119 protein-coding genes, 2 pseudogenes and 2 riboswitches (1 of these 123 running past the window's edge) are annotated in these 109,346 nt (G+C 60.5%); of the genes and pseudogenes, 68 read left to right on the top strand and 53 right to left on the bottom strand.

Annotated features, from left to right (window positions below; genetic code table 11):
• The 4 genes from CSQ93_RS22150 to CSQ93_RS22135 all read left to right on the top strand — a co-directional run.
• Nucleotides 1–8 carry the end of an LON peptidase substrate-binding domain-containing protein gene (locus CSQ93_RS22150; RefSeq protein WP_099379894.1) on the top strand. The gene continues 610 nt to the left of window position 1, outside the view, so the window shows 8 of its 618 coding nt (coding positions 611–618); its start codon lies off the left edge, out of view; it ends in the stop codon at nucleotides 6–8.
• Between the two features lie 142 nt (nucleotides 9–150).
• Nucleotides 151–894, top strand: coding sequence for a DNA-binding protein (locus CSQ93_RS22145; RefSeq protein ID WP_046684938.1), 744 nt, complete (start codon nucleotides 151–153; stop codon nucleotides 892–894).
• 230 nt (nucleotides 895–1,124) lie between these two features.
• Nucleotides 1,125–2,117 carry a chemotaxis protein CheB gene (locus CSQ93_RS22140; protein ID WP_099379893.1) on the top strand — a complete coding sequence of 331 codons (993 nt, stop codon included), beginning with the start codon at nucleotides 1,125–1,127 and terminating at the stop codon, nucleotides 2,115–2,117.
• Between the two features lie 52 nt (nucleotides 2,118–2,169).
• The gene (locus CSQ93_RS22135; protein ID WP_099379892.1) at nucleotides 2,170–3,117 is read left to right on the top strand and encodes a cupin-like domain-containing protein; all 948 of its coding nucleotides are present in this window, start codon (nucleotides 2,170–2,172) and stop codon (nucleotides 3,115–3,117) included.
• A 1-nt stretch (nucleotide 3,118) separates the two neighbouring features.
• On the opposite strand, the gene CSQ93_RS22130 is transcribed toward CSQ93_RS22135, so the two are convergent.
• Nucleotides 3,119–4,027: a DMT family transporter gene (locus tag CSQ93_RS22130; protein ID WP_099379891.1), complete on the bottom strand. Its 909-nt coding sequence runs from the start codon at nucleotides 4,025–4,027 to the stop codon at nucleotides 3,119–3,121.
• A gap of 51 nt (nucleotides 4,028–4,078) precedes the next feature.
• Between CSQ93_RS22130 and CSQ93_RS22125 the strand changes: the two genes are divergently transcribed.
• A complete protein-coding gene (locus CSQ93_RS22125; protein ID WP_099379890.1) occupies nucleotides 4,079–4,636 on the top strand; it encodes a helix-turn-helix domain-containing protein in 558 nt (185 codons plus the stop codon).
• Between the two features lie 8 nt (nucleotides 4,637–4,644).
• Here the strand turns inward: CSQ93_RS22125 and CSQ93_RS22120 are convergent, their stop codons facing one another.
• From CSQ93_RS22120 to trpS, 4 genes are all read right to left on the bottom strand, one after another.
• A complete protein-coding gene (locus CSQ93_RS22120; protein ID WP_099379889.1) occupies nucleotides 4,645–5,376 on the bottom strand; it encodes a class I SAM-dependent methyltransferase in 732 nt (243 codons plus the stop codon).
• Nucleotides 5,373–6,626 carry a voltage-gated chloride channel family protein gene (locus tag CSQ93_RS22115; RefSeq protein WP_099379888.1) on the bottom strand — a complete coding sequence of 418 codons (1,254 nt, stop codon included), beginning with the start codon at nucleotides 6,624–6,626 and terminating at the stop codon, nucleotides 5,373–5,375. Before CSQ93_RS22115 ends, CSQ93_RS22120 begins: the two co-directional genes overlap by 4 nt.
• Nucleotides 6,627–6,662: 36 nt before the next feature.
• On the bottom strand, nucleotides 6,663–8,252 hold the full coding sequence (locus tag CSQ93_RS22110; RefSeq protein ID WP_099379887.1) for a pyridoxal-dependent decarboxylase: 1,590 nt from the start codon (nucleotides 8,250–8,252) through the stop codon (nucleotides 6,663–6,665).
• Nucleotides 8,253–8,382: 130 nt separating this feature from the next.
• Nucleotides 8,383–9,459, bottom strand: a complete 1,077-nt coding sequence (trpS, locus tag CSQ93_RS22105; RefSeq protein WP_233516294.1) for a tryptophan--tRNA ligase — start codon at nucleotides 9,457–9,459, stop codon at nucleotides 8,383–8,385.
• Nucleotides 9,460–9,756: 297 nt separating this feature from the next.
• Here trpS and CSQ93_RS22100 point away from each other — a divergent pair, with 297 nt between their 5' ends.
• Entirely contained in the window at nucleotides 9,757–11,736 is a 1,980-nt protein-coding gene (locus CSQ93_RS22100; protein ID WP_099379886.1) for a CocE/NonD family hydrolase, read from the top strand.
• Here CSQ93_RS22100 and CSQ93_RS22095 read toward each other — a convergent pair.
• The 4 genes from CSQ93_RS22095 to CSQ93_RS22080 form a co-directional block, all read right to left on the bottom strand.
• A complete protein-coding gene (locus CSQ93_RS22095; RefSeq protein ID WP_099379885.1) occupies nucleotides 11,733–12,590 on the bottom strand; it encodes a DMT family transporter in 858 nt (285 codons plus the stop codon). The two genes, CSQ93_RS22100 and CSQ93_RS22095, sit on opposite strands and share 4 nt — an antisense overlap.
• Nucleotides 12,591–12,597: 7 nt before the next feature.
• On the bottom strand, nucleotides 12,598–13,419 hold the full coding sequence (locus CSQ93_RS22090) for a substrate-binding periplasmic protein (RefSeq protein ID WP_099379884.1): 822 nt from the start codon (nucleotides 13,417–13,419) through the stop codon (nucleotides 12,598–12,600).
• A 100-nt stretch (nucleotides 13,420–13,519) separates the two neighbouring features.
• Nucleotides 13,520–14,803: a TCR/Tet family MFS transporter gene (locus tag CSQ93_RS22085; RefSeq protein WP_099379919.1), complete on the bottom strand. Its 1,284-nt coding sequence runs from the start codon at nucleotides 14,801–14,803 to the stop codon at nucleotides 13,520–13,522.
• A 320-nt stretch (nucleotides 14,804–15,123) separates the two neighbouring features.
• Complete coding sequence (locus tag CSQ93_RS22080; RefSeq protein ID WP_099379883.1) at nucleotides 15,124–15,771, bottom strand: HD domain-containing protein; 648 nt, start codon at nucleotides 15,769–15,771, stop codon at nucleotides 15,124–15,126.
• Nucleotides 15,772–16,067: 296 nt separating this feature from the next.
• Here CSQ93_RS22080 and CSQ93_RS22075 point away from each other — a divergent pair, with 296 nt between their 5' ends.
• The 3 genes from CSQ93_RS22075 (at nucleotide 16,068) to CSQ93_RS22065 (ending at nucleotide 20,108) form a co-directional block, all read left to right on the top strand.
• Entirely contained in the window at nucleotides 16,068–16,559 is a 492-nt protein-coding gene (locus CSQ93_RS22075; protein ID WP_034752308.1) for a chemotaxis protein CheW, read from the top strand.
• 230 nt (nucleotides 16,560–16,789) lie between these two features.
• Nucleotides 16,790–18,397: a methyl-accepting chemotaxis protein gene (locus CSQ93_RS22070; protein ID WP_099379882.1), complete on the top strand. Its 1,608-nt coding sequence runs from the start codon at nucleotides 16,790–16,792 to the stop codon at nucleotides 18,395–18,397.
• Between the two features lie 73 nt (nucleotides 18,398–18,470).
• The gene (locus CSQ93_RS22065) at nucleotides 18,471–20,108 is read left to right on the top strand and encodes a methyl-accepting chemotaxis protein (RefSeq protein WP_099379881.1); all 1,638 of its coding nucleotides are present in this window, start codon (nucleotides 18,471–18,473) and stop codon (nucleotides 20,106–20,108) included.
• Here the strand turns inward: CSQ93_RS22065 and CSQ93_RS22060 are convergent.
• From CSQ93_RS22060 to CSQ93_RS22040, 5 genes are all read right to left on the bottom strand, one after another.
• Nucleotides 20,105–20,626 (bottom strand): ribonuclease HI family protein, encoded by a 522-nt coding sequence (locus tag CSQ93_RS22060; RefSeq protein WP_099379880.1) that lies wholly within the window; start codon nucleotides 20,624–20,626, stop codon nucleotides 20,105–20,107. The two genes, CSQ93_RS22065 and CSQ93_RS22060, sit on opposite strands and share 4 nt — an antisense overlap.
• A complete protein-coding gene (locus CSQ93_RS22055; RefSeq protein ID WP_099379879.1) occupies nucleotides 20,623–20,976 on the bottom strand; it encodes a hypothetical protein in 354 nt (117 codons plus the stop codon). Before CSQ93_RS22055 ends, CSQ93_RS22060 begins: the two co-directional genes overlap by 4 nt.
• Nucleotides 20,977–21,012: 36 nt before the next feature.
• Nucleotides 21,013–23,697 (bottom strand): magnesium-translocating P-type ATPase, encoded by a 2,685-nt coding sequence (gene mgtA, locus CSQ93_RS22050; protein ID WP_099379878.1) that lies wholly within the window; start codon nucleotides 23,695–23,697, stop codon nucleotides 21,013–21,015.
• Nucleotides 23,698–24,091: 394 nt separating this feature from the next.
• On the bottom strand, nucleotides 24,092–24,703 hold the full coding sequence (locus tag CSQ93_RS22045) for a TetR/AcrR family transcriptional regulator (RefSeq protein ID WP_099379877.1): 612 nt from the start codon (nucleotides 24,701–24,703) through the stop codon (nucleotides 24,092–24,094).
• Nucleotides 24,704–24,725: 22 nt separating this feature from the next.
• Nucleotides 24,726–25,943 (bottom strand): Bcr/CflA family efflux MFS transporter, encoded by a 1,218-nt coding sequence (locus CSQ93_RS22040; protein WP_099379876.1) that lies wholly within the window; start codon nucleotides 25,941–25,943, stop codon nucleotides 24,726–24,728.
• Nucleotides 25,944–26,107: 164 nt separating this feature from the next.
• Here CSQ93_RS22040 and CSQ93_RS29020 point away from each other — a divergent pair, with 164 nt between their 5' ends.
• A complete protein-coding gene (locus CSQ93_RS29020; RefSeq protein ID WP_158301322.1) occupies nucleotides 26,108–26,266 on the top strand; it encodes a hypothetical protein in 159 nt (52 codons plus the stop codon).
• Nucleotides 26,267–26,345: 79 nt separating this feature from the next.
• On the opposite strand, the gene gcvP is transcribed toward CSQ93_RS29020, so the two are convergent.
• From gcvP to gcvT, 3 genes are all read right to left on the bottom strand, one after another.
• The gene (gene gcvP / locus CSQ93_RS22035) at nucleotides 26,346–29,252 is read right to left on the bottom strand and encodes an aminomethyl-transferring glycine dehydrogenase (RefSeq protein ID WP_099379918.1); all 2,907 of its coding nucleotides are present in this window, start codon (nucleotides 29,250–29,252) and stop codon (nucleotides 26,346–26,348) included.
• Nucleotides 29,253–29,370: 118 nt separating this feature from the next.
• Entirely contained in the window at nucleotides 29,371–29,751 is a 381-nt protein-coding gene (gcvH, locus tag CSQ93_RS22030; RefSeq protein WP_035818129.1) for a glycine cleavage system protein GcvH, read from the bottom strand.
• A gap of 70 nt (nucleotides 29,752–29,821) precedes the next feature.
• Nucleotides 29,822–30,943, bottom strand: a complete 1,122-nt coding sequence (gcvT, locus tag CSQ93_RS22025) for a glycine cleavage system aminomethyltransferase GcvT (protein WP_099379875.1) — start codon at nucleotides 30,941–30,943, stop codon at nucleotides 29,822–29,824.
• Nucleotides 30,944–31,017: 74 nt separating this feature from the next.
• A riboswitch (glycine riboswitch) is annotated at nucleotides 31,018–31,123 on the bottom strand.
• A gap of 27 nt (nucleotides 31,124–31,150) precedes the next feature.
• Nucleotides 31,151–31,237: riboswitch (glycine riboswitch) on the bottom strand.
• A gap of 169 nt (nucleotides 31,238–31,406) precedes the next feature.
• Between gcvT and CSQ93_RS22020 the strand changes: the two genes are divergently transcribed.
• From CSQ93_RS22020 to def, 7 genes are all read left to right on the top strand, one after another.
• The gene (locus CSQ93_RS22020; RefSeq protein WP_233516293.1) at nucleotides 31,407–31,979 is read left to right on the top strand and encodes an ATP-dependent Clp protease proteolytic subunit; all 573 of its coding nucleotides are present in this window, start codon (nucleotides 31,407–31,409) and stop codon (nucleotides 31,977–31,979) included.
• 146 nt (nucleotides 31,980–32,125) lie between these two features.
• Nucleotides 32,126–32,761 (top strand): phosphatase PAP2 family protein, encoded by a 636-nt coding sequence (locus CSQ93_RS22015; RefSeq protein WP_233516292.1) that lies wholly within the window; start codon nucleotides 32,126–32,128, stop codon nucleotides 32,759–32,761.
• A 183-nt stretch (nucleotides 32,762–32,944) separates the two neighbouring features.
• Entirely contained in the window at nucleotides 32,945–36,472 is a 3,528-nt protein-coding gene (gene smc / locus CSQ93_RS22010) for a chromosome segregation protein SMC (RefSeq protein WP_099379873.1), read from the top strand.
• Nucleotides 36,469–37,632, top strand: a complete 1,164-nt coding sequence (locus tag CSQ93_RS22005) for a cell division protein ZipA C-terminal FtsZ-binding domain-containing protein (protein ID WP_099379872.1) — start codon at nucleotides 36,469–36,471, stop codon at nucleotides 37,630–37,632. The genes smc and CSQ93_RS22005 overlap by 4 nt, the downstream gene beginning before the upstream one ends.
• 14 nt (nucleotides 37,633–37,646) lie before the next feature.
• Nucleotides 37,647–40,013 carry an NAD-dependent DNA ligase LigA gene (gene ligA, locus CSQ93_RS22000; RefSeq protein ID WP_099379871.1) on the top strand — a complete coding sequence of 789 codons (2,367 nt, stop codon included), beginning with the start codon at nucleotides 37,647–37,649 and terminating at the stop codon, nucleotides 40,011–40,013.
• Between the two features lie 25 nt (nucleotides 40,014–40,038).
• A complete protein-coding gene (gene galU, locus CSQ93_RS21995; protein WP_099379870.1) occupies nucleotides 40,039–40,932 on the top strand; it encodes a UTP--glucose-1-phosphate uridylyltransferase GalU in 894 nt (297 codons plus the stop codon).
• On the top strand, nucleotides 40,929–41,465 hold the full coding sequence (def, locus tag CSQ93_RS21990; RefSeq protein ID WP_034752265.1) for a peptide deformylase: 537 nt from the start codon (nucleotides 40,929–40,931) through the stop codon (nucleotides 41,463–41,465). The genes galU and def overlap by 4 nt, the downstream gene beginning before the upstream one ends.
• 78 nt (nucleotides 41,466–41,543) lie before the next feature.
• On the opposite strand, the gene CSQ93_RS21985 is transcribed toward def, so the two are convergent.
• From CSQ93_RS21985 to map, 4 genes are all read right to left on the bottom strand, one after another.
• Nucleotides 41,544–42,308, bottom strand: coding sequence for a flagellar brake protein (locus CSQ93_RS21985; protein ID WP_099379869.1), 765 nt, complete (start codon nucleotides 42,306–42,308; stop codon nucleotides 41,544–41,546).
• Between the two features lie 152 nt (nucleotides 42,309–42,460).
• Complete coding sequence (locus CSQ93_RS21980; RefSeq protein WP_099379868.1) at nucleotides 42,461–43,210, bottom strand: pseudouridine synthase; 750 nt, start codon at nucleotides 43,208–43,210, stop codon at nucleotides 42,461–42,463.
• A 40-nt stretch (nucleotides 43,211–43,250) separates the two neighbouring features.
• On the bottom strand, nucleotides 43,251–45,818 hold the full coding sequence (locus CSQ93_RS21975; RefSeq protein WP_099379867.1) for a [protein-PII] uridylyltransferase: 2,568 nt from the start codon (nucleotides 45,816–45,818) through the stop codon (nucleotides 43,251–43,253).
• Nucleotides 45,819–45,854: 36 nt separating this feature from the next.
• Entirely contained in the window at nucleotides 45,855–46,667 is an 813-nt protein-coding gene (gene map, locus CSQ93_RS21970) for a type I methionyl aminopeptidase (RefSeq protein ID WP_035826955.1), read from the bottom strand.
• 391 nt (nucleotides 46,668–47,058) lie between these two features.
• Here map and rpsB point away from each other — a divergent pair, with 391 nt between their 5' ends.
• The 17 genes from rpsB (at nucleotide 47,059) to CSQ93_RS21885 (ending at nucleotide 63,942) form a co-directional block, all read left to right on the top strand.
• Entirely contained in the window at nucleotides 47,059–47,811 is a 753-nt protein-coding gene (gene rpsB, locus CSQ93_RS21965) for a 30S ribosomal protein S2 (RefSeq protein WP_010397614.1), read from the top strand.
• 158 nt (nucleotides 47,812–47,969) lie between these two features.
• Nucleotides 47,970–48,881: a translation elongation factor Ts gene (gene tsf, locus CSQ93_RS21960; RefSeq protein WP_099379866.1), complete on the top strand. Its 912-nt coding sequence runs from the start codon at nucleotides 47,970–47,972 to the stop codon at nucleotides 48,879–48,881.
• Nucleotides 48,882–49,028: 147 nt separating this feature from the next.
• Nucleotides 49,029–49,745, top strand: coding sequence for a UMP kinase (gene pyrH, locus CSQ93_RS21955; protein ID WP_035818156.1), 717 nt, complete (start codon nucleotides 49,029–49,031; stop codon nucleotides 49,743–49,745).
• 178 nt (nucleotides 49,746–49,923) lie between these two features.
• Nucleotides 49,924–50,484, top strand: coding sequence for a ribosome recycling factor (frr, locus tag CSQ93_RS21950; RefSeq protein ID WP_034784152.1), 561 nt, complete (start codon nucleotides 49,924–49,926; stop codon nucleotides 50,482–50,484).
• Between the two features lie 98 nt (nucleotides 50,485–50,582).
• Nucleotides 50,583–51,350: a polyprenyl diphosphate synthase gene (gene uppS / locus CSQ93_RS21945; protein WP_099379865.1), complete on the top strand. Its 768-nt coding sequence runs from the start codon at nucleotides 50,583–50,585 to the stop codon at nucleotides 51,348–51,350.
• A complete protein-coding gene (locus CSQ93_RS21940; protein WP_099379864.1) occupies nucleotides 51,350–52,183 on the top strand; it encodes a phosphatidate cytidylyltransferase in 834 nt (277 codons plus the stop codon). Before uppS ends, CSQ93_RS21940 begins: the two co-directional genes overlap by 1 nt.
• 8 nt (nucleotides 52,184–52,191) lie before the next feature.
• The gene (gene ispC, locus CSQ93_RS21935; protein ID WP_099379863.1) at nucleotides 52,192–53,376 is read left to right on the top strand and encodes a 1-deoxy-D-xylulose-5-phosphate reductoisomerase; all 1,185 of its coding nucleotides are present in this window, start codon (nucleotides 52,192–52,194) and stop codon (nucleotides 53,374–53,376) included.
• Nucleotides 53,373–54,734, top strand: a complete 1,362-nt coding sequence (gene rseP, locus CSQ93_RS21930; RefSeq protein ID WP_099379862.1) for an RIP metalloprotease RseP — start codon at nucleotides 53,373–53,375, stop codon at nucleotides 54,732–54,734. Before ispC ends, rseP begins: the two co-directional genes overlap by 4 nt.
• 83 nt (nucleotides 54,735–54,817) lie before the next feature.
• Nucleotides 54,818–57,154, top strand: coding sequence for an outer membrane protein assembly factor BamA (gene bamA, locus CSQ93_RS21925; RefSeq protein ID WP_099379861.1), 2,337 nt, complete (start codon nucleotides 54,818–54,820; stop codon nucleotides 57,152–57,154).
• Nucleotides 57,155–57,205: 51 nt separating this feature from the next.
• Nucleotides 57,206–57,724, top strand: a complete 519-nt coding sequence (locus CSQ93_RS21920; RefSeq protein ID WP_099379860.1) for an OmpH family outer membrane protein — start codon at nucleotides 57,206–57,208, stop codon at nucleotides 57,722–57,724.
• A gap of 21 nt (nucleotides 57,725–57,745) precedes the next feature.
• Nucleotides 57,746–58,801: a UDP-3-O-(3-hydroxymyristoyl)glucosamine N-acyltransferase gene (gene lpxD / locus CSQ93_RS21915; protein ID WP_099379859.1), complete on the top strand. Its 1,056-nt coding sequence runs from the start codon at nucleotides 57,746–57,748 to the stop codon at nucleotides 58,799–58,801.
• Complete coding sequence (gene fabZ / locus CSQ93_RS21910) at nucleotides 58,798–59,292, top strand: 3-hydroxyacyl-ACP dehydratase FabZ (protein ID WP_046684969.1); 495 nt, start codon at nucleotides 58,798–58,800, stop codon at nucleotides 59,290–59,292. Before lpxD ends, fabZ begins: the two co-directional genes overlap by 4 nt.
• 1 nt (nucleotide 59,293) lies before the next feature.
• Nucleotides 59,294–60,085, top strand: a complete 792-nt coding sequence (gene lpxA / locus CSQ93_RS21905) for an acyl-ACP--UDP-N-acetylglucosamine O-acyltransferase (protein WP_092610952.1) — start codon at nucleotides 59,294–59,296, stop codon at nucleotides 60,083–60,085.
• Nucleotides 60,069–61,253, top strand: a complete 1,185-nt coding sequence (gene lpxB, locus CSQ93_RS21900) for a lipid-A-disaccharide synthase (protein ID WP_099379916.1) — start codon at nucleotides 60,069–60,071, stop codon at nucleotides 61,251–61,253. The genes lpxA and lpxB overlap by 17 nt, the downstream gene beginning before the upstream one ends.
• 43 nt (nucleotides 61,254–61,296) lie before the next feature.
• Nucleotides 61,297–61,935, top strand: a complete 639-nt coding sequence (gene rnhB / locus CSQ93_RS21895; RefSeq protein WP_099379858.1) for a ribonuclease HII — start codon at nucleotides 61,297–61,299, stop codon at nucleotides 61,933–61,935.
• Nucleotides 61,932–62,717, top strand: a complete 786-nt coding sequence (locus tag CSQ93_RS21890; protein WP_099379857.1) for a TrmH family RNA methyltransferase — start codon at nucleotides 61,932–61,934, stop codon at nucleotides 62,715–62,717. The genes rnhB and CSQ93_RS21890 overlap by 4 nt, the downstream gene beginning before the upstream one ends.
• 7 nt (nucleotides 62,718–62,724) lie before the next feature.
• Entirely contained in the window at nucleotides 62,725–63,942 is a 1,218-nt protein-coding gene (locus CSQ93_RS21885; RefSeq protein WP_099379856.1) for an aminotransferase class V-fold PLP-dependent enzyme, read from the top strand.
• A 48-nt stretch (nucleotides 63,943–63,990) separates the two neighbouring features.
• Here CSQ93_RS21885 and ppsR read toward each other — a convergent pair whose 3' ends face one another.
• On the bottom strand, nucleotides 63,991–64,839 hold the full coding sequence (gene ppsR, locus CSQ93_RS21880; protein ID WP_035818186.1) for a posphoenolpyruvate synthetase regulatory kinase/phosphorylase PpsR: 849 nt from the start codon (nucleotides 64,837–64,839) through the stop codon (nucleotides 63,991–63,993).
• Between the two features lie 152 nt (nucleotides 64,840–64,991).
• Here ppsR and ppsA point away from each other — a divergent pair, with 152 nt between their 5' ends.
• The 5 genes from ppsA to CSQ93_RS21855 all read left to right on the top strand — a co-directional run bounded on the left by ppsA (nucleotide 64,992) and on the right by CSQ93_RS21855 (nucleotide 70,592).
• The gene (gene ppsA, locus CSQ93_RS21875; RefSeq protein ID WP_071078407.1) at nucleotides 64,992–67,424 is read left to right on the top strand and encodes a phosphoenolpyruvate synthase; all 2,433 of its coding nucleotides are present in this window, start codon (nucleotides 64,992–64,994) and stop codon (nucleotides 67,422–67,424) included.
• Between the two features lie 167 nt (nucleotides 67,425–67,591).
• Nucleotides 67,592–68,089: a Dps family protein gene (locus CSQ93_RS21870; protein WP_034752224.1), complete on the top strand. Its 498-nt coding sequence runs from the start codon at nucleotides 67,592–67,594 to the stop codon at nucleotides 68,087–68,089.
• Nucleotides 68,090–68,266: 177 nt separating this feature from the next.
• Nucleotides 68,267–68,683 carry an NfeD family protein gene (locus CSQ93_RS21865; RefSeq protein WP_035818188.1) on the top strand — a complete coding sequence of 139 codons (417 nt, stop codon included), beginning with the start codon at nucleotides 68,267–68,269 and terminating at the stop codon, nucleotides 68,681–68,683.
• 15 nt (nucleotides 68,684–68,698) lie between these two features.
• Nucleotides 68,699–69,643: an SPFH domain-containing protein gene (locus CSQ93_RS21860; RefSeq protein ID WP_035818190.1), complete on the top strand. Its 945-nt coding sequence runs from the start codon at nucleotides 68,699–68,701 to the stop codon at nucleotides 69,641–69,643.
• 640 nt (nucleotides 69,644–70,283) lie between these two features.
• Nucleotides 70,284–70,592, top strand: coding sequence for an H-NS histone family protein (locus tag CSQ93_RS21855; protein ID WP_010397665.1), 309 nt, complete (start codon nucleotides 70,284–70,286; stop codon nucleotides 70,590–70,592).
• Between the two features lie 300 nt (nucleotides 70,593–70,892).
• On the opposite strand, the gene smpB is transcribed toward CSQ93_RS21855, so the two are convergent.
• Nucleotides 70,893–71,342, bottom strand: coding sequence for an SsrA-binding protein SmpB (gene smpB / locus CSQ93_RS21850; RefSeq protein ID WP_034752217.1), 450 nt, complete (start codon nucleotides 71,340–71,342; stop codon nucleotides 70,893–70,895).
• 93 nt (nucleotides 71,343–71,435) lie between these two features.
• Here smpB and CSQ93_RS21845 point away from each other — a divergent pair, with 93 nt between their 5' ends.
• Together CSQ93_RS21845 and CSQ93_RS21840 are read left to right on the top strand one after the other, a co-directional pair.
• Nucleotides 71,436–71,867, top strand: coding sequence for a type II toxin-antitoxin system RatA family toxin (locus tag CSQ93_RS21845; protein ID WP_035818194.1), 432 nt, complete (start codon nucleotides 71,436–71,438; stop codon nucleotides 71,865–71,867).
• Nucleotides 71,860–72,156, top strand: a complete 297-nt coding sequence (locus CSQ93_RS21840) for an RnfH family protein (RefSeq protein WP_099379855.1) — start codon at nucleotides 71,860–71,862, stop codon at nucleotides 72,154–72,156. Before CSQ93_RS21845 ends, CSQ93_RS21840 begins: the two co-directional genes overlap by 8 nt.
• A 190-nt stretch (nucleotides 72,157–72,346) precedes the next feature.
• On the opposite strand, the gene CSQ93_RS21835 is transcribed toward CSQ93_RS21840, so the two are convergent.
• From CSQ93_RS21835 to CSQ93_RS21810, 6 genes are all read right to left on the bottom strand, one after another.
• A complete protein-coding gene (locus CSQ93_RS21835) occupies nucleotides 72,347–73,456 on the bottom strand; it encodes a tyrosine-type recombinase/integrase (RefSeq protein WP_233516298.1) in 1,110 nt (369 codons plus the stop codon).
• A 5-nt stretch (nucleotides 73,457–73,461) separates the two neighbouring features.
• Nucleotides 73,462–73,797: a hypothetical protein gene (locus CSQ93_RS29250; RefSeq protein ID WP_199534475.1), complete on the bottom strand. Its 336-nt coding sequence runs from the start codon at nucleotides 73,795–73,797 to the stop codon at nucleotides 73,462–73,464.
• Nucleotides 73,794–74,228, bottom strand: a complete 435-nt coding sequence (locus tag CSQ93_RS21825; protein WP_099379853.1) for a hypothetical protein — start codon at nucleotides 74,226–74,228, stop codon at nucleotides 73,794–73,796. The genes CSQ93_RS29250 and CSQ93_RS21825 overlap by 4 nt, the downstream gene beginning before the upstream one ends.
• A complete protein-coding gene (locus tag CSQ93_RS21820) occupies nucleotides 74,225–74,458 on the bottom strand; it encodes a hypothetical protein (RefSeq protein WP_099379852.1) in 234 nt (77 codons plus the stop codon). The genes CSQ93_RS21825 and CSQ93_RS21820 overlap by 4 nt, the downstream gene beginning before the upstream one ends.
• 112 nt (nucleotides 74,459–74,570) lie before the next feature.
• Nucleotides 74,571–75,209, bottom strand: a complete 639-nt coding sequence (locus CSQ93_RS21815; RefSeq protein ID WP_099379851.1) for a hypothetical protein — start codon at nucleotides 75,207–75,209, stop codon at nucleotides 74,571–74,573.
• A complete protein-coding gene (locus CSQ93_RS21810; RefSeq protein ID WP_099379850.1) occupies nucleotides 75,206–75,925 on the bottom strand; it encodes a hypothetical protein in 720 nt (239 codons plus the stop codon). The genes CSQ93_RS21815 and CSQ93_RS21810 overlap by 4 nt, the downstream gene beginning before the upstream one ends.
• A gap of 33 nt (nucleotides 75,926–75,958) precedes the next feature.
• Between CSQ93_RS21810 and CSQ93_RS21805 the strand changes: the two genes are divergently transcribed.
• Nucleotides 75,959–76,606, top strand: a complete 648-nt coding sequence (locus CSQ93_RS21805; RefSeq protein ID WP_158301321.1) for a hypothetical protein — start codon at nucleotides 75,959–75,961, stop codon at nucleotides 76,604–76,606.
• 20 nt (nucleotides 76,607–76,626) lie between these two features.
• Here CSQ93_RS21805 and CSQ93_RS29555 read toward each other — a convergent pair whose 3' ends face one another.
• From CSQ93_RS29555 to CSQ93_RS21720, 19 genes and pseudogenes are all read right to left on the bottom strand, one after another.
• Complete coding sequence (locus CSQ93_RS29555) at nucleotides 76,627–76,821, bottom strand: DNA translocase FtsK (RefSeq protein ID WP_233516297.1); 195 nt, start codon at nucleotides 76,819–76,821, stop codon at nucleotides 76,627–76,629.
• A gap of 366 nt (nucleotides 76,822–77,187) precedes the next feature.
• Nucleotides 77,188–78,108: pseudogene (locus CSQ93_RS29550) on the bottom strand (recombination-associated protein RdgC); the annotation flags it as partial.
• A 9-nt stretch (nucleotides 78,109–78,117) separates the two neighbouring features.
• Nucleotides 78,118–78,531 (bottom strand): recombination protein NinB, encoded by a 414-nt coding sequence (locus tag CSQ93_RS21795; protein ID WP_099379848.1) that lies wholly within the window; start codon nucleotides 78,529–78,531, stop codon nucleotides 78,118–78,120.
• A 28-nt stretch (nucleotides 78,532–78,559) separates the two neighbouring features.
• Nucleotides 78,560–79,198: a hypothetical protein gene (locus CSQ93_RS21790; RefSeq protein ID WP_099379847.1), complete on the bottom strand. Its 639-nt coding sequence runs from the start codon at nucleotides 79,196–79,198 to the stop codon at nucleotides 78,560–78,562.
• Entirely contained in the window at nucleotides 79,195–79,443 is a 249-nt protein-coding gene (locus CSQ93_RS21785) for a hypothetical protein (protein ID WP_099379846.1), read from the bottom strand. The genes CSQ93_RS21790 and CSQ93_RS21785 overlap by 4 nt, the downstream gene beginning before the upstream one ends.
• A complete protein-coding gene (locus CSQ93_RS29245) occupies nucleotides 79,440–80,150 on the bottom strand; it encodes a KTSC domain-containing protein (protein WP_199534474.1) in 711 nt (236 codons plus the stop codon). The genes CSQ93_RS21785 and CSQ93_RS29245 overlap by 4 nt, the downstream gene beginning before the upstream one ends.
• 27 nt (nucleotides 80,151–80,177) lie before the next feature.
• On the bottom strand, nucleotides 80,178–81,449 hold the full coding sequence (locus CSQ93_RS21770) for a hypothetical protein (RefSeq protein ID WP_099379845.1): 1,272 nt from the start codon (nucleotides 81,447–81,449) through the stop codon (nucleotides 80,178–80,180).
• Nucleotides 81,446–82,102, bottom strand: coding sequence for a lambda exonuclease family protein (locus CSQ93_RS21765; protein ID WP_099379844.1), 657 nt, complete (start codon nucleotides 82,100–82,102; stop codon nucleotides 81,446–81,448). Before CSQ93_RS21765 ends, CSQ93_RS21770 begins: the two co-directional genes overlap by 4 nt.
• Nucleotides 82,099–83,112, bottom strand: coding sequence for a hypothetical protein (locus CSQ93_RS21760; RefSeq protein WP_199534473.1), 1,014 nt, complete (start codon nucleotides 83,110–83,112; stop codon nucleotides 82,099–82,101). The genes CSQ93_RS21765 and CSQ93_RS21760 overlap by 4 nt, the downstream gene beginning before the upstream one ends.
• On the bottom strand, nucleotides 83,109–83,249 hold the full coding sequence (locus CSQ93_RS29010; RefSeq protein ID WP_158301319.1) for a hypothetical protein: 141 nt from the start codon (nucleotides 83,247–83,249) through the stop codon (nucleotides 83,109–83,111). The genes CSQ93_RS21760 and CSQ93_RS29010 overlap by 4 nt, the downstream gene beginning before the upstream one ends.
• On the bottom strand, nucleotides 83,225–83,470 hold the full coding sequence (locus CSQ93_RS21755) for a hypothetical protein (protein WP_099379843.1): 246 nt from the start codon (nucleotides 83,468–83,470) through the stop codon (nucleotides 83,225–83,227). Before CSQ93_RS21755 ends, CSQ93_RS29010 begins: the two co-directional genes overlap by 25 nt.
• Complete coding sequence (locus tag CSQ93_RS29005; RefSeq protein ID WP_158301318.1) at nucleotides 83,467–83,607, bottom strand: hypothetical protein; 141 nt, start codon at nucleotides 83,605–83,607, stop codon at nucleotides 83,467–83,469. Before CSQ93_RS29005 ends, CSQ93_RS21755 begins: the two co-directional genes overlap by 4 nt.
• 431 nt (nucleotides 83,608–84,038) lie before the next feature.
• Nucleotides 84,039–84,218, bottom strand: a complete 180-nt coding sequence (locus CSQ93_RS21750) for a hypothetical protein (protein WP_099379842.1) — start codon at nucleotides 84,216–84,218, stop codon at nucleotides 84,039–84,041.
• A gap of 145 nt (nucleotides 84,219–84,363) precedes the next feature.
• On the bottom strand, nucleotides 84,364–84,597 hold the full coding sequence (locus tag CSQ93_RS21745) for a hypothetical protein (protein WP_099379841.1): 234 nt from the start codon (nucleotides 84,595–84,597) through the stop codon (nucleotides 84,364–84,366).
• Nucleotides 84,594–84,818, bottom strand: a complete 225-nt coding sequence (locus CSQ93_RS21740) for a hypothetical protein (protein ID WP_099379840.1) — start codon at nucleotides 84,816–84,818, stop codon at nucleotides 84,594–84,596. Before CSQ93_RS21740 ends, CSQ93_RS21745 begins: the two co-directional genes overlap by 4 nt.
• A 239-nt stretch (nucleotides 84,819–85,057) precedes the next feature.
• Nucleotides 85,058–85,426, bottom strand: a complete 369-nt coding sequence (locus CSQ93_RS29545; RefSeq protein ID WP_099379839.1) for a hypothetical protein — start codon at nucleotides 85,424–85,426, stop codon at nucleotides 85,058–85,060.
• Between the two features lie 83 nt (nucleotides 85,427–85,509).
• A complete protein-coding gene (locus CSQ93_RS21730; protein ID WP_099379838.1) occupies nucleotides 85,510–87,093 on the bottom strand; it encodes an ATP-binding protein in 1,584 nt (527 codons plus the stop codon).
• Nucleotides 87,094–87,306: 213 nt separating this feature from the next.
• Complete coding sequence (locus CSQ93_RS21725) at nucleotides 87,307–87,789, bottom strand: hypothetical protein (protein WP_099379837.1); 483 nt, start codon at nucleotides 87,787–87,789, stop codon at nucleotides 87,307–87,309.
• On the bottom strand, nucleotides 87,790–88,575 hold the full coding sequence (locus tag CSQ93_RS21720) for a S24 family peptidase (protein ID WP_099379836.1): 786 nt from the start codon (nucleotides 88,573–88,575) through the stop codon (nucleotides 87,790–87,792).
• 83 nt (nucleotides 88,576–88,658) lie between these two features.
• Here CSQ93_RS21720 and CSQ93_RS29000 point away from each other — a divergent pair, with 83 nt between their 5' ends.
• From CSQ93_RS29000 to CSQ93_RS21710, 3 genes are read left to right on the top strand one after another with little or no spacing between them, the layout of a single operon-like run.
• A complete protein-coding gene (locus CSQ93_RS29000) occupies nucleotides 88,659–88,982 on the top strand; it encodes a helix-turn-helix domain-containing protein (RefSeq protein ID WP_158301317.1) in 324 nt (107 codons plus the stop codon).
• Nucleotides 88,979–89,113 (top strand): hypothetical protein, encoded by a 135-nt coding sequence (locus CSQ93_RS29685; RefSeq protein WP_267891681.1) that lies wholly within the window; start codon nucleotides 88,979–88,981, stop codon nucleotides 89,111–89,113. The genes CSQ93_RS29000 and CSQ93_RS29685 overlap by 4 nt, the downstream gene beginning before the upstream one ends.
• The gene (locus CSQ93_RS21710) at nucleotides 89,110–89,505 is read left to right on the top strand and encodes a hypothetical protein (protein WP_099379835.1); all 396 of its coding nucleotides are present in this window, start codon (nucleotides 89,110–89,112) and stop codon (nucleotides 89,503–89,505) included. The genes CSQ93_RS29685 and CSQ93_RS21710 overlap by 4 nt, the downstream gene beginning before the upstream one ends.
• On the opposite strand, the gene CSQ93_RS28995 is transcribed toward CSQ93_RS21710, so the two are convergent.
• A complete protein-coding gene (locus CSQ93_RS28995) occupies nucleotides 89,441–89,707 on the bottom strand; it encodes a hypothetical protein (RefSeq protein ID WP_158301316.1) in 267 nt (88 codons plus the stop codon). The two genes, CSQ93_RS21710 and CSQ93_RS28995, sit on opposite strands and share 65 nt — an antisense overlap.
• A 115-nt stretch (nucleotides 89,708–89,822) precedes the next feature.
• Here CSQ93_RS28995 and CSQ93_RS21705 point away from each other — a divergent pair, with 115 nt between their 5' ends.
• The 6 genes and pseudogenes from CSQ93_RS21705 (at nucleotide 89,823) to CSQ93_RS21685 (ending at nucleotide 92,058) form a co-directional block, all read left to right on the top strand.
• A complete protein-coding gene (locus CSQ93_RS21705) occupies nucleotides 89,823–90,113 on the top strand; it encodes a hypothetical protein (RefSeq protein ID WP_099379834.1) in 291 nt (96 codons plus the stop codon).
• Between the two features lie 17 nt (nucleotides 90,114–90,130).
• On the top strand, nucleotides 90,131–90,346 hold the full coding sequence (locus CSQ93_RS21700) for a hypothetical protein (RefSeq protein ID WP_099379833.1): 216 nt from the start codon (nucleotides 90,131–90,133) through the stop codon (nucleotides 90,344–90,346).
• A 76-nt stretch (nucleotides 90,347–90,422) separates the two neighbouring features.
• Nucleotides 90,423–90,662, top strand: a pseudogene (locus CSQ93_RS21695) (helix-turn-helix domain-containing protein); the annotation flags it as partial.
• 20 nt (nucleotides 90,663–90,682) lie between these two features.
• Nucleotides 90,683–90,850, top strand: a complete 168-nt coding sequence (locus CSQ93_RS28990) for a hypothetical protein (protein WP_158301315.1) — start codon at nucleotides 90,683–90,685, stop codon at nucleotides 90,848–90,850.
• A 57-nt stretch (nucleotides 90,851–90,907) separates the two neighbouring features.
• Complete coding sequence (locus tag CSQ93_RS21690) at nucleotides 90,908–91,672, top strand: KilA-N domain-containing protein (RefSeq protein WP_099379914.1); 765 nt, start codon at nucleotides 90,908–90,910, stop codon at nucleotides 91,670–91,672.
• Nucleotides 91,669–92,058: a MarR family transcriptional regulator gene (locus tag CSQ93_RS21685; RefSeq protein WP_099379831.1), complete on the top strand. Its 390-nt coding sequence runs from the start codon at nucleotides 91,669–91,671 to the stop codon at nucleotides 92,056–92,058. Before CSQ93_RS21690 ends, CSQ93_RS21685 begins: the two co-directional genes overlap by 4 nt.
• 83 nt (nucleotides 92,059–92,141) lie before the next feature.
• On the opposite strand, the gene CSQ93_RS21680 is transcribed toward CSQ93_RS21685, so the two are convergent.
• Complete coding sequence (locus CSQ93_RS21680; protein ID WP_158301314.1) at nucleotides 92,142–92,750, bottom strand: hypothetical protein; 609 nt, start codon at nucleotides 92,748–92,750, stop codon at nucleotides 92,142–92,144.
• A 35-nt stretch (nucleotides 92,751–92,785) separates the two neighbouring features.
• Between CSQ93_RS21680 and CSQ93_RS29540 the strand changes: the two genes are divergently transcribed.
• On the top strand, nucleotides 92,786–94,711 hold the full coding sequence (locus CSQ93_RS29540) for a DNA cytosine methyltransferase (protein ID WP_233516291.1): 1,926 nt from the start codon (nucleotides 92,786–92,788) through the stop codon (nucleotides 94,709–94,711).
• 2 nt (nucleotides 94,712–94,713) lie between these two features.
• Here the strand turns inward: CSQ93_RS29540 and CSQ93_RS21670 are convergent, their stop codons facing one another.
• Nucleotides 94,714–95,310 carry a hypothetical protein gene (locus CSQ93_RS21670; protein ID WP_099379829.1) on the bottom strand — a complete coding sequence of 199 codons (597 nt, stop codon included), beginning with the start codon at nucleotides 95,308–95,310 and terminating at the stop codon, nucleotides 94,714–94,716.
• A gap of 35 nt (nucleotides 95,311–95,345) precedes the next feature.
• Between CSQ93_RS21670 and CSQ93_RS21665 the strand changes: the two genes are divergently transcribed.
• On the top strand, nucleotides 95,346–95,771 hold the full coding sequence (locus tag CSQ93_RS21665) for a hypothetical protein (protein WP_099379828.1): 426 nt from the start codon (nucleotides 95,346–95,348) through the stop codon (nucleotides 95,769–95,771).
• A 113-nt stretch (nucleotides 95,772–95,884) separates the two neighbouring features.
• On the opposite strand, the gene CSQ93_RS21660 is transcribed toward CSQ93_RS21665, so the two are convergent.
• Entirely contained in the window at nucleotides 95,885–96,547 is a 663-nt protein-coding gene (locus CSQ93_RS21660) for a hypothetical protein (protein WP_158301313.1), read from the bottom strand.
• A gap of 56 nt (nucleotides 96,548–96,603) precedes the next feature.
• Between CSQ93_RS21660 and CSQ93_RS21655 the strand changes: the two genes are divergently transcribed.
• The 6 genes from CSQ93_RS21655 to CSQ93_RS21630 are packed head-to-tail and all read left to right on the top strand — an operon-like array spanning nucleotide 96,604 to nucleotide 99,943.
• Nucleotides 96,604–97,092 (top strand): nuclease domain-containing protein, encoded by a 489-nt coding sequence (locus tag CSQ93_RS21655; protein WP_199534472.1) that lies wholly within the window; start codon nucleotides 96,604–96,606, stop codon nucleotides 97,090–97,092.
• Nucleotides 97,089–97,499, top strand: a complete 411-nt coding sequence (locus tag CSQ93_RS21650) for a hypothetical protein (RefSeq protein ID WP_099379826.1) — start codon at nucleotides 97,089–97,091, stop codon at nucleotides 97,497–97,499. Before CSQ93_RS21655 ends, CSQ93_RS21650 begins: the two co-directional genes overlap by 4 nt.
• On the top strand, nucleotides 97,492–98,391 hold the full coding sequence (locus tag CSQ93_RS21645) for a hypothetical protein (RefSeq protein WP_099379825.1): 900 nt from the start codon (nucleotides 97,492–97,494) through the stop codon (nucleotides 98,389–98,391). Before CSQ93_RS21650 ends, CSQ93_RS21645 begins: the two co-directional genes overlap by 8 nt.
• Nucleotides 98,388–99,203: a hypothetical protein gene (locus tag CSQ93_RS21640; RefSeq protein WP_099379824.1), complete on the top strand. Its 816-nt coding sequence runs from the start codon at nucleotides 98,388–98,390 to the stop codon at nucleotides 99,201–99,203. Before CSQ93_RS21645 ends, CSQ93_RS21640 begins: the two co-directional genes overlap by 4 nt.
• Nucleotides 99,204–99,239: 36 nt before the next feature.
• Entirely contained in the window at nucleotides 99,240–99,599 is a 360-nt protein-coding gene (locus tag CSQ93_RS21635) for a hypothetical protein (protein ID WP_099379823.1), read from the top strand.
• Nucleotides 99,596–99,943: a DUF1064 domain-containing protein gene (locus CSQ93_RS21630; protein ID WP_233516290.1), complete on the top strand. Its 348-nt coding sequence runs from the start codon at nucleotides 99,596–99,598 to the stop codon at nucleotides 99,941–99,943. Before CSQ93_RS21635 ends, CSQ93_RS21630 begins: the two co-directional genes overlap by 4 nt.
• Nucleotides 99,944–100,016: 73 nt before the next feature.
• Here the strand turns inward: CSQ93_RS21630 and CSQ93_RS28985 are convergent, their stop codons facing one another.
• A complete protein-coding gene (locus CSQ93_RS28985; protein WP_158301312.1) occupies nucleotides 100,017–101,036 on the bottom strand; it encodes a hypothetical protein in 1,020 nt (339 codons plus the stop codon).
• Between the two features lie 383 nt (nucleotides 101,037–101,419).
• Between CSQ93_RS28985 and CSQ93_RS21625 the strand changes: the two genes are divergently transcribed.
• The 9 genes from CSQ93_RS21625 (at nucleotide 101,420) to CSQ93_RS21580 (ending at nucleotide 109,149) form a co-directional block, all read left to right on the top strand.
• Nucleotides 101,420–101,962, top strand: coding sequence for a hypothetical protein (locus tag CSQ93_RS21625; protein WP_099379821.1), 543 nt, complete (start codon nucleotides 101,420–101,422; stop codon nucleotides 101,960–101,962).
• 406 nt (nucleotides 101,963–102,368) lie between these two features.
• The gene (locus tag CSQ93_RS21620) at nucleotides 102,369–102,857 is read left to right on the top strand and encodes a hypothetical protein (protein ID WP_099379820.1); all 489 of its coding nucleotides are present in this window, start codon (nucleotides 102,369–102,371) and stop codon (nucleotides 102,855–102,857) included.
• Between the two features lie 647 nt (nucleotides 102,858–103,504).
• Complete coding sequence (locus CSQ93_RS21610; protein ID WP_099379818.1) at nucleotides 103,505–103,750, top strand: hypothetical protein; 246 nt, start codon at nucleotides 103,505–103,507, stop codon at nucleotides 103,748–103,750.
• A gap of 95 nt (nucleotides 103,751–103,845) precedes the next feature.
• The gene (locus CSQ93_RS21605) at nucleotides 103,846–104,487 is read left to right on the top strand and encodes a putative metallopeptidase (protein ID WP_442778344.1); all 642 of its coding nucleotides are present in this window, start codon (nucleotides 103,846–103,848) and stop codon (nucleotides 104,485–104,487) included.
• A 30-nt stretch (nucleotides 104,488–104,517) separates the two neighbouring features.
• A complete protein-coding gene (locus CSQ93_RS21600) occupies nucleotides 104,518–104,979 on the top strand; it encodes a DUF2280 domain-containing protein (protein ID WP_099379816.1) in 462 nt (153 codons plus the stop codon).
• Complete coding sequence (locus CSQ93_RS21595; RefSeq protein WP_099379815.1) at nucleotides 104,960–106,246, top strand: terminase large subunit domain-containing protein; 1,287 nt, start codon at nucleotides 104,960–104,962, stop codon at nucleotides 106,244–106,246. The genes CSQ93_RS21600 and CSQ93_RS21595 overlap by 20 nt, the downstream gene beginning before the upstream one ends.
• 14 nt (nucleotides 106,247–106,260) lie before the next feature.
• The gene (locus CSQ93_RS21590; protein ID WP_099379814.1) at nucleotides 106,261–107,628 is read left to right on the top strand and encodes a DUF4055 domain-containing protein; all 1,368 of its coding nucleotides are present in this window, start codon (nucleotides 106,261–106,263) and stop codon (nucleotides 107,626–107,628) included.
• Nucleotides 107,629–108,849, top strand: coding sequence for a hypothetical protein (locus CSQ93_RS21585; RefSeq protein ID WP_099379813.1), 1,221 nt, complete (start codon nucleotides 107,629–107,631; stop codon nucleotides 108,847–108,849).
• Between the two features lie 51 nt (nucleotides 108,850–108,900).
• A complete protein-coding gene (locus tag CSQ93_RS21580; RefSeq protein ID WP_099379812.1) occupies nucleotides 108,901–109,149 on the top strand; it encodes a hypothetical protein in 249 nt (82 codons plus the stop codon).
• Nucleotides 109,150–109,346 lie beyond the last annotated feature (197 nt).

Raw genomic sequence — 109,346 nt, 5'->3', positions numbered from 1 at the left:
AAGAGTAAAACGTCCCAGGCCGCATGCTTGCACAACATTTCGTTGTGCAATTGCAATTTCTATTGAGAAATACTTTACGCTTTGCCGCCGCTGGCATAAGATAATGCCCCTGGGCAAGATTGCCCTGGGCAACATTCAAGAGCAGACGACATGGCAAAAGTAAGCGCGGAACAGATCAATGCGGCAATGGAAGCGATGGCGGGCGAAGGCCAGGCCATCACGGTGCGCGCCTTGCGCGAACGGCTGGGCAACGGCGCCTGCCTGGGCACCATCAGCAAGCTCTTGCAGCGCCGCAAAGCCGGTGCGCAGCGCCAGATCGCTGCCGCCGCCGAACTGTCGCCCGTGCTGCAGCAAGCCATCCTCGATTATGTAGGACAGGAGTTAAGCGCCAGCCACAGCGCGCATGAAGCCGAGATGAACGACAATCAACAGGAATTGATGGACCTGGCCAGCGAGAACGAGCGCCAGCAAGAGTTGCTCGACCTGCAGGCCGGCGAGCTGGAAACCTTGCGCGAGGAACTTGAACGCGAGCGGCAAGTGGCGAACCAGGCGCGTACGGACCTGGCCAAGGCGCAGCTGCGCCTGGAAGGCTTGCCGCGCCTGGAAGAGGCGGCCGAGCAGGCACGCATGGACCTGGCCAAGGCGCAATTCAAGCTCGAAGGCATCCCCCGCCTGGAAGAGGCTGCCGAAGCGGCGCGCGCCGAACTGATCCAGGCCCAGCTGAAGCTGGAAAGCCTGACGCGCGTGGAAACGGAACTGGCCGCCGCGCGCCTGGAACTGGAAGCGGAACGCGAAGAGCTGGGCGAAACGCGCGCCGAGCTCGATGAAGAGCGCACCTTGCGCATCAAGGCGCAGCAGTTCATCGTCGATCCAATATTCAAGACGCCTGTCTGAGGACGCCTGACCAAACCTACTGTGCGTCGGTATAGGCGGCCTGCGATGCTCACCGTACTTTAGTACGGTTGCGCTTCTCGGCCACTTCTCCCTTCCGCTCGCTACGGTTTCGTCAGGTGTCGTTACGTCTCTGTTCTGACCTAACGCTGCGTACAGTGTTAGCCGGCGCACTGAATCTTGTTATTAGGCGCGGCAAAATAGTTCAGTGATCCAGGCGCGAAAGGGCCGGCATGGAAACGCTGATCGTCATGGGTGCCTCGGTGGGCGGCGTGAGCGCACTGTCCACCATCTTCTCCGCCTTGCCGGCGAACCTGCCCGCGGCAATCCTGGTCGTCATGCATGTGGGCGCGCGCAATAGCGTGTTGCCCGAGATTCTAGGCAAAACCTCCGCCTTGCCCGTGCGCTTTGCCGAAGAGCGCGAACCCGTGCGCGCGGGGCGCATCCTGCTGGCGCCGCCGGATCGGCACATGCTCGTTGCCAACCTGGCTGGCCAGGCAACGGTCGAGCTGACCCGGGGACCCAAGGAAAACCATACGCGTCCCGCCATCGATCCCCTGTTTCGCAGTGCCGCCGCAGCTTTCGGCCCGAAGGTGGTGGGCGTCATCCTCAGCGGTTACCTCGACGATGGCACGGCAGGCTTGCAGGCCATCAAGGCCTGCGGTGGCAAGGCGCTGGTGCAGGAGCCGCAGGATGCGGTGGCGCCGTCGATGCCGCAAAGCGCAATCGACCACGCCGAGGTGGACTGGCGCCTGCCGTGCGCCGAGATCGGCCCGGCCCTGCTGGCGGTGGCCAGCGACACGCCAGCGCCGGCCAGCGCCGCGCAGCCTTTGCCGCCCGCGCCGTCGTGGATCGCCGTGGAAAACCGTTTTGCCCGGGGAGTGGGAAATATGGAGCAACTGGAAAAAATTGCCACGCCATCGACTTTCACCTGTCCCGAATGCCAGGGCACCCTGTGGGAGCTGCATGCTCAGCAGCCGCAGCGTTTTCGCTGCCATACGGGCCACAGTTTCACGGCGCGGATGCTCGGCGAGTTGCAGCATGACAAGGCGGAAAACGCTATGTGGGCCGCCGTCAGGGCGCTGCAGGAAAAGGAAAAGCTGTACCTGAACCTGGCCGCCAAGGCTCAGGCCTGGCTGCATCCGGGTACGGCCAGCGAATATGCCGCCAAGGCGCGCCAGGCGGGCGAGCAGGCCGATATGCTGAAACGGGCCTTGCTGGCTTAAAATAGCGTACGGTCGCGCCATGCCGCGCGACGCCCGATCGCAAAGAAGGTTTATGTCCGTAGAAAAGAAAGCGCCGCACCCGCCTGCGGCCACCCCCATCTTGCCGCGCGCACTGCCGCCCCGGCCGCCAGCCGAATTCAGTTCTGCCGCAACAGCCCTTGCGCATAAGCAGGCGCGCGAAGCCAAGGATGCGCAGGTGCGCGGCGTCACGTCCATCGATGCCATGCGTGTCGCCATCAAACAGGCGGCGCGCGACTTGCCCACCATCACCGAGGTGCCGCGCCTGGCCATGCTGGACGCCGCCGCCTTCCGTGCGCGGGCCGCGCTGGGCTTGCCCTTCCTGATGCGCGGGCTGGTGCGGCGTTGGCCCCTGTCGGCCCTGGGCCCCGAAGTCTTGCGCGAGCAATTCAGCCACGTGCCCGTGCGGGCGCGGGTGGGTGACTACATCAACACGGCTTTCGCGGCCGACCGCGCCATGCAGGACATGTCGATGGGGCAATACCTGGATATGGTGGCAGAGGGCGAGTATGCGCTGCCGCCTTACCTGGGCAACCTGGAATTGCGCGAACTGAACCGTCTGTGCCACTGGCCCACGTATTTCGACAAGATGGGCCCGCCACGCTTCTGGGTGGGGCCGGCCGGCACGGTGACGCCCTTGCATTGCGATTACGACGACAATATCTTCGCCCAGGTGTGGGGCCGCAAACGCATCTTTTTGTCGCCGCCGCACCATGACGCCTTCCTGTATCCCAGCGAGGCGAACGCCATCCTGTTCGGCTCGCCGTTCGACCCGGAAGCGCCCGATTTCGAGCGTTTTCCCCTGGCGCGCCAGGCCACCATGATCGAATGCCTCGTCGAGCCGGGCGACATGCTGTACGTGCCCGCCGGCTGGTACCACCAGGTGCGGGCGCTGACGTTTTCCCTGTCGTCGAACCGCTGGGCCAGGGCCGTGCCGCTGGCGCTGCATGGGGATATGGCGCTGCGGCGGGGCGAGGAATAACTTAGGGCTGGATGGTCTTGCCGGCAGCGCGCACGCGGCGCTTGGGCCGCCACTCGCTGAGGATGCCAGCAGCGATGATCAATATCGCGCCCACGATGGCCAGGGCCGGCAGGCGCTCGCCGGCGATGCGGCCGATCACGCCGGCCCACACGGGTTCGCCCGCATAGATCAAGGTGGCCTTGGTGGCGGAAATGCGCTTTTGCGCCCAGTTCATCACATATTGGATCAGCGCGCTGGCGCAGCCCAGGGCCAGCACGCTGAAGACGAAGGTCTTGCTGAGGACCGGTGGCGCTTCGCCCAAGACGGGCATCAGCAGCAGGGCGATCAATGAGGCCGTGGCCAGTTGCACGATGGTCACGCGCAGGATGTTCAGCTGCGGCGAGACGCGGCTGATGAGGATGATTTCCAGGGCGATGGCGATGGCGCCCACGGCCGTGATCAGTTCGCCCGTGCCAAAACCCATGCTCAAGCCATCCGTGCCGGTGAGCAGCAGCAAGCCGACGAACGCCAGCACGACGGCCGCCCACACTGCAGGGTGGGGCCGCTGCTTGAAGCCCAGCCATTGCACCAGCGGCACGATGGGCACATAAAAGGCCGTGATGAAGGCGGACTTGCTGCTCGTGATATACATCAAGCCATAGGTTTGCAGGGCGTAGCCGCCGAAGATGCTCACGCCGATGGCCATGCCGGTGAATAACTCCGCTTTCGTCAACTGGCGCAGCTGGCCCCGGCAAATCAGGGCGCCGATGCTGGCGGCCACGGCAAAGCGGGCGGCCACAAAGGCCAGCGGGCCGCTGACCGTCACGGCATGTTGCACGACAAGAAACGTGCCGCCCCAGAGGAAGGTAATGGCGATCAGGGCCAGTTCGGGCATGCCGAGGGCGGGCGGGGGACTTGCGTGTGTTTTCATGGGACGCTATGCTATGAGCAAAATATTTCCCATCATAATAGGAGCAATATATTGCGCAGTCAAGCCGAAGCCGGTGGCGTGCTGGCATACCTGGCCACCAATCTGCGGCGCTTGCGCCTGGCCGCCGGCCTCAGCCAGGAAGAGCTGGCGCGCCAGTCCGGCCTGAGCCGGCGCATGGTCAATGGCGTCGAGGCGGGCAGCACCAACATCAGCCTGGCCAACCTCGACCATGTGGCGGCCGCCTTGAACGTGGCCTTTGTCGACCTAGTCCAGCCACCGCGGCAGCCGCAAGACAGCTTGCGCGTGCTGATGTGGCAAAGCGCATCGCAAGCCAGCCGGGCCGTGCTGCTGGGCGCGGCACCCGCCAGCCGCCAGGTGGAACTGTGGTCGTGGACCCTGGCACCAGGCGAGCGCTACGATGCGCAAGCCGATCCGGCGGGCTTCAGCGAAATGATCTACGTGCTGGAAGGCGAGCTGCAGCTCGTGCTGGTGGCGGAAACCCGGCAGCTGGCCACGGGCGATTTTTTCGTCTTCAGCAGCGCGCAAGCATATGCCTATGTGAATGCGGGCGAGTCCACCCTGCGCTTTACGCGCAATGTGGCCAGCTGACAGCGCGATTACGGCAGGCTACATCCCACCAGCAACAGCATCGGCCGCTCGCGCTCTTCCGCCAGCGCCGGCTGCTGCGCGACCTGTGCGTCGGTGGGACCCCATTCTTCCATGTGTTCCAGCTGGAAACCAGCGCGTAGCAGCGCATTGATGGTCGTGCCGAGCGTGCGGTGCTGCTTGATCACGCCTGGCGCCAGCCAGTCCGACACGCGCGGGCCTTGCTGCTGGTAGCTGTCGACGGGCCAGCGCTTGCGGCCTTGCGCGTCAGTCAGCCAGCCCGGCTGGCGCGGGGCCATGAAGATCGGGTGCTCGATGGAAAACACCAGCTTGCCGCCCGGTTTCAAGCCGTGGCGGATGGTAGCCAGCAAGGTGGTGAAATCCTCGATGTAGTGAAACGCGAGCGAACTGTAGACGAGGTCGTAGCTGGCGGGCGGCAGGGCCAGTTGTTCCAGGTCCAGCCGGGCATAGCTGACGGCCGCGTGCGTCCCCATGGCGTTCGCCTGCGCCAGCATCTTTTCCGACACGTCCACGCCCAGCACCTGCGCCGCACCAGCATCGGCTGCCCAGCGGCAGAACCAGCCATAGCCGCAGCCAAGGTCGAGCACGATTTTTCCTTGTATCTCCGGCAGCATTGCGCGCAGGGCTGGCCATTCGGGGGCGCTGTCGAGCCCGCCGATGGAACGGGGCAGCTGGCTGTAGCCGGTAAAGAAGGCGTCGTTGTCGTAGATATTCTGTGTCATGTGTCGATATCCTTGTGGACGGTGCGCTTGGTATGCCCGCCCCGTTGTGCCCGGTAAATGCCCGCGTGGCCGGAAAACAGATACGCCACGACGCAGGCGATGGCCGCGTACACGCCGATCTCGGCGCCGAACAGTTCCATCGCCATCAGGGTCGAGGCGATCGGCGTGTTGGCTGCGCCCGCAAACACGGCGACAAAGCCGATGGCGGCCAGCAAGGTGACAGGCTGGTGCAATAGCGGGCCCAACGCATTGCCCAGGGTCGCGCCGATGAAGAACAATGGCGTCACTTCGCCGCCCTTGAACCCCGTACCGAGGGAAACAATGGTAAATGCCATCTTGCCGAGGAAGTCATATGCGGGCAACGGTTCTTTCAGCGCATCGACGATGGTGGGAATGCCCAGGCCGATGTAGCGATCCGTACCCAGCAGCCATACGGCAAGCGCGACAACGAGGCCGCCGGCCAGCGGACGCAGCGGGGCGTAGGCGATCCAGCGTTTCATCAGGCCGCTCAAGCCGTGCGTGGCTTGCGCAAACAGTTTCCCCGTCACGCCGAACAGCACGCCAGCGATCACCATCGCGCACAAGGTCCAGGTTGAAAGGGCGGGGATCAGGGGCACGGCGTAATGCGTGTGAGCAATTTGCAAAAGCGGTCCCCACAGCAGAACCACCTGGTCGGCGATGACGGCAGCCAGCAGGCAGGGCAGCATGGCTTCGTAGCGCAAGCGGCCGATGGCCAGCACTTCCAGGCCGAAGAGGGCACCTGCCAGCGGCGTGCCGAAGACGGAAGCAAAGCCGGCGCTGATGCCGGCCATCAGGATGATGCGGCGGTCTTCATTGTTCAAGCGAAACATGCGGGTCAGCTGGTCTGCCAAGGCGCCGCCCATCTGCACGGCCGTGCCTTCGCGTCCGACCGAGGCGCCAAACAAATGCGAAATGACGGTGCCGCCCAGCACCAGCGGTGCCATGCGCAAGGGGATGATTTTTTTCGGGTCGTGGATTTCATCGATCAGCAGGTTGGCCCCGCCTTCGACACTGCTGCCGTAGCGCAAATACAGCCAGCCGACGGCAAAGCCCGCCACGGGCAGCAGCCAGATCAGCCAGGCGTGCGCCATCCGCGTGCGCGTGGCCCACTCAAGGGCGAACAGGAAGCCGGCCGAGGCCGTCCCTGCCAGCACGGCAACGATAAAGGCCAGCAGCAGCCATTTCAACAGATGCCGTAACAGATCGGTGAGGGCGCTAAGACGCTGCATCGTGCATCCAGTCAAGGCTGATGGGTGGGTGCTTCCTTACAAGCCGAATTCCGCCACCAGCGCCTGGCCGATGGCCCGCTGTTCGGCCAAAATGGCGCGCAAGTGGTGGGGGCGCGTCTTGACATTCGTCATGACCACGCGCAGCACGTTGGTCGGGCCCGGGTAGCGCGTCGATTCGAGTACCGTGCGCGACACGAAGCTGTGGCCTTGCGCCTTTTGCCGGTTCTGCAGCTTGGCGTTCAAGGTGTTGAGTTGCTTGTTCAGTTCGGTCGCCGCCTCCACTTCGCCGCCGGCCAGCAAGCTTTCCATGCGCTGGCGCAAGTGCGCGGGCACGTAGCGGTAAGTGAGAATGAAGGTGTCGGAGCGCGTGACGAGTTCGAAATCCTGCTGGTCGGCCAGCAAGTCCTGCAACTGGCCGGACAGGGTGGCCGCCTGCTGCAGCAAGGTCGTGTAGCCGGACACACCGAGCACCTTGAACGAGGTCCACAGTTTCAAGGCATCGAAGCGGCGCGAGCCTTCCAGCGACGTCTGGCCCAGGTCGCCCGAGTTGTCGCGCAAGATGTAGTTGGCGTTGTGTTTGAGCAAGTTCAGGCTGGCGCTATCCTTGAACAGCACCATGCTTTGCGCCATCGGCACCCACAGCAATTTATGCCCGTCGATGACGACGGAGTCGGCCAGGGCAATGCCGTCGTACAGCGCGCGGTACTGTTCCGCGATCAAGAGCGCGCCGCCCCAGGCTGCGTCCACGTGGAACCAGATGTTTTCGCGCGCCGCAATCGCCGCCATGGCTGCCAACGGGTCGATGGCGCCCGTTTCCGTCGTGCCGGCGATGCCGATCATGGCGACGACCTTGATCCTGCGCAATTTCAAATCGGCAATCGTCGCTTCCAGCGCGCCGACGTCGATGCGGTTGTCGCGGTCGACGGCCACCAGGTGCAAGGCGTTTTCACCGAGCCCCAGGGTCGCCAGCGCCTTTTTCACGGAATAATGGCTGCGGGCCGAGCCGATCACGGCCAGCCCCGCATAGCCTGATTCCTGCATGGCGGCAAACAAACCGCGCTTGCGCGTGCCGGGCAGTTGCTGTTCCAGTGCCACGGCCAGGGCCGTCAGGTTGCCCATGGTGCCGCCATTGACGACATTGCCCAGCGCGCCGCTGGTGGCGGCCATGGCCTGCGTGTAGACGGCGTCCGGTTGTTGGTACACCTGGCGGTGCAGCCAGCCGAGGATCTGTTTTTCGATCAGGGTCGACACGTAGGCCGTCTCGATCTTGACCTGGTTTTGGTTCAGGGTGGCCGTAAACGCTTCGGCCAGCACGCTGATCCACGGCAGGGCCTGCGTCATGTGGCCGATGTACTGGGGATGGTTCAGCTGGGCCGTATTGGCCAGCACGGTGGTGTCGAGTTCTTGCAGGAATTGCGCCACGGGCATGCCGTGCGCGGGCAGGCAAGTGTCGGACAGTTGCGTCAGCAGTTCCGCATACGGCGTGTGCGGATAGGCCGTGTCGCGGTCGGCGGCCAGCCAGCCGCCCAGCATGCCCAGCGCCTGCTGCAGGGGCGCGGGCGCCTTCTGCAGCGCATCGATGGAAAAATGCTGCTGCAGCAGCTGTTCGATAGGGGTATCGGTCATGGCGCGTTGTCTTCTCTACGGATTGCTGGTGCCACGGTGACAAACGAATTGCGCCCAGGCGAAAGCGGGATTTTACCCGACTCCGCCTGAGCGCATCAGTTTGCTATATCAGTTTGCTCGCTGCTGGCGATCAGAAGTAGTTCAGGCCCAGCGCCGACTTGACTTCATCGGCCGTGCGGGCCGCTACTTCGCGCGCCTTGAAGGTGCCTTCCTTGAGCATCTGGATGACTTGCCCCTTGTCCTTGGCAAACTCTTCGCGGCGGGCGCGGATCGGCGCCAGCATTTCCTGCAAGACCACGTCCAGGCGCTTCTTGACGATGCTGTCGCCCAGGCCGCCGCGCACGTAATGGGCTTTCATTTCGGCCAGCGCCGCTTTTTCCGGGTCAAACGCATCCAGGTAGGTAAACGCGATATTGCCTTCCAGGTGGCCCGGGTCTTCCACGCGCAGGTGCAGCGGGTCGGTATAGACTTTCTTCACGGCAGCCGTGATTTCGGCCGAGGTCGCGCCCAGGTTGATGGTGTTGCCCAGCGACTTGCTCATCTTCGCCTTGCCGTCGATACCGGGCAGGCGGCCGATATCGGGCACCAGCGCCTTGCATTCCATCAATACTTCACGGTTGTACATGCGGTTGAAGCGGCGCACGATTTCATTCGTTTGCTCGATCATCGGGATCTGGTCTTCGCCCACGGGCACGACGCCGGCCTTGAAGGCCGTGATGTCGGCCGCCTGGCTGGCAGGGTAGGTCAGGAAGCCGGCCGGGATGTCGCGTTCGAAGCCGCGCAGGCGGATTTCTTCCTTGACGGTGGGGTTGCGCTCGAGGCGCGCCACGGTGACGATGTTCAGGTAGTAAAAGGTCAGCTCGGCCAGTTCCGGGATTTGCGACTGGATGAAGACCGTGGTTTTCGTCGGGTCGATGCCGACGGCCAGGTAATCGAGCGCCACTTCGACGACATTGCGGTGCACCTTGTCGATGTCGTCCATATTGTCCGTCAGCGCTTGCGCGTCGGCCAGCATGATGAATTGCTTGTAGCTGTTCTGGTAGCGGACGCGGTCGCGCAGGCTGCCCACGTAGTGGCCCAGGTGCAAGGGGCCGGTCGGACGGTCGCCCGTCAGGATCACGGATTGCGAAGCGATGGCGGCGGCCGACAGCGGTGCTGCCGGTGCGTCATTCTGGTCTGGGGTGTCTGGGGTGTTAGGCAAGCTCATCAAGTTTCCTTTTGAGCCGCCTGCATCGGGGATGATCCAGGCTGAGCCTGTTACGCCACCGATCGAGGCGGCGTGGATCAAATTCACATCACTATGCAGTGGCCGCGCGAAAGTGAGCGGGACCACCAATTCAAGCAGGCGTGTTGTGAAGGGATAAATTTCATGGCGTTATGGTTGCAGTTCGCACGCGTTCTGTCAAGTTGCACCCCGATTTATCTGCCGCGCAGGTGGCGGCGGAACTTCTGTCAAACTTGCTTTGCGGGTACTATTGTCAATATGAATCTTTTGGAGACGTGTATGCCTGTTGTATCCCCCATCCGCCTGAGTGGCCTGGCCCTGCTTGTCAGTACCTTGTTCATCGCTCCAGTGCAGGCGCAAACGCCGCAAACGCCACGACTGCTGCAAACGCCGCAAACGCCGCCGATGACGCCCGATATCGGCGCCAAACTGGTGATGCCGGACCTGAACGACTACGTCAAGCGCGTGGTGATGATCCCCATGCGCGACGGTGTCAAGCTGTACACGGTGATCGTCGTGCCGAAGGGCGCGCAAAAAGCGCCGATCATGCTCACGCGCACGCCCTATAACGCTGCCCGCCGCGCCCAGCGCACGGCCAGCCCCAGCATGCTGGCCACCTTGCCGCAGGGCGACGATACCCTGGTGGAAAACGGCTACATCCGCGTGTTTCAGGATGTGCGCGGCAAGTATGGCTCGGAAGGCGATTACGTGATGACGCGCCCCGTGCGCGGCCCGCTGAACAATACCAAGGTGGACAACGTCACGGATGCGTGGGACACCATCGACTGGCTCGTGAAGAACGTACCGGAAAGCAATGGCAAGGTGGGCATGCTCGGTTCCTCGTACGAAGGCCACACGGTGCTGATGGCCCTGGTCGATCCGCATCCGGCCCTGAAAGTGGCTGTACCCATGAGCGCCATGGTCGATGGCTGGCGCGGCGACGACTGGTTTCATAATGGCGCCTTCCGCATGCCCAGCCTGTCGTATATCGCCGGCCAGACCAGCGTGCGCGGCGGCGGCGAATCGCCGGCCCTGGGCGTCTACGACGATTACGACGCGTACCTGCGCATCGGCTCGGCGCGCGACTTTGCGAAGAAATTTGGCATCGACAAGCTGACCTATACGAAAAAACTGTTCGAGCATCCGGCCTACGACAGTTACTGGCAGGAGCAGGCGCTGGATAAAATCCTGGCGAAACGCCCGCTGATCGTGCCCACCATGCACGTGGTGGGGCAGTGGGACCAGGAAGACATCTATGGCCCTTATGCCACCTACACGGCGATGGAAGGGCGCGACAAGCACAACAACCTCAATTACCTGGCCATCGGCCCGTGGCGCCACAGCGGCGTCAATTATGACGGTTCCAGTCTGGGCGCCCTGAAGTTTGACGGCGATACGGCACGCCAGTTCCGCGAAAAAGTCATGCAGCCATTCCTCAATCAATACCTGAAGGATGGCGCGCCGGAAGCGAACACGGCGCCCGTGGTGTCGTATCAGAGCGGCACGAACCAGTGGCAGCGCCTGCAGCAGTGGCCGCTGGCCTGCGAGACGTGCGATATCAAGTTGACGCCGATCTATTTGCAGGATGGCTCCAAGCTGGGCTTTGCGGCGCCATCGGGCGCTGCGGATGCGGCGGAAGGCGCCTTCGACGAATACGTGTCCGATCCGGCCAAGCCCGTGCCTTTCGTACCCCGTCCCGTGCGCCTGAACGATGGCGACGTGTGGAAGCCATGGCTGGTCAGCGACCAGCGTGGCTATGCGGACCGCACGGACGTGCTCAGCTATGTTTCCGAACCGTTGAAGGAAGCCGTGCGCATCTCCGGCGCACCGATGGTGAACCTGTTCGCCGCCACCAGCGGTACGGATGCGGACTGGGTGGTGAAACTGATCGACGTGTATCCGGACGAGGTGCCGTCGCAGCCGGCCATGGGCGGGTATCAACTGGGCGTGGCGATGGACATCTTCCGCGGGCGCTACCGTGAGAGCTTCGAGCACCCGGCGATGATAACGCCGGGCAAGGTGGAGCGTTACCGTTTCGCCTTGCCGAACGCGAACCACGTCTTCTTGCCCGGCCACCGCATCGCCGTGCAAGTGCAGTCGAGCTGGTTCCCCCTGTACGACCGCAACCCGCAAAACTACGTGCCGAACATCTTCCTGGCCGACCCAGGCCATTATAGAAAGGCGACGCAGCGCGTGTACCACGCGACAGGCGCTGCCAGCGCCATCGAGTTGCCGATTACGCCGCTCGATGCGCGCTAGCCCATTCGCATGAGGATGGCTCCCGCCGCGATCAGGCTGATGGCCAGGTAGCGGCGGGGGCTGATTTTTTCGCGCAGGAACAGGGCCGCAATGGCGATGGCGAACAAAATCGACGTTTCGCGCAGGGCCGCGATGGCGGCCACGGGCGCCTGCGTCATGGCCCACAGGGCCAGTCCATACGAGGCGAGGGTGCCGAAGCCGCCAACGGCGGCCAAACGCCATTGTGTTTGCGCATACGCAAGCAGGTCGGCGGGCCGGCGCAACGCCGTCCACAGCAGCAGTCCCGCGCCGTTCAAGACAAAAATCCACATCGTGTAGGCGGCCGGCGCGCCGGACAGGCGCACGCCGATGCCGTCGATCAGGGTATAGCTGGCGATGACGCAGGCATTGCCCAGCGCAAAGGCGGTGGCGTGGCCCGTGCTTTTCGGCACCTTGCCGATAGTGCTGGTGCGCGCGGCAACATACAGGCCAAGGATGCCCGTGCAGATGCAGGTGACGGCGCCCATCTGCATGGCGGACAGGCGCTCGCCGATCAGTGGCCAGCTGGCCAGCGCGACGATAAGCGGCGCGCTGCCGCGCATCAGGGGATAGGCATGGCTCATGTCGCCCGCCTTGTAGGCGGCCGCCAGCAGCGAGTAATAGGCCAGCTGCGCCACGGCCGAGGCGGCCAGGTAGGGCCAGCTGGCGGGCGCGGGAGCATGAACAAAGGGTAAGACGGCCAGTGAAATCAGGGCCGCGCCCACGGAAACGAGCACCGTGCTGAGAAAGGTATCCTTGCCCGACTTGACGATGGCGTTCCAGCTGGCGTGCAGCAGGGCGGCAAACAGGACGACGGCGACGACAAGGCCGGACATGCGGGCCTTAGCGGGGGCGTATGCTCAGCGACAACAGTTCCTGGCGGTGATGGCGCTGGAAGCCTTCCATCACGGAACCGGAGCGGCCCGCCTTGTCCAGCAGTTCGCGCAGGGTGGCCTGGTCTTCCGCTGTCAGCGACTTGCGCGACAGGTAGACGCCGCTCATGCCCCACGGCAACTCCGGCAGCGCTTCCAGGCGCAGGCGGTCGGCCAGGCCATATACGCGCGCATCGTTTTGCGCCACGCCGGCCAGGATGGTAGGCGCCATGATGGTGGCATCGATGAAGCCGCTTTGCATCAGGCGCGCCACGGACAGGGCGTCGACTTCATAAAACAGGCGGCCCTGGCTGCTCAGCTCCTTCGCCAGCGCCTGGTACGGCGCGCCATAGTCGTAGCCGCGCACGAGCGCCACGCGCAATTCGCGCCGCTCGATCAATTCCTGCATGGTGTTGATGGGCGCGCGCGCGCCCTGTAGCGAGATCAGCAGGGGGCGGCTGCCCAGCATGGGAATGAACAGGCCATGCTGGTCGCGCCGCAAGGTGCTGCTGGCCGGGATCAGCAAGTCTGCCTTGCCCGTCTCGAACATCGCTTCCAGCCGCGCGCGGGGCACGGCCGTGAAGATGAAATTGCAGCCGAGCTTGGCGCCCATGCCGCGCAGCAAGTCGGGATAGATGCCGCCTATCGTGGCGCCATTGACCACCACGCTGGCGCCGATGGCCGAGACGGGCACCTGGATGTCGCGCGAGCATTGCGCGCCCGCCAGCGATGGCAGCGCCAGCGCCAGCATGGCCACGGTCCGGCGCCAGGCGCTGGAATAAAAGTCAGTCATACCCATCCTTGCTCACCATCGAATCGCGGGCGTCGGCAACGCCCGTCTGATTATCCCATTCTCGCCTATTAATTTCCCAAATGCAATATTATCTTGCCGCCTACTTTGTGGTGGAAACCACAAGTCTTGCCTGGCGTTGCGCCTTGAAGTAGCGCCAGGCCACCAGGATGCCCAGGGTTTGCATGATGGCGCACAGGTAGAAGGTGCTGCCGATGCGCCAGTCTTGCGGCGGCAAGTGGCTCACTTCGCCGAGGATCATGCTGCCGAGCAAAGGCATGATGATGATGCCCAAGCTGCTGATCGATTGCAGGGAACCCATCAGTTCTCCCTGTTCGCTGGCGTTCGATGACTTCGAGATGATGCCTTGCAGGGCCGGTCCGGCGGCAAAGGCCAGCAGGTTGCACAGGATCAGCGCATACATCATCCAGCCTTGCGTCGCCAGGCCGTACAGCAAATAGGTGAGTGCGCCCGAGGCCATGCCCAGCAGGGACAGGCGCACTTCGCCAAAGCGCTTGATGAGTATGCCCAGCAAGCCTGCCTGCACGACGGCCGCGCACAGGCCCACGCAGAACAGGGCGATGCCGTTCTGGCGCGGCGTCCAGTCGAAGCGGAAATGGGTATATAGCACCCAGGTGGTGTTGAGCATCATTTGCGCAAACGTCATCAGGCCGAAGGCCAGCACCAGGCCGCGGATTTCCACGCGGCGCACCAGTTTCAGCAGGGCGGCAAACGGGTTGATGCGCGCCCAGGTAAATGGCGCGCGCGGACCGGGCCGCAGCGACTCGGGCACGCAGAAATAGCCGTAGATGAAATTGGCCGCCGACAGGCCCGCCGCCACGTAAAACGGCAGGTGCAGATTGACTTCGCCCAGCAGGCCGCCCAGCATGGGGCCGCAAATGAAGCCCAGGCCAAAGGCGGCGCCGATCTTGCCGAAGCTCTTGGCGCGGTTGTCCGGCGTGGACACGTCGGACGCATAGGCGGACGCGACCGACATGCTGGCGGACGAGACGCCGCCGATGATGCGGCCGATGAACAGGCAGGCCAGGTTCGGCGCCCAGCCCGTGGCGAGAAAGTTGATGCCCATGCCGGCCATCGAATACAGCAGCACGGGACGGCGTCCCACGCGGTCGCTGATGGCGCCCAGCATGGGCATGAAGATGAACTGCAGCAAGCCGAAGACGGCCGCCATGATGCCGTACCAGAATGCTTGCTCATCCTTGCCGTTGACAAAGTCGCCGATCAGGATGGGCAACACGGGCACCACCAGGCCGATGCCCAGCATGTCGATGAAGACGCAGACGAGGATGAAATTGAGGTTGCCGGTGCGCGCGGGCGCGGCGTGCGGTGACGGGGAATGGCTGTCGGGGCTGGTTTTATCGGACATGCATGCTTTCGGCGCGCACCCCGCGTCGCCGTGCGGCTGGCGGGGTTCAGTTGTTGGCGTTGCGCCGGCGCGTTGCAGGTTTTTGCTGGCGCGCGGCGCGATAGCTGAGCCTTGCATTATAGACAGCAAGGGCCATGCTGGCTATCGCCACCAGGGTTTATGCACTAAGTAACCCCCAATAAATTATTGTGATTTCTGACTTCCATAACCGGCGCTCTGCGGCGTTGCCCACTGCTAGCAGTACTCGCACTGCGTCGCAGCGGGCGCCTTGCATAGCATCCAGTTCTGTTCGTCATAAATTCACAATATTTTCCCGAGGATTATTTAACTCCCCACTCGCAGGCAAAGGCGGCGCGGAAATCCGTCAGCACGGCCAGCCGCTGTTCGGCCAGCGCGCGGCCCGCCGCCGTCTGCATCTTGCCAGGCAGTTTGTCGAGCTTGGTGACGATATGGTCGAGGGCGTAGGCCTTGTCGTCGAGCGGACGCTGCTGCGCCAGCGGATCCGTGCCATGCGCCAGCGCGCTATCCATGCGCGCGGCCGTGTAGAACAGGCGCGCCAGTCCCACGGCGCCCAGGGCGTCGATGCGGTCTGCATCCTGCACGATTTGCGCTTCGATGGTGTGCGGCGGCAGATTGGCTGAAAAACTGTGCGTCTCGATGGCGTGGGCCACGCCGGGTAATTTTTCTGCCGGGAAATTCAGTTCCGCCAGTTGGCGGCACGCCAGCGCCGCCGCCTGGCGCGAGGCCAGATGGCGCTCGGGGTGGTTTTTCGGCAGATTGACGAGGTCGTGCAGGTAGCAGGCGGCCATCACGGTGAGGGCGTCCGCGTCCGCATGCTCTTGCAGCAGGACACGGGCATTGCGCCAGACGCGGTGCAGGTGGTTGAGGTCGTGGGCGCCGTCATCGCCCAGGCCGGCCGTGGCCAGCGCCAGCAGGTGAGGTTGCCATTGAGAAAGCAAAGAGTGCATGGTTCAAAGTCATAAAAAGCAGGGGCCGCCAGTGTGGCATAAAACGCCGCCGCGTGCGGCGGGCAGTCCGGCGTCCCGGCGTGCCGTATTTGCCACACAGATTGTATTTTTGGAAATCATCATTCCAGTAATTGCTCTTTTTTAGTGCATGTAAAATTTACATGGGGTAACATTGCCGCACGGAAATTAGAAGCATAAGCTAATTGCGAGAAAGTATTTGCAAAAACATACAAGTGGCTGCCATGCCATCGTGCATGCTTGGCCTGCGCCCCAGGCGAGTTAACTAAAGGATTATCATGAACACCAATTCCAGCGACACTGGCGCAACCGTTGCCAAGGCTGCCGAATACCTGGCTTTTACCCTGGGCCAGGAAGAGTATGGCATCGACATCCAGAAAGTCAGCGAAATCCGCAGCTATGAAACGCCGACCCGCATCGCCAACGCGCCCGAGTTCGTCAAGGGCGTGGTCAACCTGCGCGGCATCATCGTGCCGATCGTCGACATGCGCATCAAGTTCAACCTGGGCACGCCCAGCTATGACCAGTTCACCGTCGTCATCATCCTCAATATCGGCAACCGCGTCGTCGGCATGGTCGTCGACCGCGTCTCCGACGTCACCACCCTGATGCCGGAACAGATCAAGCCGGCGCCGGACATGGGCCGTTCGATCAACACGGAATACGTGATCGGCCTGGGCACCATCGATGAGCGCATGCTGATTCTGGTCGATATCGACCAGCTGATGTCTAGCGCCGACATGGGCTTGATCGAAAAATTAGCCGCTTAATTCTCGCCGCGGTCATTTTGACTGGATTTGTCGGAAACAATTGACTCTCGGCATTGCTTGATTTTTCTGCAAGGCGCACGCTAGCGCCTTTCCTGGCGCACGGTTCAGCCGAACCGTGCGCCAGTTTCACTTGTCACGCCAATTCGCTACAGCGGCCAGCCAGCGCCCGCCCATGAGCGAGATCGTCAGCTTGTTCTCAGGCTGACGGCAGGGCCTTTTAGGATAGTCACATGAATTTATTACGCAACGTCAGCATCGGTGTCCGCCTCGGACTCGGTTTTGCCGTGATTTTGCTGTTTTCCATGCTCATTACGGGCATCAGCGTCTGGCGCCTGCACGACGTGGCCAGCGCCACGCGCGTCATGATGGAGCAGCCGCTGGCGAAGGAACGCTATATTTCCGACTGGTACGGCCGCATCGACAGCGCCGTGCGCCGCACCATCGCCATTGCTCGCAGCAGCGACACTTCGCTCAGCGGCTATTTCGCCGAAGAATCGAAAGTTTCGTCGTCCAGCTCGGCCGAACTGCAAAAGAAAATCGAGGCGCTGATCGACAAGCCGGAGGAAAAAGCCATGTTCGCGGGCTTGCTGGAACAGCGCAAGGTGTACATCAGTTCGCGTGACCAGGTCTACAAGCTGAAAGGCGAAGCGCAGGTCGATGCCGCCAATGAGGTGTTTGAAAAGACCTTCGTGCCGGCCGCCGCCAAATACCAGAAGATGGTGCAGGACTTGCTGGAACACCAGCGCGCCAGCATCGACACGACGGCGCGCGAGATCGACGCCGTCGCCAATGCCAGCCGCAACCTGATGCTGGTGCTGGCCGCGCTGGCGCTGGCTTTTGGCGTCGTCTGCGCCTGGGTCTTGACGATGGGCATCGTGCGCCCCCTGCGCACGGCCGTGGACATCGCGCGCAAGGTGGCCGATGGCGACTTGACGGCGCAGATCGACGCCAGCGCCAAGGATGAGACGGGGCAACTGCTGCTGGCCCTGAAAGACATGAACACGAGCCTGCTCAATATCGTGGGCGAAGTGCGCAGCGGCACGGACAGCATCGCCACCTCGTCGACGCAGATTGCCGCCGGCAACCAGGACCTGTCTTCCCGTACGGAAGAGCAGGCTGGTTCCCTGGAGGAAACAGCGTCTTCGATGGAAGAGCTGACCAGCACCGTGAAACAGAATGCAGACAATGCTCGCCAGGCCAACCAGTTGGCGGCCTCGGCGGCGCAAGTGGCCGTCAAGGGCGGCGAAGTGGTGGCGCAAGTGGTGGGCACGATGGAATCGATCAACGCTTCGTCGAACAAGATCGTCGACATTATTTCCGTGATCGATGGCATCGCCTTCCAGACGAATATCCTGGCCCTGAACGCGGCCGTGGAAGCGGCCCGTGCCGGTGAGCAGGGCCGCGGCTTTGCCGTCGTGGCGTCCGAGGTGCGCAACCTGGCCCAGCGTTCGGCCAGTGCCGCGAAAGAGATCAAGACCCTGATCGGCGCTTCCGTGGAGCAAGTCAACGCGGGCAGCATGCTGGTGGCGCAAGCCGGTTCGACCATGAACGATATCGTCGACAGCGTGCAGCGCGTGAGCGACATCATCACGGAAATCACGGCAGCCAGCAGCGAGCAAAGCGTGGGCATCGACGAGATCAACCGCGCCATCGGCCAGATGGATGCCGTGACGCAACAAAATGCGGCCCTGGTGGAAGAATCGGCCGCGGCGGCCGAATCGATGCAGCACCAGGCGCACAACCTGGCGCAAGTCGTCAGCGTCTTTAAACTGAATGGCCAGCAGGCGCTGAAACGCCCGGCTGCGCCGCAAACCACCTTGCGCATCGGCAAACGCTGATGACGCCGCGGCTGCCACGTGCAGCCGCAACTCCCTTTTATATAGTCTGGTTCCGCTTTTTTAGGATATTCACATGAATTTGTTAAGAAACGTCAGTATTGGTGTGCGCCTCGGCCTGGGTTTTGCCGTGATTTTGCTGTTTTCCATGCTTATCACGGGCATCAGCGTGTGGCGCTTGCATGACGTGGCCACGGCCACGCGCACCATGATGGAATTGCCGCTGGCGAAGGAACGCTATATTTCCGACTGGTATTCCAAGATCGATAGCGGCGTGCGCCGCACCACGGCCATCGCGCGCAGCAGCGACACGTCACTGGGCGCGTATTTTGCGGAAGAAGCCAAGCAATCGTCCGTCGTATCGGGTGAATTGCAAAAGAAAATCGAAGCCTTGATTTCCAGCCCGGAAGAAAAGGAACTGTTCCGTCTGGTGAGCGAACAGCGCAAGGTCTACCTCGACTCGCGCGCGCAAGTGTCGAAGCTGAAGGCGGATGGACAGGAAGCGGAAGCGGAGCAAGCTTTCCAGAACGTCTTCGTGCCCGGTTCGACGAAATACCTGAAAGTGGTCAACGACATGCTGCAGCACCAGCGCGCCAGCATCGACAAGACGGCGCGCGAGATCGACGAAGTCGCCAAGACGAGCCGCAACTTGCTGCTGACCCTGGCCGTGCTGGCGCTGGGTTTTGGCGTCGTGTGCGCCTGGTTGTTGACGACGGGCATCGTGCGCCCCCTGCGCACGGCCGTGGAAATCGCCCGCAAGGTGGCCGATGGCGACTTGACGGCGCAGATCGACGCCAGCGCCAAGGATGAGACGGGGCAACTTTTGCTGGCCCTGAAGGACATGAACACGAGCCTGCTCAATATCGTGGGCGAAGTGCGCAGCGGCACGGACAGCATCGCCACCTCGTCGACGCAGATCGCCGCCGGCAACCAGGACCTGTCTTCCCGCACGGAAGAGCAGGCCGGTTCCCTGGAGGAAACAGCGTCTTCGATGGAAGAGCTGACCAGCACCGTGAAACAGAATGCGGACAATGCCCGCCAGGCGAACCAGTTGGCGGCCTCGGCGGCGCAAGTGGCCGTCAAGGGCGGCGAAGTCGTGGCGCAAGTGGTGGGCACGATGGAATCGATCAACGCTTCGTCGAACAAGATCGTCGACATCATTTCCGTGATTGACGGCATCGCCTTCCAGACGAATATCCTGGCCCTGAACGCGGCCGTGGAAGCGGCCCGTGCCGGCGAACAAGGCCGCGGCTTTGCCGTCGTGGCGTCCGAGGTGCGCAACCTGGCCCAGCGTTCCGCTTCGGCTGCGAAAGAGATCAAGACCCTGATCGGCGCTTCGGTGGAACAAGTCAACGCGGGCAGCATGCTGGTAGCGCAAGCCGGTTCGACCATGACCGACATCGTCGACAGCGTGCAGCGCGTGAGCGACATCATCACGGAAATCACGGCGGCCAGCAGCGAGCAAAGCGTGGGCATCGACGAGATCAACCGCGCCATCGGCCAGATGGATGCAGTGACGCAGCAAAATGCGGCCCTGGTGGAAGAATCGGCCGCGGCGGCCGAATCGATGCAGCACCAGGCGCACAACCTGGCGCAAGTCGTCAGCGTCTTTAAACTGAACGGGCAGCAGGCTAGTGTCAGCGGTTTGAAGGGCGCCAAGCGTCCTGCGGCCAAGGCACCGCAAGAAGCATTGCGGATCGGCCGCGCCGCTTAATCTTTCTCGACCCAGCCGGCTATCGCCAGCTGCGACAGCCGGTCCGCCTCGCCATTCCTGTGGCGAGGAATCCAGCGCAAGCTCACATCCGTGAATTGTTCCAGCAGGGCCACTACGGTGGCCCGCTGCGTTTCCAGCCCCTTGGCGCCGACCGGCGTCGTTCCCAGCACGTCATTGATCACCACCTGGCTGTCGCCGTACAGCAGCAGTTGCACGGGCGGTGGGCGCACGCCGAGCGCCGCCTGCAGCATGGCCGTCAAGGCTGCATATTCCGCGTCGCTGCTGCTGCCATAGCCGGCCGCCTCGCTCACCTCGATGCGCTCGCCGTTCGGTCCCAGCAGCAGGGCGCCTATGCCCAGCTTGCCCGGATTCGGATGGGCGGAGCCGTCGAACCAGCCACGCCAGGCCAGCGGACCGCCGTGATCCTGGCGGCTGAGCGCCAGCTGCGCGCGGCGCGCCTGCATCCTGGCTTCCTTGCGTTTTTTGCGTTCATTGCGCGCGACTGCTTCCGGCGTCATGGCTTGATCAGGAAGGTGTCGATCAGACTGCCGATCCAGCACGCCACCAGCACACAAACGGCCACCGTCATGGCGGGACCGTCACTGGCCGACAACGCATCGACTTTTTCCACGATCAGCTGCACGTCGAGGGGCAGGGCGCCGCTGTCGAGCTGTGCCATTACCTGGTCCAAACGTGCCATGATCTGGCGCAATACGAGTACCAGCGCTACCAGGGCCGGCACGAGGAAGAGGCAGCCGCGCGCCTTGCGCTTCAATAGGAAATGCCCGCTGCCGGGAAAGACGAGGACCGACAGCAGCAGAGCCTGCGTGCGTTTGGGTACGGATGAAGATGAGGGAGAGCCGCTCATGCGCGCCTTTTCTAAGGGGAAGAGCGGCTCATCATACTATTGCCAGCCAAATTTGCGCAGATACACGCGTTTCATGAACGTCGTCAGTACCGTGTAGCAGACGAGGATGCCCAGCAGCCAGGGGAAATAGCCCAGCGGCAAGGCTTGCAGCTTGAAGTAGCTCGCCAGCGGTCCCATCGGCAGGAACACGCCGACGGCCATGATGAGCGTCGTGGCCACCAGCAGGGGCACGGAAGCGATGCTGTCGATGAAGGGCAGCTTGGGCGTGCGGATCAGGTGCACGATCAGGGTTTGCGTCAGCAGGCCCACGACGAACCAGCCGGACTGGAACAGGGTTTGCTGCTCTGGCGTGTTCGCGCCAAACACATGCCACATCAGGATAAACGTGCTGATGTCGAAGATCGAGCTGATGGGCCCGAAAAACACCATGAAGCGGCCGATGTCGCGCGGATTCCAGCTCAAAGGCTGCTGGATCAGTTCGGCGTCGACATGGTCGAAGGGAATGGCGATCTGCGACACGTCATACAACAGGTTTTGCACCAGCAAGTGCAGCGGCAGCATCGGTAAAAACGGCAAAAAGGCGCTGGCCACCAGCACGGAAAACACATTGCCGAAGTTCGAGCTGGCCGTCATGCGGATATATTTCAGCATGTTGCTGAAGGTGCGCCGGCCTTCCAGCACGCCTTCTTCCAGCACCATCAGGCTCTTTTCCAGCAGGATGATGTCGGCCGCTTCCTTGGCGATATCGACGGCCGAATCGACGGAAATACCGATGTCGGCCGCGCGCAGGGCGGGCGCGTCGTTGATGCCGTCGCCCATGAAGCCGACGATGTGGCCATTGCCGCGCAGGGCGCGCACGAGGCGTTCCTTGTGCAGAGGGCTGAGTTTGGCAAACACGGTGTTGTCTTCTGCCGCCCTTGCCAGGGCGGCGTCGTCCATGTCGTCCAGTTGCGGGCCTTGCAGCACGCCATGCACGGCCAGGCCCACTTCGCGGCAAATCTTCGCCGTCACCAGATGGTTGTCGCCCGTCAATACTTTCACGGTGACGCCATGTTCGGCCAGCGCGCGCAGGGCGGGCGCCGTCGATTCCTTCGGCGGATCGAGGAAGGCCACATAACCGATCAGGGTCAGCGCCGCTTCATCGGCCACGCCGTACACGGTTTTATGCGGCGGCACTTCCTTGACGGCCACGGCCACCACCCGTAAACCTTCCGCATTCAGGCCATGCGTCGTTTCCAGCACCTTGTCCAGCAGGGCCGCATCGAGGGGAATATTTACGCCGCCCAGGCGCAGATGGCTGCAGGCGGCGAGGATTTCCTCGACGGCGCCCTTGCAGATCAGCTCATGGTGGTCATTCTTTTCAGAAACGACGACGGACATGCGACGGCGCACGAAATCAAACGGGATTTCATCGACTTTCACGTAGTCGCGCGCCAGCTGCATTTCCGTCTGCAGTTCCACATGGTCGAGCACGGCGCGGTCCAGCAGGTTTTTCAGTCCCGTCTGGTAGTGGCTGTTCAAATAGGCGAACTGCAGCACTTCGTCGGACGGCTGGCCGAACACGTCCGTGTGACGTTCGAGCACGATCTTGTCCTGCGTCAAGGTGCCCGTCTTGTCCGTGCACAGCACATCCATGGCGCCGAAGTTCTGGATGGCGTCCAGGCGCTTGACGACGACTTTCTTTTTCGACAGTTTTACGGCACCCTTGGCCAGAGTGCTGGTGACGATCATGGGCAGCATTTCCGGCGTCAGGCCCACGGCGACCGACAGGGCGAAGAGGAACGCTTCCATCCAGTCGCCCTTGGTCCAGCCATTGATGAGGAACACGAGCGGCGCCATCACGAGGGCAAAGCGGATCAAGAGCCAGCTGACGCTGTTGACGCCCGCTTCGAACGCCGTCGGCGTGCGCTCGGTGGCCGTCACGCGCGTGGCGATGGTGCCGAAATACGTGCGGTTGCCGGTCGCCAAGACCAGCGCCGTGGCGGCACCTGAAATGACGTTGGTGCCCATGAACAGCAAATTGGCCAGTTCCATCGGGTCGCGGTTTGCGCTGTCGGCCAGCTCGGCCATCTTTTCCACCGGCAAGGATTCACCCGTCATGGCGGCCTGGCTGACGAACAGGTCTTTTGCGGACAGCAGGCGGCAGTCGGCGGGGATCATGTCGCCGGCCGACAGCACGATGAGGTCGCCCTGCACCAGTTGGCGGATGGGCAGCTCGATCTGCTGGCCATTGCGCAGCACGGTGGCCGTGTTGCTGACCATGGCTTTCAGGCGCTCGGCGGCCCGGTTCGAGCGGCCTTCCTGCACGAAGCGCAACAGGGTCGACAGGATCACCATGGTGCCGATGACGATGGTCGCCTTCGGGTCTTCCGTCAGGTAGGAAACGATGGCCAGCACGGTGAGCAGCAGGTTGAACGGGTTCTTGTAGCACAGCCACAGGTGCTGGTACCAGGCCAGCGGTTTTTCATGCTCGACCTCGTTCGGTCCCGTCTGCGCGCCGATCACTTGCGCTTCGGCATCGCGCAAGCCTTCCAGGCGCGTGTGCAGGCGATTCAGGGCGCTGTCCAGGTCTTCATGGGCGGCGGCCAGCAACTGGCGCGCCAGGTGGTCGGGCACGGGGCGGGCCGTGCTGTTTTCCAGCGGCATGGCGCGGCGGCGGAAGTTGCCGGCCGTATGGCGCTTGCGCAGGAACGATTCGAATAAGCGGGTGAAGAGATTCATGGCTCTTCCTTTCACGACGAGGTGTTGACGGGCGGCGCAGCCGCAGGCAAGACTTGCGCGCCGCCAACGCGGCATGACGAAGCATGGCGCTGGCGGGCAATCCGGGTCAGTAGCCGGTCGCGATCGGAAAGAGGGGGGAGGCGCGCAGCCGGACTGGCCGCGCGAGACACCGCACCTTGCTCAGCAAGGCACGGAGGAAAGAGAGTTCCGCGTTGCTTGCTGTTTAGCTGCCGAGGCAATCACCGATACAAGATCGGCTACTGTCACTAGAACAAGTACCCACGTGGGACTCCGTAAATGAATAATGAGGGCATCTTATGGATGGGCTGACCAGGTGTCAACTGAAGAAATCTTAGGTTTCTAAAGTGTAATGTGGCTGTTGCTAGCCGCATGCTCAGCCGTGTTGCGCCGCCAGCGCCAGCGAATCGGACAGGATATGCCACAGGGCTGCGTGGCGCTGCTGCAGCGCGGCGCCGCCCGCGTAGATCAGTTCCACGTGCAGGCTGTCGACGATGCCCAGGTAAGCTTGCGCATACAGCTCGACGCGCTGCGGTGGCAGGGCGGGCGCCAGCCGGCCCAGGCTGGCCACGTAAAGCCGCTGCAGCTGCGCCAGCAAGGCTTCGTAGCCCGTGCCGACTTCCACGCGCAGGGGCGCGGGCGGTAAATACGCCGTGCGCAGCAAGAAGCGCAAATGGGCCGAATCGGCATAGCGCTGCGCCATGCGGTCGCAGTACAGGGCGCCAGCTTGCTGGCCGCCGGGCGCCGCCAGCGCCGCTTCGTCGGCGAAGCAGGCATCCATGAAGGCTTGCTCTTCGGCAAGGGCGTCGGCAAACACGTCCAGAAACAGGGCGTCCTTGCCGGCGAAGTGCGAATACAGCGAAGCCTTGCGCATGCCCGCCTGCGCGGCGATGTCGCTGAGGGACGAAGCGTCGTAGCCGTGTTCCGAAAAGTGGACGACAGCGACGGCACAGATGTTATCGGCCGAAGCCGAGCGTTTTTTCATCATGGGGGTGAGAGTGGGTGAGGCGTCAGTGCGCTCCCAGGCTGCTGGCATGGACCGGATGGACGCGCGCAGTGGCCAGGGTCAGCCATGATACCAGCAGGCCGGCCACGGTCAAGAACAGCAGCCAGGGCAATGGCCCCCATTCGGACAGGCTGGCCGCCAGCGGCGTGGCCAGGGACGACAAGGTCATCTGGATGGCGCCCAGCAGGGCGGCCGTGGAGCCGAGCGCGCGCTGCTGCGAACCCATGGCCATGGCCATCAGCGCCGCTTCCGCGATGCCCAGGCCAAACAGGGCCACGAACATGCCCGGCACGACGGCCGTTATTCCCCCTCCCGCCCACGCGCCGAGCAGGGCCAATGCCGCGCCGCCCAGCATGGCCACGCTGCCCGCCACGCTCAGGCGCGCCACGCCGTGCTTTTCCACCAGACGGCCGCTGGCCATCGCACCTAGCAGCACGGCCACGCCGGTGGCGCCGAAGACGAGGCCGAAGTTGCCGGCGGACAGGCCGAAATCGCGCTGGTACACGAGCGACGCCCCGCCGATATACGCAAACAGGAAGAAGAAAGTGGCCGACAGGGCCAGCGCGGGCAGCAGGAAGGCGCGCTCCAGCGCGATGCGCGCATACGTGCGGTGCATGCCGCGCGGCGCGACGCGCCGGGCCGCTGGCAGGGTTTCGGGCAGGAACAGCGCGCTATTGAGCAGGGTCAAGACACCCAGCGCGGCCAGAGCCAGCATCACGGCGCGCCAGCCGTAATGGGCGTCGAGCAAGCCGCCCACGGCGGGCGCCAGCACGGGCGCCAGGCCGACAATGGTCATCAGGAGGGCAAACAGCTGCGCCGCTTTGACGCCATCGGCCACGTCGCGCACCATGCTCATCACCACGACCAGGGTCAGCGCCGCGCCCAGGCCTTGCAGCAAGCGCGCCAGCAGCAGGGTGCTCAGGTGATCCGCCTGCGACGCCCACACGGCGGCAAGAATGTACACGGCGATGCCGGCCAGCAGCGGACGGCGCCGGCCCAGCATGTCGGTGAGCGGCCCGCACAGCAATTGTCCGCCGCCCAGGGCCAGCAGGAAAACGGTCAGGCTCAACTGCACATTCGCATACGAGGTATGCAGCTCGCGCGCCATGGCCGGCATCGAGGCAAGGTACATGTCGATGCCGGCCGGACCGAGCACGGCCACCAGGGCCAGGGAAGCCGCCAGCCCGAGACTGGCGGCGGGGAGAGTGGTTTGCTGCTGCATTGCGCTTCCTTCGTGACGTCAAAAAAACGGGGCATGGACGCCGCTGTGTTTTTTATTGTACACTTACTGCCTACCGGTAGGTAGCTTGTTCAATCAATGAAAAGGATGAGACCGATGAAAGAAGAAACAATGACGGGCGCGTTGCCGCCGATGGGGGAGACGGCATGACGGAAGTGGGAATTGCGCTCAGCGGCGTGGCTGTCGCGCTGCTATTTGCCGCCTGGAGCTCGCACCGCGCCCGCTGCGAACGGCGCGATGTCATGTTGCTGACGATACTGGGCACCGTGCTGGGCTTGCCGGGCGCGGCCTTGCTGGCGTTGTAGGGCGGCGCATAAAAAAACGGCAGACCCTGCGGCCTGCCGTTCTGTTTTCCTCTTGCCCGGCTAGCCGGGCAAATGGCGTTTACTCTTCTTCATAAGAACTGATCGGCGCACAGCCGCAGAACAGGTTGCGGTCGCCGTACACGTTGTCGGCGCGGCCGACCGGTGGCCAGTATTTGCGCTGGCGCAGGGAAGCGACGGGGTAGGCCGCGATTTCACGGCTGTACTTGCGTTCCCAGTTGTCCGACATCAGCACCTGCGCCGTGTGCGGCGCATGTTTCAGCGGGTTGTCGTCGTGGTCGAATTCACCGCTGGCGACCTTGGCGATTTCTGCGCGGATGGCGATCATGGCGTCGATGAAGCGGTCGATCTCCACTTTCGATTCGCTTTCCGTCGGCTCGATCATCAGGGTGCCCGGCACGGGGAAGCTCATGGTCGGCGCATGGAAGCCGAAGTCCATCAAACGCTTGGCCACGTCTTCGTTGCTGATGCCGGTGGCGTCCGTGATCGGGCGCAGGTCGAGGATGCACTCGTGCGCGACCAGGCCGTCGTGGCCCGAGTACAGCACGGGGTAGTGCGGCGCCAGGCGGCGCGCGATGTAGTTCGCTGCCAGGATCGCCGTCTCGGTGGCTGCCGTCAAGCCTTCCGCGCCCATCATGGCGATGTACATCCACGAAATCGGCAAGATGCTGGCCGAGCCGAATGGCGCGGCGCTGACGGCGCCTATACCCGCATCGGCAACGTCGCGCCGGTAGCCCGTAGAACGCTGGTTCGGCAGGAATTTCGCCAGGTGGGCGCCGACGCCGATCGGGCCGACGCCTGGTCCGCCACCGCCGTGCGGGATGCAGAAGGTCTTGTGCAGGTTCAGGTGCGACACGTCGCCGCCGAACGAGCCGGGAGCGGCCACGCCGACCAGCGCGTTCATGTTGGCGCCGTCGATGTAGACCTGGCCGCCGTGCGCGTGGATGATCTCGCACAGTTCCTGGATGCCTTCTTCAAACACGCCGTGGGTGGATGGGTAGGTGACCATCACGCAAGCCAGGTTGGCGCTGTGCTTTTCCGCCTTCGCTTTCAGGTCCGCCAGGTCCACGTTGCCGTTGGCGTCGCAGCTGGTGACGACGACCTGCATGCCGACCATGTTGGCCGAGGCAGGGTTGGTGCCGTGCGCCGACGACGGAATCAGGCAGATGTTGCGGTGGCCTTCGCCGCGCGACTCGTGATACGCCTTGATCACCAGCAGACCCGCGTATTCACCCTGCGAGCCGGCGTTCGGCTGCAGCGAGACGGCCGCGTAGCCCGTCAGCGCGCACAGCATTTCTTCCAGCTGCGCGATCATTTCGCGGTAGCCGACCGTTTGCGCATCCGGCGCGAACGGGTGGATGTTAGAAAACTCGGGCCAGGTGACGGGAATCATTTCCGACGTGGCGTTCAGCTTCATGGTGCACGAGCCGAGCGGGATCATGGTGCGGTCCAGCGCCAGGTCCTTGTCGGCCAGGCTGCGCAGGTAGCGCAGCATTTCGTGTTCCGAGTGGTAGCTGTTGAAGACGGGGTGGGTCAGGTAGGCGCTCTCGCGTGCCAGGTTGGCCGGCAGCGCGCTGGTCACGGCTGCTTCGACGGCGTCCAGGTCAGGCGCGGCAGGCGCGTTGACCAGGCCGTGCGCGAACACTTTCCACAACAGCGCGATATCGTCGCGCGTGGTGGTTTCGTCGAGCGACACGCCGACATGGGTGTTGTCGATCTTGCGCAGGTTGACGCCGTGGTGCATGGCCGTCGCGTGCAGTTGCGCCGCATCGGCAACGTTGATGGTCAGGGTGTCGAAGTAGCTTGCGTTGACGACGCCGTAGCCTAGGGTCTTCAGGTTGGCGGCCAGCACGCCCGTAAAGCGGTGCACGCGTTGGGCGATCTGCAGCAGGCCGGCAGGGCCGTGGTAGACGGCGTACATCGAGGCCATCACGGCCAGCAGCACTTGCGCCGTGCAGATGTTCGAGGTGGCTTTTTCGCGGCGGATATGCTGTTCGCGCGTTTGCAGAGCCAGGCGGTACGCCTTGTTGCCTTGCGCATCGACGGTCACGCCCACCAGGCGGCCCGACATATTGCGCTTGAATTCATCGCGCGTGGACAGATAGCCCGCGTGCGGGCCGCCGAAACCGAGCGGCACGCCGAAGCGCTGGCTGTTGCCGACAACGACGTCGGCGCCCCATTCGCCAGGAGGCGTGAGCATGGTCAGGGCCAGCAGGTCGGCCGCGACGATGACCATGGCGCCATTCGCGTGCAGTTTTTCCACGCCGGCGCGGTAGTCGCGCACGACACCGTTGACGCCAGGGTATTGCAGCAGCACGCCGAAGCAGGCGTCCAGCGACTCGATTTCAGCCGGGTCGAAGGTACGCACTTCGATGCCGATCGGCTGGGCGCGCGTCTGCACCACTTCCAGCGTTTGCGGCAGCACGTCATTGGCGACGTACAGCACGGTCGACTTCGACTTGCCCACGCGCTGGATCAATGTCATCGCTTCAGCGGCGGCCGTGCCTTCGTCCAGCATCGAGGCGTTCGAGATGCCCATGCCGGTCAGGTCCGTGATCACTTGCTGGAAGTTCAGGATCGCTTCCAGGCGGCCTTGCGAAATCTCAGGCTGGTAAGGCGTGTACGCCGTGTACCAGGCGGGATTTTCAAAGATGTTGCGCAGCACGACGCCAGGGGTGAACGTGTTGTAGTAGCCCTGGCCGATCAGGGATTTGAGCACCTGGTTCTTGCCGGCGATGGCTTTCAGGCGCGACAGGGCTTCCTGTTCCGGCATCGGCTGCGAATACGCGCCCAGGGGCAGGGCGCCCTTGTTGCGGATGTTGGCCGGCACCAGGGCGTCGATCAGCGCGGCGCGCGATGGATAGCCGAGGGTCGCCAGCATGGCTTGCTGTTCGGTAGAAGAGGGGCCGATGTGGCGGGCGATGAAGGCATCGCGTGCTTCGAGTTGGGTCAGGCTGGTGCGGGTCATGATATAGAGGCCAAAAAAGACTGAAAAACCGGGATGCGGCGCGCGGGCGCAGCGCCGGGGCATAGCTACAAAATTAAATGCAAACGGGCCGCGATTGCGGCCCGTGAGTCAAACGCGATTACGCGCTGGTGGTGGCGCCATAGGCGGCAGCGTCGAGCAAGCCGTCCAGGGCCGACACGTCGGCTGGCTTGATCTTGAACAGCCAGTTGGCGTAGGCGTCGGCGTTGATCGACTCAGGCGAGTTGACGACGTCGTCGTTGACGGCCACGACTTCGCCGGCGATCGGTGCGTAGATGTCGCTCGCTGCCTTGACCGACTCCACCACGGCGGCGTCGTCGCCGGCGCCGTAGGTATTGCCCACGGTTGGCAGTTCGACGAAGACGATGTCGCCCAGGGCGTCCTGCGCGTACTCGGTGATGCCGACGGTGATCGTGCCGTCGCCTTCAAGGCGTACCCATTCGTGGGAAGCGGTGTACTTCAGGTCTGCAGGAATGTTCATGTGTGGCTCCAGATGGTAAGTGTTCGTTATTGATTATGTTTATTCGGTCTTGCGGGCGGCTCTAAAACGCTTACGCAGCCAGGATTTTACCGTTACGCACGAAAGGCAGCTTGACAACAGAAGCGGCCAGCTGCTTGCCGCGGATTTCCACGTGCACGGTGTCGCCTACCGCTACGCCGTTGGGCACGCGCGCCAGGGCAATCGCTTCCTGCATGGTCGGGCTGAAGGTGCCGCTGGTGATTTCGCCCGTGGCGTCATTGCCGGCGATGACGACTTTCTGGTGGGCGCGCAGCACGCCGCCTTTTTCGCGCAGGATCAGGCCCACGAATTGCGCGTTCTGGCCCTTGGCCAGCAGGGCTGCCTTGCCGATGAAGTCGCGCTCGCTGACGAGGTCGATGGTCCACGCCAGGCCTGCGTCGAGCGGGTTGACGGTTTCATCCATGTCCTGGCCGTACAGATTCATGCCCGCTTCCAGGCGCAGGGTGTCGCGCGCGCCCAGGCCGGCCGGCTTGACGCCGGCGGCGATCAATGCGTTCCACAGGGCTTCCACCTGGGTGGCCGATACGCCGATTTCAAAGCCGTCTTCGCCCGTGTAGCCGGTGCGCGCCAGCATGACTTCGCCGAAGGCCGTGTCCTTGACGATGACGACATTGAACGGTTTGATGGCTTCGGAGGCGGCTTGCGTCTCCGGCAGCACTTGCCACACCTTGGCGCGCGCGTTCGGGCCTTGTACAGCGACGAGGGCCATCGGATCGTTGGCATTGCGGCGTTCGGTAATCGTCAGGCCGCTGTTGGTGGCGGTATTTTGCTGCTGCATCCAGGCCACGTCTTTTTCCGCCGTGCCCGCGTTGACGACGAGGCGGAACCAGTTTTCATTGAAGAAGTAGACGATCAGGTCATCGATGACGGTGCCTTCGGCATTGAGCATGCACGAATACAGGGCCTTGCCCGACACTTGCAGCTTGTCAACGTTGTTGGCCAGCAAGCCGCGCAGGAAGGCGCGCACGTTCGGGCCTTCGATATCGACCACGCACATATGGGACACGTCGAACATGCCGGCATCGCCGCGCACGGCGTTGTGTTCTTCGATTTGCGAGCCGTAGTTGACAGGCATGTCCCAGCCGCCGAAATCGACCATGCGGGCGCCGAGGGCACGGTGGGCGTTGTTGAGTGGGGTCGCTTTGAGCGTCATGGATTCCTCGGGACGAAGGTAATAGGGGAGTTAACAAAACATAGAATAGCCAAACACGGCTTTCCAGCGTGATCACTGACCCCCCTGTCCTTTGTACCTGAGAGATTACGGGGGCTTGCCCCGCGCGCCCCTTCGGTGGGCCGCCGGCAATAGCCGCGGCCGCTCTCCAGAGTTGAGCTAAAGATGTCGCCAAAGCAACAACTTCAGTCCGCCTGATCGGTCCTTTTGCCTGAGAGTTTTTGGGTAGTGCCCCTTCGGCGGCAACGCTGGGTTGCCCTCTCCCGATCAAGTGGGAGGAATATATGCCAGCAGGGTCTTTCTGTCAATCTGAAAAGACGTTGCCAAATTGCAGCAAAAGCCCCGATTTGCGGGGCTGGGAGGGGCGCTGGCGCGGTGCAAAAGGGCGCCCGGCCGCGCGGGAATGCGTTATGATGAAATCCTGGCTTTCTTGCGGGTGCCTGCCATGAACACTACACAAAGCGAGACGCAAAACAACACCGAGCAGCACGGTTATTTCACCCTCTCGGGCGACGTCAATAGTGATATGGTGCGGCGCGTCTTCAACGCCGTGGCCGACATCACGGAAGACAAGCTCACCACCGCGCACATTTTGATACAGTCCAACGGCGGTTATGTCAGCGATGGCATCTGCCTGTACAACTTCCTCAGCAAGTTGCCATTCGACATCATTACCTATAACGCGGGCGCCGTGGCGTCCATCGCCGTCACCCTGTTTCTGTCGGGGCGGCACCGCCATGCCAGCGACACGGCCCGCTTCATGGTGCACAAGTCGCATGCGACAGCGTCGCCCGGCTCGCGTCCCGATGCGCTCAGCATCATCGTCGAGGGCTTGCGCGCCGACGACATGCGTACCGAGCGCATCCTGCGTGGCCACGTCAACCTGACGGAAGAGCAATGGCAGGTGCACGCGTATTCCGACCTGCACCTGACGGCCGACCAGGCGCTGGAAGTGGGCATGATCGAATCGATCCGCGACTTTACGCCACCCAAGGGCAAGCGCCTGACGAATATCTGACGCCTGCCTCGCAATGCCCGGCGGATGGTTTTGCATGGAAATTTTGTAATCGAATGTAATTCTTCGCTGCAGCACAGCAAAAGCCGCGCGGAACAGGGCAGAGTCGTGGCATAGTGCAAGCTGATCATGAAATAAGTGCAGGCGCGATGACTTGGTGGAATGGGATTTCTTTTGCGGCCGACATGTCCGTGATGGGGCCGGCTGGCGTGGCGATTGCCCTGTGGCTGCTCGTCTCGCGCCAGTGGCGCCTGGTGCTCAGCTGGAGCTTGTGGTACGGCGGCGGCCTGGCCCTCGTGGTGCTGTCGAAGCTGGCTTTCATGAGCTGGGGCGTGGGCAGCAGCGCGCTTGATTTTACGGGTTTCAGCGGCCACGCCATGCGCGCCGGCGCCGTGTTTCCCGTGCTGATGTATGTGCTGCTGCAGCGGGCCGCACCGCGCTGGCGCCATGCAGGCGTGCTCGTCGGCGTGGCCTTTGCCGTGCTGGTGGCCATTTCGCGCGTGGTCGTGCATGCGCACAGCGTGTCGGAAGCCGTCAGCGGCTGCGTGCTGGGCCTGGCACTGGCGCTGGGTTTCATGTGGAATGCCCGCGGCGCCGTCAATTTTGCCGTCAGCCATGCGCTGGCCCTGGCCAGCCTGGTGCTGATGGTGGTGCTCAGCTTCAAGGCGGAACCCATGCCGACCGAGCAATGGCTGCAAAAACTGGCCCTGATATTGTCTGGCCATGAGCGCGTTTTTTCCCGTGAAGACTGGAAACTGGCGCAGGATGGCCGTCCAGCCCCGTGAGGCGGGGCAGGCTGGCGCCTGGCGCTGCGGTTTTTTGGCCAGAAAAGCATCAGGAAATGGTATGATGAACCACTTTTTTGCGGTGAATGGCCAGACAGCCGTCGCGATGGTGCATCTGAAATGAATATGAACCGGGTTCACCCATAATATAACCGCCAGCATAGGCCAGGAACTCTAAAACACGTGCGTCTCTCTTCCATCAAGTTGTCGGGATTTAAGTCTTTCGTCGATCCCACCAATTTCCAGGTGCCAGGCCAGCTCGTGGGCGTGGTCGGGCCGAATGGCTGCGGCAAGTCGAACATCATCGATGCCGTGCGCTGGGTGCTGGGCGAATCGAAAGCGTCGGAATTGCGCGGCGAATCGATGCAGGACGTCATTTTCAATGGCTCCACCCACCGCAAACCAGCCGGGCGCGCTTCCGTGGAACTGGTGTTCGACAATAACGATGGCAAGGCGTCCGGCCAATGGGGCCAGTACGCCGAGATCGCCGTCAAGCGTACACTGACGCGTGACGGCACCTCTACCTATTACATCAATGGCCAGCCCGTGCGCCGGCGCGACATCCAGGATATTTTCCTCGGCACCGGCCTCGGCCCGCGCGCCTACGCCATCATCGGCCAGGGCATGATTTCGCGCATCATCGAATCGCGCCCCGAAGAATTGCGCGTCTTCCTCGAAGAAGCGGCAGGTGTTTCCAAATACAAGGAACGCCGCCGCGAGACGGAAAACCGCCTGCAGGACACGCGCGAGAATTTGCTGCGCGTGGAAGACATCTTGCGCGAACTCAATGCCAACCTGGAAAAGCTCGAAGCGCAGGCGGCCGTGGCCACGCGTTTCCACGCCTTGCAGGCGGACCAGGAAGAAAAGCAGAAACTCTTGTGGCTGCTGCGCAAGAACGAGGCGCAAAACGAGCAGACACGCTATTTCCGCGAAGTGGAACAGGCGCAGACGGACCTGGAAGAACAGACGGCCAAGCTGCGCAACGTGGAACTGACCCTCGAGCAGATGCGCCAGGCGCACTTTGCCGTGGGCGACCGTTTGCATACGGCGCAGGGCCATCTGTACCAGACGAATGCGGAAATCGGCAGCCTGGAAGCGCAGATCAAGTTCGTCATCGAATCGCGCGCCCGCCTGCAGGCGCAGCTGGCGACCCTGACGGCCCAGCGCGACCAGTGGACGCAACAGGGCGGCGAATACCAGGAACAGATCGAAGAGGCGGAATTCCACCTCGAAGAGCTGGCCGCGAAGGTCGAGCAATCGCAAATGATGGCCGAGCAGAAAGGCGAGCAATTGCCCGAGCTGGACGCCGCCTGGCGCGCCGCGCAAAACAAGAGCACGGAATCACGCGCCCGAATCATGCAGGCCCAGCAGCAGCTGGAACTGGAATCGGCGCACCAGCGCAACGCCTCGAACATCCTGGCCAGCCTGCTGACGCGCCGCGAGCGCCTGCAACAGGAAAAGAACAGCCTGAGTTTGCCCGACAGCAGCCATCTGGAAAACCTGAAACTGCAGCTGGAAGAAAAGCAGCAGACGCTGGAAGAACAGGGTTTCTACCTGGAAGAAGCGCTGGAGCAGCAACCGAAGCTGGAGCAGGAGCGGGCTGAAGCACAGGCGCAGGTGAATGCCGAAACAGCCGCCAACGCCCAGCTGGAAGCGCGTCTTTCCGCTTTAAAACAATTGCAGGAGCGGGTACAGACCCAGGGCAAGGTCCAGCCATGGCTGAAAAAGCACGAGCTCGACACCTTGCCGCGCCTGTGGCAAAAGCTGCAGATCGAAGCGGGCTGGGAAGCAGCCATGGAATCGATCTTGCGCGAGCGCACGTCGGCCTTGCAACTGTCGAATATCGACTGGGCCAAGGCTTTCTTTGCCGACGCGCCGCCGGCCAAGCTGGCCCTGTACGCGCCATCGACCGTGGCGCCGCTGCCGCAGCCGGAAGTGCCAGGCCTGAAACCGTTCCTGAACTTGTTGAAACTAAATGATCCAGGCTTGCGCGGCTTGCTGCAGGATTGGCTGTACAACGCCTACGCCGTGGAAGACGCGGCCGAAGCCTTGATTGAACGCAGCAAATTGCCGCCGGGCGGCTATTTCGTCACGCGCGCCGGCCACGTGGTCACGGCCACCAGCGTGCGCTTCTATGCGGCCGATTCGGAGCAGGAAGGCATGCTGGGCCGCCAGCAGGAAATCGAGAATATCGGCAAACAGTTGCGCGCCCAGCAATTGCTGGCCGAAGAGGCGCGCGCCCGTTCCGTGCGGGCCGATGCGGCCGTTGCCACCTTGACGCGCAACCTGTCGGACTTGCGCTTGCGCATACAGCAGCTCACTTCCTCCGTGCATACTTTGCAACTGGACGTGGTGAAACTGTCGGAAGTGGAAGCGCGTTTCAACCAGCGCAGCACGCAGATTGGCGCCGATCTGGCGGAGATTGCCGCACAGGAAGCGGAACAGATGCAGACCAAGCTGGAATCGGAAGAAAAATTCGAACAGCTGGACATGGAACTGGGCAACTTGCAGGAAGCGCACGAAGACGGCCATACGGACTTCCTGCAGAAGGAACAGCGTCTGGCCGAGGCGCGCGAAGCCTTGCGCGACCTGGAACGCGCCGCCAAGGATACGGAATACGCGGAAAAAGCCCACCGCGCGAAAATCGAGGAATTGCGCCGCAACATCGCCACGGCCAGCACGCAAGCCCAGCAAGTGACGGAAAGCCTGCAGGCGGGCGAACTGGAACTGGCCAACCTGGAAAGCGGCGCGGCGGCCGATGGCTTGCAGGATCTGTTGGAACGCCGCACCACGCAGGAGCGGGCGCTGGCGGACGCGCGCCACGAACTGGACCAGATCACGCAGCAGCTGCGCCTGTCCGAAGATGCGCGCACGCAATCGGAACGCAGCCTGCAGCCTCAGCGCGACAAGATCATGGAAATGCAGCTCAAGGAACAGGCCGCGCGCCTGAACCAAGAGCAATTCGCCCAGCAATTGCTGGAGTCGGGCGCCGACGAGGCCGCGTTGACGGAAAAATTGCACCCGGACATGCGCCCATCGTATCTGCAGGGCGAAGTCACGCGTTTGACCAACGCCATCACGGGCCTGGGCGCCGTCAACCTGGCCGCGCTGGACGAGCTGGCGCAGGCTTCCGAGCGCAAGAATTTCCTCGACGCCCAGAATGCCGACTTGACGGAAGCGATCAATACGCTGGAAGACGCGATCCACAAGATCGACAAGGAAACGCGCGATTTGCTGCAAGACACGTTCGACAAGGTCAACCATCACTTTTCCGAGCTGTTCCCGATCCTGTTCGGCGGCGGCCAGGCCAAGCTGACCATGACGGGCGACGAGATTCTCGATTCCGGTGTACAAGTCATGGCGCAACCTCCCGGCAAGAAAAATGCCACCATCCACTTGTTATCGGGTGGAGAGAAGGCGCTGACCGCGACCGCATTGGTGTTTTCCATGTTCCGCCTGAATCCGGCGCCGTTCTGCCTGCTCGACGAAGTCGATGCACCGCTGGACGATTCGAACACGGAACGCTTCTGCCGCATGGTCAAGCGCATGTCCGACCAGACCCAATTCCTTTTCATTTCGCATAACAAGATTGCGATGGAAATGGCCCATCAATTGATCGGTGTGACGATGCAGGAGCAGGGCGTATCGCGCATCGTGGCGGTGGACATGGAGTCCGCCGCAAATTTTGCAACCGAGGCACAAGCAGCATGACAGACCTTCAAATTACCTTGTTCGGCGCCGGCGGCGTCTTTATCGTTGGCGTTTTCTCGTACAACAAATGGCAGGAATACAAGGCCAAGAAAAGCGTGGAACGGGCTTTTTCCACCGACCACGACGACGTGCTGATGCGCGAGGGCGACGCCCCTGCCGTGGAAGCCCAGGAACCCGTGCTGCGCCAGGAGCCGCGCTTCGACGCCGCGCCCGCCGCCAAGGCTGAACCGTCGTTTGGCGCGCCGCCAGCAACCGTGGTGCCGGACGCGCCCGTGCACGCGGAACCGTCGCTGGCCGATGCTGATCCCGCACCCGCCACCCCGGCCGCGCCGGCGCAGCAGGAAGTCAGCGCCGCCAGCGAACAGGCGACCAGCCTGGTCGACCCGCTGATCGATTGCCTGTTGCCGTTGTCGCTGGAAGCGCCCGTGCGCGGCGACAAGATCTTGCCCGTGCTGCAAACCCTGCGCCTGGTGGGCAACAAGCCCGTCCACTTCATCGGTTTGCACGTGAATGGCGACTGGGAACCGATCACGCATGGCGGTGTCTACACCAAGATGCAGGGCGGCGTGCAGCTGGCCAGCCGCAGCACGGCCTTGAATGAACTGGAATACTCGGAACTGGTCACGCGCCTGCGCGGCGTGGCTGACGAGATCGGTGCCGAGCCGGAAGTGCCCGACATGATGGAAGTGATGGCCGAAGCGCGCAATCTGCACCGCTTCGTGGCCGGTCACGATGCCCAGCTGGGCGTGAACCTGCACACGAATGGCGCCCCATGGGCCATTTCCACCCTGCTGTTCGCACTGGAAAAGCAGGGCTTTGACGTCCGTCCGGACGGCCGTTTCGTCATGCCGGACGGCGACGGCGGCTATCTGTTCTCGCTGTCGACGAATGTCACGCTGGCCGAGGAAACGACGCCGCGCCTGACCCTGCTGCTGGACGTGCCTTGCGTGGCGCCTGCGCGCGACGGCTTCGGCGCCATGGTCGCTTGCGCCAAGGCACTGGTGGGACGCCTCGATGCGACCATCGTCGACGATTACAACCAGGCCCTGTCCGATGCGGCGCTGGCCGAGATCGCTGGCCAGGTGCAAGAGTTTTACCAGGAAATGGACGCGGCCGACATTCCGGCCGGCTCCACCCGCGCCCTGCGTTTATTTAGCTGAAGAATCCCGCAACAATGACTGATCCGATCAACCAGGACGCCGCCCAGCGGAATGCCGCCCAGCGCGTCCTGGCACTCACGGCCGAACTCAATCGGCATCTGCACGCCTACCACGTGGTCGACAATCCCACCATCCCCGACGCCGAGTACGACAAGCTGTTCGTCGAACTGCAAACGCTGGAAGCGGCCCATCCCGATTTGCGCACGCCCGATTCGCCCACCTTGCGCGTGGGCGCGGCACCGCTGCCGCAATTCGAGCAAGTCACGCACACGGTGCCGATGTTGTCGCTGAACAATGGTTTCTCCGATGACGATATCGTCAATTTTGACCGCCGCGTGCGTGAAGGCCTGGACCTTGACGGTGCCGAAGTCGACTATGCGGCCGAAGTGAAATTCGACGGCCTGGCCATCAACCTGCGCTATGAAAACGGCCTGTTCGTGCAGGCAGCCACGCGCGGCGATGGCGCCACGGGCGAAGACGTGACGGCGAATATCCGCACCATTTCCGGCATCCCGCTGCGCCTGCATGGCGACAAGATTCCTGCCGTGCTCGACGTGCGCGGCGAAGTGATGATGTTCAAGGCCGATTTTGCCCGTTTGAACGAACGCCAGCGTGAAGCGGGGCAGAAGGAGTTCGCCAACCCGCGCAACGCGGCTGCCGGCAGCCTGCGCCAGCTCGATTCGCGCATCACGGCGCAGCGCAAGCTGCGTTTCTATGCCTACGGCATCGGCGCCCTCGATGGGGCCGCCATGCCGGCCTCGCATTCGGCCTTGCTGGACTGGTACGAAACGCTGGGCATCCCCGTGTCGAAGGAGCGCAAGGTGGTGCAGGGCGCGCAGGGCTTGCTCGCCTACTATGCCGATATCGGCGCGCGCCGCCCCGTCTTGCCGTATGAAATCGACGGCGTCGTCTACAAGGTGAACGCGACGGAAGACCAGCAGGAGCTGGGCTTTGTGTCGCGCGCGCCGCGTTTTGCGCTGGCGCACAAGTTTCCCGCCGAAGAAGCGCTGACGCAGGTGCTGGGTATCGATATCCAGGTGGGCCGCACAGGCGCCATGACACCCGTGGCGCGCCTGGCGCCCGTGTCGGTCGGTGGCGTGACGGTGACCAATGCTACCTTGCACAATGAAGATGAAGTGCTGCGCAAGGATGTGCGCGTGGGCGACACCGTCATCGTGCGCCGCGCCGGCGACGTGATTCCCGAGGTGCTGAGCGTGGTGCTGGAAAAGCGCCCGGCACCGGCGCCGCCGCCGTTCAAGATGCTGGAAGCGTGTCCCGTGTGCGGCTCGCACGTGGTGCGTGAAGAGGGCGAGGCGATTGCCCGCTGCTCGGGCGGCCTGTTCTGCTCGGCGCAGCGCAAGGAAGCGTTCCGCCATTTCGCGGGACGGCGCATGATGGATATCGAAGGCCTGGGGGAACGTTATATCGATACCCTGGTCGAACTGGAATACGTGCATGGCCTGGCTGACCTGTACAGCCTGACCCTGGATAAATTGCTGGAAATGAAAGTACGCGCCGATGAGCGCGACGGTTCGACGCCAGAAACAGTGCAACAAGGAAAGATTCCCACCAAGTGGGCGGAAAACCTGCTGGCCGGCATTGAAGCGAGCAAGCGTCCGCCGCTTGAGCGTTTCCTGTTCGCGCTGGGCATCCGCCACGTGGGCGAATCGACGGCGAAGACCCTGGCCGAGTGGCTGGGCAGCCTGGCGTATGTGCGGCAAGCGCCCGCAGCCTTGTTGCGCGTGCTGCCAGATATCGGCGGCACGGTAGCCGAATCGATTGCCGATTTCTTTGCCGAAGAAAAGAACCAGCAAGCGTTGCAGGCATTGCTGGACGCCGGCGTCACACCCCAGGGCGAACATGCGCCCAGCGCCAAGCTGCGCACGCAACTTGAGCAAACCAAGCTGCTGGCAGCCATCGGCATCCCGAAGCTGACGGAGCCGCGCGCCAGGCAACTGGTAGAGCGGGGCGTGACCCTGGCCAGCCTGGCCGCGCAAGGCGCCAGCTTCCACGCGGGCTTGCCAGCGGCCGTGGCCGAAGCGCTGGCGCAATGGCTGGCCGATGGCGAGAATGTCAAGCTGCTAGGTCAACTGGACGCCCTGCGAAATGAATTACTGTCACAATTGCCTGAAATGCCAGCCGCTGGCGGTAATCTGGATGGCAAGACGTTCGTCCTGACGGGCACCTTGCCCACTATGAGCCGCGACGAGGCGGCGGAGCTGATCGAGGCGGCCGGAGGCAAGGTCAGCGGCTCTGTATCGAAGAAGACGGGCTATGTCGTCGCCGGTTCGGATGCCGGCAGCAAGCTGGCCAAGGCCCAGGAGCTGGGTGTGGCCATCCTCGACGAGGCTGACTTGCTGGCCTTGCTCGCGCAAAACTAATTATTCAAAAAATTACAGAAGACCCATGAAAAAAATCAGAAAAGCAGTCTTTCCCGTCGCCGGCCTGGGCAGCCGTTTCTTGCCAGCGACCAAGGCACAACCGAAGGAAATGTTGCCCATCGTCGACAAGCCATTGATCCAGTATGCGGTGGAAGAAGCCGTGGCGGCCGGTATTACGGAAATGATCTTCATCACGGGCCGCAACAAGCGCGCCATCGAAGACCATTTCGATACGGCTTACGAGTTGGAGTCGGAACTGGAAGCGGCTGGCAAGCGCCAGTTGCTCGACATGGTGCAAAACGTCATTCCCAAGCATATCAATTGCATTTACATACGCCAGTCCGCGCCGCTGGGCCTGGGGCATGCCGTGTTGTGCGCCCGTCCCGTGATCGGCGACGAACCGTTTGCCGTCTTGCTGGCCGACGACTTCATGGATGTGGAAGAGGGTGTGCGCCCCGTGCTGGCGCAGATGACCGATGTCTTCCAGTATGAAAATTGCTCGCTGCTGGCGGTGCAGGATGTGCCGCGCGCGGAAACCAAGCAGTACGGTATTGTGTCGGCAAAGAATTATCAGCCCGACCTGGAACTGGTCTCGGCCATCGTGGAAAAGCCTGCGCCAGAAGAGGCGCCGTCGACCCTGGCCGTGGTGGGCCGTTATGTGCTGACCAGCCGTATCTTTAACCACCTGGAAAATATCGGCACGGGCGCCGGCGGCGAAATCCAGTTGACGGACGGTATCGCCGCCCTGATGCGAGAAGAGCGCGTGCTGGCTTACCGCTACCAGGGGCAGCGCTATGATTGCGGCTCCAAGCTTGGCTACCTGAAAGCAACGACGGCGATGGGCATGAAACATCCGGAAACGGGCGCGGCCTTCCGCACTTACCTGCAAGAACTGCAATCGACACTGGACGCAAAATGACGGTACGTGAAATTCTCAAAATGGGCGATCCGCGCCTGCTGCGCATGGCCGAGCCCGTGCGTGAATTCGATACGCCCGAACTGCATGCCTTGATCGCCGACATGTTCGACACCATGCATGCGGCCAATGGCGCGGGCCTGGCGGCACCGCAGATCGGCGTCAACCTGCAACTGGTGATCTACGGCTTCAAGCAGAACCTGCGTTACCCTGATGCGCCGCAAGTGCCCGAAACCGTGCTGATCAACCCTGTGCTGACGCCTTTGTCGGAACGAAAGGAAGAGGGTTTCGAGGGCTGCCTGTCCGTGCCTGGCCTGCGTGGCAGCGTGCCGCGCTGGAGCGAGCTGCACTACGAAGGCGTGGACCAGTTCGGCCAGCCCATCAGCCGCGACTGCGACGGCTTCCATGCGCGCGTGGTGCAGCACGAGGTGGACCACTTGCACGGCATTCTGTATCCGATGCGTATCGTCGACTTCACGCAGTTCGGCTATACCGAGGTGATGTTCCCCGATCTCGACCCAAACGACGACGATTAGGCGCCCGATACCTGTCGACGATAAAACAATGGCCGCGCAGCATGAGCTGGGCGGCCATTGTTTATGCGTGAAGCAAACCTAGCGCACCTTGCGGCTGCTGCCCAGGTCATCGAGCAGTACTTTCAATTCATCCTGCATGGCATCCGTCAGGTTCAGGAAGCGGCAGCCGATCTGCACTTGCTCGCCCAGCAGGAAAGAGCGGAAGGTGCGCGACAGGCGGATTTCCAGGTCGGCGATCATGACCTTGTTCGGTCCCAGTTCCAGGCGCACGCGCGACAGCTTGCGCCCCACGTACAGACCGACCGTGTCGCGCGGATGGGCGCGCATGCCGATGCCGCCGGCCGAGAAATCATACAGCTGCAATTCATATGGACGCCCCTCGAGCACGAAGGCGGCCAGGTAGTACACGCCCAGCGGCGTTTCCAGGCGCGTCGATTCGCGCCGTTCCAGCACCAGACAATGGCTGGGGAAGTTGGTCAGGTACACGTTCGGCCGCTCGGGATACGCTTCCCATTCGCCATTGATGGTAAATTGCAGCTTGGCGCTTTGCACCCACGACACAAACGTGGCGCCGCCAGGCGGCAGGGTCGCGCCCTCATTGAGTTCCAGCACGAATTGCGGCAAGTCGTCGTCCACGGACAGAATGCGCGCCATGATGACGTCTTCGCCACCCGCCGGGTAGATGGAAATGGCGTCGCCGTTGTCAGCCAGGCTGCACAGGGTTTCGCCGATATCCCACGGATCGCTCATATGGTGCGGCTTGGTGCCGGGCGCCATCGGCTCGGCCACGTCAGCCAGGCTGGGCGCGCCTTTGCGCAGGGGATTAGGGATGGGATCGTTCACGACAGCGTATCTCTTTTGTTCTAATGGGGAATAGTGTATAGGTTTAAAGCAATATTTACTAAGTAAATCACAATAATTGTTTTTATATCACTATATTCCTGTTGCTTATGTGACTAGGCATGCCGCGCGGCATGCCATCTTGACGTCGCCGCTTAAAATTGTTCGTCCGCGCTTAGATAGCGCCATTGACCGGTCGGCAAGTCGCCCAGCTTGACCTTGCCGATGCGCACGCGTTTCAGTCCCAATACTTTCAGGCCGACGGCTTCGCACATGCGGCGGATCTGGCGTTTCTTGCCTTCGCGCAGGGTAAAGCTCAGCTGGTCTTCATTTTGCCAGCGCACCTTGGCCGGCAGCAGCGGCTTGCCGTCGAGCCACAGGCCGTGGTTGAGCTTTTTCAGCTCGCTGTCGGGCAGGGTGTCGCCCTTGGTGTAGCTCACGCGCACCAGGTATTCCTTGTCGATATCGGTATCGTGGCCGATCAGCTGCTTGGCCACGCGCCCATCCTGCGTCAGGACCAGCAAGCCGACGGAATCGATGTCCAGGCGGCCGGCCGCCACCAGGCTGCGCAGCTGGGTCGGGTGGAACTGTTCCGGGCTGCGGTCTTCCGCCCAGCGGTTTTCCGCCTTGATCAGGGCCACGGCAGGCGTGTAGCCGTCTTCGGCCTGACCGCTGACGTAACCGACGGGTTTGTTGATCAGCACGGTGACGCGCTTCGATTGTTCGGCCGCCGCCTGGCGTTCCACGGTGACTTTCTGGCTCGGGTAGACCTTGCTGCCCAGCTCGGACACCACCTTGCCATCCACACGGACCCAGCCGCGTGCGATCCACTCATCGGCTTCGCGGCGGGAGGACAGGCCCAGTTCGGACATGCGTTTGGATAAGCGTAATAATTCTTCGGTCATGTTGTTTCAGTTTCAGTAAGGTAGGCGTTGCGCGGAAAGTCTACACTTTCAGCGCATCGAGTAAATCGGTTTCCAGCAATATCTGGTTGCGGGCATTGTTGAGCGCGGGGCCGTCGACGAGGAAGACGTCTTCGACCCGCTCGCCCAGGGTCATGATCTTAGCCGTGTGCAAGTTGATGCGGTACTTGGTCAGCACGTTGGCGATCGCATACAGCAAGCCCGTGCGGTCGTTGGCCGCCACCGACAGCAAGTAATATTGGCCCTTTTCATCGGGCCGCAAATCCACGGTCGGCTGGAAGGGGAAGGTGCGCGACAGGCGCGACAGCCGTCCCTTGCCCGGCGGCGGCAGCGGCGTTTGCGACTGCAGTAGCTCGCCCAGCTCATGCTCGATCAGGCTGATGATGTCGCGGTAGCTTTTGGCGAAGTTCTGTTCCGTGACGAGGAAGGTGTCGAGCGCATAGCCATTTTTCGTCGTGTGGATCTTCGCGTCGAGGATGCTGAAGTTCTTGCGGTCGAAATAGCTGCAGATGCGCGCGAACAGGTCGGGCTGGTCGGGAATGTACACGGCCACCTGCAAGCCTTCGCCGATGGGCGCCAGCCGGCATTTTACCACCGGCAACTTGCTGTCGAGCTTGTCATACAGCGAGCGCGTCTGCCAGGCGATGTCGGAGGCGTCGTGACGCAGGAAGTAGGCCACGTCCAGCTGCTGCCACAGTTTCAGGTGCGCATCGGGCGGCAAGCCGTACAGGCGCAGGGTGGCCAGCGCTTCCTGCTGGCGGTTTTTCAGTTCGCGGTCGGCCGTGTGCGGCTCGCCGCCCAGCACGCGCAAGGTGATCTTGTACAAGTCTTCCAGCAGCTTGCCCTTCCAGGCATTCCACACTTTCGGGCTGGTGCCACGGATGTCGGCCACCGTCAGCAGGTACAGACCCGTCAGGTGGCGCTCGTCCTTGACCACTTTCGCAAAGGCGGCGATGACGTCGGGATCGGACAGGTCCTGCTTTTGCGCCACTTGCGACATGGTCAAATGATTTTCCACAAGGAATGCCACGAGTTCCGTGTCTTCTTCCGACAGGCCGTGATCCTGGCAGAACTGGGTGGCGTCGGCCACGCCCAGTTTCGAATGGTCGCCGCCGCGGCCCTTGGCGATGTCGTGGAACAGGGCCGCCACGTACAGCAGCCACGATTGCGAGAAATCGGCCATCAGCTGACTGCAGAACGGATATTCGTGCGCGTGTTCGCTCATGGTGAAGCGGCGCATGTTGCGCACCACCATCAAAATGTGCTGGTCGACTGTGTACACGTGGAACAGGTCGTGTTGCATCTGGCCCACGATGCGGCGGAAATTCGGCAGATAGCGCCCCAGGATGCTCATTTCGTTCATGCGCCGCAGCGCGTGGATGATGCCGACCGGGGCTTGCATGATGCGCAGGAAGAGGGCGCGGTTGACGGGATCCTGGCGGAAGGCGGCGTCGATCTTGAAGCGCGCGTGCCACAGGGCCCGCGTGGCGCGCGACGTCATGCCCTTCAGGGCCGGGCGCTCCGTCATCAGCACGAAGACTTCCAGCATGGCCGAAGGGTATTGCTCGAACGTATCGTCGGCGCTGATGTCGATCAGGCTGTTGACTTCATTGAAGCGTTCGTTGATGGGCACGGCCACATCGTCTTGCGGAAACAATCGCGCTTCGATGTTCTGCAGCAAAATCGTGTTGAGCTGGGTTACTGTCTTGGCGGCCCAGTAATAGCGCTGCATCAGGAATTCGCTGGCGCGGCGCATGTGCGGCCCGCTGCCTGTCGCCTGCAGGCCCAGCGATTCGGCGATCGCCGTCTGCACGTCGAACACGAGGCGGTCTTCGCGCCTGCCCGCGTGCAGGTGCAGGCGCACGCGGATATCCTTGAAGGCGCGCTCCTTTTCCATCAGCTGGCGCGCTTCCGTCAGGGTGATCAGGCCGCCTGTGGCCAGGGTGCGCCACGAGTTCGCCAGGCCGGCCGCCTTGGCCACCCACAGGATGACCTGCAAGTCGCGCAGGCCGCCCGGGCTTTCCTTGCAATTCGGTTCCAGACTGAAGGCCGTGTCTTCGTACTTGGCATGGCGCTGGCGCATTTCCGCCGTTTTTGCCTGGAAGAAGGCCTGCGGATCCATGGCGGCGTCATAACGCTGCTGCAATTGCGCGAACAGATCCGCGTTGCCGCACACGAGGCGCGCTTCGAGCAAGCTCGTTTGCACGGTGATGTCGGCCTTCGATTCGACCATGCATTCGTCGACGGTGCGGATGCTATGGCCGATTTCCAGGCCCAGGTCCCACAGCAGTTGCACCAGTTCTTCGAGCTTTTCCTGCGTGGCGGCGTCAGGCGCCTGTTGCAGCAGGATCAGCAGGTCGACGTCGGAATACGGAAACAGTTCACCGCGGCCATAGCCGCCCACGCCCACCAGGGCGGTGCCGGGCGGCAAGCCGGCCTCCTGCCAGGCGCGCGTCAGCACGCCGTCGACGCTGTGGCGCAGGCTGCGCAGCAGTTTTTCAGGCTTGCCGTCGGCCTGGAAGGCCGCAATGACGACCTGGCGGTCGGCTTTCAGTTGCTGTTTCAGCTGTTCCCGAACTTGCTTTTTCATCTGGGCCCTGGGGTGGCGGTGCGTGGGATGGGAGGATCAGGCTTTGTTCAGGATCAAGGCGGGCGGTGGTGGCATGCCGGGCGAGACGGTCAGCACTTCATAGCCTGTTTCCGTTACCAGCACCGTATGTTCCCATTGCGCCGACAGGCTGCGGTCCTTGGTTTTGATGGTCCAGCCATCGTTCATTTCGCGGATTTCGCGGCGGCCCGAATTGATCATCGGTTCCACGGTGAAAATCATGCCCGCTTCCAGGCGCTCCAGGGTGCCTGGCTTGCCGTAGTGCAACACTTGTGGTTCTTCATGGAAGACCTTGCCGATGCCGTGACCGCAGAATTCGCGCACCACGCTGTAGCCGGCCTTTTCAGCATGCTGCTGGATGGCGTGGCCGATATCACCCAGGTGGGCGCCCGGCTTGATCTGGTCGATTCCCAGCCACATGCATTCATAGGTGATTTCCGACAGGCGCTTGGCCAGGATGGTCGGCGTTCCGACGAGGAACATGCGGCTGTTGTCGCCGTGGTAGCCATCCTTGATGACGGTGATGTCGAGGTTGACGGAGTCGCCGCTCTTGAGGACCTTGTCACCGGGAATGCCGTGGCAGATGACGTCGTTGACGGAGGTGCAGATGGCTTTCGGGTAAGGCGTGTAGCCAGGAGGACAGTAGTTCAGCGGGGCAGGGATGGTGCCTTGCACGTTGACCATGTATTCGTGGCACAGACGGTCCAGTTCGCCGGTCGTGACGCCGACCTTGACGAAGGGAGTGATGTAGTCGAGCACTTCGGCGCCGAGTTTGCCGGCAACGCGCATGCCTTCGATGTCGGCGGCGGTATTGATACGGATGGTGGACATGGTGTAATTCGCAATCTGCAAGATGTTCGGGTGAAAAGCACAGACGAATCTCAGCGTGTGAGGAAAAAGTCTGCAAATATGTCGAAATTATAAACGAGGCGCCCTGTATCCGCCGCCTCCATCCTATGGCTGGCAGGCGATTTTTGCGGGAAAACCGATGGTCGATACGCGTTGCACCAGTGTGGTGCAACGCTTGCCGTCGCTGCGCGCGCGATTTGCGCCCTGGACTTGATGGAATGGGCATTTCGGTGTAGAATCCCGGGTTGCTTGAATTCTCTTTTAAGCAATGCAGTAAAACAGTGTCTTTAATTTATATAAACACGCGAATCCGGTCGACAAGGGTGCCTGTATGGTGACTGATCGGATTCCAGACCCAACCCTGGAGTTAATAATGTCCGTAACAATGCGCGAAATGCTGGAAGCCGGTGTCCACTTTGGTCACCAAACCCGTTTTTGGAATCCAAAAATGGCACCGTTCATCTTCGGTCATCGCAACAAGATCCACATCATCAACCTGGAAAAAACCATGGCGATGTACCAGGACGCAATGAAGCACGTGCGTCAACTGGCTGCAAACCGTGGCACCATCCTGATGGTTGGCACCAAGCGTCAAGCTCGCGAAATCATCGCTGCTGAAGCACAACGCGCTGGCGTGCCTTTCGTTGATCAACGTTGGTTGGGCGGCATGCTGACCAACTTCAAAACGATCAAAACCTCGATCAAGCGTCTGAAAGACATGGAAGTGATGATCGAAGACGGTTCGATCGAGAAGCTGTCGAAAAAAGAAGCGCTGATGTTCTCCCGCGAAATGATCAAGCTGCAAAAATCGATCGGCGGCATCAAGGACATGGGCGGCATTCCTGACGCAATCTTCGTCGTCGACGTCGGCTACCACAAAGGTGCGATCACCGAAGCAGCTAAACTGGGTATCCCGGTCATCGGCGTTGTCGATACCAACCATTCCCCAGAAGGCGTGAACTTCGTGATCCCAGGTAACGATGACTCCTCGAAAGCCATCATGTTGTACGCTCGCGGTGTTGCTGATGCAATCATCGAAGGCCGTGCAGCTGCCGGTAACGAAGTTGTTGAAATGGTTAAAGCAGCCGCTGGCGACGAATTCGTCGAAGTAAACGAACAGGCTTAATGGCCAGGCTATCGCAAGATAGCCGTTTGTAAGCACAGCAGTAAGGGAAAAGGGGTGGCAGCAGCTCCCCCTTTTTTTTAACAAAAAAACGATAGTGACCGCTGGCGAGGCATGCATGCCCGGCCGCGACTATCGACTCACCGAATCAGGAGAAACACATGGCAGCGATTACAGCAGCGATGGTAGGCGAATTGCGCGGCAAAACCGACGCACCAATGATGGAATGCAAAAAAGCACTGACCGAAGCCGAAGGCGACATGGCTCGTGCGGAAGAGATCCTGCGCGTCAAACTGGGCGGCAAGGCATCGAAAGCATCGGCACGCATCACCGCTGAAGGCGTCGTGGCAACCTACATCGCCAATGGCGTAGGCGCCCTGGTCGAAGTGAACTCGGAAACCGACTTCGTTGCGAAAAACGACGATTTCCTGGCACTGGCCAACAACGCTGCCCGTCTGGTAGCAGAACACAACCCGGCTGACGTCGCTGCCCTGCTGGCCCTGCCACTCGATGGCAAGACCCTGGACGATGTGCGCGCTGCCCTGATCGGCAAAATCGGCGAAAACATGACCATCCGCCGCTTCCAGCGCTTCGAAACCAGCGCCAAGCTGGCTTCGTACCTGCACGGTTCGCGCATTGGCGTGATCGTCGAATTCGACGGTGCCGATGAGCAAGTGGGCAAAGATGTGGCCATGCACATCGCTGCCATGAAGCCAGTGTCGCTGTCGTCGAACGAAGTTCCTGCGGAACTGATCGAAAAAGAGCGCTCGGTTGCACAACTGAAAGCCGAAGAAGACGCAGCCAAAGCGGCCGCCGAAGGCAAGCCAGCGCAATCGCCGGAAATCCTGGCCAAGCGCCTGGAAGGTTCCGTACAGAAGTTCCTGAAAGAAGTATCCCTGTTGAACCAGGCTTTCGTGAAAAACGACAAGCTGTCGGTTGAGCAAATGCTGAAGGCGGCTAACACCAGCGTCAAAGGTTTCGCCATGTACGTAGTGGGCGAGGGCATCGAGAAGAAGCAAGACGACTTCGCAGCAGAAGTCGCAGCACAGATGGCTGCCTCCCAGGGAGCGTAAGTAAAGCGGGCCGAGAGGCCCGTTTTTTTGGCCCGCCCGCACCTGTCGTGCCGGGCGGCGGCATGGGCAGCCCCGCGCGCCTATCCGGCGCTGCAAGGCGCTGCGCCATGTCATACTCGAATAACCTCATTTATGGAGCCCCAGCTCATGTCAAAACCAGCCTACAAGCGCGTCCTCCTCAAGTTGTCCGGCGAAGCCCTGATGGGAGATGATCCCTACGGCATCAACCGCGCCACGATCGAGCGCATGGTGGCCGATGTGGCCGAGGTGGCGAAGTTGGGTGTGGAACTGGCAATCGTGATTGGCGGCGGCAATATCTTCCGCGGCGTCGCGCCTGGCGCGCAAGGCATGGACCGTGCCACCGCCGACTACATGGGCATGCTTGCCACGGTGATGAACGCACTGGCCCTGGCCGATGCCATGCGCCACGTCGGTATCACCGCGCGCGTCATGTCGGCCATCGGCATCGAACAAGTGGTCGAGCCGTACGTCCGCCCGAAAGCCCTGCAATACCTGGAAGAAGGTAAAGTGGTGGTCTTCGCCGCCGGCACCGGCAATCCGTTCTTCACCACCGACACGGCAGCTGCCCTGCGCGGTGCCGAGATCAGCGCCGAGATCGTCCTGAAGGCCACCAAGGTCGACGGCGTCTACACGGCCGATCCGCAGAAGGATCCGAACGCCACCCTGTTCCACACGATTACGTTCGACGACGCCATCGCCAAGCACCTGCAAGTGATGGATGCCACCGCATTCGCCCTGTGCCGCGACCAGAAACTGCCAATCAAAGTGTTTTCGATCACCAAGCCAGGCGCGCTGATGCGCGTCATCATGGGTGAAGATGAAGGCACGCTGGTTCACGTGTAGAAATAAGGAGCACCGAGAAACCGTCCATGGCTGCGTTGCAGCGCCTCGCCGTACATTAAGTACTGTCTTCGGCGCTGCGCCTTGCCCTGAACGGTTTTCGGCACTCCCGATTGCGCGAACATTTACACTGCAGTGAATAATTGTAATACCCATTTATTATCAAGATATAGGAGGGCGTATGTCCTTAGCTGACGTTAAAAAGAACACCCAGGAACGCATGACGAAGTCGCTGGAAACACTGCGGGCCGATCTGGCCAAAGTGCGTACCGGCCGCGCCCATACGGGTATCCTGGACCACGTGATGGTCGATTACTACGGTTCACCGACGGCGCTGACCCAGGTCGCCAACGTGACCCTGATCGACGCGCGCACCATCGGTGTGCAGCCGTACGAAAAAAAGATGGCCAACACCATCGAAAAAGCCATCCGCGACGCCGACCTGGGTCTGAACCCGTCGGCACAGGGCGACCTGATCCGCGTTCCGACGCCGCCGCTGACGGAAGAGCGCCGCAAGGAAATGGTCAAGCTGGTCAAGAGCGAGGCGGAAGACGCGAAGATTGCCGTGCGTAATATTCGCCGCGATGCAAACGAGTCGCTGAAGAAACTAGTCAAGGAAAAAGCCTGTTCCGAGGACGATGAGCGCCGCTCGTCGGAAGAAGTACAGAAGCTGACGGACAAGTTTATTGCCGACATCGACAAGATGGTGGTCGACAAAGAAAAAGAAGTACTGACCGTCTAGTTTTCAGTCCTTCGACGCTGCCCGGAAAAGCATGGCTTTTCCGGGCAGTGCTATTTGGCGCATAATAGCTATCTTTTATTTTTGGTATTCGTGTTTTCATGATCTATTCGAGTTCGACAACGGCAGTACCTGAGGTGGGCACGGTGCCGCGCCATGTGGCAATCATTATGGACGGCAATGGCCGCTGGGCAACCAAGCGCTTCCTGCCCCGCGTGGCTGGCCACGTGAAGGGTGCCGACGCCGTGCGCGGCATCGTCGAGACTTGCCTCGACCGAGGTGTCGAGTACCTGACCCTGTTTGCCTTCAGTTCGGAAAACTGGCGCCGCCCGGAAGAAGAGGTGTCGATGCTGATGCGCCTGTTCGTCACCATGCTGGAACGCGAAGTAGTCAAGATGCATGCCAACGATATCCGCCTGAAGGTCGTGGGCGACCTGTCGCGCTTCAATGAGCAGCTGCAAACCCTGATCGCCAATGCGGAGCGCAAGACGGCGAACAACACGCGTCTGACGGTGTCCATCTGCGCCAATTACGGCGGCCGCTGGGACATCATGCAGGCAGTCAATAAAATGACGGCCGAGGCGGCAGCCAATGGCCAGCCCGCCGGGAACGCATACACGGAAGAGCAACTGGCGCCGCACCTGGCCATGGCTTACGCGCCCGAGCCCGACCTGTTCATCCGCACCGGCGGCGAGCAGCGCATTTCCAATTTCCTCCTGTGGCAACTGGCGTACACTGAGTTGTTTTTTACCGAAACTTTCTGGCCCGACTTCAATGACGAGTGCCTCGACGCGGCAATCGCGTCTTACCAGCAGCGCGAACGGCGCTTTGGCCGTACCAGCGCGCAATTAACTGAAAAGACAAACTGATGCTGAAAACACGGATAATCACCGCCCTGGTCTTGTTGGCGGTCTTGCTGCCGGTTCTGTATCTGAATTATTTCCCTGCTTTCGCCGTGATCGCCACGGCGTTCTTCGGCGCCGCCATCTGGGAAAGCTTCCGCATTTTCAAAAATCGCCAGGCGCTGCTGATTGCTGCCATCTGGACCGCCGCCTTCGCGTATACGTTTTTTGTCGGTAACGGCATGGCGCAGCTCAATTTCTGGTTCGCCCTGTGCGTGGCCATCTGGCTGATCCGCTTCGTGCCTTCGCTGGCGACGGGCTTGCCGCCCACCGAAGGCCTGGGCAATACCTTGCTCAGCCTCGTGTACCCGGTGACCATCGTCGGCTGCTTCGTCGCCATCATCGCCCTGTTCCTGCATAGCCCCTTGTTCCTGCTGTCCGTGATGGCCCTCGTGTGGATCGCCGATATCGGCGCCTATTTCTCGGGCAAGGCTTTCGGCAAGCGCAAGCTGGCGCCAAGCATTTCCCCAGGTAAATCCTGGGAAGGCGCCATCGGCGGCGGCATCGCCGTGCTCGTCATTGCCGCCATCACCATCGTTGCCGCGCCATCGCTGCCGGTCTTGCAAGACACCTTTGCCGTGCAGCTGCAATTGCGCCGCGGCTGGCCGGTGGCCTTGCTGGTGCTGCTGCTGATCGTCGCCGCCAGCATCGTCGGCGACCTGTTCGAATCCCAATTGAAGCGCCGCGCCGGCATCAAGGACAGCAGCAACCTGCTGCCTGGCCATGGCGGCGTACTCGACCGTATCGACGCCTTGATCCCGGTCCTGCCATTTGCCGCCCTCGTGGCCAGCTGGCTTTAAGGAAACTCATGCAATACATCACCATTCTTGGCGCGACCGGTTCGGTCGGCGTGTCCACCCTGGACGTGCTCGCGCGTCATCCCGAGCAATATAGCGTGTATGCGCTGAGCGCGCACAGCCGTGTGGCCGAACTGGCCGCCCAGTGTCTGCAATTTCGTCCCCTGCGCGCCGTCGTCGGCACGGCGGACGCCGCCCTTGAACTGACGCGCTTGCTGCGCGGGCAGGGCGTCGATACGCAGGTCGAGTATGGCGTGGACGCCCTGTGCGCCATCGCCAGCGCGCCGCAAGTGACGGGCGTGATGGCGGCCATCGTTGGCGCGGCTGGCTTGGCGCCCACCCTGGCGGCGGCACGTGCTGGCAAGAAAGTATTGTTGGCCAATAAGGAAGCGCTGGTCATGTCCGGCCAGCTGTTCATCGATGCCGTGCACGATAACGGCGCCGTGCTGCTGCCGATCGACAGCGAACATAACGCCATTTTCCAATGCATGCCGCATGCCCATGGCCGCGCGCCTGGCGCCGCTGGCGTGGCGAAAATCGTGCTGACGGCTTCCGGTGGCCCTTTCCTCACGCGTGACGTCGAAACGCTCGACACGGTCACGCCGGACCAGGCCTGCAAGCACCCGACCTGGGCCATGGGCCGCAAGATTTCCGTCGATTCGGCCACCATGATGAACAAGGGCCTGGAAGTGATCGAGGCGCACTGGCTGTTCGGCGCGCCGGCCGACCAGATCGAAGTGCTGATCCACCCGCAAAGCGTGATCCATTCGATGGTGTCGTACATCGACGGTTCCGTACTGGCCCAGCTGGGCAATCCGGACATGCGCACGCCGATCGCCCATGCGCTGGCGTATCCGCAGCGTATCGCTTCCGGCGTGGCGCAACTTGACCTGGCGCAAGTGGCCACCTTGCAGTTCGAACGTCCCGATTTCCGCCGCTTCCCCTGTCTGGCGCTGGCCTTCGACGCCCTGCGCGCGGGCGGCACGGCGCCGGCCCTGCTCAACGCGGCCAATGAAGTGGCCGTGCAAGCCTTCCTCGACGAGCAGATCGGCTTCCGCCAGATCGACCGGGTCATCGCCCACGTGATCGAAACGGTGCCGCACGGCGCCGCTTCCAGCATCGAGGCCGTGATGGAGCAGGACCGCCTGGCCAGAGAGGCTGCGCAGGCATACATTGCCCAGAGGCTGGCCGCATGACCTTAATTACCACCTTGCTGGCGTTCATCGTTGCGCTGGGCTCGCTGATCACCTTGCACGAACTGGGCCACTATCTGGTGGCGCGCTGGTGCGGCGTCAAAGTGCTGCGTTTCTCGATCGGCATGGGGAAAGTGGTGTATTCGCGCAAGTTTGGCAAGGATCAGACGGAGTGGGCGATTTCCGCGCTGCCGCTGGGCGGCTATGTGAGCATGCTCGACAGTCGCGCGCAAGACCTCAGCGATTTGCCGGAAAGCGAATTGCGCCGCGAATTCACGCGCCAGAGCGTGTGGCGCCGCATCGCCATCGTGGCCGCCGGCCCGCTGGCCAATTTCCTCGTCGCCATCGTGCTGTACGCGGGTCTGTTCATGCATGGCATCGAAGAGCCGTCGAGCAGGCTCGGCCCCGTGGCCGAAGAGACGGCCGCCTACGCGGCCGGCTTGCGCAGCGGCGATACGGTCGAGGCGGTGAATGGCAAGGCCGTGGCCAGCTGGTCCGAGCTGCGCTGGGAGCTGATCCAGGCCACCCTTGACAAGCAGCCGGCGCGCATCGAAGTGCGCCGTCCCGACCGTGGCCAGCAGGAGGCGACCTTGCCGACGGCCAGCCTGACGGAGACGGACCTGGAAGGCGACGTGCTGGGCAAGCTGGGCCTGACCCTGGCCCGTTCCGCGCCTACCTTGATGGAAATCATGCCCGGTGGCGCCGCCGCGCGCGCCGGCCTGCAGAAAAACGACCAGATCCTGGCCATCGACGAACAGCCCGTGCACGACGTGGCGGCCGTGATCGCCACCCTGAGCCAGGCGCCGGGCCGGACCCTGCAATTGCAACTCTTGCGCCAGGGCCAGGACCTGACCCTGTCCATCACGCCGGACGCCGTGCCTGGCGCCGGGGCAGAGGGAGCTGTAACAGTTGGTAAGATACAGGCAAAGCTGGGACAGGTGCCGGATATGATCACCGTGGCATCCGGACCGTTCTCTGCCGTGGGCAAGGCGTCCACCAAGGTCTGGGATACCAGTGTCATGAGCCTGAAAATGCTGGGCAAAATGATCACCGGCCAGGTCTCGCTGAAGAATGTGACGGGTCCCATTACCATCGCCGATTATGCGGGCCAGACGGCGCGCATCGGCCTGGTAAGCTACCTGAGCTTCATCGCCTTCATCAGTATCAGTCTGGGCGTGATGAATTTGCTACCCATTCCTGTTCTGGATGGCGGGCATTTGCTGTATTATTCGCTGGAAGTTTTGACCGGACGCCCCTTGCCGGAGCGCGTAGGCGAGATTGCCCAGCGCCTGGGGATCGGTTTGTTGCTGACCTTGATGGTGCTTGCCGTCTTTAATGACGTGTTGCGATTGCTGAATTAGGGCGGTGGTTGATGCCATTGCGTGAGTCGCACAAGCAATCTTTTGTGTATGTTGTCCATTGATTTACCCATTGAATAACCCCAATGAAATTACATTCTGCTCGTTTTGCCTTGCCTTCCTTTCGCCGCAGCCTGATCGGCGCCGCCGTCATGGCCATCTGTTCCGGCCACGCGCTGGCCGTCCAGCCATTTACTGTCAAGGACATCCGGGTCGAAGGGATCCAGCGTACCGAAGCGGGCACCGTCTTTGCTTACCTGCCGGTGCGGGTCGGCGAAACGTTCTCCGACGAGAAGAGTATCGCCGCCATCAAGGCCCTGTATGCGACGGGCATGTTCAAGGATGTGCGCCTGGAAGCCGATGGCGACGTGCTGGTGGTGCTGGTCGAGGAACGTCCGGCCATCGCTTCCGTGGCATTTACGGGTACCAAGGAATTTGAAAAGGATGTGCTGGTCAAGGCATTGAAGGAAATCGGCGTCGGTGAAGCCAAAATTTTCGACAAGGCATCCGTCGACCGCGCGGAACAGGAACTCAAGCGCCAGTACCTGTCGCATGGCCTGTACGGCGTGAAGATCACCACCACCGTCACGCCGATCGAGCGCAACCGCGTCAACGTGGTGTTCGCCGTCGACGAGGGCGACGTGGCCCGCATCAAGCAGATCAACATCGTCGGCAACAAGGCCTTCACCGACAAGGAGCTGCGCGAGCAGCTGGCCCTGAACACGGGCGGCTGGTTCAGCTGGTACACCAAGGCCGACCAATATTCGAAGACCAAGCTGACGGGCGACATCGAGGCGCTCAAGTCCTACTACCTGGACCGCGGCTATATCGAGATGCAGGTCGACTCGACGCAAGTGTCGATCACGCCCGATAAAAAAGACATTTACCTGACGATCAATATCACCGAAGGTGAAAAGTACAAGATCGCCGGCACCAAGTTCGAAGGCGAGATGTTCGGCCGCGAAGAAGAGCTGAAAGCCCTGAACCTGATGCGCGAAGGCGAGATCTATTCGGGCGCGCGCCTGACGGCCACCAACAAGCGCATCCAGGACCGCCTGGCCACGTTCGGCTACGCCTTTGCCAACGTCAACGCCAATCCGGAAATCAACCGCGAGAAGCATGAAGTCGGTTTCACCTTCTTCATCGATCCGGGCAAGCGCGTCTACGTGCGCCACATGAATATCGCCGGCAATACCACCACGCGCGATGAAGTCATCCGCCGCGAATTCCGCCAGTTCGAATCGTCCTGGTATGACAGCAACAAGATCAAGCTGTCGCGCGACCGTGTCGACCGTCTCGGCTACTTCAAGGACGTGACCATCGACACGCCGGAAGCGCAGGGCACGACCGACCAGGTCGACGTCAACGTGACGGTGGTGGAGAAACCAACCGGCAACTTCCTGATCGGCGGCGCCTTCTCGCAATCGGAAAAATTCACCCTGTCGGCGTCGATTTCGCAGGCCAACTTTGCCGGTAGCGGCAACACGGTCGGCATCGAACTCAATACCAGCCATTACAGCCGCACGATCGCGTTTTCGCAAACCAATCCGTACTTCACGGACGACGGCATTTCGCGCAGCTTTGAAGTCTACCTGCGGACGACGGAACCGCCGGCGCTGAACATCGGCAGCTACAAGATCAAGCAAACCGGTGGCCGCGTCAGTTTCGGCGTGCCGTTCTCCGAAGTCGACACCGTCTTCTTCGGTATCGGCGCCGAGCGCTCGCGCATCGAGACCGACATCACCAGCCCGATCCGCTTCAAGCAGTACGTGGTCGACAATGGCGGCCCGTCTGACGGTATCGGTTCGGCCACCACCAACTCCATTCCGCTGACGGCGGCATGGCAGCGCGACAGCCGCGACAGTGCCCTGACGCCATCGATCGGCCGCTACCAGCGCATCAACCTGGAGGCGGACGTGATCGGCGACCAGAAGTACTTCCGTGCCATCTACGAGCACCAGTACTTCCGTCCGCTGTTCAGCAAGGTCACCCTGGCGCTCAAGGGCGAGCTCGATTACGGTCACGGTATCGGCAAGCACGTGTATCCGGTCTTCAAGAACTTCTACGGCGGCGGCATCGGTTCGGTGCGCGGCTACCTGAGCTCTTCGCTGGGCGCGGTTGAGCCGAGCACCAACGATGCCTTGGGCGGCGCTTCGCGCCTGATCGGTAACGCGGAACTGCAGATGCCATTCCCTGGTTCGGGAAATGACCGCAGCTTGCGCTGGTTCGGTTTCCTTGACGGCGGCCAGGTCTACCAGGAAGGCGAAAAAATGCGGATTTCGCAATTGCGCTATTCTGCTGGCTTGGGCATCAGCTGGATTTCACCGGTGGGCCCGCTCAAGCTGAGCTATGCCAAGCCGCTGAACGCCAAGCCGACGGACCGCCTGGAGCGCTTCCAGTTCCAGATGGGCACCGGTTTCTAACCGGCCATCTGAACCGGGGCGACAGCTTTTACTTTTTGACCATGGAGTATCATGAACACCGCATCCGCCACCCTGCCCAAGTCCCTTGCCATGATTGCATTGTGCTGGAGTTCGCTGTTGCCGGTGCAGGCGCAGGCTCAGGAGTCGAAGATCGCCTGGATCAGCAGCGAACGTATTTATAACGAATCGAGGCTGGCCAAGCTGGCCAGCGCCAAGCTGGCCGAAGAGTTCCGCTCGCGTGAAAAAGCCGTGCAGGAACTGGCCAGCCGCTTCAAGGTCGCCAACGAAGCCCTGGAAAAGGACATGCCGACCCTGAGCGAGGCGGAGCGCGCCAAGCGCCAGCGCGAGTTTTTCGAGCTGGACAAGGAGCTGCAACGCCGCCAGCGCGAGTTCCGCGAAGACTTGAGCCAGCGCACGAACGAAGAGCGCAGCGCCATCGCGGAAAAAGCCAACACCATCATCCAGCAGATGGCGCATATCGAAGGATATGACATCGTGCTGCAGGAAGCCCTGTGGGCCAGCCCGCGCATCGACATTACCGACAAGGTCTTGAAGGCGCTGGACAAGTAATATTAGAATAGAGGTAATTAGATGGGCACTCGACTAGGAGAATTGGTCGAACGCTTCGGCGGGCAATTGGCGGGCGATGCCAACCTGGAAGTTACAGGCATCGCACCGCTGGCCGACGCCGGCGCTTCGCACATCAGCTTTCTCAGCAATAGCAAATTCCGCGCGCAGGCCGCCCAGAGCGGCGCTGCCGCGCTGATCCTCACGCCGGCCGATGACGCGCTGATCGGCGACGACTACGCCGGCGCGCGCATCGTCACACCGAATCCCTATGTGTATTTCGCGCGCGCGGCACAGTATTTCGCCGCCCTGCACGAGATCAAGCCGCCCGTGGGTATCCATGCCAGCGCCATCGTCGATGATGGCGCGCAGGTCGATGCGACCGCATCGGTCGGACCGCGCGCCGTGATCGAAGCGGGTGCCGTGATCGGTGCCGGCTGCGTCATCGGGCCTGGCTGCGTGGTGGGACGCGACGCCGTCATCGGCGCGGGCACGCAACTGCTTGCCAACGTGACCTTCCATGCGCGCTGCGTGATCGGCCAGCGCGGCATCATCCATTCTGGCGCCGTGATCGGCACCGACGGATTCGGCTTCGCCAACGAAGGCGGCGTGTATATCAAGATTCCGCAGACGGGCAGGGTGGTGATCGGTGACGATGTCGATATCGGCGCCAACACCACCATTGACCGCGGCGCCCTGGCCGACACCATCATCGAAGATGGCGTCAAGCTCGATAACCAGATCCAGATCGGCCACAACTGCCATATCGGCGCGCATACGGCCATGGCCGGCTGCGTCGGCGTGGCCGGCAGCGCCATCATCGGCAAGTACTGCACCTTTGGCGGTGCCGCCATGGTGCTGGGCCACCTGACCATTGCCGATCGCGTCCACGTGGGCTCGGGCAGCATGGTCTCGCGTTCGATCGCGGAGCCTGGCCAGTACACGGGTTTTTATCCGCTGGCCAAGAACGCCGACTGGGAAAAGAGCGCCGCCATCGTGCGCAACCTGTCAAGCATGCGCGAAAAGATCCGTGCGCTTGAAAAAACAATTAAAACACTGACCACGCAAGACGAAAAATGACTACTGAAAAAAAGACCCTCGACATCCTCGCCATCAAATCGCTGCTGCCGCACCGCTACCCGCTGCTGCTGGTTGACCGCGTGCTGGACTGGGAAGCGAACAAAACCATCACCGCCATCAAGAACGTGACGGTCAACGAAGAGTTCTTCCAGGGCCATTTCCCGCACAAGCCGGTCATGCCTGGCGTGCTGATGATCGAAGCGCTGGCACAGACGGCGGCCTTGCTGTCGTTCCTGTCGATGGGCGTGAAGCCGGACGAAAATTCGGTCGTGTACTTTGTCGGCATCGATAACGCGCGCTTCAAGCGCCCCGTCGAACCGGGCGACCAGCTGAAGATGGATGTGGAAATCCTGCGCGTTTCGCGCGGCATCTGGAAATACAAGGCCGTCGGTACGGTCGACGGCAAGCTGGCGGTGGAAGGTGAACTGATGTGCACCATCCGCAGCGCGCAGGATGCGAGCCAGTCTGCGAGCCAGCCAGCGGGGCAGTGATATGGCGGCCATCCACTCCACGGCAGTCATCGATCCGAAGGCCGAGCTCGACAGCTCGGTCGAAGTGGGTCCGTACACCATCATCGGTCCGCACGTGCGCATCGGCGCTGGCACCAAGGTTGGCCCGCACGTGGTCATCGATGGCCACACGACGATCGGCAGCGACAACCACCTGTTCCAGTTTTCTTCCATCGGCGCGCAGCCGCAAGATAAAAAATGGGCGGGCGAGGCGACGCGCCTGGAAATCGGCGACCGCAACACCATCCGCGAATTCTGCACCTTCAACACGGGCACCGTGCAAGGTGGCGGCGTGACGCGCCTGGGCAATGACAACTGGATCTCGGCGTATGTGCACCTGGCGCACGACTGCCTGGTGGGCAACAACACCATCTTTTCGAACAATGCCCAACTGGCGGGCCACGTGGAAATCGGCGACTGGGTCATCATGAGCGGCTTCGCCAACGTGCACCAGTTCTGCAAGATCGGCGCGCACGCCTTTGTCGGCATGAGCACCAGCCTGACGCAGGACGTGCCGCCGTTCGTCCTGTTGAACGGCAATCCGGCGCAAGCTCACGGCGTCAATATCGAAGGCCTGAAACGCCGCGGCTTTACGCGCGAGCAGATCAACGGCATCCGCACCGCGTATAAACTCATCTACCGCTCGGGACTGACCCTGGAGGAATCCAAGGCAGCCCTGTTCGAAGAAGAAGCGGCGTCGTCGCCCGAAGTGGCGGAACACATTCGCGCCATGCGCGAATTCCTTGGCGTGGCGTCGCGTGGCATCGTCCGCTGACCAAGCCAGCGGCCTGCCGGTCGCCAATGTCGCCATCGTCGCCGGCGAGGTGTCGGGCGACCTGCTGGCCAGCCGGCTGCTGTCCGGCCTCGTGCCGCAGCTGCCCGGCGCGCGCTTCCACGGCATCGGCGGCGAGCACATGGCCAAGCAGGGCTTTGTGTCCGACTGGCCGCTCGACAAGCTGACCGTGCGCGGCCTGTTCGAGATCATTCCCCGCTACCGCGAGATCAAAGGTATTCAGAACGCGCTGCGCGACCAGTTGCTGGCCGAGCGTCCCGCCGTTTTCATCGGCGCCGACTATCCGGGTTTCAACCTGGGACTGGAACAGCAGCTCAAGGAAGGCGGCATCCCCACCGTGCACTACATCGGGCCGCAGATCTGGGCCTGGCGCGGCGGCCGCATCAAGAAAATCATCAAGGCTGTCTCGCACATGCTGGTGATCTTCCCCTTCGAGGAAGATATCTACCGCAAGGCGGGCGTGCCCGTCACCTACGTCGGCCATCCGCTGGCTGAAATGATTCCGTTGCAGCCCGACGAAGCGGCCGCGCGCCGCACCCTGGGCTTGCCGGAAGACGCGAATGTCGTGACCCTGATGCCGGGCAGCCGCATGGGTGAACTCAAATACAATACGGTAGCCTTTGTCGGCGCCTGCAAGCTGCTGCTGGCGCGCGACCGCTCCTTGCGTTTCGTCGCGCCCATGGCCGGCGAAAAACAGCGCCAGTACTTCCTGCAATTGATCGCGGAAGCGGGCTTGCAGGACGTCGAGATACTGCTCACGGACGGCGGCTCGCACACGGCCATCTGCGCCGCCGATGCGGTGCTGGTGGCGTCCGGCACGGCGTCGCTGGAAGTGGCGCTGTACAAGAAGCCCATGGTCATCGCCTACAAGATGATGCGCGCCTCGTGGGAAATCATGCGCCACATGGGCTACCAGCCATGGATAGGTTTGCCGAACATCCTGGCGCGCGACTACCTGGTGCCTGAGCTGCTGCAAAAGGCGGCCAGCCCGGAAGCGCTGGCCGAGGCCATGTGGCAGCAACTGAGCGACGTGCCGGGCCGCTTGCGTCTGGTGCAGCGCTTCACGGACATGCACCACAGCCTGCTGCGCGACAGTGCGCTTGAAAGCGCCAACGCCGTCATGCAGGTCATCGCCGCCAACCGCAAGTAAGCCCGATCACCGCTTCAACCGCAGTACCAACCAAAGATTCAACGTGAAAAATATCTATCCCGGCCTGTTTGACGACTTGCCATTCTCGCTCGATGAAATCATCTGCGGTGTCGACGAGGCAGGACGCGGTCCGCTGGCCGGCCCCGTGTTCGCCGCCGCCGTGATCCTCGACCCGAACCAGCCGATCGACGGCTTGCGCGATTCGAAAAAACTCAGCGAAGCCAAACGCGACCTGCTGGCGCCGCAGATCAAGGCCAAGGCCCTGGCCTGGGCCATCGCCGAAGCGTCGGAAGAAGAGATCGACCGCCTGAACATTTTGCAGGCATCGATGCTGGCCATGCGCCGCGCCGTCGAGGCGCTGGCGACCGTGCCGACCCTGGCCCTGATCGACGGCAACCGCTGCCCCGTGATGCCGATACGCGGCATGGCCATCATCGGTGGCGACGACAAGGTCGATTCGATTTCCGCTGCCTCGATCCTGGCCAAGACGGCGCGCGATGCGGCCCTAGTGCACCTGCATGCGGCCTATCCCGAATACTGCTTCGACCAGCACAAGGGTTACGGCACCAAGCTGCACCTGGAGCGCCTGCACCTGCACGGCGCCTCGCCCGTGCACCGCCGCTCGTTCGCGCCCGTGCGCAACGTGATCGCCCTGTTCGGTGGACAAGAGGTGGTGGCATGAAGACGATTACCTCGCGCGACAATGCGCAATACAAGGATTTGCTGAAACTGGCGGGCAGTTCGCAGGCGCGCCGCAAGTCGGGCCGCACCCTGCTCGACGGCGTGCACCTGTGCCAGTCGTATCTGCAGCTGCGCGGCATGCCGGAGCAATGCATCGTCAGCGAAAGCGCCTTGCAGAACCCGGAAGTGGCGGACATCGTCGGCCAGCTGGAAAGCCAGCGCGCACACGTACTGGGCTTGCCGGACGCGCTGTATAACGCGGTGAGCCAGGTCGAACACGGCGTGGGCGTGATGTTCCTCGTCGAGACGCCGGAACGGGCCGTCACGCAGCCCCTGAGCGTGTCGGCCGTGCTGCTCGATAATCTGCAGGATCCGGGCAACGTGGGCTCCATCCTGCGCAGCGCGGCCGCCGCCGGCATCACGCAGGTGTACTGCAGCGCCGGCACGGCCTTCTGCTGGTCGCCGAAGGTGCTGCGCGCGGCGATGGGCGCGCACTTCGTGCTCGACATCTTTGAAAACGTCGACCTGGCGGCGCTCGTTTCCGGCGCCAAGGTGGCGACGCTCGCTACCAGCGGCTATGCCACCCAGCGCCTGTACGACGTCGACCTGCGTCAGCCCGTCGCCTGGCTGTTCGGCCATGAGGGGCAGGGCGTGGCCGACGACCTGCTGGCTATGGCGACGCACCAGGTGGTCATTCCCCACCTGGGCCAGATCGAATCGTTGAACGTAGCCGCCTGCGCCGCCGTCTGCTTCTTCGAGCAGCTGCGCCAGGGGCAGGCCTGAACACGCCATGGCTTTCCCTGTGCTTGCCGACGGTGCGGCCCGCGACGCGGCCTGGTGGCGCCAGGTGGCCGCGTTGTATCCCGCGCCGCCGGACGCCATCGTCAATCTCGAACACGGCTATTTCGGCGCCATGGCCGCACCCGTGCAAGCGGCCTTCGAGCAGGCCGTGCGCTACACCAACGAGCAACTGAGTCCCTTCGTGCGCGGCGAGTTTACGCGCACGCATGTGGATATCCTGCGCCAGCGCGTCGCCGCGCTGATCCACGCGCAGCCGCACGAGATCCTGCTGACCCGCAGCGGCACGGAGTCGATGCAGGTGCTGATCACGCAATACCATGGCCTGGCGCCCGGTGATACGGTGCTGTGGAGTAATCTCGATTATCCGGCCATGCGCACGGCCATGCGCTGGCTGGCGCCGCGCCGCGGCGTCACCAGCACGCAAGTCAAACTGAGCTTGCCCATCGGCGATGACGAGATCATCGCCAGTTACGCGCAAGCCATGCGCCAGGCCGTCAAGCCCAGGTTGCTGCTGCTGTCGCAGGTGACGCCGGCCAACGGCCAGCAACTGCCAGTGAAGGCCATCATGGCGCTGGCGCGCGAACACGGCATCGACGTGCTGCTCGACAGCGCCCATGCGCTGGGACAGGTCGACGTGGACGTGCAGGCGATGGGCGTCGATTTCGCCGGTTTCAATCTGCATAAATGGCTGGGAGCGCCGGCGGGACTCGGTGTCGTGTATATCCGCGCATCGCAGTTGCACAAGATCGAACCGCATTGTGGCGACGACGATTATCCGCTTGACGATATCCGCAGCCGCCTGCACATGGGTATGCCGCCGATCGGCGCCATCCTGGCCGCGCCTGCCGCCTTGGACTTTCATGAGCGCCTGGGAGGCACGCCGGCCAAGACGGCACGCCTGGCCTGGCTGCGCGATTACTGGGTCAGCCGCGCCGTGCAACTGCCTGGCGTACGCCTGCTGTCGCCGCTGGATGCGCTGCGTGGCACGGCGCTGGTGGCGTTTGCCGTTGACGGCATGGATGCACGCGCGCTGCAACAGGCCTTGCTGCACCGTTTCGGGGTCTTTACCGTGCAGCGCAATATCGGCAATACCGATATCGTGCGCGCCACGGTGGCCGTCACCACCACCACCGGTGAACTGGACCGGCTGGTGGAGGCGCTGACAATGCTGTCCAGCGAAGTGAACTCCAGCCTGGCAGACACCTGACCAAACCGTAGCGAGCGCACGCGCAGCAGGTCTGGTCAGGTGTTTTTCTTAATACTCGCGGCGGTTCGGCTTGATTTCCTGGAGGATCGTCGTGGATATCTCCTCGATCGACTTGGTGGTCGACGACAGCCAGCGGATACCCTCGCGTTTCATCATTTTTTCTGCCTCGTTGACCTCGTAACGGCAATTTTCAATGGCCGCATACTTGCTTCCAGCGCGTCTTTCGTTGCGTATTTCCGACAAACGTTCGGGCGTAATGCTCAATCCGAAAATTTTATTCTTAAATTCCAGTAAGGCGGAAGGCAGCTTGTCGCGCTCGAAATCGTCGGGAATCAACGGATAATTGGCCGCCTTGATACCGTATTGCATGGCCAGGTACAGGCTGGTCGGGGTCTTGCCAGAGCGCGAAACACCCACCAGAATGACATCGGCCGAGGACAGGTTCTTGTGCGACTGGCCATCGTCGTGCGCCAGCGAATAGTTGATCGCCTCGATGCGATTCTTGTATTCCTCGCTGTCGACGATGTTGTGCGAACGCCCGATGGTATGGGTCGACATCACGCCCAGCTCCTGCTCCAGCGGGGCGACAAAGGTCTGGATCAGGTCCATGTGCATGCCGCTGGACTTGCGGATTACGGCCGACAGGTCGTTCTTCACCAGGGTCGAGAAAATGATGGGGCGCTGGCCATCGGTGGCGAACGCTTCATTGATCTTGCGCGCCGCCTCGTAGGCCTTGTCCATGGTGTCGATGAAGGGCAGGCGGATCTGGCGGAAGCGCAGATCGAACTGCGTCAGCACCGAGTGGCCGAACGTCTCGGCGGTGATGCCGGTGCCGTCGGAAACGAAGAAGACGGTGCGGGCCGCGGAGGGCAGAGGAGGGCGTGGTTCTTGTGTCATGGGTTTTCGGATCAAGATTGTGCGTCGTCAATTTGCGCCGCACAAGGTAAAATGGCTGCAACGGTATGATTGTGCTGCACGACGCCAAGAATAACAAGAAGACTGTCTGTGCGCCGCGCGTAAAGATTTCTATCATCAGTAAGGGTGTCATTATGACCAACGCAGTATCGCAACAGCAGGAAGACAAGGACGCGGTGTATGTTGCCTCGTTCGAGCATTTGCGCATGACGGATGTCGAATCCGTCGGCGGCAAGAACGCCTCCCTGGGCGAAATGATCAGCCAACTGGCGGAAGCCGGCGTGCGCGTGCCCGGTGGCTTTGCCACCACGGCGCAGGCATTCCGCGATTTCCTGTCGTATAGCGCCAACGGCGGCTTGCCGCTGGCCGAACGCATCGCCCAGCGCCTCGAAGGGCTGAACATCGATGACGTGCGCTCGCTGGCGCAAGCCGGTGCGGAGATCCGTCAATGGATCGTGGAAACGCCATTCCAGCCTCGCCTGGCCGCTGAAATCGACCAGTTCTACGCCAAGCTGGTAGCCGATTCCGATACCGAAATGTCGTTTGCCGTGCGTTCCTCGGCCACGGCGGAAGACTTGCCGGACGCTTCTTTTGCTGGTCAGCAAGAAACCTTCCTGAACGTGGTCGGCATCGACAACGTGCTCGACGCCATGAAACAGGTGTTCGCCTCGCTGTACAACGACCGCGCCATCTCGTATCGCGTACATAAAGGCTTTACGCACGCGGAAGTGGCCCTGTCGGCCGGCGTGCAGCGCATGGTGCGTTCCGACCTGGGCGCGGCCGGCGTGATGTTTACCATCGACACCGAATCGGGCTTCAAGGACGTGGTCTTCGTCACCTCCAGCTATGGCCTGGGCGAAACCGTGGTGCAGGGCGCCGTCAACCCAGACGAATTCTATGTGCACAAGCCGATGCTGGAAAAAGGCAAGTCGCCTGTGATCCGCCGCAATATCGGCTCGAAGCTGCTGAAGATGGAATTTACGAACGAAGCGAAAGCTGGCCGTTCCGTGAAAACCGTCGACGTGCCCGTCGAAATGCGCAACCGCTACTCGCTGAACGACAGCGAAGTGGTGGAACTGGCCAAGTACGCCGTCATCATCGAGAACCACTACGGCCGTCCGATGGACATCGAGTGGGGCAAGGATGGCCGCGACGGCAAACTGTACATCCTGCAAGCGCGTCCTGAAACCGTCAAGTCGCAGCAAAAGGCGACCGACGTGCAGGAACGCTTCAAGCTGAAAAGCACGGGCACCGTGCTGACGTCCGGCCGCGCCATCGGCCAGAAGATCGGCGCCGGCCCCGTCCGCGTGATTCACGACCCGGCGGACATGGAGCGCGTGCAGCCAGGCGACGTGCTCGTTGCCGACATGACGGACCCGAACTGGGAGCCGGTCATGAAGCGCGCTTCGGCCATCGTCACCAACCGTGGCGGCCGTACTTGCCACGCTGCGATTATTGCGCGTGAACTCGGTGTGCCGGCCGTCGTCGGCTGCGGCAATGCCACCGACGTGCTGAAGGACGGCACCTTTGTCACCGTGGTGTGCTCCGAAGGCGACGAAGGCAAGATATACGATGGCTTGCTGGAAACGGAAGTGTCTGAAGTGTCGCGCGGCGAATTGCCGAAGCTCGACACCAAGATCATGCTCAACGTGGGCAATCCGCAGCTGGCGTTCGACTTCCAGTCCGTGCCGAATGCCGGCGTGGGCCTGGCGCGCCTGGAATTCATCATCAATAACAATATTGGTGTGCACCCGCGCGCGATCCTCGAATACCCGAACATCGACGCCGACCTGAAAAAGGCCGTGGAATCGGTGGCGCGTGGCCATGCTTCGCCAAAAGCGTTTTACATCGACAAGCTGGCCGAAGGCATCGCCACCATCGCTGCCGCGTTCTGGCCGAAAAAAGTCATCGTGCGCCTGTCCGACTTCAAGTCGAACGAGTACAAGAAGCTGATCGGCGGTTCGCGCTACGAGCCGGACGAGGAAAACCCGATGCTGGGCTTCCGCGGTGCGGCGCGCTACCTGTCGGCCGACTTCTCCGAAGCGTTCAACATGGAATGCGAAGCGATGAAGCGCGTGCGCAATGACATGGGCCTGACGAACGTGGAAATCATGGTGCCATTCGTGCGCACCCTGGGCCAGGCCGAGAAAGTCATCGACTTGCTGGCGAAAAACGGCTTGAAGCGCGGCGAGAACGACCTGCGCGTCATCATGATGTGCGAAGTGCCGTCGAACGCCATCCTGGCCGACCAGTTCCTCGACCATTTCGACGGTTTCTCGATCGGTTCGAACGACCTGACCCAGCTGACCCTGGGCCTGGACCGCGATTCCGGCATGGAATTGCTGGCCGCCGACTTCGACGAGCGCGATCCTGCCGTGAAAGCCCTGCTGTCGCTGGCCATCAAGGCTTGCCTGGCACGCGGCAAGTACATCGGCATTTGCGGCCAGGGTCCTTCCGACCATCCGGACTTCGCCGTCTGGCTGATGGAGCAGGGCATCGAATCGATGTCCCTGAATCCCGACTCGGTGATCGACACCTGGCAAAAGCTGGCTGCGCTGAAAGCGTAAGCATCTATATTGCCTTCTGAAAACCCGCTGCCGCTCACCCGGCAGCGGGTTTTTTTATGCCCGTCACGCAGGGACAGGCGATAACCATGCGGCGCACGGCAGTATTCGATGGGCTTGCGCCAGATCAGCTAAAATGATTCCACCAATACATTGAAACGGGAGTTCTCATGGCAAGCAAGAAACCGAGCAAAGTGGCAAAGATCGACATCGGCATTTCCGAGGCGGACCGCGCGAAGATCGCGGAAGGCCTGTCCGGCCTGCTGGCCGACAGCTACACCTTGTACCTGATGACCCATAATTTTCACTGGAACGTCAAGGGGCCGATGTTCAACACCCTGCATCTGATGTTCATGACGCAATACACGGAGCAGTGGGCTGCACTGGACCTGATCGCCGAGCGCATTCGCGCCCTTGGCTATCCTGCGCCCGGCACCTACAAGGAGTTCGTCAAGCTGGCCTCGATCAAGGAAATTGACGGCGTGCCGCCGGCGCTGGACATGGTCAGCCACCTGGTATCGGCCCAGGAAGCGACCGCGCGCACGGCGCGCCGCCTGTTCCCTTTGCTGGAAAAGGCCAATGACCAGCCGACGGCCGACCTGATCACGCAGCGCCTCGATTTGCATGAAAAGACGGCATGGATGTTGCGCAGCCTGCTGGAAGAGTAATTGCCGGGCCTGCGGCGCTAATTCGCCCCTGCCTATTGACGCCATCAGGAATTGCGTTAGACTGCTTGTATATAGGTGTTTGGCAAGAATAATATCAGGCAGTCATACGCATTAAACCCCGTCGCTTATATAGGCTGCGGGGTTTTTTATTTTCGGATTCGCAAAGATGGAGGCATCATGGCTGAATGGGTAGGCTGGTTTGTGGCGGCAGGCGCGGTATTGATCCTGGAACTGTTTACGGGCACGTTTTATTTGCTGATGATCGCCATCGGCATCAGTGCCGGAGGACTGGTGGCGCTGGCGGGCGGCAATGGCGGCTGGCAAGCCCTGACGGCGGCCATTGTCGGCGTGGCGGCCACCCTGTTATTGCGGCGCAGCCGTTTTGGCAAGGCGGCACGGCGCGACGCTGCGCAGGATCCGAATGTGAATCTCGATATCGGCCAAAGCGTGGCGGTCGCGCATTGGGTCGATGGCGCGGCGCGCGTCATGTACCGCGGCGCCTTGTGGGATGTGGAACTGATTCCCGGCAGCGATACGCAGGCCGGTCATTACACCATACGTGCCGTGCGTGGCAGCCGTTTGATTGTTGAATAACCTGGAGAGTAGATTATGGAAGTAAGCACTGGAAGCGTGTCGCTGATCTTGTTATTGCTGGCATTGGTATTTGTCTTCAAGACGGTCAATGTGGTGCCGCAGCAGCATGCCTGGGTGGTGGAACGCCTGGGCAAGTTCCATGCGGTATTGGGCCCTGGCCTGAATATCGTCGTGCCTTTTGTTGACCGCATCGCTTACAAGCACGTGCTCAAGGAAATTCCGCTCGACGTGCCGCCGCAGGTGTGCATTACGCGCGACAATACGCAATTGCAGGTCGATGGCATTCTGTATTTCCAGATTACCGATGCCATGCGTGCTTCATATGGCTCGTCGAATTATATTGCCGCCATTACGCAACTGGCGCAAACGACCTTGCGTTCGGTGATCGGTAAAATGGAACTCGACAAGACATTTGAAGAACGCGACCATATCAATACGGCCATCGTGAATGCCATCGATGAATCGGCGGCGAATTGGGGCGTCAAGGTATTGCGCTATGAAATCAAGGATTTGACGCCACCCAAGGAAATCCTGCATGCGATGCAGGCGCAGATTACGGCCGAACGCGAAAAGCGCGCCTTGATTGCCGCTTCGGAAGGGCGCAAGCAGGAGCAGATCAATATCGCCAGCGGTGAGCGCGAAGCGGCCATTGCCCGCTCTGAAGGCGAGAAGCAGGCGTCGATCAACCGTGCCGAAGGCCAGGCTACGGCCATCGTCGCGCTGGCGCAGGCCAGCGCCGAAGCGCTGCGCCAGGTGGGCGCGGCCATACGTGAGCCGGGCGGGGAAGATGCCGTCAACCTGAAAGTGGCAGAGCAGTATGTGGGCGCGTTCGCGCAATTGGCGAAAACAAATAACTCGATTATCGTGCCGGCCAATCTGGGCGATATGAGCGGTTTGATCGCCACGGCGATGCAGGTGGTAAAAACGCAGAAGCCGAAAGGTGGCGTGGCTATTCCCTGATTTCCGCTGGGTGGGTGAATAGCAAATCCGTAGCAAGTTTTTCGTCAAAACTGCCCGCCGTATCGCGGGCAGTTTTCATTTGTGCTGCTGGAATATATGCTGGCAGCAGGGTTCGAGTATCTTCGCTTTGAATCAGCATCGTTGAAAAATATTCTCTTTATGCTATGCTGTGCGCACTTTCGGGATTATATGCTGTCGTGCGATGCTTATCTTTTTGTTTGAAACAGAATCTGCTGCTCATGCATGGCGATGATCGTGCGATATCCGCGACGGATGCATGGGTAGTGTTTGGTAGCCGATGCATAATTGGCGATAGTATTGCTCCCGTGTGTATTTTGAATTGCAATTTATAATTACTATAAATTGCAATGAAACAAAAAGTGCTGCAAAATAAATACTGCCGATGGTGGTATTGACTCGCAATCGCACAAGGCAGGGAAGTCGGCGCAGACAGTCGGACCAGCGCGATGTCCGCTCCCTGGAATGAAGACTTACATCATCTGAAGGTCGGGGAAGTCGGGTTTTTGGTAAAAGAATTGTAAAAAACAATCAAATCTCAAGAAAAATCACCTCAGTCGCGTTACAATTGGATAGAATTTAACTGTTCAGTTATATTTTTCAACTCACACAAGGAAATATCATGGATCTGTCCAGCTTATCCCTGTCCGAACTGCGCACCTTGCAGGACGACATCAAGAAGCAAATGAAGAAACGCGAACAAGACGATCTGTCCAAAGCGCGCGAGCAAATCCTGGCAATCGCCCAGAGCGTTGGCGTTTCCGTAAAAGATCTGGTTGGCACGGGTATCCGCGCTAAAACCGGTACGGTCGCAGTACGCTATCGCAATCCGGACGATGCGACGCAGCAATGGACTGGCCGTGGCCGTCAACCGAAATGGGTCAAAGAGTGGACCGATTCGGGCAAGTCGCGTGATCTGCTGAAGGTTTAAAAACCGTTCATTCGGATGCTTGTCCTGTGGAGTAGTACAGGTGTAGTACAAGGCAGCATGCAAGCATCCGGAACTTTCCTGATTAATCGTCTTTGGCCAGGCAGGCAAAGCTGATTTACATCGCTTATCTTCACGGTATTTTCGCCAATACCCTTCTTGTTTCTCCAGTATCTCTTCCTTTTCCTGTTTTTATCCTATTGCGCAGTGCGTTTTCCGTTTGCCGCAGGTGCATGCAAAATAAAACCCGGCATATAGCCGGGCTTGATGGTATTGGCGCAGCATGCTGCGCGTGATGCCGGATCAGCGGCGGTGCGACTTCATTGCCGCCTGCACTTCGCGCGCGCCATCGCGGTCGCGTTCCGCTGCCCGCTTGTCGTGCTGTTTCTTGCCCTTGGCCAGGCCGATTTCGCATTTCACGCGGCCGCCCTTGTAGTGCAGGTTGAGCGGCACCAGGGTATAGCCGGAGCGTTCCACCTTGCCGATCAGTTTATCCATTTCCGTGCGGTGCAGCAGCAGCTTGCGCGTGCGTACGGCTTCCGGGTGGATGTGGGTGGAGGCGGTCGGCAGGGCGCTGATATGCGCGCCGAACAGGAAGAGCTCATCGCCGCGGACGACGACGTAGGCTTCCTTGATTTGTACGCGGGCGTCGCGGATGGCTTTGACTTCCCAGCCTTCCAGCACGATGCCGGCTTCGTAGCGATCCTCGATAAAGTAGTCGTGGAAGGCTTTTCTGTTGTCTGCTATGGTCATGAGATGGTAAATGTGCGCGGGTCGGTTAAACTACTGTCTCGCGCAAGCGCGATAAAATCAAATGTATCCAACATCATAGCAAATGGTTCTTCAATGGCAGTAGTACATAAATCAGTTTTTCTCGGCTATAGCGCCGAACAAATGTTCGCGCTGGTGGCGGCGGTGGAGGATTATCCCAAATTCCTGCCCTGGTGCGGTGCGGTCGAGATTCGCGAGCGGGGCGAGAACACGGTCGTCGCCAGCGTGGGCATACATTACCACGGCGTGCGCCAAAGCTTCACCACGTCCAACGAGAACGTGCCGCCGACTTCCATCAAAATGAAGCTGGTGGACGGTCCTTTCAAGACCCTCGACGGCGTGTGGACCTTCAAGGCCCTGCGCGAAGATGCGTGCAAGATCGAACTGGACCTGCACTACGAGTTTTCCAGCCGCGTGCTCGAGCAGATCATCGGCCCCGTCTTCGGCATGATCGCCAACAGCATGGTCGATTCCTTCTGCAAGCGCGCGGAGACTGTGTATGGCTGAGGCCAACATCGAGGTGCAAGTCTGCCACGCCTTACCCGATAGCAGTTTTCTGCGCTCACTGAAGGTGCCTGCAGGTACCACCATCGAGCAGGCGCTGGCGCTGAGCGGCTTGCTGCAGGACATTCCGGGCATCGACCTGGCCGTGAACATGGTTGGCATCTATGGCAAGAAGAAGCCGCTCGATACCATCCTGCGCGAGCATGACCGGGTGGAAGTGTACCGGCCTTTGCAGGCGGACCCAAAAGAAGCGCGCCGGCGCAGGGCTGGCGGCAAGCCTGCCAAGGGCTGAGCGGGTAGGGCGGCCGCCGCGCGGCCGTTGCCTGGCGAGCGCCATTTTTTGCTATTTTCAAATATCTTTTCTATGCTGCAAGGACGGAGGGCGCTTTTTTCTGTATAAGTTGCTTTTGTCCGTCACAAGCAAGCATCCATGCGGGTTCCAGCCATTCCGCAATTCACATGGGCGAAACGTGGGCGAAAATCTACGCAGCCCCTGCCTTTAGCCCATCCGTCATTTTGCAGTATTGATCAGGCAACACACCACCTTCCTGCTCGACCCAGCGACCATACGTTCGAGTAATCATGGTCGTGTCGGTATGCCCCATTTGCTTTGCCACATACATCGCGTTGGCGCCCGTCGATAGCAGCGTCGACGCGAATGTGTGCCTCGTTTGATACGGATTTCGATAGCGGACCTGGGCCTTCTTGATCATTGCCGCCCAGAAGAGGCTCAAGCGCTGCGTGTTGTCCCATCCCTGGCCGGTAGCCGGATCAAGGAATACCAGGCCGCCAGCAAGGAAGCTATGTTGTTTCTGCGCAACCAGCGCCTCAACGGCACCGCGCCGTAAGTCGACCAGGCGGCGGCCGGCACGTGTCTTCAGCTCCTCTCGCGACTCACCCATCACGCGCGAACGCTCAACCTTTGCTTTGAATCCGGCCCAGTCGATCGATTCCCAGCGTAACGCGATGTATTCACTCGGGCGCATGCCGGTGTAGAAGGCAAACTGAAAGACATTGCGGGCTTGGCCCTGGGCAGCATCGAGGATGGCCGCAATCTCCTGAGCGGAAAAAGGATCCACTTCGTATTCAGCCTTGTAGGCGTCGCGGTCCAGCGTTTTTTGCAATTTCACCCGGTCGAGCGGGTTGCTATCGATCAGGTCGTCATTTATCGCAAGCTCCAGCGCGCCGCGCAGCGGGATGAGAATTTGTCTGACGGAGGTGGCCTTCAACGACAGATCGACAATCCACGTGCGCAGCGCCGCCGGCGTAAGCTCGGTGAGCAGCGTTTCGCCCCATTGCCCCATCAGAATCTTGTTGAGCACGCGCTTGTAGCTTTTCAACGTGCTGGGCGCGAGGATGCGCTCGTAGATCTCGAATTGCTGTTTAAGCAGGTCGCCAACGGTTACATCCTTGCCCCGAGGTTGCAGGCCGAACTTCTTCAGCTGTGTCGATTCGGGGAAGTACTTGGCATAGCTGAAATTGCCCAGCGCAATGGCGTTCAGGATCTCGCCGCGCAGCCGCTCGGCGTATTTGATGTTTGCCTTGCTGTGCGCGAGCTTCAACGTTTCCCGGCATTCAGTTCCCCGGTACATAAATTTTATGCGGATCGATTCGCTTTGGACGCCCGACCGGAGTTCGACGCCTGGCGGGCTGGACTTGTTTGTTCCCATTTTGCTACCCATTCTTCTACTGCCGGCAAATTAATCCAGAGCCGGCCATCCACAATTTTGCATTGATTGCCGTCGAGCCACTTGCCGGCCTTGCGGCGGGCCTGCACGGAATCGACGGAATCGCCTGATATTTCAACGTAGCGCTCAAGTTTTACCCAGGCCAGAGGCTGACGCTCCGCCTCTGCCTTGGCGGCCGCTGCGCGCGCATTGCGCTCGATGGTCTCGACCAGCTTGGCCACCATGTCGTGCTCTCCCATGTTCATGGCGCGCTCCCGGGTGCCATTTGCGGAATTGCGGCCGGCACCGGCGAGTGCTTCGGCTTTGCCGCCTGCTTGGCTCGGATGGCCTCGACCTTCGTCCAGATCCTGGCCAGCTCCGTCTCGCCGGCGGCGTGCATGTCCAAGCCTTGGGCCAAGCAAAGCGCCGCCAGCGTGACCATGACGCCACCGACTTCCTCCGCGCGCTCGCCGACTGGGCGGCCGAATACATAGTCGACCAGCTGGCGCGCTTCGTTGGCCGTGCAACCGCATGCCTGCACCAGTTCCAGCGATTCCTCAAGGAAGCGGTGATTGCGTTCAGCTGTGTCGGCTGAGATTCCGGCACCGAAGCAGGCCATCATCCATGGCTGCACACGGCCCTGGAATGAATCGGTGGGGGCGCTGACAGGAGTCTCGTGTTGCTCGTTATTTATCATTGTGGTTGCTCCAATATGGATAATTCGACGGGCGCGACAGGTTCGGCCAGGCCCTCGATGTACACGGTCATTTCTGCATCGCCCTTGTGCCAGCAGAAGCCGGCAATGAAGCAGTTCAGGCCCTGGTAGCTCACTTGCCTGGCCAACTGCTTTGCGCGGTGCAGGCGTAGGTCGTGCTGGTCGGCCAGCTCGCGCGGTGTTTCGGCGGGCGCCGGTGTGCGGGCGCTCATGCTGCCCACCTGGCGCCGGTTACGCTGGCGATCACGTAAATCAGCATCACGGCGGCCGCCACGCTTGCCGCGCGTGGGCTGCGCTCGCTGTTCGGCACTTCGTCGTTGTCGGTCATGCTGCCTCCGTTGTTGGCATCTGGATGCCGCGCCAGGTGTAATACGCAGGCAGGTCGACCACCGTTACCCGCATGCGATCCTCGCCAAACGTGAACGTTGCGCGGTGTTGCGCACCAGGGAACTTGAAGTAGAGCAGCGCCTGCGCGTGGCCCAGCCTGCCCGGACCTTGAAGCGGCGCACGGCTCACCCATACGCTTTCGATCGTGCAGTCAGGATGCGTGGCTGAAAAGAACTCGATCAGGGCTACTTCGGCAGCCTTGCGAGCGCGCCGCTCGACAAACTCCCCCATCACGCAGTTCTGGCTGCAATAGACAACATTGGCATCCGTGACAACTTCCAGATACTCGCGCTCTTCTCCTTCATCTTCGGCTTCCTGCTGCATGTCTTCGCTGACGCGCCGGCTGCAGTGGTGGCACTCGAACCACCAGCCATGGTCGATAAGCACCGCGTGCGGTACCGGGCCGGGCGCGTATTGATCGAACTGAGGCTTGCGGTGGCAGTGCTCGACCTCGTTAAAGCCGCAGTCCAGTTCGTTCGCACCCTCGCGGCGCGCGGCAGCGCTGCTGCTGGCAAAGCGGATAACGCAGTGGCCTTCACCAGGCTCGCGCACCTCGTAGGCAAGTAGTGGCTTCATGGCGTCACCCGCTTAAATTCAATGACCCACAGCCATTCGTTGGCATCCCAGTCGCCGCCGGTCGATTCCCACAGGTCGCGCCAGGCCGTGCGCTCAGTTGCGCGACCGCTGGCGCCAGATCCTTTGCACACGATGTCGTAGCGATCTTGCGATTCCGCCAGCGCTTCCATGTCGATGCCCTCGGCCACACTGTCGGCGTCGCTGATGTCCTGCAGGCGCTCGACACGCACCGACACTATCTCCAGCAGGATGCGGGAGGCCGCGCCAGGCATGAAGATAGAGGGACGCTTGTACCAGCCTGGCAGCGCGCCGCCGCGCCCGGCCGCCAGCGGTACGTCCGGGGAATCGGCGTCGTACTGGTACGCGCGGTCGCATTCGGCCGTCATGTCGATGAAGTGCCATTCGTCGCGGCGCTTCTTCTTGCTGTAGCGCGTCACCCAGCGGCCGTAGGCGAAGAAGGTTTCGCGCACCCAGATTTGATCGCGGTGCGCGCCGTGCGGGCATGCGTCGCCGGCCATGCCGTGGGCGCCAGGCGCGCGCGTCTCCGAAACGCTCACCATGGACTGGAAGGCATTGCAAGGCCAATGGTGGTCGCCTGGACGATGTGGGACAGGTTCCGGCTGCGGCTTCATGACGCGTCGCGTTTGCGTCTTGCTGCCGTCGAGCAGCGCGCGCACCATCGGCGCGCTGAAGAGAATAGGGCGCTCTTTGCTCATGCTAATATTGCTCCAAAGTTAATGGGGTTTATATTGAATAAAATTCTTATTTGGATCGTTGTTGCCTGCAGCATTTCAAGCATGTTCATGGTTTCCTTCGTTTGCTACACATACTGGCCAGACAAAGATTCGAGCTTGCCTTCTTGGGTGCAGGCGGTTGGTGCCATCCTCGCTATTCTTGCTGCGGGTGGTGGGCTCGCATGGCAGGCAAGGAAGCAAGACGAGGCAGAGCAAAACAGGCGCAAAAATGAACTTTTAAATATGCTTCGCGCATTGCATACCGAGGCGAAGAGTTATGAAAAAATGCTAAAAGCATTCGAAGGCACCTTTGCGCAGAACTTCGCTTTGCAGCTAACCGGTAGGCTACAAACAGTATTTCCGTCGATCGAGCCAACCTTTGCCATCTATCACGCTTGCGCACCTCTACTTGGGGCGATCGCAAGTGAAGAGCTGCGTGACGACATCGTCGTCTTTTATGCTGAGATGGCCTTATTCTTTGCCGCGCTTAATAGGAACAGCACTCATGCAGCGCTCATTCCTCATGATGCCGCGCCCTCAAGTGATATTGCAGATGCGCTGGCTCAAATGGGGCCTCAGCTTGAAACGCAACTCAAAGACCTCCTGACAATTGCTGCGAGGTTGAACATCGCAATTCCAGCAGTGATTGGAAGTCGCCCGTAACGGCACTTAGGTGCTGACAATCACAAGCGTGACGTGAGCGCGCTTTTCTCCAGTAGCTCACGCGTTCCGTCCGACTGGGCTGGACCGACAACCGATCCCTCCATCGCCTCTATCAGCCGAGCGGACCGGTTGTGGCCGATGCCAAAATACCGCTGTATCAGCGATACCGATGCGCGCTGCCGGCTGCGCACCAACTCGACGGCCTGGGCATACATAGGGTCGCGCGCACTGCCGTCGCCGGGCAGCACGGCGCCTGCCGCTTCGCCATTCAACTGCAGCGCCGGCCGCTGCTGGCGGACAGGGGCATCGCCCGCTGCCGGCCGTTGGCTCGGTTCCATGATCTCAACGGCGGCTACCAGCAGCAGGTCGGCGGATTGTGAGCCGCCAGGCAGCTCCTTGGCCAGCGTCAGCGCCGATTTAATCGCGCCCTCGGCGGTTTCCGCCATGTGTTCGCGCACGCGGGCAACGGCCGGCTGCACGGTGCTGTCATACAGCTCGTTGAGCACATCGCGATAACGTGCGCGCAGCTTGTACAGATCGGCAGTCAAGTTTACGGCGCGCTCGATCTTCTGCTGGCCAGCAGCAGCCGGGCCCGGCGTCTGCGTTTCCACGTCAGCCTCGCCACCCAGAGCCTCGACCAGGTCGGCCAGCATCTTGGCCAGTTCGCCGGTCATCAAGGTGAAGTCGCTGTCGAAGCGGTCGTCGGCCGCCTCGCCAATCGCGCATTCCCGCAGTATGTCGAGCGCCTTTACACTTTTAATGGCCAGGCTCTCGTCCAGCACGAAGCTGATCTTGTCGCTCCAGGTCATGGCCAAGCGTGTGCACTGCTTGCCGGCGGCGATGTGGCGGCGAATATCGTCCGCTTCCAGGGTGTGGCGTTTGTATGCCACCTGGGCCTTGCTTTCGCCGGTGGCGCGCATGATCGCGTCCTGGTCGACCGTGAAGCCGGCAGGGGATTCGTCCGCCTGCAGCCATTCCGTCATGGCGCCGACCGGCGAGCGCTGCACGCGCAGGCTTTCCAGTGGCAGCTTGTCGACGGATTTCAGCAACAGTTTGACCACGTCATCGGCCTTGGCCGGGCTGGCCGCGTCCACCACCAGCCAGCCATTCACCGAATCGATCCAGACGGCCGTGGTGCTGAAAATGGCGAACGCGCGCGGCAGCAGCTCGTCGGTGACGCGTTCCTTCAATTCCTTCATGGCCTTCTTGCCCGGCGCGAAGCCTTGGGCGTCTTCCATTTCCAGCGCGCGGGCGGCGGCCACCTGGTTGATCACTGTCGACGGCAGCAGCTTCTTCTCGGTTTTCAGCTGCAGCAGGAACTGGCCGCCGACGGCGTGCACAAGCGGCTGGTCGGCGCCGCGTGGCGAGGCCCAGCCCTGACGCACCAGGTCTATGCTGGTGGCGGGCGTGAACTGCTGCGGCGCCAGCGCCTGCTCGAGCACGGCGGCCGTCATGGCCCAACGGGCGGGCAGGCGGTAAATCTGCAAATTTTTGAAGAACATGGCGCTTCCTTATTCTGAGAGTACGACGCCGCGCGCGGCACCGAAGGCATACAAAAATTCAATGAACTGCGCGGCTTCCTTCACGTAGAAGTCGCTGGTCTGGACGCCCAGCTGCACGATACGGCGCCCGTCGAAGCTGGGCGTCACGCGCCCGTCGTGGTGCAGCGGCGTGCCGGCCAGGCGCATTTCGTCGGCAAACTCGTCCACCAGCAGCCGCTTCATGTCATCCGCATCCCACTTGCGCCCGATGTGCTCGACCTGCTTGGCGATCTCGCCGATCATTGCGTGATACTTTTCTTCTTGGGCCCGCTTTTTCTTCGGCTCGGAAAACACCACCATCCAGCCGGGCGGCGCGGTCTTGGCAAATTCGATCGCCCGGCGCCGAGCTTCGTCGTGCACCAGAAAGTAGGTCTGCTTCGTCATGGCGGCACTCCCGCCGCGCGGCGCGCCGTCATGCTGGCACCGCCTCGGCCGCCAGCCGCTGGGCCGCGTCGTATTGCTCGATGCCCCATGCCAACGCGTAGCAGCACCAGAGGAAGCGGTGCGAGTAATCCTCGCTGTCTACCTCGTAAAAGTCGGGGAAAACGCGCTTCCCGTTCCAGACAAAGTCCATTGCCGCGCGGTAGGCTATGTCGGCGCCATCGTCTGCATGGTCCAGCACTTCGGATTGAAGCTCATTACGGAGCCCGTGTCCAAGCTTTCCGGTCAGCCCCCGTTGCTCCACCCAGTCCATGACATTCGCCTTGAATTTCTCGGCCGAGTACTTCCGGTAGCCGTCGCGATCTGTCGCCTGGAGCTTTTCACCCCAGTACGACAGGTTGACCGCCAATTTAGCGCCGTTGCGTTTTTTGTACTCTCGGTCGGTGCGGAAAAACTCGAACATGTCGGTCAGCCGCTGAAAGACGTAGGTGCCCATGTCGCCGGTGTAGCAGAGGTAGCCAGGCCAGGTGATCAGGTCGAAGTGCATGCAGCCAGTGTCGGGGCGAGCGAAGCGAACATGGCGACCTTTGCCGCCATCGTCACGCAGCACGGTCATTTTGTGCTCTGCCACGTCGCGCAGGAATTGCGCCTCAGTGCAATCGGTGCTCATGCTTTTTCCGCCTTTAAAGCCGTCACGCGTTCCAGGTCATAGCAGCCGCGAATGCTATCCAGCCAGATGACTGCACTGTGGCCGCCCATGACTTGCGCTTCGCTATTCGTGACCGTCTCGCGCACCTCGCCACCATCCAGCTCGACGCTGACGGCGGCGCCAACCTGGTGTGCAGCGTTGAATTTGTCGCATGTGGCTTGGAGCTTTGCAGTCGCCTGTGCCTGGCGTTCGGCGCGGGTGGTCACGCTGCACCGCCCAAGTCAGCCACGTCGATCACGACGCCGCGGCAATACGGCTCGCCGCCTTCCACGATTTCGAACGTGGCGTGCGGCACGTCGGTACGGTAAGTCCAGCTGTAGCTGTCTTCCTTACCCCACAGTGCATCCACGGCCCGCACCTGCGGCGCCCGGGCGAAATAGTCCTTGAGTGCATCGTCGTCGTGCTGGATATCCTCGCGGAACGGCAGCAGGCCCTTGGCGTCGAGCAGCGCCACGGTCGGTGCGCCGCGCTCGTCTTCCACGAAACCACGGAACTCCATCAGGTCGTCGCTAGCGCCAAAGATCACGATCAGGCCGGCGGCCTTGGCCTGCAGTTCTTCTTCCTTCGCCATTTCGCTGCCGTATTCGCGGCCCGTCAATAGGCTGGCCAGTAGCTCCTTGCTCAGCTTGACCGGCGCCAGCTCCACGGCCGGCGTGCCCATGTTCGTGTACGGGTGCTTGTCGGCATGCGGCTTGATATGAGCGTAAAAGTACTTGCCGACCGATTCGGCGCCGGCGAAGGCCGAATACTCGGTGGCCGTGACGTTGGCGTAGTGGTAGACGTCCGCCGGCGCGCCCTTGCGGAAGAACTGCACGGCCAGGGTTTCGGTCGCCGGGCAATGGCCGATGGCGGCGATCTGCGAGGATTGGATGGCTTGCAGGGTGATTTGGGGTGCTGCGACTGCTGTATTCATTGATTTCTCCAGGTGATGGGCGGGTTGTTACGCGGCTTCGGCGACCAGGCCGGCGCGCGCGGCGGCGAAGTCGAACTTGGCCAGGCGGTCGATGGCCTCGGCCGGCGTCAGGCCGAACTGGTCGAACAGCACATCGAGGATGTCGCTGTCGGATGGGTAGAGGTCATCGGCAGCGGCGTCGAGCAGGTCAGGTGCTGGCGCTGGGCGGCTCGCGGCCGGCGCGAAGGCGGTGGGCGCGCGGCGGATGCCGATAGGAGCGGAGGGCGCAGGCGCGGCAACTTGGGCGGCTTGCTCGGCGGCGCGCGCCACGGCGAGCTGTGCGGCTTGTTCGGCTTGCACAGCTTCATTGGCCAATCGGTCGGCGTCGACCTGGGCCAGCCGTGCGGCTTCTGCTGCAGCGGTTTGCATGTCCAGCAGTTCCTGGCGCTGGCGTGCGATTTCCGCTTGCTCCAGCCGGTTCTGCTCTGCTTGGGTGTCTGCCTGCTTTTTCAATTCAGCGGCCTGGGCCTCGCGTTGGCGCAGCGCCTCGGCTTCCTGCTCGGCGACCAGCGCCGCGCGGCGGTCGTCTTCGGCTTGGCGTTCGGCAGCGATACGCTCAGCTTCCACCTGGGCGATGCGCCGGGCCTCGGCAGCCGCTTCGCGCAGCTGCGCCAGTTCGGCGCGCTCGGCGGCAATGCGGGCGGCTTCTTCTTCGTTGGCCAATGCTGCGGCGTGCAGGCTGGCCAGCTTGGCGCTCACTTCGGCAACGACCTTGGCAGCGTCCTTCTCGAATTCGGCAAAGCGCGCCTTGTCCACGACGATGGCAGCCACAGTTGCTGCGGCCGCCTGAATATCGGCAGCGGACTTGCCCACCAGTTCCAGCGGCGCATCATGGATCGCCGCAATATCAGCCTGGATCGCAGTAATGCGCTCGCGCTCCTTCGCAATCGCAGCTTGCTTTTCAGCCTCCACCTTGGTGTCGTAGGCGTCGCGCAGCTCGAACACGCGATTCTCTTCTGGCGTAATCAGCGCAATCAGGTCTTTTTCCTTGGCGATCACTGCCTTGCTAAAGTCTGTCGCGTCTTTGCGTGCGGCCTCGCCGACGGCCTTGATGCCGGTGCGCAGTTTCAGCAGGTTCATGCCGATGCGGTGCGCCTGCTCGCGGCCGGCGGGATCGATGACGGCGGTGATATCGGTCGAGGCGGCAACCTGTTCCTTGATTTTTTCCTCATAGTCCACGGCGCCCAGCGCGACGGCAGCGCGCTGCGGCAGGGTGAGGGCGGTGGTGGCCTGCGTGGCCTGGGTGGTTTCGGTGATCATGCTGCCTCCTTGAGTTTGAAAAGAATTTCGCGGTCCGATACGCGGCGCGCGAAAGCGGCCAGGTCCAGCACCATTGCGTCAATAAAGTTGTCATCGCGCATCACGCGCTTGATGTACAGGTCGCTACCGGCGTTGGCCAAGTCGGGCACGTACATGATGAAATCGCACCACTTGCGAGCCGTGATCCACATGCCGCCCTGCATTTGGTGCATGTATTCGGTCAGGTCGCCTGTCTCCAGGATCTCGACGATCTTCACGCTGTCGATTGGCGCCTTGATCTCGATCAGGCCGTCATTGCCCACAAAACCGTCCGTCGAATAGCCGAACAAGCCGTCATCCGTCAGCACGAGGCCCGCCTCTGTGACCATGGACTCGGTACGTGCCTCGTACGCCATGCGTGCCAGGCGCTCCATTTCGTGGCCGCGATCCAGCACCCAGGCCTTGACTGGTGCACCGTACGGCTTGCCGCTGATGCGCTCGATGGCCAGGTCTGCGGCATACTTATCCGACGCGATGGACGGATCGCCGGCCTTGCGTTTGCCGGATATACGAGACAGCTTGGACACAGCGTCGGCGTAGCAGGACGCCGTGATTACGCCGGCGCGGGCCTGGTGCCAATCCGGCGTGCCTTGGGCGCAGGCAATGAATCTCATGTTGCCCCTCCTGTTTTCTGAGCGCGCGTCATCAGGCCGTCGTAGTGACCGGCGAGCATGTTCTGCGTGGATTTCGACAGGCTGGCCCAGCTTGCAGCGAAGACCTCGGCACCGTCGTCGGCGAGCACTTCCATGTCGGCGAGTATTTCGGCCGCAGCAGTGGACAGCGGTTGTGGTTCTGGCTTCTCTGCTTTGGGCGCAGGCTGCGCGGCAGTCAGTGTTGTTCCGCGTTCCGTTACAGCCGCCTTGAAGGCGTTCGATGCAACCGCATCCTTGGCCTCGTTGATCGCCTTGACGCCAGCCTTCCATACAGCTGCCAGGTCATCAGCGGTTGGCGCAGCGTTGGCCTTGGCCACCCACTCAAGCGCCAAAGGTGACATTGCTGGGTCGCCGGCATCCTGGACGCGCAATTCTTCCGGCAAGTCTTCGATGTCCTGCGTGAAAATGTCGGATGCTGCTGTGACGTTTAAGGTCATGGCGATCATGGCGCGCTTGCATGCCATTTTCAGGACCGTATTTGACAGATCGGCCGCCTCGGTACGTACTTGAACTTTCTTCTGGACACTGCCGTTGTACTTCGCAAATTTCAGACGGCGCATCGTTTCTGGCGTCAAATCGAATTCCTCGGCGCACACGGATGCGCGCCACTTATATTTTTCTTCGGCGGAAGAGCATTCACCGACGCCTTCGCCCAACATGATGTCGGATACCTGGTGCTGGCCGACGCAAGTAACGCGGAAGCGGGCAACCAAATCGGTGCTGAGATCGAGGATGCGATAGATCGGGGCGATGCGGAAAGTCACACACAGCACTTCGGCGCCCGGCTTGTACAGCGTCGGCTTCGGCGTTCCAGGGATGGTCCCATAGTGGGTGTTGAGCTTCATGATCCCGCGCATCACCTCCTGTACCAGGTTGACGCGCTCGCGAATCTCGGCGAGCGAGTAGCGGTGCACTTCGGCAGCAACCAGGCCGGCGCTTTCGCGACGTGGCATTTCGATTACTTCGTTCATGACTTTTTCCTTGTGAGTTTTATGATTTCCGCCTTCAGCAGCGCCAGGCGGACGGCGTAGACGATGGCGTGGCCGGCATGCCAGTTGCGCAAGGCCTGGCTGGCCACGTCCATCACGGCTTGGCTGACGACGTCCACTGCGCCTCCCGGTGGGCGCGGCCCAGCTTCTTCACGCGCGCGGCGGATGCGTCCAGGTCGATCAGCGCCTCGATCTGCGCGGTGATCAGTTCCTTGCGCATTTCTTCGAGTCCGGCCAACTCGCGGCGCACGCCGGCCAGGCGCATCTTGTTCATGCGGTGCTGGTGCTGCGCCTGGTAGTGGCGGTGGGCGGCCAACAGGCGGTGGAAGAGGGAGATCATGGCCGCACCATCGCTGTCACGCCCAGAGCGCCATCGTCGTAGGCGGCATCGATCAGCGCGGCCAGGTTGCCGATGGCGGCGAAGTGCGCGATATCCTCGGCGCGCGGGCCGGTGCGGATGGTGATGATGTAGCTCATGTCCTGCTCCTCTGGTTAATTGGTGCCCTGGCAGGGAATCGAACCCTGCTGGTGCCGGCCGCACTGTCCGACATCAAATCCGCAACGGGGCTTTCAATCCTGCGTACGCCAGGAAGCGCGTGTGGCGGCCGGTGCTGGTCTCCGGCTTGAGTGTTCCAATTGGCTTTCGCCTGCATGGCCTCTCCGGGCTGGGTACCGGTTGAGAAACGCCCCGCGTAGGGCAGCGCATCAGTCTGCGCATTCACCACACAGAAGCCCCAACCAACGGCCTCCAATCCAAGCGCCTCTGCCTCTCGGCCGGCTCACCTGCGTCTGCGTCAACGGGCAATTGACCAGCACTTAATTGCATCGGTTGGCGCTTCTGTGTGGTTCCTGCGCTTGCCTGGCGCAGGGCAGGGGCGGCGGCCTGGGCGACAGGCCGCGCCAATAAATCAGACTGCAGACACCTGCGAAGGGCGGAAACGCTGGCTTTGCGTCGAGCCATCCAGCAGAACTTCCAGGAAGTCGCCGCGTGCGCCTGGATGCGTCTTCACGAACTTGCCCGGGCGCGCCGCCGGGTCTGTTTTGGTGCCTTTCACGTTCACGGCCTGGTCTTTATTGAAAGTCGACATGCTGTAATTCCTTCAAGGTTGGTTGTGGCGCCGGGTTTCCCCGGGCGCCTGATCCTCACGAAGATCAATCGGGGCATGCTGATCCCACAGGGCATTTATCCGGCCCGCCGGCCTGTCCCGCCTTGAACTACGGCGCGGGCGACCGCTAAACTTTTGCCAGCTCTGCAGTCCAGCCCAGCTCGCGGCCATAAAACGTGCCGGTGCAAGACGCCATGCGCGCATCTACTCGCGCCAGCTCATGCGCCTGATTCGGGCTTCCTGCCCAAGATGTGGCTTCAAAAATTCCGTCTGCAAACTTGATCGATACGTTGTACTTGCGCAGCGTTGCGCGCGCCGGTGGGGCGGTGAACAGGCCGGGCAGGGCGTCACGGGCGCTCATGCTGCTTCCATCCGCCAGGGGCCGGTGCAGTTGCGGTAGGCCTCGGCGCGCATCGCTTCGGCAGCGCCGCATTCCAAATACTTCAACTGCCCACTCGGCAGGGCAACGCCGAACGAGTTGCAAATTTCCAGGCGGCGAGGGCAGCCGATGCTTGCTACCAGGCCGGCGCAATGGCCGTCGTTGGTGGCTTTGGTGGCGACGATGCTTGAGGTGGTCTTCATGACGATCAGCCGCGTGCCGGGATGACGATTGCCGGAATCACTTCGCCGTGGGCGACGAGGACTGCTTCGAGTGCTGCGAGCTCTGCTGGGGACATGTCGTACTCCTGTGTTTGCTTGTTCGATGACGAATATTAGTCCGACTGCTAGTCGCATGTCAACAGTCGGACTAATAAATTTGGAAATAATAATCAACGGCTGAAAAAAAACCTCGAATCTTCGAGGCTGGGAGGTATGAATAGTTAGAAGGGTGGCTCGGGCGATGCCGGCGGCTCGCAGACGCGCCAGGCGATTTCGTCAGCGTTAATGTGTCCGATTAGGGGAGTAATGTTAAACGTGGCGTAGCTTCGAGAGAAATCGCCAATGCGTGGTGACAGTAGCAAGATTGGGAGGGTAGGGAAGTACCGCTGTGCACGCATCAGCGCGGCCGGGGCGGTGGTCGGCAAGGTATGTTCTGGCTCGACCTGGACCACGGCCAGCTGGGTTTGCTTGATATTGATGATAGCTGCGCATAGTTGCATAAATGCATTATGCATTGGCCTACGATCCTGCTGGAAAAATAATTCGTTCCAGCCGCCAAAAAAGCCGCCCTGTTGGCCGCGCTCATCCAACTTTAGACGGCCAGCAAGTTCCTGCGGGCGCCTAGCGCAAAAACGCCCGCGTACGGCGGGCGTCTCTCATCTCAACACCAAAGCTAGTCGGGTGCAATATTGTAATTAACCGTGCCAGAAGACTGTTTCGGCGGCCTTACAAGCCGGTAAAGCGCTTTCGAATCGCGCGCATACGCGCCGGGCTCAAAGACAAGGACGCCCTTAGTAACAAGTCGTTCCAGATCTTTCTTGCTAGTAGCCCAAGTCCTCCCTGTAAGTCGCTGAGCCTCCGAAACTTGTACAGTGGAATTCCTGAAAACGTGTGCAGCGATTTTAATTTCGTGCTCTTCTAGTTTTCGCCACACGTCGACGCCGAAGTAGAGTGCAACATCTTTGTCAGAAGCCCTTTTATGAGTCTCTTGATCATTTCGCAGCGTAACCTTGACGACGACGCCGTGTAATGCTTCTTGTCTAAATGATGGCTCAGGAAGTTGATACTCGATCATGCTTTCGCGTATTCGTCTTGTTCCCTCTCGAGCCATACGAACATAACCTAGATACCTCAGTGCATCCATAAGATGATGATTGCGCGAAGATCGTGTGTGATATATTGTTTTCTCGTTTACAGGCGGAACAAAGCCCCCTGGACTTTCGATTTCCATGCGATCCGGGAATAGTTTTACAGTAATCTCCGTCCCACTAAAACTATACGATCTATGCACACATGCGTTTATGATGGCTTCGAACCAAGCCCATTTCGGATATTCTGGCGTGGTTACAAATTTCCCGTCCACATTCAGCCAGGTAACATCGAAAATCTGTGCGCTCACAATTTCCTGAGAATTTTGTATTAGCTGGACCAGATTTCCCTCAATAACCCTATCGCGCAATGGTGAATAAGATTCACCTGATCCCTCAATAAGGGTGTCGAAACGCAAAACCCTTATTCTACAACCGGGAATGGTGAGCGCAGGATCCTTTGCTGCTAAAAGAACTAGGCAATTTAATGGCTTATATTTATCATCGACTTTTTTTAGTAAATGTCGATCAACCAGAATCTCATCATTTTTCCACTCTGGACGCTGCTCCCTTTCTCTAAAGGCATCGCAGAAATCTTGAATAATTCGCAGGTCAAAGTCCGCTGGATAATTGTAGTGAACCGCTATCGAGAGTTCAAAAGATAGCTCTTGTCTAGTGGAGCGAAAATCACGTTTTTCCTCCTCGCTCATCTGATGTTTGCTATCCCCGTAGCGAATCCAAGCTTGGTCCTTGTTCGTTTCTACGAGAACCCCAATATAGGGAATAAAAATCGCTATACAGAAACTTGACTTGCCATCGACCACTACCGGGATTTTCTTAAATTCCGGTTTTGCCATTGGGCAAAGATTAATATGGCAACGCTCAATCTTGTTTATTTGCTCTTGAGAAAAATTGCAACCTTTAATTTCCCCCGCATCCGTGATCCCATAGATCAGCAACCCCCCATCCGGGGTGTTCGAAAAGGTACTGAAATATGTTGCGAGATCCTCTAGATTGGGTGATTTATGGTTTTTTCTTTCAAAACGTCTATCCTCTCTGAAGGATTCAAGAACTCGCTGATTGGCATGCACCCAAATATCTCGGGGCGTCCATAAGCTCCTGTCTTCTGTCAGTTCATTGTTGTCAAAATCAAAAGAGGTTTGTTGCATGATAATACTCGTATCCGTAAAATTCGCTTAATACACTATTCAAAGTGCCCAAGTTAAGCGATCATTGGGAAGGGGTGTCGACGCGGCGTCGACACCCCTTGCTCACCTATTGCCGAAGATGTCAACGCGACGAGCTGGATCGCGTTGCACCTAAGTCACTAGCCGTACACACGCGCCGGCGATGTGGCGCAGTAGGTATGCATTTGCGGTGAATTAATTTGTTAGCCTGATACCGTAATCAGGTGACGCAATACCCTCCTGCTTACCCAGCCGATAGAAGCGAATTTCGCGTTGATAGCCCATGATGCAAGCGTCCGCATCGGCAAACGCGGTCATGAGGCGCAATATTCCATTCACCGACTGGCTATCGGTCTTGTGGTTCCAGGTGACTTTGATTTTTCTGGTGTCGCTACCGAGTTCCCATTTTGCGAATTCAGACATCATCTTTCGCACGTCCTGCGCGGCGGCCTTGCTGCAAGATTTCGACTCCCTCTGGGCGGCAGGCGCTTGCAGCTCGCGTGGGGCTGGGCCGAGGGAGTGCGGGCTCTTCGTACTGCTGACCAGCTTGCATGCGTCTGCCGGCACGGCCTGGCTGACGGTGTAGACGCGGCCAGATGCTGCGTTCGTGCATTGCCAAGTCTCAGCGTGGGCCATCGGCGCAAAGATTGCGCCTAGGACGAATATCAATACCTTCATTTATAGACGATCCTTGAAGTTGCGCGGCTCGAAGCGCACGACGCGGCCGACGACATTGCATTCGCCGTTGCGGCAAGGCTCTTGTTTAAAGTCTGGATTTTCGGACGCAAGATACCACTCCCTACGCTCATATTTCAGCCGCTTCACCAGGGCCTGACCTTTGAAGTTCACGGCGAAAACACCGCCGTTGACGCGATTTCTGTCGTGTACGTCTATTACCGCTATGTCGCCCTCATACATCATCGGCACCATGCTGTCGCCACGGATTTTTATAGCCAGAAGTCGCTGCGGATCGAGATCATTCTCTTCAATCCACTGGCGGGGCACGTGCAGCTTGCCACCATCTTCATAGCTTTCCTCAGTCTCAAATCCTGTGGCGCCTGCCTGGAGGTGTAGCGCAACCATCTTGATGGGTAATGTGATGGGCGCGTGATTGTCGTCGTCGGTCACACCGCGTGCGCCAGGTAGGCTTGCAGCGCTGACATCATCGGTATGCGGGGCTACCGCATCTGCGATCTTCCCGGCATGCTCAGCAAGAGCGGGACTGAAATCGCAAAGCGACACTCCCAACAAGTTCGCAAGCTTCACGCCGGCAGCGACATTTAACGGGATCTTCCCATTCAGATACTGCGTGAGAGCGCTTTGACCGAAGCCAAGCGCAGCGGCAGCGGCCTCTTGCGAGTGAGGAAGATTATTTTCTTTGCGCGAGCGCTGCCACTCCTGAAAGAGAGTTTTGAGCCTTGCGGCATCGGCGAGCTGTTCGTCAGATAAGGGGAGTGCGGGCATCGTAGGAGATTATAAGGAAAGCTAATAATTTTCAAACAGTCGGACTGTTGACATATTCAAACAGTCGGACTAATATTCGTCGCATGAACCCAATTCAAACCATCCGTGGATGCCTACACGTCACTCAAGCTGCTCTTGCCAAAGAGCTTGGGGTCACGCAGGGCAACATATCTCACTACGAGCAAGGCCAGGAAATGCCGCCGCAAGTTGCAAAGTTGCTGATCAAGTTTGCCGCTTCACTGGGCGAGATCGTCACCTATAACGACATCTATGGTGAGCCAATCGGCGCGGCAGGGCATTTCCATTCGCATGGCCACGCCGGCCGCCAACCGCCCACCACCAACGCCATCTTCGACACCGTGCCTGCGCACGCTGCTGTCGGCATCGACGTGGGCGCGAAGCCATGATCCGCCTGATCCCAATTTCCCCACCGCGCCCGGCGGCCGGCATCGTGCGTATCCCGCTGCTCGAACTGCACCAGCTGCCACCTGGCGTGCCACTCGATGAATGCCTGAAACAACTGAAGGAGCCAGCATGAGCACCTCGACAAAGCAAAAAGCAGTTCGGAATGCGGCCAATCCTAGCTACCGCGCCATTCAACTGGCCATCCTGGCCGAGTTATGCGTGCACACGGCGTTGCTGACGACACTTTGCCAGCACCGGGATGACGCAGTTGCTTTGCGAGACTTTTCGGAACCGCAACGCCCGACCGCTATCACTCCAACCGCCGTGAGCCCGTCCGCCGACCCGTTCGCGCCAACCTTTGAAGTGACGCCCAGCGCTGGCGGCTACACGGCAACCATCGCAATGCGCGAGGGCTCCGTGGTGTACCTCGTCAATGCGACCGGCCCGCGTTCGAATGCCGTCAAAGTTTCAGCGGCTGGACTGTTGCCGATTTTGGTTGCGCCAGTGATTGAGATTTCACAGTGATCGTCAGCGCTGTGGCAATCACCGCTTTTCCAGGAGCGAAGTCGACACCCCATTCACGTTCGACCACCGTCCCTTTGACTGCGAGGCCGTGGATTAAGCCAGTTATTTTGTCGCCAACAGCTGGCGCAGGCACGTCTTTAGGCCAAGGCACCGGTGCGTTCGCATCCAGAGCGAGCTTTACCACATAAGTTTCGTTTTCCATGGAGGTTGCCTTTCCTGTGAATTGACATGCAGGAATAGAAATTTAACACGTTGGCAACTTCTGCCTATTTTTCGCTGTACCCAAACCCTGTAACACCGACCACCAGGAGAAAACCATGAAACAGAAGCAAAAACGTACTGCGCTCGTCAAGGGCTACATCACCGACGAGAACAAGGCTGACTTGCAAGCCGCATGCACAGCGATGCGCAAGACCGTCAGCGACGTGCTGAACGAATGCACGATCGTGATCATCCGCAATCACCTGGACACCAGGCCGAAACGGAATGATACGCCGCCGTTTTCGAACGGGGCTAGGCCCAAATCAGGAAATAGCAGGGCCCAGATTCTGCCGGCGCCACGCCCGTGTTTCGGTGTCGTCCCGCGCGTCGTGCGGATGCGGGTTTAACGGCATGGAGGCAGCCATTGAATAAACAAGCCGAGGTCACGGCCGAGGAAAAGGAGCTGGTTTTCCAGCGCTCGATGATCTACCGCCAGGCCGAGAAAGACTTGCAGGGCGCCAAGGACGGGGAGGGCGAGAGCGCAGCGAAGGCCGCGCACAAGGAAGCGCGCCAGAAATGGCGCGATGCCACCGACAGGGTGGCGAAGAAATACGAGGTGCCGCGGCGCGAGCCGCCATAACGAACCCGTACCCGACAGCTACAGCATCGCATGGCCGAAATCGGCCACTTTAATCACCATCAATTAGGAATATGACATGACGCAAACAACTGCAATCAAGCCGTACCGCTCACTGGACGACGCCCATGGCAACAACGAATTGCTCGACATGCTACTGGCCAAGGGCCCAAAGAACGACGCAGCTCTGGCTCGCGCGCTGGAAGTGGCGCCACCAGTGATCTCGAAGATTCGCCACGGCCGCCTGCCGGTCGGCGCCTCGCTGCTGATCCGCATGCACGAGGTGTTCGACGTGTCGATCCGCGAACTCAAGCGCATCGCGCGCGCCGAGGTGGCGGCTTGACCTGGTCGACCACACAGCCCGAGTCCGGTACCAGCGCGGTGCTGGGCGAGGAGGGCGGCCAGCAGCAAGTGCTCATCGAGCACGAATTGCCGGTCGATCCCGGCCACGTCCGGACGCGCCAGCACTACGAAGCAATGCTGCAGGAACTGCAAGGCCAGAAATGAAAAAAGCCCGCTTGCAGGCGGGCTTCCTTGAAACAACAAAAATTCGCGAAAGAATTTATGACCGAAATTGTACAACACAAAGGCATCACGATAGCGAATACGCTGATCGCGGTCGATAAAGAAGGCCGTTTTTGCCTCAACGATTTGCACAAGGCAGCTGGCGCGGAAAGCCGCCATCAACCTGCATTCTTCTTCCGTCGCCCGGAAATCCAGGAGCTGGAAGCGGAATTAAACTCTGCGCCGGCGCAGAGTTTGCCAACCATCACTTCCCAGGGCCGCAACGGCGGCACCTACGTGTGCAAGGAGCTGGTGTACGCCTACGCCATGTGGATCAGTCCGAAGTTCCACCTGGAAGTCATCCGCACCTTCGACGCCGTGGCCACCGGCCAGCAGGCGCCAGTAATAGCTGCGCCGAAGCCCAGCGCAATCTCGCCCGCCAAGGAATTCCGCGCCATCTTCGGCATTGCGCGCCTGATCGGCCTCGACAAGAACGCCGCGGCGATCAGTGCGAACCAGGGCACGGCCGCCCTGACCGGCGTCAACATGCTGCAGCTGATGGAGCGCACGCACCTGGCCACTCCCAGCCAGGAGATTTACTACACCCCGACCGAACTGGGCAGCCGCTTCGTTAAGAGCGGCAAGGCATTCAACCAGCTGCTGGTGCAGGCCGGCCTGCAAGAGAGCATCGCCGGCCATTGGGTGCCGACGGAGAGGGGGCGCGCCCATGCCTTCGTGGCGGACACCGGCAAGGCGCACTCCAGCGGCACGCCCATCCAGCAAGTGAAGTGGCGCGATTCCGTCCTGGCGGAGGTGGCGTTGTGACTGGCCAAGCTGACAATCGCGCGCGCCCGCCTGCTGGCGTAGCATCTATCCGCAATTCCGCTAATGCCGACCGCGCCGCCGATATCCTGGCCACGGTCAGGCGCTGCGGCGCCGCAACCATTGGCGATATTGCCCTGGACCTGACACTTCACCGCGAAACCGTGCGCAAGCGCCTGGCCAAGCTGGTCAAGGCCGGGCACCTCGTGCTGATCGAGGCCGCAGCAACCCATTCCCGCGCCCTGTACGGCATGCCCGACCTGGACGACCAGGCTGAATTCGACCTGTACCGTAATCGCAGCAGCAACTGGCCACGCGGCCAGCACGGTCGTGATTTGTTGGTTGCAGCTTTTTTCGGTGCAGAGCTCAGTAGCGGGAGCGAAGCATGAACTCGATCTTTCGAATTGCATTCGACGGTCCTGCGACTGAATGGGGCTGCTCTAGAGCAATCTCATTTAAAAAATTTCGATGTTTAATTTATGTCGAGTTCTGCAAGGCCGGCTTTGAAGACAGAGTAAGACACGTCAGCCGCATCCCGAAGTTTGGGAATCACATTCAGGAGCGGTTGCGGAGGTTTCGAGGTGCGTTGATCGCCGAGCCAAGAAGCCGCCGTACTTTCGAAAATAGAGATTGCGTTGATTGTTTGATGCAGCCCGTCAACCATTCCGTACGAGCCAAGCTCGTAGGGGGGAATTTGCTGCAGAGCGATACGTACCTGACTCAATATGTTCGCTCCTGCGTGGCACGCCATATTCAGGGAATGAGTAGTACCACTTTCTGCTTCCGTTTGAACCTCGTCAATCGAGCTTCTCAGTTGAAGATGGGCTCGATCCACAAGAGCAGAGACGGCCTTTGCTCGCCGCTGCAATGCTCGAAGATCTGTTTCATTCACCAACTTGGTCGCAGCACTGTTTTGACGGGTCATGACAAAAATTGCCACGACCAATGCAGCGATAGAGCCGATTGCCTGAACCCAACCAGGCCAAGTGTCCCTCGTAAGTCCCACTTGGTTGCCAATTATCGCAATAGCCACCGATCCTCCGATCAGGGCGATAGCAAGAAGTACATAGGTTTTCTTCACGAGAGCACTCAAAGTTGTTTGAAAGGAATCTTAGCATGAAGCGTGATTCCTTCACTACGGCCATGCCTATTACTTTCGGTTCTGTATGCAGCGGTCTTGAGGCTGCCAGCGTCGCCTGGGGGTCGCTCGGCTGGCGCGCCGCCTGGCTGGCCGAGATCGAGCCATTCCCATGCGCCGTGCTGGCGCACCACTATCCGGACGTACCAAACCTGGGCGACATGACCAAGGTTGCCTCCCTGATTCGCGACGGCTTTGTGCCCGCGCCGGACGTGTTTTGCGGCGGCACGCCGTGCCAAGCGTTCTCGATTGCGGGCCTGCGCAATTCGCTCGACGACGAACGCGGCAACCTTTCCCTTGTTTTTTGCGAGATTGCAGATGAAATTGACGCACGACGCGCAGCAGCTGGACTTCTTCCAGCCGTTGTCTTCTGGGAAAACGTCCCTGGAGTCCTTTCCACAAAAGATAATGCCTTCGGCTGCTTCCTTGCTGGCCTTGCCGGTGAAGATGATCCAATCGAACCGCCAGGGGGGAAATGGGCGTACGCTGGTTGTGTGTATGGCCCCGCGCGAACAGTCGCGTGGCGGACCCTCGACGCCCAATATTTCGGAGTGGCCCAACGACGCCGTCGTGTGTTCGTTGTCGCAAGTGCTGGAGAAGGGTTCGATCCCGGAGCGGTACTTTTTGAGTTCGACGGCGTGCGCCGGGATTCTCCGCCGAGCAGAGAATCGCCGCAAGACATTGCCGGCACAGTTAGAGCGAGCGCTGCGCGCCGTGGCGGAGTGCAGGACGAATGCGGCCTCGGGTTGCAGCCAGTCAGTACCGAGGATATTGGCGGAGCACCACAGGGCGACGGGGAAGACCTTGCTTTCGGTGCTGCCGTAGCCGCTCCGGTGGCACGTAGCGTTGAGCGTCCGCGCGGCGATGGCCTGGACACGCTCATCGCTGGAACTCTGCAGGCTAATGGCAAGGCCGCCGGCAGCGCGACCCAGCAGGATGCCGAGGCCGGCATGCTTATCCCTATGGCTTTCGGTGGCAACAACCAAGCAGGTGAAATTCACGTTGCCACCGCCTGCCGCGCGCATGCCGGGCCACACCTAGATTTTGAGAGCGAGACGTTCCTGGTTCAGCAGGTGGCATATCCCATCCAAAACGCTACCCGCGGCAAGGATCAAAACGGCCTGGGGATCGGCGACGCCGGCGCACCGATGTACACACTGGACAACGGGTCGCAACACGGCGTGGCACTGGCGCCCATCGCATTCAGCAGCAAGGACTACGGTGGCGATGCCTGCTACGACCTGTCACCGACGCTGCGCGCTGGAAACCACGCCGGCAGTCATGCCAACGCGGGCAGCCCGCCGGCTATCGCCTTCGACGCGCGCCAGGACTGCGTGAGCAGTACCAGCGTCTTTGGCGCTCTGGGCACGTCCAGCCCGCAAGCGCAGGCGGTCTGCATCACCGGCGACATTACTCACACTCTGAAGGCCGAAGGCTTCGATGCCAGCGAGGATGGAACTGGGCGCGGGCAGCCGATTGTCGCCTTCCAGAATCGCTTCCGTGGCGACGATGGGCGCGGATACCAGCGGGCTCCGGCGGTTTGCCAAGATGTGATCGGCACATTGGAAACAGTCAAGCAGTGGAATTTAGCTAAAGGAATGGCCGTTCGTCGACTCACGCCGCGCGAGTGCGAGCGTCTACAGGATTTTCCTGACGACTACACACTCATTCCGTTCGGCCGCACGATCCGTCCCGAAAAGCTCGACCGGGACTGGATCAAATACCTGATGCGTGGCGGCGTGATGACACGCGACCAGGTTGCGCGCGCAGCAGCTGACGGGCCGCGCTACAAGGCCATCGGCAACAGCTGGGCCGTGTCGAACGTGGCCTGGCTCGGCCGCCGCATTGATGCTGTTATGCGCGCAAACTTCGCGCATGAGCGCGAGATTGCGAGGGTGGCGTGATTTTAGTCGTCAACGAGGCCTCGCTGGGCGCAGTCTGCCTTCAAGACACCCTTGCGATGGGTGAGCAGCGTAAGCTGTTTTTCGCATTCCTGAATATGCACCAACGTGATTTGCATAAAGTAGTCACGCAGACCGCCGCCCCGCATCGAATCGAAATTTTGTCGTGTCTCCCAGAGGGCGTGAATAATTCTCAGGGAAAATGCGGCCGACTCAGGATCGGAAGGGGTTACGAACCTTTCCAGCATCTCACGCTCATGGTCAAGCCTGCCAGAGGTGAAGGTAGATGTGCCATGGGCGCCGTCTGTCTCTGCGTGATCAAGCGCACGCTTCATTTCACCTATTGCCCAATGTGCAAGCGTCCAGAGTGTTTCCGCCTTTTGCAGTTGCTCATAAACGCTTCGATCATCCGCATCTCCTGCCGCTTTTCGTTGCTGCGCCTGAGCCATCCAAAGCGCTACAAAAATTGCGACGATGGATCCCACTGCCTGCACCCAGCTCGCCCAATCCGAGGTTTTCAATCCATTGAGCCTACCAATCCAAATAAGAGCGACCAGCAAAACTATCGCAGCAATGAGGCAGATTTTCTCCCGCTTATTCATAGAAGCAATCAAAGTTGTTTGAAAGGAATATTAGCATGATCGCCAATCCAGCCCAAATTACCCGTCACCACATGGCGAACCAAGCCGCGCCCGCCTATTCGCTGATCCGCAAGGTCTGCGCTTGCGGCAAGGCCAGCACCGCCAAGCAGCTGGCCCAACATGGCAAATGCGCCGCTTGCGCGCTGGCGGCCGTGCTCGACGCAATCATGCCCGGCGACTTCGCCAAGCTGCAGCACATGCTCGGCGCCGTGCAGCAATATCCGAAATCAAAGTGGGGCTGGCGCAATTACTTTGCCGCCGGCAGCGGCCAGCAGTACGAAGCAATGCAGCGTTTGGTGGTGGCCGGCCTGGCCACGGCTGGCCGTGCTGCCAACGAAATGACCTACTTCCACGCTACCCGCCTGGGTTGCAAGGCTGCTGGCCTCGATGCAGCTGGCATCAATCGCGCGATGGAGGATTGAGGATGTCAGCCACGCTCCCGAGTCCTGTGACGGTTGTCATCGGATGCACTATCGATAGAGGTTCCGATACTTCGGCTGTTGAGAGAACCGGTATTAGCGTCAGCAGCTCAGTTCTAACTCTTCATCGCTGGTTCGGTGTACTTAAATACAATCAATCGTGCTTCTTGGATACTTTTGTCGGCCTGGACAATAAGATTCAAATTGTCTTCAATAAATATTTTCACTTCGTCCGGAGTCATGCCCTCAACCTCCCGCTCAGTAAGTATTTTGATGCAGGCCGAAATAAATCCTTGGCCTATAGCAATTTTCGCGGCGCATTTGCCAGGCAGTGGTGCAAGCGGCAAAAGGTCTTGAATATCAAAAGTAGGAATAGCTTTGAGCCGCATTCCGAGCGAATGAAAGTTAGTTACGCCAGCTTCTACTGGCCCCGTAAGCTTTTGGCTTACCACTTTGAGTTCTCGGAGCGCGCTCTCGACCCCTGTAATAACAGAGTGGACATGAATGAGCGTGACGTGCATGTGAGCCGCAGAAATGCTCGCCATGGAGATCTCCATTTCTTTTCTACGTGCAGATTCTCTGGTAGCAATCCAGATAGTTCCTGCCAACGTGCAAATGGTTCCGATTGCGGCAATCCAATAGGCCCATTCGGCTACTCCCAGGGAGCATCCGGTTTCACCCATTTTGCACCACGGAATCCAAACAGCAAGCGAAAGTCCAGCAAGTGTGGCCACCGCTATCGCAGCGACAATTATGCAAATCGGTTTGTGCCAAGCCATCAATCCTCCAATTTAAGTTGGCGGAATCGTAACACGGCGAGTATTGGTGGTGGAAAATGAAACGCTCACCCATGAAGCCCGGCAAGCCCTTGTCGCGTACGCCATTCAAGCGCACCTCGCCCATGCCCAGCACTGGCATGCTCTCCGTGCAGTCGCACCAGCGCACTGCGCCGAAGCGCAAGGCCGGCTTGAAGACCAAAGGACCGCGCTCGACACCAATCCGGCGCGCCGCGCGCGGACAGGACTGCACGCTGCGCCTGGCGGTCTGCAACTTCGACCCTGACACCACCGTGCTTTGCCATTCGAACTTTTTAAGTGACGGGAAGGGCATGGGCCTGAAGGCGCCAGACACGGCTGCGGCGTTCGGCTGCAGCGCCTGCCACGACGTGCTCGACGGCAGGCGCCCGCGCCCGGCTGATCTGTCTCTGGCCGGCCTGGAGGCCGCCTTTCGCGCGGCTGTCGGCATCACACATGAAATTTTACGGTCAATGGGCCTGCTCGCTGCAGTCCCCAACGACCAAAAACAAAATATGGAACACACATGACGCGCATTAACTTCCGTGAATTCGTGCTGGGCGCCATGCCCGGCACCAAAGCCGATATTGTCACCAAGTCAGGCGTCAGCCAGGCTGCCGTGCTGCGCTGGGTACGCCTGCTGCACGCTGAGCGCAAGATTTACATCGCCAACTGGAAGCCGCACCCACGTGCCGGTGCGGCAATGGCCGTGTACGCCGTCGGCAACCTGCCAGACGCGCCGTGCACGCTGCAGCACCTGACCAAGCGCCAGACGCGCCTGCGCTTCGAGGCCAAAGCCAAGCAAGACGGCCGTTGGGACTCGATGAAGGCGCGCTGGCGCAGCAAGTACTGGATCCGCAAGGCGGGCGCCGTGGGCGATCCTCTGGTGGCTGCGCTGTTCGGCGCGCCGCGCGCGCAGGAGGGTGGCCATGCGTGACTATGGCAAGGTGCAAACCACTTTTTGGACCAGCGAAGACACGAGCAGCATGTCGGATACCGGGCGCATGCTTGCTCTTTACCTATTGACGAGTCCGCATTCAAACATCCTGGGCTGCTTCCATTTGCCAATCGGATACGTTTCCGAGGACCTGAAATGGTCGCCGGAAAGGGTTGAGAAAGGGTTTGCGGAACTGTTAGAGAAGGGTTTCGCAACCCGTGATAACGCCTCTAAATGGGTTGTCTTGCACGCCTACTTGAAGTGGAACCCAATCGAAAACCCGAATCAAGGCATTGCGGCCGGGCGCCTGTTTGAGCAGATTCCAAACCGCTCGACCGTGAAACCCTTGCTGGCTGCGGCTCTCCGGATACATTCGAAGCATTTCCCTCGCCAGATTCTGGATGATTTTGGAACCGTTCCGGAACCGTTACCCCAACCGTTTCGAAACCAGGAACAGGAACAGGAACAGGAACAGAAGCAAGAACAGGAAAACCCCCTTGTCGAGCAAAACCAGCTCGACCCCGTGAAAACGATCTTCGCCTACTGGCAAAAAGTCATGGACTCGCCCAAGTCGGTTCTGGACGACAAGCGCAAGCGGTTTATCGCCAAGGCGCTCAAGGGCTATTCGCCGGCCGACATCTGCAAGGCTATCCGTGGTTGCTCGAAAACGCCGCACAACATGGGGCAGAACGACGCTCAAACGAAGTACAACGGCCTGGGCCTAATCCTGCGCGATGCCGACCACATCGACCGGTTCATCCGCAACGATGCTGGCCAGGCCCGCGCCAGCGCCGGCAACGAGTCGATCGAGCAGACGAATGCCCGCGTGATGCGCGAGCTGATGGGCACTGCCGCTCCGGCCGGCGACATCATCGATGCGGTGCCAGCATGAACGCCGCCGACGCGCCTCGCTTCATGCAGCTGCTGGCCGAAACCTTGGCCGCCTACGGTAAGCCACTGCCAGAGCCTGCTATGGCCCGCGCCTGGATGGCCAACCTTGAGCCGTATCCGCTTCGTACGGTGGCTGCTGCCATGCAGGCCTACCGTGACGAGAATGGCGAATTTGCGCCGGTACCGGCCGGCATCGCCAAGCGCTGCAAGCTCATGGACGGCCGTCCTGGCGCCGAGGAGGCATGGGCAATCGCACTGATCAGCCAGGACGAAATGGCCAGCGTGGTCTGGACGACCGAGATCGCCGAGGCGTTCCGGATCTGCCGGCCCGTGCTCGACTCCAGCGGCGCCATCAGCGCGCGCAAGCCGTTCCTGGAAGCGTACGAGCGCATCGTCGCCGCGGCGCGCCTGGATCGGCGCCCGGCCGAGTGGCTGGCATCCGTGGGCTGGGACAAGGCGCGCCACGTCGAGGTGCTGGGCAATGCGGTGAGGGCAGGGCTGCTGCCGGCGCCGGCTGTGGCGGGCCTGCTGCAGGGCAAGCAGGACCAGACGCCGGACGATGCCGCGCGCGAGCAACTCGCTGCAATCAAAAAAATGATTGCTGACGGCGTGGCCGCAAAGGAGGCGGCGCGCGTGGAGCGTGTCGAGCAGCAGCGCCTGGCGGACGAAGAATTCATGCGGTCGACCGCCGAGCGCGTGCAGCTTTACCTGGCTGGCGGCAGAAATGCACCCGGCCCGGCAAGCGCGAATGCCGCTCAGGATTTGCCAGAGGCACCGCCGGACTGCGCAAGGGCCATGGCCGCTACGAAGTGACGTACCCATCAGAAAAAACGGCTTAAAAGGCTTTAGATGAAAAATCAAGAAAACGAAATCGCAGCAAACAAGCGCCTGGCCGAGCTGCTGGGTTGGTCCAGCATTGTCGAGGTGGGTGGCGCCCTGGTCGGCACGCCGCCGGCGGGCGCCGCCGAAAGTCGTGGCCAGGCGCTGGTACCGGACTGGCTGGGCGACTGGACGTCGGCCGGGCCGCTGGTAGTTGAGTACCGCGTCGATTTGGAGTGGACGTATGGCGGACGGGATGTGGTTGCTATCATCAACCGGAACGATATGTACGAGGAGTTCCCCGTGCTGCTGGCTGACTTCAGTACGCCCGATGCTGCGGCACGTGCGGCCGTGGTGCGCGCCGTCGCCGAGCTGGTGGGCTGCGCATGATGGCCCGTGGCTTGCAGGCGTTGGGCCGCCTCAAGGTCGGCGCCATGAACAAGACCGAAGCCGCGTATGCGAAGACGCTGGAGCTGCGCAAGGCAGCTGGCGAGGTGGCCTGGTACAAGTTCGAAGGCCTGAAATTCCGCCTGGCGGACAACACTTTTTACACGCCTGACTTCGCCGTGCTGCTGGTCGACGGCGCGCTGGAAGCGCACGAGGTCAAAGGCCACTGGCAGGACGACGCGCGCGCGAAGATCAAGATCGCGGCCGACATGTACCCGCTACGCTTCGTCGCTGTCCAGGTGCTGCCGAAGAAGGCAGGCGGCGGTTGGAAATTGGAGGAATTCTAAGGTGGGCTTAAATTTTAAACAGGGTTATATTTGGCGAAAGTAGTATTCATAAATAGATATTTTACTTTGGTCTTTATTTTGGTAGTGAGTAGTTGTAATTATTCGATCCGCCAATCCTATAGGATGTCGATATTATTTCTTCTAAAGGTATCTCTAAGAACGCACGGTCTTTCTGTAGAAATAAAATGTATGTGTTATTAGTTCGAAGCATCAAGCTTGTCGAGGAGGTTGAGATTTTATCATGTAAGCGGTCATCCTTACACTGTAGTTGAACCAACGTTCCTCCGCCATAACCGGACAGTCTGAGGAATTTTGCATATTGATTGGGTTGAAATATATTGAATATGCAAAATGAAAAATAAAATATAGTAAGGGTGAAAGAAATTGGCCACCTTGCTTTGTGGAAGTTGAGAACAAAGCCGGAAGTGAAGCCATATATGAATGCGATAGTCATGAATAATTCTTCATCGCCCATCATTGTTTTTGGATTGAAATAAATAAGCCCATAAGAAATTGCAAGCATGAATAAACCAGTTGCTAAGCAAATACTTAGTTTAATTGCGACCGATCTTTTATGGAATTTTTCATAATCGCTTTGAAGTTTATTGAACTTTTTCAAATCTTTATCTTGAAAAAATAAAGATATGTTATTTAGGGTTTGATTTGACTTTATGTAGTTGTAAAATTTTGGGATTTTTGATTTTATTAATTCTGGCGTGACTCCAATTTTGTATATCTGTTTGTATAGCAATTGTGGGGTGTATGGAAGTTTTAGGATAGTAATTTGAATTGATTTAAGTAGTAGAATTGTAATTGAAAATACCAATGCGCTAGATAATAGCAGGAATAAACTTGAAAATGCAATCGTGGCTTTTAGGTATGGGACACTTTCAAACGGTGCTCGGAATCCCATCTCATATGCGTAGTAATAAGTTGCATAATCGCTCAGAATGCCAAGAAGCCCCGCTCCACCCAATATTCCCAATAGGGAACTTAAAATTAGCTTTATTGGGAGGCTGTATGGAATAATAAGTCTTACTTTTTCAATAAATGAAGAAATTTTAGTGTTTAAGTTGGTATTTGTATTTTGCATTTTAAAAAATTATTGCTTTTTTAATTGTGATGATTTTTTATTTAAATGATCATAAAATATGATTTCTGACGGTGATTATATTTTCCGGGATTTATTTTTTATTTCGATAATAAGATGATTTCTGGAAAGCTAATGGTTGTGGTGATATTTACCTGTATCTAATGCAATTTTACGATTGGGTCGATATTTTTCCGTTATTATGTAGTGATAAAGATGGTAAATCAATAAAATGTTATAATTTTTCATAATTTATCGTCGCGCAGTTGTGTAGCTACTTCATTTACTTTGATTTGTAAATAGTATGAAGTCTGGTGTAAGTTGCGGTGGGCTTGAAGATAAGCCTCTGAGACGTGTTAACATTGCCCGGAAAAAACGGAGGAAGCATGGGTTTCGCAGATAAATATGTTCATTCGCTCAAGTCATCAAACCTGATGGACGATGCATTTCATAATGACCTCGATGCCATCGCGGCGGCGGCGCTGGCCGGAGATCTGGGCTCGCTACTGTGCCGCGTGAAGTACGCCGACGGCACGCTCAACCGCATGTTCGAGGGCAACCATCAGAATCTGGCGCAGCTGCTGCGCATCTGGACGGCCGAGGTAATCAAGCGCGGTCGCGCGCGCAAGTGGCTGCCTGAAAACACAGCCTGGGATGCGCAGTCGGCGCAGGCGCTGTATCGGCGTGTGGCCGAGAAGTCACTGGCGCACTGGCTCGACGGCAAGTGCAAGGGCTGCAGCGGTACCGGCGTCAAGGTGCTGCTGGGGAACGGGCAGTGCACCTCCTGCAAAGGAACCGGCGTGGCGCCAGTGTACGGCGTGGCCGGCCTAGAGCTGGAGCGCGTCAAGGATATGGTGAGCGAACTCAGCGCCATTTATGACAGCCATTCCGGCAGGGCAGGCGGCCTGTTACGCGGTGGAGACATGTAGCGCAGGTTTTCTTAATCCTGTGTTTACAAACAGTATTTCTGCGGTATACTCCAGACTCTTATTCAAGAAAATTCTTCCGGAAATCGTAATGTGCGCATCGCGCCACCGATAGCTGGAATTCGCGACAGTACCCGGACCCAGCATCGGACCTGCTCGCCTTGATTTTGCCGCTTACCACGCATTATGGCCGTGGGAGCAACATCGAAGCCACCCTTGAGGCGGCTTTTTCTTTGCGCGCCACTTTCGATTCCGAAATTTCCGCAATGTCCTCGCCGACGCACCTGAGCCGCGAATGTCTGGCCCGCTGGGCGCCGATACAGTAAAAGTCTAACTCAAACCCCTCCATTGCTCTCTGCAAGGACTTTTAAGTGCTATTATTTTCTTTTCAACTTTGAGAAGGAAACATATGTCACTGATTGAGGCAGGTTATCAGAAATTCTTCGTATCTCAAGCGGTAGACTTGGATGGCAAGGTCGCTTGGTTCGCAAACTTAATTATTAGGCACAAGGGCGACGATAAGGATGTGACCGGAACGATGGACATATCGCTCCAGCTTAACGGATTTGATTTGCTCGTTAGCGCGCATCATCGTAAATTTCTGCTGAAATATGGGCATGTGATCCAATTGGATGAGGGTAAGCCGAAACTGTATGGCGAGTACAAGCTGCTCGTAGTTGATGAAGGTTCGGTGCACACCTCCAAATCAAATGATGGTGCGCTCTTAACTTTTTCTATCGCTTCAACCGGAGGCATTACGATCGGTGAAAAGTACATGTCATGTGACAGTCAATCGACTGAATGGCAGAATGATCAAAGAACTTTTAAACGAGAGATTTTGCTTGCCATCCACCGATCGCTCTATCAAAAGACGCTTACTATCGGCTCTTCGAGCTGAGCTTGTTGTAAATGGGTAGCGTTCACCCATTTCGGTAATATCTGATCTGATCCGATCATCCGCCTGTCGCATTACTGCGCTGGCGGCTTTTCTATTTGAGGTGCAGCACGTTCGATATCGACTTCCGCCGGATGATCATCACCATTGCTTTGGCGGGCACCGTGATTGGCGGCGCCGTCGTTGCGCTCGTGCTGCTGGCTTGGCACTGGTTGTGAGCACTGGCCCAGCCGACGCTGCACGCCTGGACCACCTGACACTTGCGACTGCCAGCGCGCTCCAGTGGCAGGGCTTTGAAAAACGGGCGCAGTCACCGACGCATCATGGCCAAGAGGCTCCGCCGCAATTCAACGGGGCCCTGCTTGGCACGGGCGGTTACACAGGTTATCCGCATTTGCGGGAGCTATCAGCGAGTACCGGCTAACGCCTTGGGCTTGAAGGTATCCTTCAGCCGCGACCAGACCTTCCTCCATGACGAGTTGCACTGCGGTCTCGACAATTGCATGAAGTGCGCTGTCTGGAGGATAGCCTCTGTCAGGCGCAAGAGCGTCATTTTTTGGCATCACATCAGATCCTTGTTCGAAATCAAATGATGTCAAAGCCACCTGAGTGGACTTTGATTTGCCTCAACACATCGGTGAGTAAGCGAAATGAATAAAATCCAACACCCATCGAATAACGGCGTTCTCGGCGCGCCAGCGGGCTGGGACCAGGGAGAGCTGCCATGCGGCGCTCTGCCGATCACGCGCACGCACGTCGGCGATCTGCCTGCCGTGGTGTCGTACTGGTGCCCGAGCGCCGAAGAGCTGGCCGTGTTGAATGCCGGCGGCTCCATCGCGCTTTGGGTGCTGGGCATGTCGATGCCGCCCGTCAATTTGAGCGTCGAAAGCGCTTGAGACACTACATTTAGTAGGTCGCGAGCAAAAGTGTCAAAAAACACCGGGATGAGACCACCAAAATTGCCGTCAAACACTACATCTAGTAGGTCGGAATGAAGAAAATCCGAAATTCCGCAGCGCCCACTTCAGCGCGCCCGATGCCGCCGCCCGAGTTCGCCGACCCGCTGAACAACCGTTACATGCCCGCGCCCGAGGTGCTCAAGTGGGCGCGCGCAACCATCCTCACCGAAGGCGGCGCGCTCTATAACGAAGACCACGCCCACCTGGAATATGCCGATGTGCAGTTCCTGTGGGCGCCACACGGATTCGCCAAGCAAGGCCGCACCGTGTTGGGCCAGTGCGAAGAAATGACGTTCCGCTGTGGACCGTGGCAAAAGGGCCGCCAGCAACAGCAGATGGCCGACTGGTTTGGCGCGGTGCCGGAATTCCTCATTACCTTGGACGCATCGTATTGCCTGACCTGCAGCGACGCCGAATTCTGTGCGCTGCTCGAGCACGAGCTTTATCACATCGCCCAGGAGCAGGATGAATTCGGAGCGCCGGCATTCAACAAGTACGGGCTGCCGAAGTTGTGCATGCGTGCTCATGACGTCGAGGAGTTTGTCGGCGTGGTCCGGCGCTACGGCGCCAGCGAGGACGTGCAGCGCATCATCGACGCGGCAAAGACGGCGCCAGAAGTGGCGAAAATCAACATAGCGAGGGCGTGCGGAACGTGTCTTCTAAAGGCTGCGTAGCCTTTACGTTGCTTTACAGGAAACTAAACCATGGCCGCACTCAAGGACGAGGTGAAGCTGTTCATCGTCAATGCGCTGGCCTGTTTCGACGCGCCCACGCAGGTGTCGATAGCGGTAAAAGAGGAATTCGGGCTCGATGTGAGCCGCCAACAGGTGTCCTGCTACGACCCGAATACCTACGTCGGCAGGAACCTGAGCCAGAAATGGCGAATGATCTTCGAAGATACCCGGGCCAAGTTCCGCGCCACGGCCGAGGAAATCCCGATTGCCAGCAAGGCATTCCGCCTGCGTGGCCTGGGCCGGCTGGCGCAGAAGGCCGAGAACATGCGCAACTTGCCGCTGGTGGCCAGCCTCTATGAGCAGGCCGCCAAGGAAGTGGGCGATATCTACGTGAACAAGGGCAAGGCCGAGCAGGCCGACCAGGCGCCCACACCTGTCACCATCACCTTCGGCGTGAAAGACGCCAAGCGCCATGACGACAATCCAGTTTGACCTGAACGTACCGCAATCCAACTTCCTGCAGCTGCCGCACAAGTTCAAGGCCTACGTGGCCGGGTTCGGCTCCGGCAAGACGTTTGTGGGCTGCGCCGGAATCTGCGCCCACTTTTGGCAATGGCCAGGCATCAATCAGGGCTACTTCGCGCCGACCTATCCGCAGATCCGCGACATCTTCTATCCCACGATGGAGGAGGTGGCCTACGCGATGGGCCTGCTCATCAAGGTGAAGCAGGGCGACCACGAGGTCGAGGTATATGAGGGCCGGCGCTATCGCGGCACGGTCATTTGCCGCTCGATGGAGAAGCCGGAAACCATCGTCGGCTTCAAGATCGGCCACGCGCTGATCGATGAGCTGGACGTGATGCCTTTGAAAAAGGCGCAGACGGCCTGGCGCAAGATCATCGCCCGTATGCGCTACAAGGTGCCTGGGCTGATGAACGGCATCGACGTGACGACGACGCCCGAGGGCTTCAAGTTCGTCTATCAACAGTTCGTGAAGGCCATCCGGGACAAGCCTGAGCTGGCCAGCCTGTATGGCCTGATCCAGGCCAGCACCTTCGACAACGAGCTGAACCTGCCAGATGACTATATCCCGTCGCTGATGGCCAGCTACCCGCCGGCGCTGATTGATGCCTACCTGCGCGGCAAGTTCACCAACCTGACGAGCGGCAGTGTGTATGCCGACTTCGACCGCGCGCTGAACCACACGAATGAGATCATCCTGCCCGGCGAGCCGCTGATGGTGGGCCTCGACTTCAACGTGCAGAACATGACCGCCTGTGTCAACGTGGTGCGCGACGGCCTGCCGCGCACGCTGGCCGAGCGCGTGCAGGTGCGCGATACGCCAGCCATGGCCAGGATCCTGAAGGAAGACTTCAAGGACAAAGGCCACCAGGTGAAGATTTTCCCGGATGCGTCCGGCCAGAACACCAGCAGCAAGAACGCCAGCGAGTCCGACCTGTCCATTTTGCGCCAGGCGGGCTTCCTGCTCGAAGTGAACCACTCAAACCCTGCGGTCAAGGACCGGGTCAACGCCTACAACGGCATGATCCTGAACGCGCAGGGCGAGCGCCGCTGGAAGATCAACACCGACATGTGCCCGACCACCACCGAGGCGCTCGAGCAGCAGGTGTGGGGAACTGACGGCCAGCCTGACAAGAAATCTGGCCACGACCATCCGAATGACGCGAACGGCTACTTCCTCGTGAAGCGCTACCCGATCGTGAAGAGCACGACGACCACCGCGCCGCTGCGCATGTAACAACAAGGATTTCCATGACCGACGCCGTACGCAAACAATCAGCCGAAGCCGCAAAGCTGAACGAGGATTGCGCCCTGGTAGCCGCGCTGCTGGGTGGCACCAAGGCCATGCGGGCTGCCGGCAAGACCTATTTGCCGCAGTGGCCAGGCGAGGACGCCGCAAGCTACGATCTGCGTCTGGCCGTGGCCACGTTGTTCCCGGCCTATGCTCGTACCATTGATGTGCTGTCGGCCAAGCCGTTCAGCAAGCCGGTGACACTGGGCGAGGATGTGCCGGAACGGCTCAAGCCTTGGTTGCAAAATGTCGACTTGTCCGGCCGCGACCTGCATAGCTTCCTGTCGGAGATCACCCAAGAGGCGATGGGCTACGGCTTCGCTGGCATCTTGGTCGACTTCCCCAAGGCTGGCAATCTAGTCACGAAGGCCGACGAGCAGGCCGCTGGCGTACGTCCGTACTTCGTTCAGGTGCACGTGCAAAACATCCTGGGCTGGCTGCCGAAGAATGCCACCAGCCTGAACGGACTGACCCAGCTGCGGTTGCTGGAAAGCGTGTCCGAGCCGGATGGCGACTTCGACACCAAGGAAATTGAGCAGGTGCGCGTCCTGGGGCGGGGCACCTGGCAGACCTGGCGCCAGCGCGAGGCCGGCAGCAAGAAGGAGTGGGCGCTGTTCGAGGAAGGCGTCACCACGCTGGAGACAATCCCGTTCGTGCCCGTCTACGGCAAGCGCCTGGGTTACATGCAGGCCACGCCGCCGTTGCTCGAGCTGGCGCATAGCAACATCGAGCACTGGCAAAGCAAGAGCGACCAGCAGAACATCCTGCACATTGCGCGCGTGCCAATCCTGTTCTCCAAGATGCTGGGCGAGGGCGGCATCACGGTCGGCGCCGGGACCGCAGTGAAGTCGGACTCGCCCGAAGGCGACCTTAAATTCGTGGAGCATGGCGGCAAGGCCATCGAGGCCGGCCGCCTGTCCATTCTCGACCTGGAAGACCGCATGCGCCAGGCTGGTGCCGAACTGCTGGTGATCAAACCGGGCAACGTGACCGAATCGCAGACACTGGCCGACAACGAGCAGGGTGCGTGCGCGCTGCAGAAGATTGCGGGCAATGTGGAAGACGCAGGCGACCAGACGCTGCAGTTCATGGCCGACTGGGTGAATGAGCCGGAAGGCGGCCACATCACCATTTTCAAGGACTTCGGCGCGGCGTCGCTGGCCGAGGCCAGTGCGGAATTGCTGTTCAAGAGCGTGGCCAACAACAGGATTTCCGGCGAAACCTACTTCAATGAGCTGCAACGCCGCGGCATCGTATCGCCAGATTTGAAGTGGGAGGATGAGCAGGAGCGCATCCAGTCCGCGCCACCTGACCTGGCGGGGGAATAAATGGGCGCGCTCGAAGAGTGGATTGCCGAAATGTTCCTGACGCACTCCCTGAATCTGTTGCGGTTCTCGGCAGGTACGCAGGACAAGATCCTGCTGTTGATGGCGGCCATGTCGAAGGAACTGACGGCCAAACTGAACGAGGGCGAGATATCGACCTATGGCAAGCAGCGCTTGGGTGCGCTGTTGCGTGAATCGAATGCGTTGATTTCGTCGCACTACACTGGTATGCAGGCGGAGATGACCCGCAACCTGACCGGCATGGTGCGCATCGAGGCCGATTACACGGCCAAGGTGCTGACTCAGGGCCTCAAGATCGAGCTGGGTGCAAAGCTGCCGCCGGCGAGCTACCTCGAAAAGCTGGTCGGCGACACGCTCATCAAGGGCGCGCCGTCGGCGGACTGGTGGAAGCGTCAGGCGCTCGATACGCAGTTCCGGTTCGCCAGCCAGGTGCGGCTCGGCGCAGCGCAGGGCGAAACGACGTCGCAGATCGTGTCGCGCGTGCTGGGCAAGAGCTCGAAGGTGGCCGATTCGCTGGCCAACAAGCCGGCATTGCCTGCCACGCCTCCAATGCCCGATGCGAAGGCGCCGCCCGCCGGGCCGGCAACGAAGCCGGGTGTGCCGCCAGCTGATCCGGCCGCCAAGCCTCCCGGGGCCGCACCGGATCCTGTCGCGCCGGGCGAGCAGGGCATCTTGAAAACGTCAGCCGCAAACGCGCGCGCACTGGTGCACAGTTCGGTGCAGGCCGTGGCCAACGCCGCGCGGCTGGCCTCGTTTCAGCAGAACGCGGACTTGATCGATTGCCTGGTCTGGCTGTCGACGCTGGATTCGCATACCTGCCTGCTGTGCGCCATGCGCGACCTGCACGAGTACTCGTTGCATGACCAGGAGCCGATCAACCACACGCACGAATGGGCGGGCGGGCCGGGGAGCATCCATTTCAGCTGCCGCTGTACGCTCAGCACGCGCACCAGGTCATTCAAAGACCTGGGCATCGAGCTGGACGAGCCGACTGATGGCACGCGCCCAAGCGATGGCGGGGCAGTCAGCGGCAAGATGAATTTCGCCAGCTTCCTGGCCAGTAAGGACGCGGCGTGGCGGGCTGAATACTTGGGCCCGGGCCGTGCCGAGATGTATGAGGCGGGCAAGATCACTCTGAACGACCTGATGAACCTGAAGGGCCGCAAGCTGACGTTGGAGCAATTGCGGGCGAAGTACCAGTAAAATGAAAAATAGGTAATTTACCTAAAACATTGATTACTGGAAGGCGTAAAGATGGCGTTCGATATATTTGTTGAGCATGATGAGAAGCGGAGCGGTTACTGGATTCAAGGTGATGGGTTCGATTTCTTCGCCTACTTTACCGGCGACGAGAAAAACGAATTCATTGAATGCGACTCGGTCCGAAGGGAGGGGAGCGACTATGCCCTCCATCTATCCATACGCCTTGGGCGAAACGGGAAAGTCGATAAAGATATTCTAGAAAGCGCCATTCAACGCGAGTTGAGCAAATATTGGCTATAAGTTAGGAACGCAAATCAGCAAACCCGTCACGGCGGGTTTTTATATTCATTTCAGGCCGCCCGGGCAACCAGGCGGCTAATGAGATGGTCACCCTCCACCCTATAAGTTACTAAACTTATAGGGTGTTTTCATTTCTGAAGGAGGCCATCATGGAAAACGTTACGCTCATCGGCATCGATCTCGGCAAACACAGCTTT

It is taken from the genome of Janthinobacterium sp. BJB426 (assembly GCF_002735705.1).
Lineage (GTDB): Bacteria > Pseudomonadota > Gammaproteobacteria > Burkholderiales > Burkholderiaceae_D > Janthinobacterium.
Note: the sequence above shows the minus strand (reverse complement) of the source record. Positions and strands in the feature narration are given on the sequence as shown.

Bases quoted from the DNA above. Each gene is read 5' to 3' on its own strand.
- CSQ93_RS22145 (WP_046684938.1), top strand. From the start codon at position 151: ATGGCAAAAGTAAGCGCGGAACAGATCAATGCGGCAATGGAAGCGATG.
- CSQ93_RS22140 (WP_099379893.1), top strand. From the start codon at position 1,125: ATGGAAACGCTGATCGTCATGGGTGCCTCGGTGGGCGGCGTGAGCGCA.
- CSQ93_RS22135 (WP_099379892.1), top strand. From the start codon at position 2,170: ATGTCCGTAGAAAAGAAAGCGCCGCACCCGCCTGCGGCCACCCCCATC.
- CSQ93_RS22130 (WP_099379891.1), bottom strand. From the start codon at position 4,027: ATGAAAACACACGCAAGTCCCCCGCCCGCCCTCGGCATGCCCGAACTG.
- CSQ93_RS22120 (WP_099379889.1), bottom strand. From the start codon at position 5,376: ATGACACAGAATATCTACGACAACGACGCCTTCTTTACCGGCTACAGC.
- CSQ93_RS22115 (WP_099379888.1), bottom strand. From the start codon at position 6,626: ATGCAGCGTCTTAGCGCCCTCACCGATCTGTTACGGCATCTGTTGAAA.
- CSQ93_RS22110 (WP_099379887.1), bottom strand. From the start codon at position 8,252: ATGACCGATACCCCTATCGAACAGCTGCTGCAGCAGCATTTTTCCATC.
- trpS (WP_233516294.1), bottom strand. From the start codon at position 9,459: ATGAGCTTGCCTAACACCCCAGACACCCCAGACCAGAATGACGCACCG.
- CSQ93_RS22100 (WP_099379886.1), top strand. From the start codon at position 9,757: ATGCCTGTTGTATCCCCCATCCGCCTGAGTGGCCTGGCCCTGCTTGTC.
- CSQ93_RS22095 (WP_099379885.1), bottom strand. From the start codon at position 12,590: ATGTCCGGCCTTGTCGTCGCCGTCGTCCTGTTTGCCGCCCTGCTGCAC.
- CSQ93_RS22090 (WP_099379884.1), bottom strand. From the start codon at position 13,419: ATGACTGACTTTTATTCCAGCGCCTGGCGCCGGACCGTGGCCATGCTG.
- CSQ93_RS22085 (WP_099379919.1), bottom strand. From the start codon at position 14,803: ATGTCCGATAAAACCAGCCCCGACAGCCATTCCCCGTCACCGCACGCC.
- CSQ93_RS22080 (WP_099379883.1), bottom strand. From the start codon at position 15,771: ATGCACTCTTTGCTTTCTCAATGGCAACCTCACCTGCTGGCGCTGGCC.
- CSQ93_RS22075 (WP_034752308.1), top strand. From the start codon at position 16,068: ATGAACACCAATTCCAGCGACACTGGCGCAACCGTTGCCAAGGCTGCC.
- CSQ93_RS22070 (WP_099379882.1), top strand. From the start codon at position 16,790: ATGAATTTATTACGCAACGTCAGCATCGGTGTCCGCCTCGGACTCGGT.
- CSQ93_RS22065 (WP_099379881.1), top strand. From the start codon at position 18,471: ATGAATTTGTTAAGAAACGTCAGTATTGGTGTGCGCCTCGGCCTGGGT.
- CSQ93_RS22060 (WP_099379880.1), bottom strand. From the start codon at position 20,626: ATGACGCCGGAAGCAGTCGCGCGCAATGAACGCAAAAAACGCAAGGAA.
- CSQ93_RS22055 (WP_099379879.1), bottom strand. From the start codon at position 20,976: ATGAGCGGCTCTCCCTCATCTTCATCCGTACCCAAACGCACGCAGGCT.
- mgtA (WP_099379878.1), bottom strand. From the start codon at position 23,697: ATGAATCTCTTCACCCGCTTATTCGAATCGTTCCTGCGCAAGCGCCAT.
- CSQ93_RS22045 (WP_099379877.1), bottom strand. From the start codon at position 24,703: ATGATGAAAAAACGCTCGGCTTCGGCCGATAACATCTGTGCCGTCGCT.
- CSQ93_RS22040 (WP_099379876.1), bottom strand. From the start codon at position 25,943: ATGCAGCAGCAAACCACTCTCCCCGCCGCCAGTCTCGGGCTGGCGGCT.
- CSQ93_RS29020 (WP_158301322.1), top strand. From the start codon at position 26,108: ATGACGGAAGTGGGAATTGCGCTCAGCGGCGTGGCTGTCGCGCTGCTA.
- gcvP (WP_099379918.1), bottom strand. From the start codon at position 29,252: ATGACCCGCACCAGCCTGACCCAACTCGAAGCACGCGATGCCTTCATC.
- gcvH (WP_035818129.1), bottom strand. From the start codon at position 29,751: ATGAACATTCCTGCAGACCTGAAGTACACCGCTTCCCACGAATGGGTA.
- gcvT (WP_099379875.1), bottom strand. From the start codon at position 30,943: ATGACGCTCAAAGCGACCCCACTCAACAACGCCCACCGTGCCCTCGGC.
- CSQ93_RS22020 (WP_233516293.1), top strand. From the start codon at position 31,407: ATGAACACTACACAAAGCGAGACGCAAAACAACACCGAGCAGCACGGT.
- CSQ93_RS22015 (WP_233516292.1), top strand. From the start codon at position 32,126: ATGACTTGGTGGAATGGGATTTCTTTTGCGGCCGACATGTCCGTGATG.
- CSQ93_RS22005 (WP_099379872.1), top strand. From the start codon at position 36,469: ATGACAGACCTTCAAATTACCTTGTTCGGCGCCGGCGGCGTCTTTATC.
- ligA (WP_099379871.1), top strand. From the start codon at position 37,647: ATGACTGATCCGATCAACCAGGACGCCGCCCAGCGGAATGCCGCCCAG.
- galU (WP_099379870.1), top strand. From the start codon at position 40,039: ATGAAAAAAATCAGAAAAGCAGTCTTTCCCGTCGCCGGCCTGGGCAGC.
- def (WP_034752265.1), top strand. From the start codon at position 40,929: ATGACGGTACGTGAAATTCTCAAAATGGGCGATCCGCGCCTGCTGCGC.
- CSQ93_RS21980 (WP_099379868.1), bottom strand. From the start codon at position 43,210: ATGACCGAAGAATTATTACGCTTATCCAAACGCATGTCCGAACTGGGC.
- CSQ93_RS21975 (WP_099379867.1), bottom strand. From the start codon at position 45,818: ATGAAAAAGCAAGTTCGGGAACAGCTGAAACAGCAACTGAAAGCCGAC.
- map (WP_035826955.1), bottom strand. From the start codon at position 46,667: ATGTCCACCATCCGTATCAATACCGCCGCCGACATCGAAGGCATGCGC.
- rpsB (WP_010397614.1), top strand. From the start codon at position 47,059: ATGTCCGTAACAATGCGCGAAATGCTGGAAGCCGGTGTCCACTTTGGT.
- tsf (WP_099379866.1), top strand. From the start codon at position 47,970: ATGGCAGCGATTACAGCAGCGATGGTAGGCGAATTGCGCGGCAAAACC.
- pyrH (WP_035818156.1), top strand. From the start codon at position 49,029: ATGTCAAAACCAGCCTACAAGCGCGTCCTCCTCAAGTTGTCCGGCGAA.
- frr (WP_034784152.1), top strand. From the start codon at position 49,924: ATGTCCTTAGCTGACGTTAAAAAGAACACCCAGGAACGCATGACGAAG.
- uppS (WP_099379865.1), top strand. From the start codon at position 50,583: ATGATCTATTCGAGTTCGACAACGGCAGTACCTGAGGTGGGCACGGTG.
- CSQ93_RS21940 (WP_099379864.1), top strand. From the start codon at position 51,350: ATGCTGAAAACACGGATAATCACCGCCCTGGTCTTGTTGGCGGTCTTG.
- ispC (WP_099379863.1), top strand. From the start codon at position 52,192: ATGCAATACATCACCATTCTTGGCGCGACCGGTTCGGTCGGCGTGTCC.
- rseP (WP_099379862.1), top strand. From the start codon at position 53,373: ATGACCTTAATTACCACCTTGCTGGCGTTCATCGTTGCGCTGGGCTCG.
- bamA (WP_099379861.1), top strand. From the start codon at position 54,818: ATGAAATTACATTCTGCTCGTTTTGCCTTGCCTTCCTTTCGCCGCAGC.
- CSQ93_RS21920 (WP_099379860.1), top strand. From the start codon at position 57,206: ATGAACACCGCATCCGCCACCCTGCCCAAGTCCCTTGCCATGATTGCA.
- lpxD (WP_099379859.1), top strand. From the start codon at position 57,746: ATGGGCACTCGACTAGGAGAATTGGTCGAACGCTTCGGCGGGCAATTG.
- fabZ (WP_046684969.1), top strand. From the start codon at position 58,798: ATGACTACTGAAAAAAAGACCCTCGACATCCTCGCCATCAAATCGCTG.
- lpxA (WP_092610952.1), top strand. From the start codon at position 59,294: ATGGCGGCCATCCACTCCACGGCAGTCATCGATCCGAAGGCCGAGCTC.
- CSQ93_RS21890 (WP_099379857.1), top strand. From the start codon at position 61,932: ATGAAGACGATTACCTCGCGCGACAATGCGCAATACAAGGATTTGCTG.
- CSQ93_RS21885 (WP_099379856.1), top strand. From the start codon at position 62,725: ATGGCTTTCCCTGTGCTTGCCGACGGTGCGGCCCGCGACGCGGCCTGG.
- ppsR (WP_035818186.1), bottom strand. From the start codon at position 64,839: ATGACACAAGAACCACGCCCTCCTCTGCCCTCCGCGGCCCGCACCGTC.
- ppsA (WP_071078407.1), top strand. From the start codon at position 64,992: ATGACCAACGCAGTATCGCAACAGCAGGAAGACAAGGACGCGGTGTAT.
- CSQ93_RS21870 (WP_034752224.1), top strand. From the start codon at position 67,592: ATGGCAAGCAAGAAACCGAGCAAAGTGGCAAAGATCGACATCGGCATT.
- CSQ93_RS21865 (WP_035818188.1), top strand. From the start codon at position 68,267: ATGGCTGAATGGGTAGGCTGGTTTGTGGCGGCAGGCGCGGTATTGATC.
- CSQ93_RS21860 (WP_035818190.1), top strand. From the start codon at position 68,699: ATGGAAGTAAGCACTGGAAGCGTGTCGCTGATCTTGTTATTGCTGGCA.
- CSQ93_RS21855 (WP_010397665.1), top strand. From the start codon at position 70,284: ATGGATCTGTCCAGCTTATCCCTGTCCGAACTGCGCACCTTGCAGGAC.
- smpB (WP_034752217.1), bottom strand. From the start codon at position 71,342: ATGACCATAGCAGACAACAGAAAAGCCTTCCACGACTACTTTATCGAG.
- CSQ93_RS21845 (WP_035818194.1), top strand. From the start codon at position 71,436: ATGGCAGTAGTACATAAATCAGTTTTTCTCGGCTATAGCGCCGAACAA.
- CSQ93_RS21840 (WP_099379855.1), top strand. From the start codon at position 71,860: ATGGCTGAGGCCAACATCGAGGTGCAAGTCTGCCACGCCTTACCCGAT.
- CSQ93_RS21835 (WP_233516298.1), bottom strand. From the start codon at position 73,456: ATGTACCGGGGAACTGAATGCCGGGAAACGTTGAAGCTCGCGCACAGC.
- CSQ93_RS29250 (WP_199534475.1), bottom strand. From the start codon at position 73,797: ATGAACATGGGAGAGCACGACATGGTGGCCAAGCTGGTCGAGACCATC.
- CSQ93_RS21825 (WP_099379853.1), bottom strand. From the start codon at position 74,228: ATGATAAATAACGAGCAACACGAGACTCCTGTCAGCGCCCCCACCGAT.
- CSQ93_RS21820 (WP_099379852.1), bottom strand. From the start codon at position 74,458: ATGAGCGCCCGCACACCGGCGCCCGCCGAAACACCGCGCGAGCTGGCC.
- CSQ93_RS21815 (WP_099379851.1), bottom strand. From the start codon at position 75,209: ATGAAGCCACTACTTGCCTACGAGGTGCGCGAGCCTGGTGAAGGCCAC.
- CSQ93_RS21810 (WP_099379850.1), bottom strand. From the start codon at position 75,925: ATGAGCAAAGAGCGCCCTATTCTCTTCAGCGCGCCGATGGTGCGCGCG.
- CSQ93_RS29555 (WP_233516297.1), bottom strand. From the start codon at position 76,821: ATGTATGCCCAGGCCGTCGAGTTGGTGCGCAGCCGGCAGCGCGCATCG.
- CSQ93_RS21795 (WP_099379848.1), bottom strand. From the start codon at position 78,531: ATGACGAAGCAGACCTACTTTCTGGTGCACGACGAAGCTCGGCGCCGG.
- CSQ93_RS21790 (WP_099379847.1), bottom strand. From the start codon at position 79,198: ATGAGCACCGATTGCACTGAGGCGCAATTCCTGCGCGACGTGGCAGAG.
- CSQ93_RS29245 (WP_199534474.1), bottom strand. From the start codon at position 80,150: ATGAATACAGCAGTCGCAGCACCCCAAATCACCCTGCAAGCCATCCAA.
- CSQ93_RS21770 (WP_099379845.1), bottom strand. From the start codon at position 81,449: ATGATCACCGAAACCACCCAGGCCACGCAGGCCACCACCGCCCTCACC.
- CSQ93_RS21765 (WP_099379844.1), bottom strand. From the start codon at position 82,102: ATGAGATTCATTGCCTGCGCCCAAGGCACGCCGGATTGGCACCAGGCC.
- CSQ93_RS21760 (WP_199534473.1), bottom strand. From the start codon at position 83,112: ATGAACGAAGTAATCGAAATGCCACGTCGCGAAAGCGCCGGCCTGGTT.
- CSQ93_RS21755 (WP_099379843.1), bottom strand. From the start codon at position 83,470: ATGATCTCCCTCTTCCACCGCCTGTTGGCCGCCCACCGCCACTACCAG.
- CSQ93_RS29005 (WP_158301318.1), bottom strand. From the start codon at position 83,607: ATGAGCTACATCATCACCATCCGCACCGGCCCGCGCGCCGAGGATATC.
- CSQ93_RS21750 (WP_099379842.1), bottom strand. From the start codon at position 84,218: ATGTCGACTTTCAATAAAGACCAGGCCGTGAACGTGAAAGGCACCAAA.
- CSQ93_RS21745 (WP_099379841.1), bottom strand. From the start codon at position 84,597: ATGAGCGCCCGTGACGCCCTGCCCGGCCTGTTCACCGCCCCACCGGCG.
- CSQ93_RS21740 (WP_099379840.1), bottom strand. From the start codon at position 84,818: ATGAAGACCACCTCAAGCATCGTCGCCACCAAAGCCACCAACGACGGC.
- CSQ93_RS21730 (WP_099379838.1), bottom strand. From the start codon at position 87,093: ATGCAACAAACCTCTTTTGATTTTGACAACAATGAACTGACAGAAGAC.
- CSQ93_RS21725 (WP_099379837.1), bottom strand. From the start codon at position 87,789: ATGAAGGTATTGATATTCGTCCTAGGCGCAATCTTTGCGCCGATGGCC.
- CSQ93_RS21720 (WP_099379836.1), bottom strand. From the start codon at position 88,575: ATGCCCGCACTCCCCTTATCTGACGAACAGCTCGCCGATGCCGCAAGG.
- CSQ93_RS29000 (WP_158301317.1), top strand. From the start codon at position 88,659: ATGAACCCAATTCAAACCATCCGTGGATGCCTACACGTCACTCAAGCT.
- CSQ93_RS29685 (WP_267891681.1), top strand. From the start codon at position 88,979: ATGATCCGCCTGATCCCAATTTCCCCACCGCGCCCGGCGGCCGGCATC.
- CSQ93_RS21710 (WP_099379835.1), top strand. From the start codon at position 89,110: ATGAGCACCTCGACAAAGCAAAAAGCAGTTCGGAATGCGGCCAATCCT.
- CSQ93_RS28995 (WP_158301316.1), bottom strand. From the start codon at position 89,707: ATGGAAAACGAAACTTATGTGGTAAAGCTCGCTCTGGATGCGAACGCA.
- CSQ93_RS21705 (WP_099379834.1), top strand. From the start codon at position 89,823: ATGAAACAGAAGCAAAAACGTACTGCGCTCGTCAAGGGCTACATCACC.
- CSQ93_RS21690 (WP_099379914.1), top strand. From the start codon at position 90,908: ATGACCGAAATTGTACAACACAAAGGCATCACGATAGCGAATACGCTG.
- CSQ93_RS29540 (WP_233516291.1), top strand. From the start codon at position 92,786: ATGAAGCGTGATTCCTTCACTACGGCCATGCCTATTACTTTCGGTTCT.
- CSQ93_RS21670 (WP_099379829.1), bottom strand. From the start codon at position 95,310: ATGAATAAGCGGGAGAAAATCTGCCTCATTGCTGCGATAGTTTTGCTG.
- CSQ93_RS21665 (WP_099379828.1), top strand. From the start codon at position 95,346: ATGATCGCCAATCCAGCCCAAATTACCCGTCACCACATGGCGAACCAA.
- CSQ93_RS21660 (WP_158301313.1), bottom strand. From the start codon at position 96,547: ATGGCTTGGCACAAACCGATTTGCATAATTGTCGCTGCGATAGCGGTG.
- CSQ93_RS21655 (WP_199534472.1), top strand. From the start codon at position 96,604: ATGAAACGCTCACCCATGAAGCCCGGCAAGCCCTTGTCGCGTACGCCA.
- CSQ93_RS21650 (WP_099379826.1), top strand. From the start codon at position 97,089: ATGACGCGCATTAACTTCCGTGAATTCGTGCTGGGCGCCATGCCCGGC.
- CSQ93_RS21645 (WP_099379825.1), top strand. From the start codon at position 97,492: ATGCGTGACTATGGCAAGGTGCAAACCACTTTTTGGACCAGCGAAGAC.
- CSQ93_RS21640 (WP_099379824.1), top strand. From the start codon at position 98,388: ATGAACGCCGCCGACGCGCCTCGCTTCATGCAGCTGCTGGCCGAAACC.
- CSQ93_RS21635 (WP_099379823.1), top strand. From the start codon at position 99,240: ATGAAAAATCAAGAAAACGAAATCGCAGCAAACAAGCGCCTGGCCGAG.
- CSQ93_RS21630 (WP_233516290.1), top strand. From the start codon at position 99,596: ATGATGGCCCGTGGCTTGCAGGCGTTGGGCCGCCTCAAGGTCGGCGCC.
- CSQ93_RS28985 (WP_158301312.1), bottom strand. From the start codon at position 101,036: ATGCAAAATACAAATACCAACTTAAACACTAAAATTTCTTCATTTATT.
- CSQ93_RS21625 (WP_099379821.1), top strand. From the start codon at position 101,420: ATGGGTTTCGCAGATAAATATGTTCATTCGCTCAAGTCATCAAACCTG.
- CSQ93_RS21620 (WP_099379820.1), top strand. From the start codon at position 102,369: ATGTCACTGATTGAGGCAGGTTATCAGAAATTCTTCGTATCTCAAGCG.
- CSQ93_RS21610 (WP_099379818.1), top strand. From the start codon at position 103,505: ATGAATAAAATCCAACACCCATCGAATAACGGCGTTCTCGGCGCGCCA.
- CSQ93_RS21605 (WP_442778344.1), top strand. From the start codon at position 103,846: ATGAAGAAAATCCGAAATTCCGCAGCGCCCACTTCAGCGCGCCCGATG.
- CSQ93_RS21600 (WP_099379816.1), top strand. From the start codon at position 104,518: ATGGCCGCACTCAAGGACGAGGTGAAGCTGTTCATCGTCAATGCGCTG.
- CSQ93_RS21595 (WP_099379815.1), top strand. From the start codon at position 104,960: ATGACGACAATCCAGTTTGACCTGAACGTACCGCAATCCAACTTCCTG.
- CSQ93_RS21590 (WP_099379814.1), top strand. From the start codon at position 106,261: ATGACCGACGCCGTACGCAAACAATCAGCCGAAGCCGCAAAGCTGAAC.
- CSQ93_RS21585 (WP_099379813.1), top strand. From the start codon at position 107,629: ATGGGCGCGCTCGAAGAGTGGATTGCCGAAATGTTCCTGACGCACTCC.
- CSQ93_RS21580 (WP_099379812.1), top strand. From the start codon at position 108,901: ATGGCGTTCGATATATTTGTTGAGCATGATGAGAAGCGGAGCGGTTAC.